Genomic DNA, 115343 nt, shown 5'->3' on the forward strand with positions numbered 1-115343 from the left:
AACTTGCACAATACACGGCGAAGATCGGCCAGGCTGAAGCCAACCGCTATCCGTCCATCTCGCTGACAGGCGACATTTCTTCGTCGGCCGCCAATGTCGGCGATCTGGCGAAGAAGTCCTCCATCGGATGGACGTTCGGCCCGACGCTGACGGTGCCGATCTTCCAGGGCGGCCAGCTCAAGGCCGCCGTCGATGTTGCCAGGGCGGAGCGGGATCAATATTTCATCGCCTACCAGTCGGCCGTGCTGTCGGCCATGGAGGATGTCGAAAACGCGGTCGTATCCCTGACCCAGGAGCGGCTGAAATATGCCAAGCTCGTTTCGTCCAGCAACTCCTATCGCAACGCATCGGATCTCTCGCGAACGCTGAACAAGGCGGGCGTCACGGATTTTCTCGACGTGCTCGATGCCGAGCGTTCGCTCTACAGCGCCGAGGAATCCGTCATTCAAAGCAAGGCCTCGATCGCCACCGATTATATCTCGCTCAACAAGGCGCTCGGCGGAGGCTGGGACGGGCAGATCGATGTCTCCAAGCCTGATGTGGCCGACAGCAATACCGGCCCGCATTTGACGGCGGCCAAGTAATCCCATGTTCAACACCCGGATTGCCAAGCGCCAACGACCATCGATCCGAAGCGCGCCGAAGTCCAGCATTCCGTAAAGTCCCGCCGTGCTGGTTTGTCTGCTCGGCGGCGCTTTGGGCATTGCGGCGGCACTTGGCCTCGGTGCTTCGTTCAAATATTTCGAATCTAATTTTACTTCGGCCTAATCGCCGAGTTCGATCGTCCTCGCCTTCAACTGCTCCTGCGCGATCGGCCTTGCCTTCGGCTACCTGCCGGGGCGCAACGCTTCGCTGTGCGACCCTGTGGTGGCACTCTCAAGAGACTGATTACCCTGGAAAATTGGCTGGCATTGTCGGAAAGCAATCCGGCTTCGCCATTCGTGTTGGGGGCGTAATGGCGAAGCCGGGTATGCGGGGCGATCAAGGCCTGCTCGAGCAGGCTGCTGATCGTTCACAATTTTATATTAGTTGGCGCCCGGAACATTTCCGAATGTTGCTGAAACAGGGCATTTTGACGAATTTTGGTGTCTCGGCTTTTCTATCGGAAAAACATTATTTGGTAAGTTCTATGACCTTACTGCAAATACTGTTGTTCATAGAATTTCGAAAATCCTACGCAAGTAAATCCTGTTTTGAGGCAAATTCGCGTGCCTATCGGGCCGCTATCCTGGAGCGTGACCGAATTTGCATGCCGCTGACTTGTTCGGTCGTTTCCGCTTGATCTAGCCCGCGGCCTTGGCCTCGGCGCTCTTGAACGATACGACTTGCTCCAGCCCCCGTGGCTGGCGGTTTCGCACGGTGATTTCGCCCTCGAACCGGGTGACGATTTCACGCGCAATGGCCATGCCGAGGCCGGCGCCGGGGAAGGATCTTTGCCTTGCGATGTCGATGCGGAAAAAGGGTTCGAATACCTGATCCAATCGATCCTCGGGGATGCCGGGACCGGTATCGATAATTCTGACGACAGCCCGGTTGCCAAGATGCGTGACCGTCACCGTCGCCGATTGGCCATGCGTTGCGGCATTGATGAGCAGGTTGCGCAAGGCGCGCGTGACGGCCAGCGGCCCCGCGCAGATCGTTGCCTGCTCCAGATCACCGCTCTTGACGTTCATATCGATCGCCTTCAGTTCCGTGACGATACCGTCGACAATCCTGTCGAGCCGGACCCGTTCCAGGCTGTCCTTGGAAATCTCTTCGCGAACGAGGCCGATGGCACTATCGGCGATCCTGTCGAGCTCCTCCAGATCGGTAAACCATTTGCGCCGCTCATCGTGGTCCTGGATGAATTCGGCACGCAGCCGCATCCGGGTCATCGGGGTTCGCAGATCGTGCCCGGCGGCGGCTACGAGCCGCATCCGGCTTTCCGTCGCCGCCTTCACCCTGGCCGAAAGGCCGTTGAGCGCTTGTGCGGTGGCGCGGATTTCGCCCGGGCCGCTTTCCGGTATGTGGGGCAGCGTGCCGTCCGGATGGACTGCCGCCACCGCCTGTTCCAGCAGACGCAGCGGCTTCATGATCTTCGAAGCGGCAAAGACGGAAACGAGCACGCTGCCGATGATGATGAGGCCGAGCCAGCCCGCAAGGATCTTCCAGCCATCCGGAGGCGGGCCGTGCGGCGCCATCGGCATGACCAGCCACTTGCCGTCGGAGAGCTTCAGCGACGCGATCAACTCGCCCGTCGACTGGTGCGATATGATTGCGTCGCGCATGCCGGAAATGCGTAGCAGTGCCTCCATGAGAAAGCGGGAGAGTTCTTCGTCAGGCGGGCCGCTGGCTGGCATGGGAGCGATGATCAGTCCCGCCGATTCAGCCATGGCTCGATCCTTCTCCGCGAAGGTCGCGAGAATGGCGAGCTGCCGGGCCGTCCGATCGATCGTCATGTCCGGTCGTGGCCCTCGCATGACGAGGCTTGCCACGAAAGACGAAGAAATGACGACCAGGACGATGGCTGTCAGCAGGAGTAGCGCCAGGCGCGCACCAAGTGACCTCATGAATCGCCTTTGATAGCCGTTACCGGGACGACGAGCTGATAGCCGCCGTTACGGATCGTTCTGAAAATAGGATCTTCCGTCGTTTCTCCCAGCTTGCGGCGCAGCCGGCTCATCAGGACGTCGATCGAGCGATCGGCGGGGTCGCGATCACGCCCCTGCGTCAGGTCGAGCAGCTGGTCGCGCGACAGCAGCCGGCCGGCGCGCTCGAGGAACGCCTTGAGAAGATCGAATTCTGCCCCCGTCAGCGCAATTACCTCGCCATTATCCTTGCTCACCCGACGAAGTTGCGGATCAAGCACCATATCCGCGAACTGATAGCGCCTTTGCTCGGGCTCCGCCGAAGAGTCCTCGTTCATACGACGCAGCACAGCGCGAATGCGCGCGGCCAGTTCGCGCGGATTGAACGGTTTGCCGAGATAGTCATCGGCGCCAATCTCAAGACCGAGGATACGGTCTATATCCTCCTTCAAGGCGGTCAGCAAAATGACGGGAACCCTTGGACGGCGGTTTCGCAGGTCACGGCAGAGATCGAGGCCGGATCCATCGGGAAGCATGACATCCAGCACCATCAGGTCGGGCTGGCGGCGGTTGAGCGCGTCATTGCATCCGCGAAGGTCGCTCGCCGTCGATACGCGGAATCCCTGCTCCTCGAGATATCGGCTCAGGAGCGAACGTATCTCGTGGTCATCGTCGACGATCAGAATATCCGGCGGGACGCTGGCGTTCATAGGCTTCATTCCGTTTTCTCAATCCTTATACAAACTATCAATCCCCTGAAAAGAAGGGTTTTGCGGCGCCAATACGGAATTTTCAGCGCGGGAAACGTTGGTTTACAAAATTCTTGGCGCTGGAAATATTGAGCAATAAAATAATGGCCAGCACAGGAGAATGTGCCGGCAATCAAGATGCCGGCGCCACCGGAAGCATGACTTGGCTCGATGATGCGCGAAAGCGGCGCAGTGGCCGGATCAGGCGGCTCGCCGCCATTCGACGCTCCAGGCGGAAAGCCGCCCCTCGATCGCGCCGCTATCCATCATCACGCGAATTTCGATCGGAGCCCGCGGATCGACGACATCAACGGGCACTGCCGCTTCGAATGAACCCGTGCCCTGCGGGCAGACCCGCAGCCTCCCAAGCAATTCGGCGGCATGGATTTCTACGGTGAAGATCTGCCCGTAGCAGTCCTCGTCCACATCGAAATTGAGTTTCGCATTCCAGTGGCCGATCGGCAAGTGGAGGTAGGGGCCGTAGATCAGGCAACGGGCTCCTCCGGTAAGGTCTACGATCTCATCCAGCCCCTGCTCCAACCTGTCACCCGAAAAGAATGTCTCCTGCGGCCAGAAGATGGTGGTGCCGGAAGCCTCCACCTGACCGAATTCCAATGGGCGAAGGACCTTCCTCGCGGTCTCGCGCAGGGGCTCGCTGAGCTCGGGCACTTCCTCCCGTGGCGTCAGATATCCCGCGATGACGGCCGCCGCGGCCTCCTCCAGTTTCGGTGCTTCGGAGAGCGACAACTGGCCGGACGGCGTCATGCCGACATGAAGCAGCGCGTTTGCAATCTGCTCCAGCGTCAGATCGGTGCTGAAATGGCTGTCGATCTTCCTGAGCAGCAGATCGATGCTGCCCCTTTGGCTGACGTCGTTGCGACGCAGGACCAGTGCCGCGGAAGCGTTCGCAAGCGGCTCCAGGCAAGCGAGGCTCGCGGACACGGCCCTGACCAGGCCGATATCCCGCTGCTCGGTGGCGCGTGCGAGATAGGAGACAGCATCGATGGGATCTTCGAGAAACAGCAGAAAAGGCACGTTGACCCTGCGGATCAGTTCCGACAGCCTGGTTTCCGGAAATTGCGAGACGAGCACGGCATGCATCCCGGATCGGCTCTGGACGTGCTGTTTGAGGTCCTCGATCGTGTCCGTAGCGATGATCGCATAGTCGCCAAACGCCTCGCGCGCGAGCGCATGGACGGCGGCGACGCCCCAGGAAGACATGACGCCCGGCATGCCGAATGCAAAGAGGATGGTCATGTCCGAGCTCCCCCGCGATTATCCGTTGAAGAGGGTATCATAAAGCGCGCTCACTTTCTGCTGATACCGATCCGGCGAGAAGCGTGCCGCCTGCCTCGGGCCGGCCTTGGCAAACGAGGCGCATAGCGCATCGTCCTGATCCAGGCTGACGATCGCCTTGCGCATCTCCTCGGTGTTATACGGATCGACCAGCAATGCCGCATTTCCGGCGATTTCCGGGATCGATCCCTCCGTGGAACTGAGGACCGGCGTTCCGAGCTGCATCGATTCGAGCACCGGCAGGCCAAAGCCTTCGTAAAGCGAAGGGAACAGCACGGCGCGCGCGCCTCTGATCAGGCTTATCAGCAAAGGATAGGAGACAAAGTCGAAACGTTGGATCTGCCGTTGCGGCAGGATGCGGTCTTCTGCGCGAAGATAGAAGCGGAACCGATCATCGTCGATGAGCTGCTGCGTTTCCGCGCCCTTCCATCCCGGAGCGCCGACGATGATGAGTGGCTTGCTCGTCTTTGCCGCAAGATAGGCTTCGACCAGCCGCGAGATGTTCTTTTTCGGCTCGAAGGCACCGAAAAAGAGGAAATACTCCTTCCAGTCCAGATGGAAGATGCCGGCGATCTCGTTGGCGATCACATCGGCCGGCTTCTCGCGAAGCTGTTCCGGCACGTGAACCGCCTGATAGGTATTGCTGACCCGCGCCTCGTCGGCGCCGAGAACCTTGATGATATCGGCGCGCGAGGTCTCTGACACGGTCACGATATGGTCGGCCTGCCGCACGAGGGAGCGCAGCATCTTGTAGTGATAGCGCTTGTCGTCCTCGGTCAGATAAGGCAGCCGCAACGGAACCAGATCGTGGATCGTATAGACGTTCAACGCCTTCTTCGCCGCAATCGGCATGGGATAGGTGCAATGCAGGAGATCCGGCTGTGCCTCGAACTTCATGGTAAGATTGTTGCCGTAGCGCTTGAAATGGTATCTCGCGAGCTGGAACAGGTCGTTGGAGGCGTAAACCATGCCGGAATCGCCGAGCTGCGCCTGCAGCGACTTCAGAATGACCGTTCCGCTCAGCGGGATCGGAACCGGCTTGATGCCGAACGGCGCGGCAACGCGCCGGCGCAGCCATCGCTTTGTCGCGGAAAGCGCGCCTGGCACACCGGCGCTGGTATCGTCAAACAGCAGCACTTCCCGCAATATGGGATCCTTCGGAACGTTTCCAGGCATTCCGTGGACGACCCCGGTCTGATAGCCGAGCGCACGCGCCGTCGACATCAGGCTCCTCGTGTAGGTCGCGACACCGGTGCCCTTCTTCAGCGAAAGATTGAGGCCATCGTAAAGGATCGTCTGGCTCATTCCCGTCTCTCCTTCGGCATCTTGCATCCCCCGTCCTCAGGCCGGCTTGTCGCGGGAAAGGACGAGGAGCGAGTCATCGATTCCGTATTTCGACAGCAGGTCCGCGCAGGTGATGGGGACGGCTTCGCCACTGAAGTCGAGACGCCGCAGCGATCCGTAGATGCCGGCAAGCCGCTCGAGGAAACCGCGCGCGTCGGCATAGCGGGCGGGATTGAATTCGACAACAAGCATCGGCTTGTGGCGGGCTATGGTCTCGCCCATTCCCTCGAGGATAACCTCTTCGGCGCCTTCGGCATCGATCTTTATGAAATCGACGCGGGTGCAGGATGCGCTCAACCGGTCGAGCGTCGTCACCGGAACCTTGATGAGGGCGCCATCCTGGGGGTGGGGCAGGAACGTCTCCGCGACGATCAGCGCGTTCTTCGGCTCGCTATGGGGAACATAGAGGGATGCCTCGCCTGATGCCTCGCTGCCGAGCGCCATCCTCTCAATCCGCGTCCGTCCGAGCAGTCCGTTCAATTCGACGCTGCGGCGCAGGAAATCCGCGGCATGCGGGTTGGGTTCCACGGCGATCAACTCGCCCTTGGCTCCGACGAGCTCAGCCAGGAGAAGTGAATAATAGCCGAAGTTTGCGCCGACATCGATCGCGGTCATGCCGCGCCTGACGTTGCGCGCGCAGAACAAGGTCAGCCAGATTTCCCAGAAACCGTCCAGAAGGACGTGGGAGCCAAAGCCCCTGTCGCGGGTATCGATATAGAGCTTGTAGCGGCCGAGCACGCGGACCAGAGCCGTATGGTTCCCGAGGTAGGCGCTGCTTACTCGCTGTAAGATGGCAGCCTCGGCCTGATGCCGATCGAAGGCCATCAACTCGTGAAGGTGCAGCAGCGGCGAAGAACTCATCTTATCCCTCTCGATCAGGCATGCCCGCAATGCGATCCGCAGGCCAGGCGACATCATGAAACTTCCTCGATTCCCGCAGCCTGCCCGCTGCCGCCGTGGCTTTCGAGCGATACCCTCAGTTTGCCGTCGATGCGGCTATGCCGACCGATGCGGCGGACAATGCGGTTCCAGTGACGCCCTGGAAGAGACCCATGAATTTCTGAATATCGATCGAGGCGGCGTTGGAAACATAGATGATGTCGCGCGGCTGGATCTCGAAGCTCTGCATGGCGAGCAGTGTCGAGCCGTTTTTCAGGTTGAACCTGTAGACGATCGGAACCGGTCCACCGCGTCTCAACCACGGATTGTACGGTGCGACGATGCGGCGGGCAATGTCGGGCGGTTCATAACGGAAGAGGAAGATGCCCGAGGCATCGGCGCGAGAGTCCTGAAGTCCTCCCGCGCGCGCCACCGCGTTTGCCATGGTCAGATGCTGCGCGCTGAAGGGCACCTCGCCACTCTGCCCCGATGCGCCAAGGATCGTGTAGGTGGTCGGCTCGCGGACGACGGTAACCACGTCCTCGGGCCGCAATCTTATATTCTCGCGCGGGTTCTGGACAATTGCGGTAAAAGGCAGGTGCATCGTCCTGCGTCCCCGCGTCAGATAGACGACGCTGTCGTTGACGCTGGCACGCAATCCTCCCGCCGCGGCAATCGCATCGAGCACCCGATCACCGGCCGGCGACAGCGCGACGCGGGCGCCTCCGGCAACCTCGCCGGTGACGGTGACCGTGTTCGACGCGCTCTGCTGCACCGTCACCAGCGCTTGCGGCTGCACCGCCTTGCCGGCAAGGCCGGAGACCACGGCTCGTTCAACGATGGCAGGCGTCCGGCCGACCGCATTGATGCGTCCGACATAGGGAATGCTGATCGTGCCGTCGCTATTGATGGTTTGCGGCGGGATCGTAACGGAACTGCCCGACGCCTGCTGCTGCCCCGAGGCGATGGATGCCGTTCCGAACAAACTTCCAGGCGGCGCCTCCCAGAGGCTGACCGAAACGACGTCGCCGACCGCGATCCTCAGGCCGGGATCACGCGCGCCTTCGCCGAAATAAGCTGCCAGACTGGCCTCTGGCCGCGCAGCGCTCCTGACCATTGCCGCCGATACCACGTCGACCAGCGCAAATGGTGGCACGGTACGCGCCGCCGCCTCCTCCAATATGCGGGAGGTCTTGGGTCCGGCCTCCGGTAATGCACAGCCCGTAAGAACGCAGGCGAGAACACACAATAATCCGAACTTCAACGGCATCGACAATCCTGAGCGGCATGGAGGCAGTTTTGATGGGGCATCGCTACTCCGAACACACTAAGCCGTTCCGGCATTGTCACTGCGCTCCCGGGTAAAACGAAGGATCGATGATGGGCTGGAGCCGTAGGCATGCTTGTAGAGAACGGAGAACCGCCCGGGATTGGAAAATTGCAGGCTCATGGCGAGATCGGTGATGCTCTCGGCTTGGCCGCCCTTGATGACACCGTGGGCGGCGGCCAGCCGGTAGTTGCACAAAATTCCCATCGGCGTGTCGCCCCGATAGGTCTTGAACATGCGTTGCAGCGCGCGCGGGCTGCAGCTTGCGGCATGGGCAAGATCTTCCAGCATGATCGCATTGTGCAGATTGTCGCGCATGAAAGCCTCTGCCCTCAGAAGCTGGCGTGGCGCATTTTCCAATGTGCCGCGATGGAAGGCGTCGGAAAGATTGTGCGGAAGCTTTGCAAACAGCTTGACCAGAAGAAGCTCGCTGTAGGCCTTTGCGAGCATCACCCTTTCGGCCGGACGCGCGGTCATGAGATCTTTTTCGGCCTGGCGGAGGGTCTGGTAGAGCCCCTGCGCACCGCCCTGACGAAAGCTTACCGGCGCCAAGGCGAATTCCTGCACATAGGGCTTGCCCGTCAATTCCTCGAAGTGCTGCCTGATAACCGATTCCGGGATCTGAAACAGCAGCCAGGAACTCCGCGGCTTTATCTCCAGCCGCTTGCCGGCGCGGTCGCTGATGCTGGCGACATTGTTGGCGGGGATACGCAATGACTTATGCATCCGCCTGTGATTGATCTCCAACTCTCCCGCCAGAACGAATACGATGCTGACACGCGGCGCATCCTGCTTCGCAACAGCCTCCAGGCCGGCAGAGTGCTCCGCACTTATGATGGATGTCGATTGAACGGGCTGCTTGCTGAATTTAAAGGAATAATCGCCACTGGATTCCGACGGAACGCCCCATTTCCAGTTTGGTTCGAGCACGTCGAGATTGCGAGTAATTGCATCACGAGAATATACCTCAAAAGTGCCGACGCATTGCTCGACAACTCTTTCCAACATCGCCATCCGCTATCCTACTCAAAATCTCAGATTGCATAATCGCAATCGCCACCACATGATTTTATCGAGGCCAGATTTTTTCCGGCGTTATGAGGACTCCATGGTCTTGCCCCTTTGACCATTCCCAATCGTAGGATCATTCATCTTAAGTTGCATTATCAAATATTAAATTAGCACGAGGAATTTTAGCGCGACAGTACAGATAATGACGGCGTTATACAGATTCCTACAACTCCATGCGCTTGCTCACAGCTGCCCCTCAGGCACGACGCCATCGGACAAAAATGCATCTACCCGTATAACCATTATCCCTGGGATATACCGGCACTGGTTGCAAAAGTAGTTACTAATTTATGCGCTGCGATTAGCGCGTGACGGTTGTGATGGGGACATTCGTCATACGGCTGCGGGCGAATCGCTCCAACTTTGAAAGCAATTTAAAGGCGATTTAATTTCAGTTACTCTAATATATCCTGCGCTTTGACCGGGCGGCCAGATAGAGCTGAGATGTGACGGCAGTGTTTCGGTGGCCGGCGCGAAGACGAGACAATGCGTCAAGCGCCGGCTACCGATACTGTTTCATTTTGCAAAGCCGGCAGGCGGCGTTTGTCACCCGCACGCGAGAGAGACAACCAAAAGCAGATCGACCTACAATGTGGAGTAGATTCGAAATGCCGTTTCTATGTCATCGAAAACGCGGCCTCGGCCATTTTTCAGGACCAGCGCCGATTTGCACAAATCGCCGATCACATTGAGGTTATGTCCCACGATGATCATCGAACGATCCTTGCGCTTGACGAAAAGTTCTTCGAAGGAGCGCAGCTGGAAGCGTTTGTCGCCGACGGCAAGCACCTCGTCGATGAGATAACAGTCGAAATCGATGGCAAGCGACATGCCGAAAGCCAGCCGCGCCCGCATGCCGGACGAGTATGTCCTGATGGGCATGCGCAGATAGCGTCCAAGCTCGCTGAAATCCTCTACCAGATCGCGAATTTCGTCGAATGGCTTGTCGTAGATCCGCGACAGGAAGCGCATGCAGTCAAAGCCGGTCATCGAGCCGCCGAAGCCGCCGCTCAACGCGATCGGCCATGACATCGACATGTTGCGCACGACCTTGCCTGATGTCGGCTCCTCTATCCCGGCGATCATCCGGACGAGAGTCGATTTTCCCGCTCCGTTATGACCGAGAACGGCTATCTTTTCACCGCGGCCGATCTTGAAGGTCACGCCGTCAAGTACGCGGCGCATGCGCCCGTTCACTTCATATTCCTTGACGAGATCAAATACGCCGACAATGCCATCCTCGTGCCAGGGCGCCTCGTTTCTCCGGGCCGGAACTTCAGAAGGCGCGATCCGCGCGAGACTGGAAGGGAGATCGTTCATTGCTGTGCCGCATGCTCATAGACCTGGATGACGAAGAAGCGCACGATCCGGAAAATGGCGAAGCAAACCGCAAGCAGCAGGAGGAATGACTGAAGGCGTTTCGGATAGAGCGCATGGTCCGGCAAGTTCGGATCGGCGATGCGTTCGAGATAGAGTTGCTGCCGTTGCGCGTCGATTTTCGCGTTCTCCAGAGAAGCGGTAGCGGAGGTCAGCATTTTCGCGGCCATTTCCCGCTCCAGCAGCAACTGTTCGTATTGGGCGATGCGCGGCGCCATCGAGCCGTCGCTGCCGACGATACGCGCCCGTTCGTCGCTGATTTGGCGCTCCATCGCCGCCACTCGCGCTCTGAGCGCCTCATTCTGCGGGCTCCGAGGGGCCTGCTGGTCGAGCGCAGCAAGACGCGTCTTGCTGTTGGCCAGATCGTCCGAGAGCCGGGCAATCATGTCGAGGGCCGCGGATGATTGCTTGTTCGGATCGACAAGGGCCTCGCGATTGCGGAAATCCGTCAGAGTCTTCTGCATGTCGGACAGCCTCACCTGGCTGTCATTCACCTCGACCTGCGCATAACGGATAGCATCCTGTCGGGCACGATCATTCAAGCGATTGATGAGCTCTTCGGCATGCTGAACCAGGGCGCTCGCCAGACGATAGGCGTCATCGGCCCGAAATGCCTTTACATTCAGCGTCGTCACGCCGCTGCCGCTATCGGTATGAACGTTGATGAAGCGGAGATAATGCTGAAACAGTTCCTCGCTGTTGGCCTCGCGCCAGGGTGGAGGGTAGCGGTTGAGAACGTCCGCCTCGGGCCGGGAGAAGATGCCCTTCAGGTCATCTTTTTCGACGAGCGCATCAACGGCCGCCCGGGACTTGATGAATTCGGTGACGATATAGCTGTCGTCCTGCGCACGAACGAAGCCGGTGCTCTGGAGAAAGCCGCTGAGCAGCCCCGCCGCATTCCTGTTAGGGCTGCGAACGACGAACTGCGTCTCCGAAACATACTGATCGGCAGATATGAAGGCATAATAGCCACCGCCGAGCAGGCCGGGAATGACGACGATCAGCAGTAGCATCAGCTGCGATCTCACCCATCTCGCAATTGAAAGCGACCGGGAAACCGGCGGGCCCGTGACGATGCCGGACGAGCGCGCAGTTACCAATGTGACGAAATCGACAAAATCCTTGTTATTCTCGATGCGGCTCATATGCGACCATCAATCTCTCGGAGAATGGCCGGAACCATTCAATAGCCATCCTGCCGAAACTTCGAATGCGTCGCGGCAGGCTTCGATTTTCGCCGCTCCCAATCGTCGCTTCACCAGCGCCAAGGCGCTCGGCGCGGTATTTTGTTTCGCAAGAGATTCACATATATCCTTTGAAAGTCAAATATAATTCCCGTCTCTCCAAATTTTTACATAAAGAATCAAGAATAATTTGCCTTCTGTCGCAATTAATACTTTAGCGACGCGATCCGTATGGCGGGGCGAAATTGCGGCGGTGATAACTGCCATTCAATTCACCATTTCTCCCTCATTGCTGGTTCAAGGAATTCGGAATGGGAAAGCGCGGAGGCATCTCGAACCGTGTCAGCAATCGTGCCCGGCCCAATAGTCGCGGAGGCTCGGGGCTGATCTTTTGGGTTCGCCCGCAGGCGGGCGTCTCCTCCGTTCAAAGCTTACCTCGGTACCGCCGGCAATTCTTTGTCGTCAGGCTGCGTACCAATTTCGCCAATCTGCGTTCGCGGCTGCAAAGCGCAGCCGTGAGATATGCACATACCATCCTGCAATCGCTGCTTCCCATGCCCCCCGAACCGATCCTGCTCAGGCAATCGGTCGCAATCCGGCTTTGCAGGTCGTTTCATTCAAGCGGCCATGGCCGCTTTTAGTCTGCATTTGGGGGATCTATGCATTCGGATTCGACGATTTTCTCCCAGGACATGCGGCCTTCGGCAGCAGACGCAGGCGAACGGCCGTCCTGGCTGCCCGCGGCGAATGCTCAGCTGCTCGCCTTCCTGGCGACCCGACGGCGTTTCCCCCTGATCGGCCCGGCGATCTCCGCCTCCCTCAGGCCGATCGAGCTGATGGCGGGCGCAGCCGCGGATGGTGTCGTGGGTTGGGGGGATGGGCCGCTTGCCCGGCTGGCGCGCCTCTATGCGCGCGTTCACCGCCTGCCATTCTGGACCGTCGCCGACGGCTTCCTGCAATCGCCAGGCGCCAGCGCGGCGCCGCCGGTTTCCATCGTCACCGACGATCTCGGCATTCATTTCTCCGCCCATCAGCCGTCACGGCTGGAAATTCTGCTCCAGGGCGGGCCATGCCATAAAGATATTCGTCGTGCGAGCGATCTGCGGCAGCGGATCGTCCGCGAACGGCTTTGCCAGGACAATCATCTGCCGGAGGGCGTCGTTCTCCTTCGTCGAAACCGCCGCAGGCGTCTCCTGCTCATTGACCAGACCGTTGGAGATCGATCCATCGAAAGCGCGGGCGCCGATGCCGGGACATTCGCGAGGATGTGGGCCGCAGCCCAGGCTGACAGAAGTGCCGATATCATTATCAAGTGCCACCCCGATGTCGTTGCAGGCCGTGCCAAGGGTTTCCTCCAGCCCTATATTCACACAGGCGGAGTGCAGTTCGTCGACAAGGCCGTCTCCCTGCATTCGATACTGGATCTGGTGGACGAGGTCTGGACGGTATCGAGCCCTCTTGGCCTCGAGGCACTGTTGCGCGAAATACCCGTCGTGACCTTCGGCATGCCTTCCTATGCCGGCTGGGGACTGACCGACGATCGCGCCGAAGGCGCCGCGGCGATAGCGGCACGCGCCCGGCGGAAACGACGCGTCAGCATAGACGAATTCGCCGACGCGGCATTCCTTCAATATTCGCGTTATGTCGATCCGGTCTCGCGCGATCCGATCACGGCCGAGCAGGCCGTCGAGCGGCTGCTCGAATGGCGCCACCACGCCCGCTCTCTTTCGGGGCGCTATCTTTGCATCAACTTCTCGCTCCACAAGCGCTCGGTGATGCGCCGTTACCTGAACAGCCCCAACTCCGTGGTCCGGTTCGCAACCAATCCGACGGCCATGCAGGTCCAGAATGCCGACACGATCGTCCTGTGGGGAAATGCCGATCAGCCGGACGAAAGCCTTCTGTGGAAAGGAGGCAAGAGATTGCCGATCATTCGGGTTGAGGACGGCTTCATCCGCTCTTCCGGCCTTGGCAGTTCGCTCATCCCCCCGTCCTCGCTCTGCTTCGACAGGCAAGGCATCTACTTCAATGCCTCCGCCCCGAGCCAGCTCGAGACGATTCTGAACGGAACGAATTTCGACGAGGCCCTCCTTGAGCGGGCAAAGCGCCTTCGGCAGGCGATCGTCTCGATGGGCATTACCAAATACAACCTGCCGCCACAGGCCGCGCCGGACTATCGCGCGGAGGCGAAAGGCCGCGCGATCGTTCTGGTGGCCGGGCAGGTTCCGAACGACGCCTCCCTGCGCTTCGGCATGGCGAGCCATGCGTCCGACATCGAGTTGCTGAAGGCCGTCCGGCGCGCCAGGCCAAAGGCGTTCATCATCTACAAGCAGCATCCGGACCTCCTGGCCAGGGCTGCGGGCCGTCACCCACCTTTATCCCCACCGCGGAATGCCGCCGATCTTGTCATCGGCAATGTCGATCTCGATGATCTGCTGCGGGCGGTTGACGAGGTTCACGTCGCGACGTCGCTGATCGGGTTCGAGGCGTTGCTGCGCGAAAAGCCGGTATGGTGCCATGGCCTGCCCTTTTACGCCGGCTGGGGCCTTACGCATGACACGGTCGTGTCGCTTCGGCGCAAGCAGCTGTTGAGCCTCGATGCCCTCGTTGCGGGCGTACTGATCCTCTACCCGCGATACTGGTCGAATATCGCCGATCTTCCCTGCGAAGCGGAAGATGTGGTCGCCGAGCTCTATCGCGCCCGGCTGGGGGCGGCTCCCAACCCATCGAGACGGCGCTGGCTTGCGCAAGTCATCCACATGCTTGAGGCGAGAAAATCGTGATGAAGCCGATCGTGATGGATATTTCGCGTCTGATGGAGCGGGCGCATTGCCCGACACCCACAGGCATAGATCGCTACGAGCTTCATTATGCGCATTGGCTGAACGAGCGACGTAAGCGTGCTGCTCTGACGAATGCCTTGGGATCCTCGCAAGCGTCCTGGTTTGTCGAAACGGGCCATCGCGGCGCCGTATCCATAGCGACCGAGCGAGCGGACAAGCTGGTTTCGATGCTGGGCAGCCGCTGGGCGGCGAGCCAAGTATCAAGCTCCCAGGCCGCCCTTCTCGAGCGCATTTTCGCCGCCATCGACGGCAATATCCGATGGCAGACGGCGGAAGCGAAGGCGAACGGAGCTCCCACCCGAAAACTGCGCAAGATCGCTCATACCGTCGCCAATCACTTTGCCAATGGGCCGACGCTGCCCGGCAATGCGTCCTTCGTACACGTATCCCACAGCCGGCTTGAACGGACATCCGCTTTTTCCTGGCTACAGGAAATCGGGCGGAACGGCGTTTTTTACGTCCACGACCTCATTCCACTCTCGCATCCCGAGTTCGTCCGGCCGGAAGAGCCGGAACGTCACCGTCGAAGAATGGCGACTGTGCTGAAGCACGCTTCCCTCGTCCTGTGCAACTCGCAGGTGACGGCACGCGCCCTGCGCACCTTCGCCCAGGAGTGCAACAGCGAGTTGCCCTCCATCGCCGTGCTGCCCCCGGGCGTGGAGCAATGCTTTTTGTCGCCCCCCAATGACATGCCTCGCCCGCAAATCCCCTATTTCGTGACGATCGGCACCATCGAACCGCGCAAGAACCACATTCTGTTGCTGCGTCTATGGCAATATCTGGCCGAACGCGACGGCCCGAACGCACCGCGTCTGGTGATTGTCGGCAAGAGGGGATGGGAAAACAGCCACATCCTGGCAATGCTCGAACGGTGCCCTGCCTTGCCCGGGCTCGTCATCGAAGTACCGGGGCTGGAGGATGCCGCCTTGGCGCGGCTGGTCGCCGGCGCCGCCGCCCTCCTTGCCCCTTCCTTTACCGAGGGTTACGGCATGCCGATCGCCGAGGCCATTGCGCTCGGCACGCCGGTCGTCGCCTCCAACATCAGCGCGCATCGCGAGGCTGCAGGCGGGCATCCGGCAATTTTCCTCGATCCGCTTGACGGACTGAGCTGGAAAGCCGCGCTCGACATGATTGCCGCCTCGCCTCAGCACCGAACCAGACCGAGCCAGCCTGGAGGGTGGGATACTCATTTCGATGATCTGGAGATGCTGATCGAGGCAGATCTTTCCGCTCGGCGCTATGCGGCCCAACGAGCGCCGCGACGCATGGAGACGACATCACCATCGGCAATTCTACAGTGACCGGACTGGGAATGGTGCACGGCAATGCAGGTGAAAAGCGGCGGCAGGATAGATTCAAATCGTCAGAAAGACGGGGGAGCAGCGACGTGACAAGTTTTTACGACATCGAGAACTGCTACAAATTCATTCTCGGCCGCGCGATAAACGACGACGAGCGCAATGCCATAGCGCAGAATCTGCTACAGGTGACGGACATTCCGCTGGATGAGCATCGCCGACGTTTTCTCAGTTCCTACGAGTTCCACGTACGTCACAGCGAATTGCTGTTCAACAATTTCGTGCCGAAGTCGATCTTCGTTCTGTTCGAAACGAAGTACAATTTCAAACTGCATCTCGATTTGCGCCAATACCACATTTCCTTTGGCATCATGAGTGGCGAATACGAGAAATTCGACGTCGATCTCGTCAAAGCCATTCTGCCTGAAACCGGACAATTCATCGATGTCGGCGGCAATGTCGGATATTACTCGCTGTCCGTCGCGGCCCATCCCCCATTCAGGGGAACGGTCCTTGCCTTCGAACCCTTGCCCAAGCTTTGGGATCTCTTCAATCGATCGATCCTGGAGAATGGTTTTGAAGATCGTATCAGCGTCCGCCCGCTGGCCCTTGCCGACAGCCCGGGAGAATTGCCACTCAATAACGCCGAGGAAACGATCAATGCCGGCGCAACGCGGCTGGTCACGAATGCAGCCGATACCAAAGTTGGCCGCATGACGAAAGTCGAGACGCTGGACCATGTTATCGGAAATCTGCGGCCTGATGTCGTAAAGGTCGATATCCAGGGTGCGGAGGGTCTGTTCCTGAAGGGCGCGAGAAGGACCATCTCGGCGCACAGGCCTTCTCTATTGATGGAGATCAATCGTGAGATGCTCGCCGTTGTCTCGAAAGTGACGCCGGGCGCGATTCACCATCAGCTTGCCGAACTCGGTTACGGCATCTGGACCAGTTCGCAAGATCAGCTGGCGCGGATCGAGACTCCAGACGAGCTCGATCTGAATTTTCAGATCGGCACGGTGGCGAACATTCTGGCGGTTCATGAAGATCGCGCCGAAAGCGTCAGCGCGCGCCTTCAGCGCCTCGGGCTGACGCTGGCCTCATCCAAAAGCAAAAAGCAACACCAGCGGGAGGTCGCGCTCTGACCACAGCGGCAATCGATCTTGCGGCAGCCGCGTCATTCGAACTTGATGTGATTGCGCGCCATGTTCATCAGAAAGAGCCCAACAGCCGTGGTGAACAGGCAGCATTTCGTGATGTAGCCGATATCGTAGAAGGTCTGCACCGTATCGCCGAAGAAGCCGGCACGAAAGAGCTCGAAGCAATGGACGGTAGGAACGTAGAGAGCCAATTTCTGCGGGCCGCTCGGCAGCCAGGCCACCATGAAGAACATGCCGCCGATCGGCAGTGTGAGATACTGGAACGGCGGAACAAATTTCTCCACGATTTCGAAGCGTTCGGAGCTGGCGGCAAAAATCAGCCCCACGGCGAAAGAGAACCAGGCCATGAACAGCCAGCCCGCCAGAAGCAGGCCGAGATTCTGATAAGGCGGTATGATACCCGCGAGACGAGCGACCGTGTAGACGATGACAAGCGCTGCCGTCGTCCCGCCTGTTTCCAGAAGCCCGCGCGCGATCAGGGCGTCGGCCAGGCGGATCTGGCGATGATACATCAAGGGCAGATTCTGGCGCAAACACGAGACGGCATGGCCGCTTATGTGGCGCCAGAGCGTCAAGGGCATGTAGCCGCTCAGAACGAAGGCGGCGACCGTCAGTCCGTGCGCTTCGTGACGCATCACGGTCCACATGACCATAACACCGGCGGTCAGAATCATCGGCTCCAGCGCGAGCCAGAGAAAACCAATATTCTCGCGCCCGTAGCGAATGAGCATTTCACGCATGATGAGTGCGCCGAGCACGCGCGCCTGGATCTTCAATCCGATTATGAACTGCGAACGATCGCGGGTGTTCGTCGATACGTGATGCATGCGGGAGCCTCCTGTTCGCCATCCCATCTCCGTCGGATGGTAGAACAACGATACCGGCGAGGGCCGCTCGCTCAATCTTCATTGCGTCGGGCCTGGACAATTACCGCCTCCGACGCACGGGTGCCGACAGACAACGGCAGCCAATCATCAACAGGAACGCAGCCATGGCTCTGATAAATTCCGAGACGCAAAGCAAGAAGCTCGATGCAAGGCAGCCTCGGCAGCCTTTCCGCCAGATGATCGCGAGATCGATCGTCGCGCCGGCGAAGACGGGAAAACGCGCCAAGGGCTCCAAGCGTCTGGGCGTCTACATGCTCGCGGTTGTCGGCCCCACCCTTGTCGTCAGCGCCTACTACGCCTTCATCGCCGCGCCGATCTACGTGTCCGAGGCCTCCTTCGTCGTTCGCATGGCGGCTCCGCCGTCATCGAACGTCTTCGGTTCGCTACTGCAGAATAGCGGCATCACCCGCTCGCAGGACGACACCTTCTCCGTCCAGGAATATATCCGCTCGCGCCAGGCATTGAAGGAGCTCACCGATCGACTTCCCGTGCGGGCCATTTTCGGCAGCCGGCAGGCGGACCGGCTGACGCGCTTTCCGCGGCCTTGGGAGAACAGCAGCGAGGAGGAACTCTACAATTATTACTCGGATCGAGTCTCGGTCATTCACAACGATACGACTGGTATTACCATGTTGCGCACGACAGCCTTTCACGCGCAGGATGCCGCCGATCTGAATACCGCGCTGCTTTCCCTCGGCGGCAAACTGCTCGACCGCTTGAACGACAGGGCCCGCAGCGACGCAGTTCGCTTCGCCGATAATGAGGTGCAGGAAGCGCAGCAACGGGCCATAGATGCGCAGAAGAACATTACGAATTTCAGAAACAAGGAACTGATGATCGACCCCAATGCCAGCTCCATGTCGATGGTCGACCTCATCACCAATCTGACCGCCGAGCTGGCCAATACGCGCGCGCGGCTGGCCGAAACGCGCAAGACCGCGCCCGACAGCAACGCCATCCCCTTCCTGACCAGCCAGATCGCGGCGCTGGAGCAGCAGATCGAAAACGAGCGGGCCAAGATGGTCGGATCGGACAAATCCGTAGCACCTAGGATCGCCGATTACGAAAGTCTTGTCCTGATGCGTGAATTTGCCAACAAGGCGCTCGTCGCCGCCCTTGATTCGCTGGAAGCAGCCAGGGCCGACGCCCGCCGGCAGCAGCTTTATCTCGAGGTGGTCGTTCCGCCGCACCTGCCGGACGAAGCGGAGATGCCCTATGCGCTCAAGAACATTCTTGTGGTCTTCCTGTCTTTGAGCCTTGCCTATCTTCTGGGCTGGCTCATGCTGACCGCCCTCAGGGATCACGAAAGCGGCTGACCTCGCGCTCCAAAGCTCCTCAGATATCTCCTCCCAAATGCCATAGACGCAGATACAGCCAGTGGTTTTGCCCGGGCAATCTCCTTGGCGCCATACCGATTGCGTCTCCATAGTATAAAATGCGACAATATTTTTATAATGAAATAATATTAAGGATATACTTCAGATTTTTAACGAAATGACATTGACTTTTCAGTTGAAAATAGCGTTTTATTGCCAATAAATTCTGGAAAAACGCGGAAAAATCGGCGCCAAGCTTATCCGGCCAACGGGATACAGATCAAACACAGACGTGATAGTGCATCATATTGATGTGAACATCGCATCGATGTCTGCAATCCATACGTTTATTTAAATGCACTATCACATGAAAACGGAAATGGAGTGCATTGTGATCAAAGAGCAATCAAAAACAAGCGATGCAAAGGACGTCATCATCGCAGCATACAAAGGCCTTTTAGGAAGAAATCCTGACAAAAACGGCATGAGTTCTTATCTCGATTTGCTGGAGAACAACTCAATTTCATATGAAGATCTTATACGGCAAATCAGCGCTTCTGATGAATTTAAGACCATACATGGATACATTCAAACACATGGTTCCTCCGGAAGAGAGGCGATGGATGTATATCGACAGTTCAGGAAATATGAGGGGCCGGGACGAGCAGGCTTTGTGACCAACTTCCTCGGTTGCGTTTCCAACGTGAACCATGTCGGTCTTGCAAGCCATTCGGGACTGGTTGAATCATTTCCGTTTCCCGGTAATTTTCACGGGGCCGCCTTGGAATGGATCGCGGTATTGCGTTCAGTTCTTGACGCTCGGGAACGATTTAGCATGATTGAGCTCGGCGCCGGATGGGCGCCTTGGTCGACGATCGGCTACACGGCCGCCAAACAGAAAGGTTTAAGCGCTCACGTAACCCCGATCGAAGGGGATCGTGGTCATATCGATTACATTCACCATTCATTTCGTGAAAACTCTATCCCCGATAGCGACGCCAACGTTATTCATGGGGTTATCGGCGTTGAGGACGGAATAGCCAGGTTCCCTCGGGCGGCGCAGGCCGGGCATGTCTATGGCGCCGCCGCTGCGTTTTCTGGCGAGGGCGATGATGCGGATGCATTCGGGACATTCCTGAAGCATCATAGTGGCCTTATCGCAGAGATCGAAGAAGTCGCATGTTATAGCCTCGCAACGGTCCTGAACGGCCAAGGGACCATCGATCTCATCCATTGCGATATTCAAGGTGCCGAAGGTGACCTCTTCGAACGCCATATCGATGTGGTGACGAAGCAGGTGAAGCGCGTATTCATCGGCACGCATTCCGCTGACTTGGACCGGCGCCTCATCAGCTTGTTTCCTAAACATGGCTGGGTTTGCGAAGGCATCGTCGCCGCAAAGACCAGGGACGACCCACATGGAGATCCGATGCTTGTTGCGGATGGTGACCAGGTATGGCGCAATCCGGCGTTCTTCTGATCCAGGTCTTGGTACGGCGTTTCGAGGCCCGCTTCGAGCGGGCCTTTTCATGAGAGCCGCGATGATGCTTCAACCACTCGGCAGGGCAAGCCGACGATCAGCGACCTACTACGGCGAATTGACCGTCATGCGTCATGGCGATCGTATTTGGTCCACCCCCTATAGCCAACTGACCCGGCGTTCGGGGTTGCCGGCGCGCCAACGAGCGTAATGGCTTCGATGATGCCCGGGCTATGCAGACTGTCGGTAGCCGTGGATGTGATGCAAGCGGTAGACACTGCGCCCGCACATTTTATCCACGAAGTCCCCGCAAAGCCGGCACTAAAGTTGCCGGGCGAAATTTTGGAGCCCTTCAGACATCCATCCTGCGGGATCTCAAGGTATCTACGAAAAAGCCGCTTGTCGATGGCGGTACGAGGACACAGATATTCCCGACAGCAAACGCGGCGTTGAATACGGATGTCGCGAGGGTAGATCCGTCAGCTTTTGCCCCCCATTCACGAACATCAGCGCCTTCTGCCGGAAATATGGCGATCCAGCATTTCCCATCGGCACTCGGTACTTGCGCACCGCCATCGCCGGAACCAGAATTCATCGAGCAGGGCGAAGACGACGCCACGTAAACAAGGGGCGGCGCATCACCAGCCGCCGCATAACCGAGGCGCATGACAGCAGGAGGCCCGCCCGTCACAGTCATCGCCGACAGAGCAGCGGTATTCGTTGCCGTCTGCACGTTGTCGGCGCACGCTGCGGTGTCGATCAGCAGGAATGCAATCGCCTGCAAAATACACTTATAGATTCGGTTTGGCATTCTTGCGGTCCTCACCGACCTATGGAGATGACGCCGCTTCGCTTCACCAGCCCCCACTTGCCAAAGGCACGCTAGAACTCCCAACGGAGGAAGTTCTCAATAGTTATATTTCAGTTTGAAAGCCGCTCACGGGGGATCAGCGCCAGATCTTCAAGGCGAGTGTTCGCCCCGTAGTTCTGTAAAAATATGCCAGGGTCTCCTATGTCCTTCGGTGCGCCCGTCGGGTCCGCTCGATCAAGAAGACCAATGTGATAATCAATATCGACAAACCTCTTTAAATAGCTCAGTGGGTCCACTCCAGATATGCGCTGAAGCATTTCTGGCGAGAATTCCGTCGATATGATGGGCCTATCGTGCTCTATAAGGGGCCAAGCGCCGTCAAAAACCTTGGACTCTGCGCCCTCTACATCCACTTTAATGAAATCGATGCGCTTCTGGACAAGCTGATCCAGGCGAAAAACCGGCACCACCGTACAATAGGGACTGCTTAAAACAGCGGAGGTTTCCGGGAGCAAGCCGCCATTAGAACCTACATGCGTAGAGAAATAGGCAGCCCCTTCAGCGCTGGATAGCGCGACAGGCAGAAGCTTTACGTTGTCAATTCCATTTCGCTCGATGCTTAACAGTATTAAGCGACTATTTTCGGAATTCGGCTCTATCGCTGTTACGGAACCCGATGGTCCAACGAGCCTTGAGGACAACATCGTAAAAAATCCGATGTTTGCACCGATATCAACGACATGCATTCCTTCTTTGATTATTGACTTACAAAAGGCGGTAACATGCGGCTCATATATGCCGGAATGCAATATTGAAAGACCGACGGCCCTATCCGCATTATCTATCGCCAAGCTAAATGATCCGAGATCAGCGTAGAAAATATCCTCTGGTCCAAATCTGACAATGATAGGTGTGTTCAAGCTCTGGCGATCAAAAACACCTATAACAGAACGAATTTTTGAATAAGATAATTCTCCATCCGAAATGCCGTGTCTGCTGATATGATCTTTATGAGATGGAGGAATATCGTTCCCATACAGGAACTGACATATCGTTTCTAAATTTCCATCCATAAACAATCCTCCATTCACTGCATTGATCTCGGGAATCGAGATGAAAAATATAGGCGGACCAGGCCGCCTGACGCGACGGCATCGGTCAGTTTCGGCCTAGCTGCGATTGGAGCATGACTTTCTCCAGCAAACCCACCCGTTCCAGCGGATCCGCCCCGTTGCAATACGCAACGGCTGAGAGCCCGAGATGGCATGACCGATCGCCCGTATCGCCAAATCTGCCCCGCGTCAGCAGATTGACCGTAACTTTCCCGTGCGACCCGACGACGCCCTCAAACGAAATGTAAGCCCCCCGTTCGACGAGTTGGAAAGAGCACGTTTCTCCTCCGGCATCGGTGATAACGGCGATATTCTCGCTTTGAGCCGGACATCTCACCTCGAGGTAGATGCGCACGCTTTCGCCCTCGGCGAGCTCGCTATCGAACACAAGCCGGGAGCGGCGCTGGCTTGCCCAAACGCCCCAATCTTCCATAGCGAACCAGCCTGAGTCCCGCGCGGCGCGGAAGGTGAGGATCCGTCGGCCTTCGGCAGCGATGCGCAACAGTGCCGTGTCGCCACCTTCGATGATTGCGTTGCGAGGCAGGTGGCAATTCAAAAGCCCAGGCTGGTCTCCTAGGCCAACGCTCATGTCGATCGCCGTCGAGAACAGCTCGGAGCAGAACGCATCCCACGATTTGGGCACGAAATTCTCTTTGATATCGCGCTGCCAATCAGCCAGATCGTTACGATCGGCAATGACCTGCTTGAAGACGTTGTAGCCATCCTCGACGTTGTAAGGATTGATGTAACGCACGAAATGCCCTCCAACCTCGGGCATCGAGGTCGCGTTGGAGGCGATGCAGGGCTTGCCGTAGTTCAGGCTCTCGCCGATGGGCAGGCCAAAGCCTTCGGCAAAACTCGTGTAGGTCGTAAACAGAGAATGCCGGTATAGATATTCCAGTTCGTCGTCCGAGATGTCGTTGAAGATGTAGAGCCAGTCCCCGACATAGCCGTGGGCAGCCAGATGGTGGCGCAGTTCGTCGATCTGCCAACCCCATTTGCCCACCCATACGAGTTTCGGTGCTTTGTCGCCCAGTTCGCGGACCAGACGCTCCCATATGCGGATCTGGTACATATGGTTCTTGCGAACTTCGATCGTTGCAACGCAGAGGACATATTCCTCCTCTGCCATGCCGAGAATGTTGGTATTGAGGATCCTGTTCTTCTTCTGTGTCTTGCGCAGCTCCGTGGCGAGCGGAATAGCCTTGACGGGCAGCTCGAAGTTGAGACGCTCCTTGAAATAGGCCCTGATTTCGGATGCGACGAACTCTGAATTCGCCAGAACGAAATCGCAAACCGAGAATACGTCGATCAGCTGTTTTTGGAACTTGTCGACGGCAGCCTGCTGGACATATTCGGGATTCCGGATCTGGATGAGATCGTGAATGAATACGCAGAAACGCATGCCCTTTTCACGAAGCTTCCGCATGACGTCGTAATGCGGATAGATCCAGAACGCGCCCGCAACGACGAATATATCATCCTGCGTGGGCCAAACTTCGAAGCGCGCGTCGAACACGGCGGCAATTGCCTTATCGACCATGCTGCGATCGACAATCGGGACGTCAAACTGGCGAACAAGCGTTGCAAGTGCCACCGGGCTCGCGGCGAGAATCCGATGGCGATCATACTCCGGTAGCACCGGGATAACGCGGTAATCCTTGAAAAGACCGGACTCGATATGAAGGACCAGATTGGCAACGACGCGTTGAATTCCGCTCAGGCTCTTATTGTGCTGGGCATATTCCATGAGGTCGGTGACGTCGAGCCAGATGGTCTTCACCGCCTTTTCGCCCTCGGCGCTGAAATCGGAGAAGACATCGCCAACGGCGCCTGCTGCCACGAGTTCGATGACGGCATCGTGGTTGCCGGGGTTGCATTCCACCGAGCGTTTGTAGCTTTCGATTGCTTCGCCGGTGCGCCCCATGACCTTGAGCAGATGCCCGCGCTGCAGGTGAATGTCGGAATCATCTGGGCTGAGCCCGAGGGCCCTCTGGTAGCGCTTGGCTGCCTCGCGATAGTCACCCGCTTCCTTGAGGCAGTTTCCCGCCTGAACCCAGATCCCTGTGTCCTCGGGATTGGCCTGCAGATGCTCATCATAGAAGTCGGCCGCTTTCTGCCACAGCCTCGAATCCCGCGCGACGTCGGCCTCGCGGACGACGTTTCTCATTTCTTCCTTGCTACGAAACATGTTCATGAAATCTCGCCCGGTTTGTTTGGTGAGGTTGATCGTGGCGGATAAGGGGATTTCGGCGATGGTTCCTCGGCGCTCGCGACTCCACCGGTTCATGCCGGAGACGGATAGGTCGATCCCATTCGTCTCCGGCTGCTGAACCGCTCCTCACTCCATGAGCGGTCCAAAGGCGGACCGCCGCAAGGGGGTCTTCTTCAAGCGGCGCGGCGCCCCGCCACGTCCTTTTCCTCCGGCGCCACCCAGGGTTGGCCGGCTTCGACGTAGCCGGTCAGGCGCAGGATCACGTGACCCTTGCAATCGGCCCACAGCGTGGCCGGCAGCACGAGATGACCATCGGTCCAGGACCAGTTGCAACCTGCGGCGACCTCTTCGGGATGGACGCCGACGAGGTCGTTCAAGGCAACGTCACGATCGGTCTTGAGGCCATCGAAGATGCGCAGGCTCTCGAACCGCACGCCAAGCGCACGGACCTCCCGTCCGGGAGAGAAGGTCCGCGACACCAGGCTCGCCGTCTTGGCGGAGGCCGGGAAGATGAACCGGGCGAGGTCGCCGTCGATCTGCCCCTCCACACGTTTGCCGTCGACCAGCATATGCAGGTCCATATCCACAGCCCGGCTCCAGCCGAGTGCCTCGGCCCGCGCGATCAACCGCTCGCGTATCGCCTCGACGAGGACCCCTCGATCGACGAAGGGGCGGGCATAACGGGTCAGGCTCTCGGTCACGCGCTGAGCGGCGTCGACCTCAACGAGGCGACCGTAAGCCTTGCCGAAGAAGGCACGGTTGCCCACTTCCATATAGCTCTCGCAGCCCAGGCCCTCGGCCATGAGCACATCATGGCTTTCCAGCTCCACGTGCCAATAAGTGACCTCGGCCCACTCCTCGCGGACGATCGTCGCGCCGTTGGCCAGTTCGCCGACCGGCACGAACACTTCGCCCATCAGGTCCACGCACACCGCATGGCCGCCGGACAGCAGCAGATCGCGAGCAGGCAAGTTGTCGCCGAAGGCGCCGGCACGAACCCGGATCGGCCACTCGTTGCGCACCGGCTGCTCAAGCCGCTTGTTGCCGATCCAGATGATCGGACGGGTTTCGCCGGTCGCCGTGATCGCCAAGTCGCCGACCTTCAGATCTTCCACGGCGACTTCACCGCGTACGGTAAGAATGTGCGTCCCAGAGACGAAGCAGGGTGTCGCCACGGGAGTAATGTCTACCGCCGCACCATTTGCGCTGATTGTCAGCGGACCTGCCTGGCCTACTACAAAGGAGCCGGTCGGGAAACTGGTGCCGGCGACGCTGACATTTCCGAGCGGGTTGTTGTTGCTGTCGAAAAGATTGATTGTCTGGGTGCCGCCGCTCGAGGTGATGGTGTAGTGATCGACCGACCCGGCCAACCCCTGGAATTCAATCTTGTCCGTCGCGGCATCGAAGCTATTGATGGTCGTGGACGAAAGGTCGAGAACCGCACCGCCGGCGTTCGCGATAAAGGTGCCACCGCCATCTCCGAAGTTGATGGTCGTGCCGTTCAGCGCGCTCAACACGGCCGTCCCATTGGCGAACGTGCCACCATTCTCGAGATCGACATTCAAGCCGCTCAGCGCTCCGCCGAGCGACCCGCCGGCAGCGGTGGCGGTGCCACCGTCAACGACCAGGTTCATGTTGCTCAGCAAGCTAATGCCCGAATTGATGGTAGCGTTGCCGCCCACATAGACGGTGGACGTGCCTAATAGCGCGGCGGCAATGTTGACGGTTGCCGTCGCGCCGGGGGCCACCACGTAATCGGTGTTCCCGAGAAGCGAGGCGATAGACAGCGAGCTGGTGCCGTTAACCGGTGTCGCAACATTGCCTGGCGTGATATTGCTTACAACTGTTGTCGTAAGGTCCGGGTTGGTGATGGTGAGGTCATAATTTGCACCCACCCCAAGCACGCCCGGGTCGTAGACCAGATTATAATCTACACCACTCGTAGTGATGGCATGATAATTGCCTTCCGCCATGTTTCTTGCTCCGTTAAAATAAACGAGTTTAGAACTAGTCTATGCTCACCCTCATCGCGTGGGACGATGGAGCTTCGGTTCGCCCTCCGCACATCTCGTTCCCAACGCCGTAACGCGAGCAACTTCAGAGCATGCAAAGACCACCGGCAGTGTTGTCCAGGCAATCCCGCACCTGCCACACCGATCCCGTCACAACAGTATAAAACGCGACAAAAACTCTATAATCATAGTCTAATAGAGATATTTTTTTATTTTCTGCGGAGCGTAGTTGACTTTTCAGAGCGGAATCCGATCACGCTGCGTCACAGTATGGGGCTGCGAAATAGTTACGGCATTCGTCTGGGATGGAGAGTTGGAGTATTCGCCCGATTGTTGTCCAGAGGCTCGCGATGAATCGTTCGGTTTGAAATCGGGTTATACAGCGCGAGGTACTCTAGCTTCGCACCAATGCTCTCGATCATTTCGCGAACACTGAGGCCTTTGTCGCTGGAGAGATTGTCCATAACGACCACGTCACCGGTGCGCAGCTCGGGCAGCGGCACCTTAGACGTAAGTCTCGAACGAAAGGAAGTTGATGGGCCTGTCGATGACGAAGGGGGCGATGAAGCCGCGCACCGTCAGAGCGCCCACGAAGTTTGTCGTTTTCCAGTGATGGGATGGACGCCCCCTGACGCATCGATGTGCCAAAGTGGTGGCGTTGAGAACTCCTGAAGGAAGGCGTCCATGACAAAAGTTAGCACGATTGGCTTGGATTCGGCCAAAAACATCTTCCAGGCCCACGGTGCAAATGCAGCCGGTGCAATCATCTTTCGCAGGAAACTGCGGCGACCAAATCCGGCACTCTTCGCTACCCAGCTTCCACGCGTAGCGGCGATGGAGGGAGAAATCCGCGTATTTTGATGCCAACTGACGGCTCTCAACCAAAGCTCGCTCGTTGATCCGACCCGCATCGAGTAAATGGGCGAAACAGCATCGTCTTGTCGCGCTATTCTTCTGTCAGGATGCTTCGGCCTCCCGAACGCGATAGCCCATGTCCTCCGCCCGCCTTTCAATAGACATGCGGGCTTGCTGGAGCACCTTGCCGGCATAGACCGGCGGATAGCACCAGTCATTCCAGGTGCGCGTCGCCGTGCTTGCAAAGGAACCGAACCGCAATACGCCGGGCTCGAGAAAGGACATACGACCACCGAGAGCAAGATAGGTCTCTGTCTGTGCGCCTTCGGCAAGAATGATCGAATGCTGTTCGAGCTCGATATGGTAATACTCGAACGGCACCAGCGTCGCCTCCTGGGTGATCGTCGTACCGTTGAGGAGGAACTTTGCTGGAATCAGCGATTCCTCCAGAAACATGCAACGGTCCGGCGAAACGTAAAGATCCCGGGAGGGGACGTTTTCGGCAAGGGCGCCTGCCTGTATGCGAACCGGAAGGGTATCGCGTGGTTTGTCGATCGCCTTCGGATCGATCCGACGCCGTCCGACCCATCTAATTTCCGCAACGCCCTTGTGGGTGACCACAAGATCGCCGACCCGCAAATCCTCGACCGGCACATCTCCCTCCGGTGTGCGGATGAGCGTGCCGCGCAGGAAGCAGCTCGTAAACGTCAGTGTGTCGGTGTTCGGATCGTAGGTGTAGGTGACACCGGCCGGTATGGTATAGGAGCCGAATGGTATCGCGTTCAACAGACCGCCGAAGAAGGTGACGGTATTGCCGGATTGAGAGACAACGTTCGAGCCTACCACCTCGATCCTGTCTCCCGATTGAACGTTCATGACGTTCGGCGGGGTCGAGAGGTTCAAGCTGACGCTGCCGGGGTTGTACGCGAACAGCCCGCTACCGTTTGCATTGGCAAAATCTACGGTAACACCGTTCAAAAGATCGACAGTAAGCAGGCCTGAATCCACCGTAATACTCGAATTGGCGCCTATTGCATAAGTATAGGTCGAAGCGGCCCCGACGTTTGCGAGGCCGGCATCGATGGTCACATTCGCACCGTTGATCGCCCCGATCGTCGTATTTGAAGCCGCGCCGATACCGACGACACTGCTTATATCGACGTTCACGCCATCAACGATCACCGTACCGTTGGCAACCAGATTGAGCTGTATGGTGTCCGAGGGAGTGCCGGCGTTGCTACTATCAATCGTGGTCGTGCCGTTGTTGATTAGGTTGATGCCAATCAAAGCCATGTTATTATCCTCTCCAATAGATTAACATGTTGTCTTTCAAGGCAAAATTTACAGTCAGAACTTATAGTTCAGACCGACCCGAACGGCATGGAAATCAAGGCTGGCTTTGGAGTTGAGGGCATCCCCGCCCACGTTGCTGCTGCCGAAATCGACATACTGATATTCGAGTTTAGCAGTCACATGATCGGTGAAGGCATGTTCGACACCGGCACCCACCGTCCAACCGGCCTTGGTCTTGTCGTCGTCGAAACTGCCGACGCCGGCGACGGAGCCCTTGTAGTTGACATGACCATAGGCAAGGCCGCCGGTGCCATAAAACAAGGTGTTATCGTAAGAATAACCAATGCGTGGACGGAGCGTGCCGTACCAATCGATCTTCGAAGAGGCGCTCGCCACATCGCTTCTGAAAGAGTCGCTGATATCAGCACCCTGAAAATCGGCTTCGAGGCCGATCACCCAATTGGGGTCGAACTGATAATTGTAGCCGATCTGGCCGCCCCCAAGGAAGCCGGAGCTTTCAAGCTTCCCAAATTTACCTAGATAGCTCCCGAAGGAATGAAATCCGACCGTGTCGTTGCCGCCGAAGGCGCCGCCTGCGTTCACACCGACATAAAAGCCGGTCCACGAAAACACCGGTGCTGTTTCCACCGGAGCCTGCGGCGGAGTTGAGACTGAGAGGTCGGCCGCATAACCCACACTTGCCGCAACCGCCGCCAGCAGGAAAGCGGTAGATCCCAAAAACTTGCGCATTCGAAAATTCTCCTCGAAGGGATTCACGAGATTTAACAACATGTAACTTGTGAAAGTTCACGTCGACGCCATAATATAGACGTGTTTATAGCTGTAAATACGCCATCACTAATATATATTTCTGCAATACATGCATTATTTGTACCGGATTGTCGCAATATGTATTGAATTGTGACTTCATTTTTACTTGGAAGCCGCAGCTAATCCGTTTTGAACCCTGTTGACCTCAACGATGAGGAATCGATTTCACATCGCGTCGTTCCAGCATCCCGGAATAAGTATGCGATAGTTCGCGACATCCTTCTCGATCAGAGAAAGCCGATAGTTTGCGAGGACTTAGGGATGGCGCAATCCGATGCTCGCGGTCGCTTTCGATATAGACGGGCGCTGGACTAATCTGCAGGTTTTTGCCGCTACTGCAGATACCGATCCGCTGCAGTGGGAGGCTCGACGGGGCGGACCCTTGAAGGTACGTCGAGCCTCCCCAACTTCCCTCCGCGCCGTTCGTCATCTTCACAGAGGATTCAGCAAAGATCACCGCCGAGCAATCCTGGCGCGCATCAAGCTGCATCATGCGACATCGGCCGGGCGCTGTGACATTGCGAAACAAACAAGCATCCAGGTGTTAGGCTGTTGCTTACTCTAATGTCGGCTTTCCAAAGTCAGGCGCAATTGGACCTCTCGCGTCGCTTCCGGTATGGACGATACGGCAATGGCGGGCGACATCTTTGCAACTGTCGCAACCGCCAAATTGCGATGGTCGGGAGGTTCGGTCGCCTGCGTCAAGCGTCTGCCGGACCTCCTCGTATTCTCGATGCTGATAAATGGGCACGTAATTTGGCTGAAAGACAGCGGCCCGCCCTTCGTTTCAGAGCGTCACGAGGATGCCAGCCGCTTTGGCGGCCGTGATGAATGCCGATCGAACCTGCGGCGGCGACGCCCTGCCCGTGACGCCGTCAATGCAGGTCTGGAGCGCTTGTTCGAACGCCTCTCCGTAGTGCACCGGCCATTGTGTCGTCAGGCACTCCACGGCGCGCATGACGGAATCGACAACCTGAACTTCGCCATCATCGTCGAGGCTGATTTTGACCGGCTCGAACACAAGGTTTCGGAGATTGTCGGAATTCTCGCCGGAGAAGTCCTGCCGATCCTGAACGGCAGGTCGTTCGGCCCCTGCGCATCTTCGCTTCAGGACCAGCTTGGTCAGCAACTTCATGTCGCGAGCGATCTCACCTGACTTGGGCGCATCACCTTTGGCGGCTGTGCGTTCGAGATCGCTTGCGCTCGTGACTGGCCGACCCCGCGACATCGTCAAATTATCTTCCGGGCGTACCGGAGGACCAGGGGTTTTAGAGGGATTCGAACGAACAAACCGTTCGCCGATATCGGGATCGGTGCCAAAATCCTTAGTATTCCGCCCCATGCCAACATGCCCCAATTAGCGTCCTCAACCCCAGCCCACTACGGGCCTACGCAGCCGCAATACGTTGCATCGACAAAAGTATTACTATTTGTAATCAGCAGTTTAACATGACCAAACTAGGGCTATGAAGCGAGTTTGACCAGTATCGCTACAACAAAAACCGCGAATACCAGCGACGGAACCGTTTTTGGCTTACTTTCTCATGTATAGCTATGGAAATTTTCGCCTAAAAGTTCCGCGGAAAGGAACACGAAAAACGAGCGGCGCACCGCGCGACATCATGCGCAGTCATATTGCAAACGAACAGGATGCCGATTTTCCACAAGAGAAATTGAAGGGGCGCACCGAAGTGCGCCGCTTGTTCAGACGATGAAAAAAGTCGAGGGTGGTATCTGCAATGCGGTGGCAATGCGGCGCAGTTTCGCCGGATCGGCCTCTGCACCGGCCTCGATTTCAATGATTTCCTCACTGGTGAGACCACAGGTTTCAGACAGATCGTCAATCGTATAACCGATGGCTTCACGCGCCTGCCGTACGGCAGCTGCGATTTCGCCATGGGGAACGGTAGAAGCCTTTGAACTATCGATATTATTCGGAGTAATGGACATGAAATTTCTCCTTCCAAAGTCCGCCGGCCGATTCGTTGCCGGGTGAAGGCGGCTATTGCAGCCATGAGGCATATCGACCTAAACAGACGCGGCCGAACGCTGGGTCAATATAGGCATCAATGCGGCAAGGGCAAGCATGGAAGCGCATAGCTGCCCATCGCCTGGCTCTCGGCTCGTGTCGTATTTTAATATTGAGTGATATCGCCGCACGTCACGGTTACAAAATTGCCGCGCGCTGCTGCGGCCTATTTTCGCGATCGTTCCCTCCCACGAGATCCGATAGACGGCGCAACGCCATCCACGCCGGCGAAGGTTACTTCTTGCTTCTTGCCTTGCATATCTTTCGCTCGGCCGCGAGCAAGAGGCCCTTGAGCTCCGGTTCGCGCACACGATTGGCGGCCTCGATGAAGGAGACCCATTCGACGCGACGCTGGCCTCGCTCCGGGAAATCCTGAAGCATCTGGTCTACTTCCAGCAGATGCAGTTCGACGATACAGGGAACGCGATTGCCGTCGGCAAGCTGCTTCAGATAGGTGAAGTAGCCGAAAGGCTTCTTCTTCACCTTTCCGCGCACGCCGGCCTCCTCATAGGCTTCTATGGCTGCGACCTCATGCGGCTTCTTGCCCCTGATCGGCCAGCCCTTGGGAACGACCCAGCGCCCGCTTTCCCGGCTGGTGACGACGAGCATCTCGGCATCGTCGCGTTCGGCTTCTTTCCTGTAGCAGATCGCGGCATATTGTTCGTAGACGCGGCCGTGAAGCATCGCGTCCGCATGGGAAGCAAGTTCGGACAGGAAACTCTCCGAACGCCTCAAGGCCTTATGCTGCGCTGATATTGAAGACGCCATGCACGGTTACCCGCGACAAGGTCGATGGAGGCAAATCCACCCAAAAACCGGCTGGCGTGCGCTCACAAAATTCGTCTGCGACACGCTGCCCTCCAATCCTGCGGCTCTGCCGAAATTCACAACTGTCAGTACGATGCTGTGAGCCGTTGCAGTGACAGTTTTATGAAGCCTGCTGTTGATGAGGACAGTTGCATGGGTTGTCGCGGTCGATACACGAAACTGTGACCGCCCCGGCTGCCGAAACTGAAAACGGCCCCGCGGAGGGGCCGTTTCGCACTTGGGAGGATGAAGCGAAGCCTACTCGGCCGCCTGCAACGCGGGCACTTCGATCTCCTCGCTCAACTGTCCCGCCATGGCCGCGGCAAACTTCGTCTGATCGAGCTCGTTCTCCCAGCGGGCAACGACGACCGTGGCAACCGCGTTGCCGACGAAATTGGTCAGGGCGCGGCATTCCGACATGAAGCGGTCGATACCAAGGATCAGCGCCATGCCGGCGATCGGAACCGAAGGTACGACGGCAAGTGTGGCGGCGAGCGTGATGAAGCCTGCGCCGGTAATGCCGGCCGCGCCCTTGGAGCTCAGCATCGCCACCAGTAGAAGCAGAATCTGGTCACCAAGCGCCAGCGGCGTGTCGGTCGCCTGTGCAATGAAGAGCGCCGCCAGCGTCATGTAGATGTTGGTGCCGTCGAGGTTGAAGGAATAACCCGTCGGAATGACGAGGCCGACGACGGAGCGCTTGCAGCCCGCGCGCTCCATCTTGTTCATCAGGCCCGGCAATGCCGCTTCCGAGGAAGACGTACCAAGCACCAGCAGCAGCTCTTCCTTGATATAGCGGATCAGCGCCAGGATCGAGAACCCGTTGTAGCGGGCAACCGCGCCGAGCACCACGAGCACGAAAAAGATCGACGTCAGATAGAAGGTACCGATCAGGAATGCCAGGTTGGCGATCGTGCCGATGCCGTATTTGCCGATGGTGAAGGCCATGGCGCCGAAGGCACCGATGGGAGCGAACTTCATCAGCAGGGCAACCATGCGGAAGATCGGCGTGGTCAGCGCCTGCAGGAAGTCGGTAACCGGGCGGCCGCGTTCGCCGGCGGCACCGAGCGCGATACCGAAGACCACCGAGAAGAACAGTACCTGGAGAATATCGCCCTTGGCGAAGGCACCGACGATCGTGTCCGGAATGATGTTCATGAGGAAGCCGACGACGGTCGCATCATGCGCCTGCGCCGCATAATTGGTGACGGCCTTCGTATCCAGCGTTGCCGGATTGATATGCATACCGGCACCCGGCTGCACGACATTAGCGACGATGAGACCGACAATGAGCGCTAGGGTCGAGAAGGTCAGGAAGTAGATGAACGACTTGCCGACGACGCGACCGAACTTCTTGAGATCCGACATGCCGGCGATGCCTGTCGTGACGGTCAGGAAGATGACCGGCGCAATGACCATGCGCACCAGCTTGATGAAGGCATCGCCGAGCGGTTGGAGCGACGCACCGAACTGAGGGTAGTAGTGGCCGAGCAGGATGCCGGCGGCAATGGCGGTCAGAACCTGCACATAGAGATGCCGGTAAAAGGGAAGTTTGCCGCGCGTTTCGGCGGCAGCGATGGGAGCAATCATGATGTCCTCCGTTAAGCCCAACCGATCTCTCGGCCCTCCGGGCGACGACTAGAATTCAACAGCCTCCGACTGTTCCGCTTAGCTTTGCAACGAGCGTGCCAATTGAGGGACAAGGCTTTAACCATTTGATTTTATGATGTTTTGAAATTCGGCGAGAGACCGCGCCTCGCAGCATGTGCGGCAATCCGCACAGATTGAATTGCGATCAGCGCGAAAACATGCACAATATGGCGATGCTACAGCGCGCCGCCATGGAACGACTTTTGACGCCGGAGCAACTAAGCCGGCGCTCCCGCCGGGTTTGGTTTGCTTTCGCGTTCCTATGCGCCGCCATCATTGGTGCCGCCCTTTATGGCGCAAGCTTCTACGGCCGCGTCTCCGCGATCGAGACACTGCAGAGGCAGGCGCACACGGACGCCAATCTCAAAGTCGCACTTTTGCGGGCGGTCCTCGAGCGGCCGCGCGCCTTGCCGCTCTTGCTGGCGGACGATCAGCAGGTGCGTGAGGCTCTCACGGGACGGCGGATCGACGACATCGTTGCCTTGGACCGCAAACTCGAGAACCTCGTTTCCGGCACCAGCGCTTCGGTCCTCTATGTCATTGGCAAGGACGGGGTCACGATGGCCTCCAGCAATTGGCGGGAGCCGCTGAGCTTTGTTGGCAACGACTATTCTTTCCGCGACTACTTCAGCAAGGCCATGGAGGCGGGAACCGCCGAGCATTTTGCGCTTGGTACGATCAGCAATCGCCCCGGCCTCTATATTTCCCGCCGCGTCGGCGATGCCGGTTCGGCATTGGGCGTCGTCGTGGTGAAAATGGAGTTCGATCAGCTGGAAGCCGACTGGAGCGAGACCGGTCGTCCCGCTTATGTGACCGACGAACGCGGCGTCATCCTCATCACCAGCCTGCCTTCGTGGCGCTTCATGACGACGACACCGCTGGACCGAGAAGACGCGGCGGCCATCCGCAAGAGCCTGCAATTCGGCGCCGCTCCGCTCTCGCCGCTGCCGGTCAGCCGTCCGGAGACCGTAGGCCCGGATGCGACCATCGTTCGCGCCGTCCTGCCCGGCAGCAGCGCCGCCGAATATTTGCGGCTGACGACGGCAATCCCGTCGACGCCCTGGCAACTCGGCTATCTCATCCCGACAGATCAGGCCATTGCCTCCTCGATGCGCGAGACGCGTTTCTTAACCTTGACCGTGCTGCTGCCGATCCTTGCCTTCGCCGCATTCCTGCTGCGCCGCCGCGATGTCTCCGTCATGCAGATCGCCGTCAGCAGGATCGCCCGCGAAGAACTGGAGCGCCGCGTTCTGGAACGAACCGAGGATCTCAGCCGCGCCCGCGATCGGCTGGAGGCGGAGATCGCCGACCACCGGGCGACGGAGGCCAAGCTGCAGGGCGTGCAGCAAGATCTCGTGCAGGCCAACCGCCTCGCCATTTTGGGTCAGGTCGCAGCCGGCGTCGCCCACGAGATCAACCAGCCCGTCGCGACGATCCGCGCCTATGCCGAGAATGCGCATATCTTCCTCGACAGGCAGCAGACGGAACCGGTCAAGGACAATCTGTCTGCGATTACGGCGCTGACGGAGCGCATCGGCACGATCACCGAAGAACTCAAGGCTTTTGGCCGCAAGGGACGGACCGCGCCCGAGCCGGTGGACATCAGAAGCGCGATCGAAGGCGCCGTCGTCCTGCTCAGGAGCCGGTTTGCCGGCCGTCTCGACGCGCTGAAAATCGATCTGCCGCCGACAGGCCTCCTCGTCGTCGGCACGCGCATCCGGCTGGAACAGGTGCTGATCAATCTTTTCCAGAATGCTCTGGAAGCTCTGGAAGGCCGCGAGCAGGCCAAGGTCGAGGTTTCGGTGCTTGAGACGTCCGACGATGTCGAAGTCGTCGTCTCGGATAACGGGCCGGGCATCCCCGCCGCAATCCTCGACCAGCTGTTTACGCCCTTCAATACATCCAAGGAAAAGGGTCTCGGCCTCGGCCTCGTCATTTCCAAGGACATCGTCGTTGACTATGGCGGCCGGATCGATGTCGAGAGCAACGGCAGCGGCACCTGCTTCACCATCCATTTGCGCAAGGCCACAGCATGAACGACCATTCCCCCGTCTTCCTCATCGATGACGACAAGGATCTGTTGAGGGCGACGAAGCAGACCCTTGAACTTGCTGGCTTTATCGTCTCCGCCTTCCCCGCCGCGATCGAAGCGCTCAATGCCCTGGATGCCGGTTTTGCCGGTGTCGTCGTCTCCGATATCCGCATGCCTCAGATGGATGGCCAGCAGCTCTTTGCCCGCATCAAAGGGCTCGACGCCGATCTGCCTGTTATCCTGATGACGGGTCATGGCGATATACCGATGGCGGTGCAGGCAATCCAGGATGGCGCCTATGATTTCATCGCCAAGCCTTTCGCGACGGATCGATTGGTGCAGAGCGTGCGGCGCGCTGCCGAGAAACGACGGCTCGTTCTGGAGAACCGCACGCTGCGGCAGGCGGCGGAGCAGGCCCAGGGCGATCTGCCGCTGATCGGCCAGACCCCGGCGATCGAGCGCCTGCGCCACACGCTGCGGCAGATCGCCGATACGGATGTCGACGTGCTGGTGACGGGTGAGACCGGTAGCGGCAAGGAAGTGGTCGCAAGCCTGCTGCATCGCTGGAGCCGCCGCGCCAAGGGTAATTTCGTTGCGCTGAATTGCGGCGCCCTGCCCGAAACCGTGATCGAAAGCGAACTCTTCGGCCACGAGCCGGGCGCCTTCACCGGCGCGCAGAAAAAGCGCATCGGCCGCATCGAGCATTCGAGCGGGGGTACGCTTTTCCTCGACGAGATCGAAAGCATGCCGCCGGCCATCCAGGTGCAGATGTTGCGCGTGCTGGAAATGCGAGAGGTGTCGCCGCTCGGAACCAACGAAGTCCGCCCGGTCGATCTGCGTGTCGTGGCGGCGGCAAAGGTCGATCTCAGCGACCCGGGTCAGCGCGGCGATTTTCGCGAAGACCTCTATTATCGTCTCAATGTCGTCACGCTTTCCATTCCGCCGCTGCGGGAACGGCGCGACGACATACCCCTGCTCTTCGGTTATTTCGCCGAACGCGCCGCCAGCCGCTTCAAGCGCGAGATGCCGGCCATTACGACCACCGTGCGCCGCCATCTACAGCAGCACGACTGGCCGGGCAATGTTCGCGAACTCTCGCATTTTGCCGAACGCTTCGTGCTTGGGCTTGAGGCGACCGTCCTGCCGAAATCCGTCGACGCGCCGATGGTCGAGGCAGGGCTTTCATTGCCTGCCCGCGTCGAGCGCTACGAGGCAGAACTCATCCGCGAGACCCTGCAGCAAAACAACGGTGACGTGCGCAAGACGATAGAGGCGCTGGGTATTCCGAGGAAGACTTTCTACGACAAGCTTCAGCGCCACGGCATCGTCAGGGGCGATTTCGCCGACCTCTAGGCGCTTGCAAGTCTTACGGCAGGCATGGAAGCATGTCGTGCCGCAATCTCCGCCGTCCGATCGAGCACCAGCATGGCCTGATCGATAACGCTTGCAAGCGCCTCCGCGCTCTCACAAGCCCGCACGACCAAGGGCGCGCTCAGGCAAATGCGAAGGGCGCTGGCCGGCATCTCGCCGAAATCGGCGCAGCGAACGGGCTGGCCAATGCGCACGGCGGCGAACCCATCTTCCTCGATGGCTAGCTCCTTGTAGACCGCCGCGGTCTCGGCCGCGTTTAAGACATCTGCATTGCCCGCGTCGCGCAGATAGAACGAAAAGATCGAAGGGATTTCATCCCAGTGGCGGACCGATGGCACGCCCCATAGGCAGCGCCGATCAAGGGGACGGCTTTCTAGCAGCGCAAAGGCAGGGTCGTTGGCAAGCCTGGCGGTCATTGCTTCGGCGAAGGTAGAGAGAACGGCAATGACCTGCTCTTCCGGAAGAGCGACGAAGGATTGGAGCTCGAACAAAGCCGCCTTCCAGCGCAGCAGCAGGCCGAAATTGGCGCGCTCGGATAGCGTTTCACGCGCAGCCCAACCCTTTGGCCATTCGGCCTTGCCGCAATAGTCGGCCAGAGCCGCCGGCAGGTGGCGATGCTTGAACCGCTCCGACATTTGTGGCGGGCATAGGAGCGCGCCGCTGAAAATCGGTCCGGCAAGGAATTTCGAACCCGTGAGTGCCACCATGAAGCCATGCGCGAGGTAGGCGCGGATCGTCGCCGCCGCCAGGCGGAACTGGCACGCATCGATCATGATGTCGAGCGCGTCGCCGAAACGCGCCTTGAGGCGCAACACCGTTTCCAGGCTCGGCGCGAGAAGGCTGGTCTTCGACACGTCGGTCACGACCAGCAGGCATCTCAGGCCCGCAACCCTGCCGAGCTCGATCAGGCCCCGCAACTCTTCCTCGACCTCGCTGTCGGCACGAAGGGAACCGTCCTTGTTGCGGACGGCGATGGTCGCGTTGCGTGTCGCGTCGCCGGGCCGCAGCTCCTCGCCCTTGGCAACCGCGCGGTCGCTGCTGACGCGGCCCATGAAATGCCGGCCGGCCGAGGCGGTCATGACGCCGCTGCCCGTCTCGTTGCCCATCAGAGTGACAGTCATCAAGGCGCGGTCATCCTCGCGCGCCAGAAGCGAGGCAGCAAAGAGATGGATGTCCGTGCCCGAAGTTGCCAGGATCGCGTCGACATGCGGTTGTCCGGCGACCCGGTTGAGACCAAGCAGACGCAGCAGATCCAGGCGCACTCGTCCAATTTCACGCTCATAGATGGCTGCAGCCGAGCCGGTTTCCATTTCGCGGACCAGACCGGCGTAGTACGTGTCGACTTCGGCAAAGGCACTGGCGGAAATCGTCGACGCCGTGGAGGAACCGAAAGCAAGGTCGCCCGGACGAGGCGCCGGACCATAACCATACATATTGAGGCCGCTGGCCGCATCGCAATCCAGCCGCTCGTCACCGCCCGAAACCAGGCACTTTAAAAGCGCCTCTCTCCCCCCACTCGATTGCTGCGACGACACGCCCGCGATGACATTGTTATCCAGGGCATTATCATCAGCAACTTGCTGCATGGAGAAGCATTCCTCTTGCGTCATACGTAAAACGCATTGCAGGAGCGCCTTGCGTTCTATGCCGGGCGACACGCCTTCGGCAGCAGGACATTAGACCTGACAAGATGGAGCGAGGCTGACTTGGCCGCCTCGCTGTCGTCGCTGGTGAACCCAATAAAAAACCCGCGATCCGGAGACCGCGGGTTCGAAGAAATGAATAGCAAAACTGCCTGTCAGCTTGCAGGTTCGATCTTGTCCTGCGTCTTGGTCTCGAAGTCGCTGGCGTCGTGGCGCTCACGCAGCTGCTCGGACGGATCGCCCGACATGCGGTTGACCATGCGGCCGCGCTTGACGGCGGGACGCGCATAGACCTGCTCGGCCCAGCGCTGAACATTCTTGTAGTCCTGCACCTGCAGGAACTCGGCCGCGCCGTACTGCCAGCCCTTGGCGAGGCCGCCATACCACGGCCAGATGGCAATATCCGCGATCGTGTAGTCGCTGCCGGCGATATATTCGCTTTCAGCCAGGCGACGGTCGAGCACGTCGAGCTGGCGCTTTACTTCCATGGCGAAACGATCAATCGCATATTCGATTTTCGTCGGCGCATAGGCAAAGAAATGGCCGAAACCGCCGCCGAGATAGGGGGCGCTGCCCATCTGCCAGAACAGCCAGGACAGGCATTCGGCGCGAGCCGGCTGCTCGGTCGGCAGGAAGGCACCGAACTTTTCGGCGAGATACATCAGGATCGATGACGATTCGAAGACGCGGACCGGTTTCGGGCCGCTGCGATCCAGCAAGGCCGGGATCTTCGAATTCGGATTGACGTCGACGAAACCGCTGCCGAACTGGTCGCCGTCGCCGATCTTGATCAACCACGCATCATATTCCGCGCCGCTTTGGCCGAGCGCCAGCAGCTCTTCGAGCATGATGGTGACCTTCACGCCGTTCGGCGTTCCGAGCGAATAGAGCTGCAGGGGATGGCGCCCCACAGGCAGTTCCTTTTCGTGGGTCGACCCGGCGATCGGACGGTTGATATTGGCGAACTGGCCGCCATTGGCCTTATTCCAGGTCCAGACTTTCGGCGGCGTGTATTCGGCAGAACCGGTCATGGGCATCCTCCTGTTTCGGGGAATCACGTTGGGGGTTGGTCTTCGATGTAGCGCGCTACAGGCGTCGCACATAGTGACGGCCGTTCATTTTTGCGAGAGAAGGTCTTCGGTTTTCGAACAGGCCGGGACCGGAGATGGCGCAAACGGCAGTGACCGCATCCGACGGGCGCTGCAGGCCGGCGAAATGAGGCGGAAATCGGTTGAATAGTGCCTGAAACGAAAAAGCCTGCCGCGGGAGGAGGTGCGGCAGGCTTTTTACAAGAACCGAACAGCGGACGGGAGGAGGAATGCCGCTGTTCCCGCAGTCGTCCCTGGGAGGAGGAGAAGGACGTCTGCAAAAACGAAGGGATGCGGGAGGAGATGCATCGCTTCGATAAGAAGGATAATAGCCAATTTTTGCTCACCTGATAGGCATTTCTTTGCAGGGCAGTTATGCGCTATGCGAAAAGCGGCGGGCTGAGTTGGTCCGCTCACGGCTGAGATCAAAGTGTGGAACGATACTTCCAGACAAAACGAAAGCGCCTGCTCGGGAAGAACAGGCGCTGGCATAATTCAGCTTTATAAGGAGCCGTTACGGACCGCTAGCGAGCGATGGCTGCGCGGGCAACGTTGCGGATTTCGCCGCGATCGATACCCAGATCATGCAGTTCGCGCGTGGACATACGGCCCAGTTCGGCGACCGTCTGACGATACTTGCGCCAGTTATTGAAAGAGCGTGCTACGTTCATGATGATCCCCTTTCCTTGGGCTTTCGAAGCTGAGCTGCCGTGTTTGGCGCTCCCTTCGCTTCGATGAGAAATATATAATCGAAACCCCCAGCCTTTTGCAGAGCTAAGAGATCACTGCACCCATGCATTTACTGCATTGGTCGCCCGGAAATCAGGCGGTTCCAATTCCCATTCGCCGCTGAGGCCTTTGTGATTTGCTGATGACACCGGCGTCTTTGTCTGCGAAAAGAAGGGAGATGAGAGACAGGGGCGTCCGCTTTCCGGCGGGCTGAGAAGGACCCTTCGAACCTGAACCAGATCATGCTGGCGGAGGGAGTCGCTCGGGACCTCGCTAAGCTCAGCACGTCGTCCCTTTGCGTCTCGCCCGCCCGAAAGGGGCGATATGCAAGACCAACTTACCGCAGGCAGTCTGCTCGGCACCATACGGGCGAACCCGCCTCTGGTGCAATGCATCACCAATTTCGTCGCCATGAACATCGCGGCCAATGTGATGCTCGCCGCCGGGGCATCGCCGGCGATGGTGCATGCCGAAGAGGAAGCGGGCGAGTTTGCCGCCATCTCCGGTGCGCTGACGATCACTATCGGCACGCTCTCGGCCGGATGGCTTGCGGGCATGCTGAAGGCGGCGCAGTCGGCAAACGGAGCGGCCAAGCCCTGGGTGCTCGATCCCGTCGCCCATTATGCAACTGGATTTCGTCGCAAGGCGGTCGCGCAATTGCTGGAGCTGCGACCGACGATCATTCGCGGCAATGCATCCGAGATCATCGCGCTTGCCGGCGTTATGAGCCGTGGCCAGGGCGTCGATAGCCGCGACGCCGTCGAGCAGGCGGAAGAGTCCGCCCGGCAACTGGCTGAAAAGCACGGCTGTGTCGTCGCCGTCACCGGTGTCGCGGATTTCGTGACGGACGGGCAGAAGGCGAAGCGCATCGCCGGCGGTTCGCCATTCATGCCGCAAGTAACCGCACTCGGCTGCCCGCTGACCTGCCTTGTCGGCGCCTTTGCGGCGGCAAGGCCGGATGAACCATTCGACGCGACCGTGGCGGCGCTCGCCGTCTTCGCCGTCGCCGGTGCACAGGCTGGAGCGGCGGCAGATGGTCCAGGCTCCTTCTCCTGGCGTTTCCTCGATGCACTCGCTGCACTTACCCCGGAAGTGCTGGATCGCGACGCAAGGATATCGGTAGCATGAAGGACTTCGATCTCTCGCTCTACCTTGTCCTCGATCTCGTGCTGTGTGCCGACCTCGGCATGATCGAAACGACCCGTGCCGCCATTGCCGGCGGCGCCACGATCGTACAGCTGCGCGACAAGCATGCTCCGACCGCAGTCATGATCGAGACAGGCCGCGCCCTCAAACAGATCCTGCAGGGAACCAATGCCCGGCTGATCGTCAACGACAATATCGAAGCGGCCATTACCATCGGCGCGGATGGTCTGCACATCGGGCAGGAGGATATGAACGCCGCCGAAGCGCGCCGCCTCATCGGGCCGGACATGATCCTCGGCCTCTCGGTGGAAACGGAAACCCTTGCTTCCGCCATGGATGCCGGCATCGTCGACTATGCCGGCGTCGGCCCGGTCTTTGCCACGCCCACCAAGCCCGACCACAAGCAACCGATCGGCTTCGATGGTCTCACGCGTATCGTCAGGCTCTGCCCGGTTCCATCAGTCGCAATCGGCGGCCTCAAGGCGGAGCACGCCGCGGACGTTTTCTCGGCCGGCGCGGACGGCCTTGCGGTCGTCTCCGCCATCTGCGGCCAATCGGACCCGCAAGCCGCGACAGCCCTCATCGCGAACGCCATCAAGGAGGCCCGCCAATGATCCGCCCCATGATCCGCAATGTCCTATCCATCGCCGGCTCGGACCCGTCCGGCGGCGCCGGTATCCAGGCTGACCTGAAGACCTTCTCTGCCCGCGGCGTTTATGGAATGGCCGCCCTGACGGCATTGACGGCTCAAAACACGCAGGGCGTCTCCGGCGTCCATCCGGTGCCACCCTCTTTTGTGGCAGACCAGATCCGGGCGATTTTCGCCGATATCCGCGTCGATGCCGTCAAGATCGGCATGGTCGCCAACGCCGCGATCGCCGATGCCGTCGCGGATATTCTGGCGCGACATCGCGATGTGCCCGTCGTGCTCGATCCCGTCATGATCGCCAAGGGAGGTGCTGCCTTGCTTGCAGCCGATGCCGTCGACGTGCTCACCACGCGGCTCTTGCCGCTGGCGACAGTCATCACGCCGAACCTGCCCGAGGCTGCGGCGCTGTTGCATGACGCGGAGGCAGGAAGTCGCGAGGACATGGCCCGCCAGGCGCTTGCGCTGGCAGCGCTGGGGCCTTCGGCAGTTCTCGTCAAGGGCGGTCATCTCGAGGGTGAGGAAAGTCCGGATGTGCTGGCAAGCGCCGGCGGCCTGACCTGGTTCGAAGCCGAACGGCTGCCGACGAAGAATACGCATGGAACGGGTTGCACGCTCTCCAGCGCTGTCGCCGCTGAGATCGCCAAGGGCTCGCCACTCCCCGAAGCCGTCGCCGCCGCCAAAGCCTATCTCGCCGCCGCGGTTGCAGCCGCGGGCGAGCTTTCGGTCGGAAGCGGCCACGGGCCCGTGCAGCATTTCCATGCCCTGTGGCAGACGGAAAAGAAGTGAGAAAATAAACCTGTCTCTACCGATGCGGCCTCGTCTTCGGATAATGGCTTCAGAACGAAAAAGGCGCTGCCCTGGAGGGCAACGCCAGCATTGAAGTCTTGGCAGCCGGATTGATTCAGGCCGCTCAAGCCCATCCCATGGTTAGCACGCCGAAGAGAATGACGACGCCGAGCACGACACGGTAGATGACGAAAGGCCAGGTCGAGAAACGCTCCAGAAAGCGCATCAGTCCCCATATGGTGATGAAGGAGGATATGCTGCCGACGATGAGGCCGACGATCAGAACGGACCAGGCTTCCATCGGAATATGCGCCTTGTAGAGCTCGAAGAGCTCCTTCATGCCGGCAAGCGCAATGGCCGGCAAGCCGAGCAGGAACGAGAACCGCGCGGCTTCGTCGCGCTTCAGGCCAAGGAACAACGCGCCAGTCAGCGTCGAGCCCGAGCGCGAAACGCCGGGAATAAGCGCGCCGACCTGGGTGATGCCGACGAACAGGGCATCCATCAGCGTCATCTGCTCGATACCCTTCCGGTGGCGGCTATAGAGTTCCGCCACCGCCAGAAGCAGGCCCATGACAACACAGGCGATGCCGATCACCCAGAGGCTGCGCAACGAGGTGCCGCAGGCATTCAACGACTTAGAAAGCAAGAGGCCTGCGATGACGATCGGCACGGTCGCAACGACAATGGCGATCGCGAGCCGCATCGCGGGCGAGCGCCAATCCTTCTGCCTGATGGCATCGAGCGATCCGAAGGTGACGTAACGAACGTCGCTCCAGAAATAGGAGACGATGGCGGCAAGGGCTGCAAGCTGCATAGCAGCCGAAAAGGCCGAACCTGGATCTTGCCAGCCGAGCAGGGCCGGCACCAGGCGCATATGGGCAGTAGAGGAGACCGGCAAAAGCTCGGTCAATCCCTGCACGACACCCAGGATCGCGATCTTGGCATAGCCCAGGGCAACAAAGCCCGTGTCCACGCCTTGCGTACAAACATCAGCCACGTTTTGATATCCTCAGTTCTTCATGGGGGGCTCGGCACCCGAAGGGTGCGATGAACTTGCTGTGGAACCGTTTTCCGACACGAAACCGGCGACCGTCTTGTAGGACGTCGCCAACTCCGCGTTATGACAGGGCGAGGATATAGCCGCGCAGGCTGAACGCTATCTGAAATTGCCGGCTTTGATTTCCGAGTTTATCGGATTTCTAGCTCTCGTCATCCGGCAGCGACTGCATGTAGCGGATGATGGCATAAAATGCGGCGAGAAGGACCAGGGCGCCGGCCGCGCGGTGAACGTTATGCAACATCGCATGATGGTGCCTCACCATGAGGCAAGCCAGATTATAAAATGTTATGGCGGCCGCTGTCAGAACTGGAGCCAGAAAAAGCGCCATGTTCCGGTGAATGAAATTGCCCATTACGCACACCTCGTTTGCATATAGCCAGATTCCACAAGGAATGGGGAGGAATTAGGACAAAGCCACCTCGCCCGTCAACCGTTGCGGCATGCAGGCCAAGGTCACTTCGACCAAGATCACTTCGTATAGAGCGCGCGCGATCTTTCCAGATGCTTGAGCATCGCCTGCTCGGCTCCATCGGCATCGTTTTCCGCCAGACGCGCGAGGATTTCCTCGTGTTCGACCAGCGTGAACTTTTCCTTGCCGGTCCAGATCAGCATGTCCGTATGATAGGTTTTCAGCCATGCCAGCATGGCCTCGCTGACGGCGGCGAAAATCGGATTGCCTGATATCTGGGCGATGCGCGTGTGGAACTGCATGTCGGCCGAAATGAACTCTTCGGCATCCCCCAAGGATACGCGCTGATGCTCGATGATGTCGTTGAGATCTGCGATATCCTTTTCGGTAGCGCGCTGTGCCGCTTCGCGCGCCATGCCGCGCTCGAAGAAGATGCGCGCGCTCTTCAGATGCTCGAGTGAGTCGGATGATTGGGAGAGCATGATCTTGGCGGTCAGGTCGACTTGCCGGAAGATCGATTTCGCCGTGAGCTGGAGCACCTTGGCGCGCTCGCCATGCGAAATGTTCACCAGCCCCATATTGGCGAGCGCCTGCATGGCTTCGCGGATCGCCGGCCGACCGACGCCGAAACGCTCCATGAGGACGCGTTCGGACGGCATCTCGTCGCCGGGCTTGAGTTCTCCCGATGTGATCAACCGCTCCAGCCGGTCGAATACCTCATCGGACAGCTTTCGACGTACAATTTGTTCGACAGGCTGGCCCATGGAACCCCGCTTTCCCAATGCTTTTCTCCCTTATGCATTTTTGGCTGCCGCGACGGAAGCCCATACGAAACGTGGTATCGATTGCCGGGCAAAAAAATCATTGCAGAAGTTGGAATACTCATTATACCAGATCACCAGTTTGCGCCACGCGAAAATCGTCGGCGAGAGGAGCATTCAGTCGCTTATGACCATCACCGTCACCTACCGTATCGAAACGTCAGGCAGCATCGAGGCGATGGCCCGCAAGATCGCCAGCGATCAGTCGACCGGCACCTTCGTCGCCGTGCCGGGCGAAACGGAAGAGCTCAAGGCGCGCGTTGCCGCGCGGGTTACTGCGATCCGCCCCCTTCCAGATACCGACCGTCCGACCTGGCCGGAAGTCGCCGATAGGCATGGCCCGATCCACCGCGCCGACATCGACATCGCCTTTCCGCTGGATGCGATCGGCACCGATCTCTCGGCACTTTTGACGATCGCGATCGGCGGCGTCTTCTCGATCAAGGGCATGACCGGTATCCGCATTGTCGATATGAAGCTGCCAAACGCCTTTCGCGATGCGCATCCTGGCCCGCAGTTCGGCGTTGTCGGCAGCATGCGCCTGACCGGCGTCAGTGGTCGCCCGATCATCGGCACGATCGTCAAGCCGGCGCTTGGTCTACGGCCGCTGGAAACCGCCGCTCTCGTCGGCGAACTGATCGGCTCCGGCGTCGATTTCATCAAGGACGACGAGAAGCTGATGAGCCCGGCCTATTCGCCGCTGAAGGAGCGCGTCGAGGCCATCATGCCGCTGGTCCTCGATCACGAGCAGAAAACCGGCAAGAAGGTCATGTATGCCTTCGGCATTTCGCATGCCGACCCAGATGAAATGATGCGCAACCACGATCTGGTGCTGAAGGCTGGAGGCAATTGCGCCGTCGTCAACATCAACTCCATCGGCTTCGGTGGCATGAGCTTCCTGCGCAAGCGCTCCGGGCTGGTGCTGCATGCGCATCGCAACGGCTGGGACATCCTGACCCGCCATCCCGGCGCCGGCATGGATTTCAAGGTTTACCAGCAGTTCTGGCGCTTGCTCGGCGTCGATCAGTTCCAGATCAACGGCATCAGGGTCAAATATTGGGAGCCGGACGACAGCTTCGTCGAATCCTTCAAGGCCGTAAGCACGCCGCTCTTCGATCCCACAGACTGTCCTCTTCCCGTCGCCGGCTCCGGCCAATGGGGAGGCCAGGCGCCGGAAACCTACCAGCGCACCGGCCGGACCACGGATCTTCTCTATCTCTGCGGCGGCGGCATCGTCAGCCATCCCTTTGGACCGGCGGCCGGCGTTCGCGCCATCCAGCAGGCCTGGCAGGCGGCGGTTTCGGACATACCGCTTGCCGACTATGCCAAAGATCATCCGGAGCTTGCCGCCTCGATCGAAAAATTCAGTGACGGCAAGGACGCCTGATGGCGATGTCCAATCTTCTTCTCAGCTATTACGGCGACGACTTTACCGGCTCCACCGACGTGATGGAGGCCCTCGCCTCGAACGGCGTGGAGACAGTGCTTTTCCTCGGCATCCCGAGCGAAGTCATGCTGGAACGGTTCAAGGATTGCCGTGCCATCGGCATCGCCGGTACCAGCCGCAGCGAAACGCCGCAATGGATGGACGAGCATCTGACGCCTGCCTTCACGTGGCTAAGGGGTCTCGATGCCGCCATATGCCATTACAAGGTCTGCTCGACATTCGATTCCAGCCCCAGGGTCGGCAACATCGGCAAGGCGATCGAAGTCGGCAAGGCGGTCTTTGCGCAATCCGTCGTGCCGGTGGTGGTCGGAGCGCCGCAGCTGAAACGCTACACCGCCTTCGGCCATCTTTTCGCGGCCTATCAGGGCCAGGTTTTCCGGATCGACCGACACCCGGTCATGAGCCGGCATCCCGTCACGCCGATGGACGAGGCCGATCTGACTTTGCATATGAGCAAGCAGACGTCCCTTCTCGTCAGCCTCGTCGATCTTATCGCGATCCGAGCAGCCGATGCCGACCGGCGGATCGATGCGCTGGCAGCCGAAAAGGCGGGCATCCTGCTTCTCGACGTCGATAGTTCGGAAACACAGGCTGCCGCGGGACGCCAGCTATGGCGTCTTGCGAACAAGGGCAACGCCTTTATGGCGGGCTCATCCGGTGTCGAATATGCCCTTCTCAATGCCTGGCGCAACGAAGGCCTGATCGGCGGGAAGCCGGAGTTTGCCCCTCCAGGCAAGGTCGATCGCCTGGCGGTCGTTTCCGGCAGCGTATCGCCGACGACGGAACGGCAAATCCGCCGGGCCACAGCCGAAGGTTTTGACGGCATCGATCTCGATCCCTTGCAGCTTGTCGGCGAGAACGCCGAGCGCGCCCTGGAGAAAGCCGTCCATGCCGGAATTGCCAGCCTGAAGGCCGGCCGCAGCGTCATTCTTCATACGGCGCTTGGCCCCTCCGCCGACCGCGGTGGCGACATCGATCGCATTCCCGACGCACGCCATCGCCTCGGACAGGCCCTCGGCACGATCCTGCGGCGGCTGATCGAACAGGAAAATCTCGGCCGCGCCGTCATTGCCGGCGGCGACACGTCGAGCCACGCCCTGAAGGAACTGCGCGTCGAGGCACTGACGACTCTCCTGCCATTGCCGCAGACGCCGGGCTCGCCGCTTTGCACGGCCCATGGCAGCTACACCCCCACCAACGGCCTGCAGATCGCGCTGAAGGGCGGTCAGGTCGGCACCGACGACTACTTCGCGCAGATCCGCGACGGCAGGGGATCCTAGCCACATATTTCTGAGTATACATTGGCATACTCATTGACTCATCATACCACTTACGATACCACAATCCGAAAGTGAACGAGGTACTAACATGACTGCAATTGCTCTTTTCGGCGCCGGCGGCAAAATGGGCTATCGGCTCGCCAAGAACCTGAAAGGCTCGCGCTTCGATGTGCGCCATGTCGAGGTCAGCGACGCCGGCAAGGCGCGCCTGAAGAATGACCTTTCCGTCGATTGCGTCCCTGCCGACGCCGCGCTCGATGGCGCGGACGTCGTTATCCTTGCCGTGCCTGATACGGCGATCGGCAAGGTCGCCGCCAGCATCGTCGACAAGCTCAAGCCCGGCACGATGGTCGTCGCGCTCGACGCCGCCGCCCCCTTCGCCGGCCATCTGCCGCACCGTGAAGATTTTACCTACTTCGTTACCCATCCTTGCCACCCGCCGATCTTCAACGACGAGACCGACATGCAGGCGAAGAAGGACCATTTTGGCGGTCTCTTTGCCAAGCAGCACATCGTTTCGGCGCTGATGCAGGGTCCGGAAAGCGCCTATGCTCTCGGCGAGGAAATCGCCAAGGTCATCTGGGCGCCCGTCATGCGCTCGCACCGCGTCACCGTCGAGCAGATGGCGATGCTGGAGCCAGGTCTTTCCGAAACCGTTTGCGCCTCCTTGCTCGTCGTCATGCGCCAGGCCATGGATGAATGCGTCGCCCGCGGCGTTCCGGCGGAAGCCGCCCGCGACTTCCTACTGGGCCACATGAACGTGCTCGGCGCCGTGATCTTCAAGGAAGTCGACGGCGTGTTCTCCGATGCCTGCAACAAGGCGATCGAATTCGGCATCCCTGCCCTGATGCGCGACGACTGGAAGAAGGTGTTCGAGCCGCAGGAGATTGCGGAAAGCATCCGTCGCATCACCTGATCGACGTCCCGGGGAGGTATCATCCTCCCCTTTCTGCCCTGCCGGGAACAGGGCATGTTTCATAACTGGGAGGAGACCATGAAACTAAGACGCAGACTGACACTTGCAGCCTTTACCGGTGCGCTTGCTCTGGGGACGGCAATGCCGGCCTTTGCGGCTGACCTGATCGCCATCATCACGCCGGCCTTCGACAATCCATTCTTCAAGGCAGAGGCCGTCGGCGCCGAAGCCAAGGCAAAAGAGCTGGGTTACGAAACGCTCGTCATGACGCATGACGACGATGCGAACAAGCAATCGGAAGTCATCGATACGGCCATCGGACGCGGCGCCAAAGCCATCATCCTCGACAATGCCGGCGCGGATGCGACGGTCGCCGCCTTGAAGAAAGCCAAGGATGCAGGCATCCCCTCCTTCCTCATCGACCGCGAAATCAACGTCACTGGCATCGCCGTCGCCCAGATCGTTTCCAACAACTATCAGGGCGCACAGCTCGGCGCGCAGGAATTCGTCAAGCTGATGGGCGAGAAGGGCAATTATGCCGAACTCGTCGGCCGCGAAGCGGATACCAATGCCGGCATCCGCTCGCAGGGCTATCACGACGTCATCGACGATTATCCGGATCTAAAACTGGTCGCCAAGCAGTCGGCAAACTGGAGCCAGACTGAAGCCTACGCCAAGATGGAAACCATCCTTCAGGCAAATCCCGACATCAAGGGCGTGATTTCGGGTAACGACACCATGGCGATGGGGGCGATTGCCGCCCTGCAGGCCGCGGGTCGCAAGGACGTGATCGTCGTCGGCTTCGACGGCTCCAACGACGTGCGCGACTCGATCAAGGCCGGCGGCATCAAGGCGACGGTCATGCAGCCGGCTTACGCCCAGGCCCAGAAGGCGGTCGAACAGGCTGACGCCTACATCAAGAACAAGACGGCGCCGAAGGATGAGAAGCAATTGATGGATTGCGTCCTCATCAATGCTGACAATGCCGGCAAGCTTGAGACCTTCGCACTGAAGAACTGATGGCGGACCACTAGAGCCGGATGATTTTAGGTCTGTTCGACCTAAAATCTGAATCCGCTCTAGAATCAGAGAAGTAGAGCGTGATGTCGTCCGAAAACCGCCTACACTTTTCGGCATCACGCTCTAGGTTGGAGGGCGCGGGAAGACCGCGCTCTCCGGATGCTTTTTCTGCGAGATCGAGGTGCATTGCATGTTGAGGATCAGAGGCGCGCTGGTGGCCTTTGTAGTGGCCGCGGCATTGCCCGGCTGCAAGATTATCAAGACACCGACGCCTGAGGAAAAGGCGGCGGAAGCGGCAAAGGGTGCCTTCGATCCGGCGGCGAAGGTCGAGGCGATCTGGCAAAGTAAGGTACTGCCCGGCATTGAGAAACGCGCGGGCGACTTCAAGACGGTGCTACAGGCTATCGCATCGAACCCGGACGATGCCGGCGCGAAATACGGAAATCCGCGAAAGCAGAGTTCATCGCCCTGGACCTATGCCGTCAAGCTGAGCGGCAAGATCGTCGCTGCCGATACCGCCTCTCGCACTGCAACCCTCGACGTCGATGTGGATGGTGACGGCAAGGCGGACGCGAAGGTGCAGATCGGCCCGGCGATCCGTGGCACGGCGCTGCGCGACGCGCTGGATTTCCTGGACTTCAACGAATTCAGGAACCAGATCGAATGGGCTCAGTTCGGCAAGGCCTTCAATGAGAAGGCAAACTCATCCTTTCTGGCGGCCCTGCCCCGGAACGGGCTGACCGGGAAGACGATCACGGTGACCGGCGCGTTTCCGCTGCCCGCATCCGGCCAGCTTCCGCTGATCACCCCTTCGGCCCTGACTTTGGGGCAATGACCATGAGCGAAACGGCAAGCAACGATATCATCCTGCGCCTGGAGGACGTTTCCAAGGTCTATTCCGGCATCGTCGCCGTCAAGCATGCCAATCTCGAGCTGCATCGCGGCGCCGTCAATGTGCTCGTCGGCGAAAACGGCGCCGGCAAGTCTACCCTGATGAAAATCATAGCCGGCGTGGAACGGCCGACCGCCGGCCGCATCCTGCTTGAAGGCGAGGAGGTTTCGTTCGATAACCCCGCCGCCGCACAGGCTCGCGGGATCGGCATGATCTTCCAGGAGCTCAATCTCTTCGCCAACATGACGGTGGCCGAGAACATCTTTGCCACGCGCGAAATCACCCGTGGCGTCTTCGGTATCGATCACAAGGCGCAGGTCGTAAAGGCCAACGAGTTTCTGGATCGGCTCGACGCCGGCATAGACGCCGAAACCATGGTCGAGGATCTGCCGATCGGGCAGCAGCAGCTCGTCGAGATCGCCAAGGCCATCTCGCTCAATGCCCGCATCCTGATCATGGACGAGCCGACATCGGCGCTATCCGCGGCGGAAGTCGACATTCTGTTCAAGGTCATCGCCGAACTGAAGGCTCAGGGTGTCGCGATCGTCTATATCTCGCACCGGCTGGAAGAGCTGATGCGGATCGGCGATTACATCACCGTCCTGCGCGACGGGCAGATCACCGGCCAGGCCATGGTTCGCGATATCGATACGAAATGGATTGTCCGCTCGATGATCGGATCGGACGCAAAGGATTTCGCCAGGGATGGAGGCCATGCGATCGGCAAGGAAGCCTTCCGCGCCGAGGAGATCAGCCTGCCGAGACGCACCGGTGGCCTTGCCGTCGATCATGTCTCGCTGTCGGTGCGCGCCGGCGAAATCCTCGGCATCTACGGCCTGATGGGCGCCGGGCGCAGCGAATTCTTCGAATGCGTGATGGGTCGGCACACGCATTCGACCGGGCGGATCTACATCGACGGCGTGGAAGTTCGCGCGCGCGACACCACCCGGCGCATCCGGCGCGGGCTTGCGCTGATCCCCGAGGATCGGCAGCGCGAAGGACTGGTGCAGGTCCTGTCCATCGCCAGCAACCTGACGCTTGCCAGCCTAGGGCGTTTCGCCCGGCTGCTTTTCCATATCGATCCGGGTGCTGAAAAGAACGCCATTCGCGACATGATTCGCGATCTTTCGATCAAGGCGCCCAATCCCGATTTCGAGGTTACCTCCATGTCCGGCGGCAACCAGCAGAAGGTCGTCATCGGCAAGGCGCTCATGACCGACCCGAAGGTGCTTTTGATGGACGAACCGAGCCGCGGTATCGATGTCGGCGCCAAGGCCGATGTCTTCCGCACCATGCGCCGGCTCGCCGGCAAGGGCCTCGCTATCTTGTTTTCAACCTCGGACCTTGAGGAGGTCATGGCTCTTTCGGACCGCATCGCTGTGCTCAGCAACGGCAAGCTCGTGACCGTTCTCGACAGAAGCGAAGCGACGGAAGAGGCCATTATCGCGGCGTCCGCCAAGGGACATGGACATACAGGGAAACTCGCGTCATGACGGCAGATACGTCCTCCGGCCTTGCGGCCAATCGCTCGAACGGTTCCGTTCTCCTGACGCTGATGAAGCTCAGGACCTTCATTGCTCTCTTTGCTGTCATCATCTTCTTTGCGATCTTCGCACCGAATTTCACCTCGACCGCCAACATCATCCTGATGTCGAAGCATGTCGCGCTCAATGCCTTCCTGGCCATGGGCATGACCTTCGTCATCGTCACCGGCGGGATCGACCTTTCGGTCGGCTCGATCGTCGGCCTTTGCGGCATGGTGGCGGGCGCCCTCATCCTGAACGGCGTCGAGTTGCCGATCGGATATACTGTCTATTTCAATATCTACGAGATCATCCTCATCACGCTGGCCGTCGGGCTATCGATCGGGCTCATCAACGGCCTGCTCATCACCAAGCTCAACGTGGCGCCTTTCATCGCCACGCTCGGAACGCTCTATATCGCCCGCGGCCTTGCGCTGCTGTCGTCGGACGGACAGACCTTTCCGAACCTCGTCGGACGGCCGGAATTCGACACGACCGGATTCGACGTCTTCGGCGCCGGCCGCCTGCTCGGCCTTCCCGTTTCCATCTGGATCCTGATCGTGCTGGCGCTCGCCGCCGCCTATGTCGCCCGCTCGACGCCGATCGGCCGGCACATCTTCGCGGTCGGCGGCAACGAGCGCGCCGCGCGCATGTCCGGCATCCGCGTCGATGTGGTCAAGATCTTCGTCTACATGTTCTCAGGCCTCTGTGCGGCCATCGTCGGCATCGTCATTTCGTCGGAGCTGATGGCGGCGCATCCGGCAACTGGCGAAAGCTTCGAGCTGAATGCGATCGCGGCAGCCGTACTCGGCGGCACCTCCATGTCGGGTGGCCGCGGCACCATCGGCGGCACGATCATCGGCGCCTTCGTCATCGGCATTCTTTCGGACGGCCTTGTGATGATGGGCGTATCATCCTTCTGGCAGATGGTCATCAAGGGGTTAGTCATCATCATCGCGGTCGTCGTGGATCAGGCGCAACGCCGTCTCCAGCAGCGCGTAACTCTCATGCAGATGGCAAAGGCAGGCTGAAATGACAGAGCTCAAGGGCGCATTGATCGGTTGCGGCTTCTTCGCGATCAATCAGATGTATGCGTGGCGAGACGTGAAAGGGGCCAGCATCGTCGCGATCTGCGACCGCGATCCGGAGCGGCTGAGGATCGTCGGCGACCAGTTTGGCATCGAGCGCCGCTATGCGGATGCCGCCGCGATGTTTGCCGATGGCGGCTTTGATTTCGTCGATATCGCCACGACGGTGTCAAGCCATCGCGCCTTGGTGGAGATGGCTGCCGCCTATAAGATCCCGGCGATCTGTCAGAAGCCTTTCGCAAAGACGCTGAGCGACGCCAAGGCAATGGTCGCAGTCTGTGGAGAGGCCGGCGTACCGCTGATGGTGCATGAAAACTTCCGCTGGCAGACGCCCATTCAGGCCGTCAAGACCGCCCTCCAGTCGGGCGCGATCGGCGAGCCCTTCTGGGGCCGTTTCTCCTTCCGCTCCGGTTACGACGTTTTCTCGGGCCAGCCATACCTTGCCGAGGGGGAGCGCTTCATCATCGAAGATCTCGGCATCCACACGCTCGATGTCGCCCGCTTCATCCTCGGTGACGCCGCCTCGCTGTCGGCTCGTACAAAACGGGTCAATCCGAAGATCAAGGGCGAGGATGTCGCCACCATCCTGCTCGATCACGAGAATGGCGCGACATCGATCGTCGATGTCAGCTATGCCTCCAAGCTTGCGACCGAGCCCTTCCCGGAAACGCTGATCGAGCTCGACGGTACGCAAGGCACCATTCGCCTCTCGCAAGGCTATCGTCTCGAGGTCAACGGCCCCGATGGCGTCACCGTGTCGGATGCCTCGCCGCAGCTTCTGTCCTGGGCCTCGCGGCCCTGGCACAATATCCAGGAGAGCGTCCTGGCAATCCAGCAGCATTGGACGGATCGCCTTGCCGATGGCGGCGAAACCTCCACCTCAGGCGCAGACAATCTCAAAACTTTCGCGCTTGTCGAGGCCGCCTATGAGAGTGCGGCCAGCAGGCACCCCGTCGATATCGGAGCGATGCTGCGATGACGACCGAGATCGATCCGTTCCAGCTCTACGGCACGCGCGAGACCGAAACGCCGCCGGTGCGGCTGACATCGGGCAGGCTGGACGCCGATTTCAAGGACGGAAATCTCCGGACGATCCGCTATGACGGCGCCGAAGTCTTGCGGGCCGTTTCCTATCTGGTTCGCGATCGCGATTGGGGCACCTATGCGCCTGATATCGACGATCTGCGAATCGATCAGCGTCAGGATGGTTTTTCCGTCGGCTATGTCGCACGCTGCGCAGGCCCTGGGAATACCGAACTCGCAATCGACGTCCGGATAGCGGCCTCGGCCGATGGAGCCTTGACCTTCGAGGCGACAGCGCTCTCGACGACCGGCTTCGAAACCAACCGATGCGGCTTCTGCATCCTGCATCCGATCGTCGGTGTCGCCGGCATGCCGGTATCGATCGAGCATGTCGACGGCAGCCGCCAGAGCACGCATTTCCCCGACCTTATCGAACCCTGGCAGCCCTTCAAGGAGATGCGGGCGATTACGCATAGCGTGGCGTCGAACGTGACGGCCGAGTGCCGCATGGAAGGCGACGCCTTCGAAATGGAAGACCAGCGCAACTGGTCAGATGCCTCTTACAAGACCTATGTTCGCCCGCTTGCCCTGCCCTGGCCCTATCGCATTCCGGCCGGCGAGCCGATGCGGCAACGGATCGTCCTGACCATAGGAGACATGCGGCGTTCACCACCCCCTTTTTCCCATGCTTTGGAAGAGGCGCCGGCGATCACGCTAAGCCTGGGAACAAAGTCTGGAACCATGCCGTCCATCGGGCTTGTCGTTACACCGGAGGAAGCGGATACGACGCGGGCTGCACGCGACCGGCTGGCTGAGATTGCACCGCAAGAGCTGCTGTTTCACTTCGATCCGGATGCCGGCCACGGCGCTGACGCCTTCAAACGCTTCGCTGGCGTTGCAGCACTTCATACCGGCAAGTCGACGCTGGAAATAGCGTTGCCCTGCCGCCAGGCGCCACTTGTCGAGGCCCGGCAAATAGCAGGCTGGACGCAGGCGGCCGGTTTCAAGCCTGATGCAATCGTGATCTCCCCTTCGGTCGACCGGCAATCGACGCCGCCGGGCAGCAAATGGCCCGATTGCCCGCCGCTCGAGGAAGTCTATGCCGCCGCGCGTGCCGCCTTCCCCGATGTGCGCCTTGGCGGCGGCATGCTGAGCTATTTCACCGAACTCAATCGCAAACGAGTTCCCGCCGACACCCTTGATTTCATCAGCCATTGCACCAATCCCATCGTGCATGCGGCCGACGACCTCAGCGTCATGCAGACGCTGGAGGCACTGCCGTTCATCACGCGCTCCGTGCGCGCCATCTACGGCGACAAGCCTTACCGCATCGGCCCTTCGACCATACCGATGCGGCAGAACCCCTATGGCAGCCGGACGATGGATAATCCCCACGGCGGCCGCATCGCCATGGCCAATGCCGATCCCCGCCACAATGCCCGTTTCGGCGCGGCCTTTGCGTTTGGTTATGCCGCCCGTGTCCTCGACGCCGGATTGGAATGCCTGACGCTTTCGGCACTGGCCGGTTCTTTCGGGCTGATTGCCGGAGAGAACGAACCATCGGCCGCGGGCACCGCACGGCCGCTCTTCAAGATGGTCTCGACCTTGTCCCGCCTCGCCGGCCAGCAATGGCACGAGTGCCTGTCGTCCGATCCGACCGCTGTACGCGCCTTCGTCACGGCGCAATTCGATGGGCTGCGGCAGCTCCATCTGGTCAACATCACACCCGTCTCGCAACAGATCGAGTTGGGGAAATTCCGCCTGGCGGAACAGACCGGAAATAACAGGCTCGTGCTTGATGCCTATACCGCTGTTTCGGCGGCTTTGATGGATTGACCTTCAATCGAAGACGCGCATCTTAGTCTCAACAATCGCAATGATTTGGAGGACTGCGTGAAAACGAAGAAGCTGATCAACGAAGGCGCGGCCGCCGTGGATGAAATGCTGGCCGGAATATTGGCAGCTCATCCGCGCCACCTCCGCGCCATTGACGGATCGCTGCGCTCGATCGTGGCGAACCATGGCCCGCGAACCGGCAAGGTCGGCCTGGTCGTCGGCGGCGGGTCCGGGCACGAGCCGACATTTCTCGGCTTTGTCGGCAAAGGGCTGGCCGATGCCGCCGCCATCGGCAATGTCTTTGCCTCGCCGCCGCCCGATCCGATCATCGAATGCGCCAAGGCGGTCGACGGCGGAGTCGGCGTGCTGTTCCTGTATGGCAACTATGCGGGCGACGTCATGAATTTCGACATGGCGGCGGAAATGCTTGCCATGGACGATATCGAGGTGCGCACCGTGCTGACGACGGACGACATCGCCTCCGCGCCTCTCACGCAGAAGGAGCGCCGCCGCGGCGTTGCCGGCAACGTCTTCGTCTTCAAGGCAGCCGGCGCCGCCTGCGATCTGATGTACGGTTTCGACGAAGTCGAACGAGTGGCGCGCTGGGCGAACGAACGCACCTATACGATGGGCGTCGCGCTCTCGCCTTGCTCCCTGCCGCAGACTCGCAAGCCGAATTTCGAGATCGGCGCCGACGAGATGGAGATCGGCATGGGCATCCATGGCGAGCCGGGCGTGGCCCGCGGGCCGATGCGATCGGCCGATGAGGTGACGAACGAGCTCGTCGGCAAGATCCTCGACGAGATGAAGCCGGCGCATGGTGACCGTGTTGCCGTGATCGTCAATTCATTGGGCTCGACGCCGCTCATGGAACTCTACATCATGATGCGGAAGGTGAAGATGATGCTCGACGATGCGGGCCTCGTCCTCCACCTGTCGCTGGTCGGCAACTATTGCACGTCGCTGGAAATGGCCGGCGCCTCGATCACGCTCATGCATCTGGACGACGAATTGCAGCGGCTGATCGACCATCCCTGCGATTGCGCGATGTTCCGCTCCGGCGAGGCTCTGCAATGACGTCGGTGACAACGGAAGATCTGAAGGCGCTTTTCGTGCGGATCGCCGAGGCGATGACACGCGAAAAGGATCGCCTCTGCGAACTGGACGGCGTCATTGGCGATGCCGATCATGGCATCGCCATGGAACTCGGCTTTGCCGCCGCTGCCAAGGCGGTTTCGGAGCTGGATCCGGCAACGGCTGATCCGACGCTGGTCTTCAACACGGCGGCAAAATCCTTCCTCAATGCCGTGGGCGCCTCGTCCGGGCCGCTCTATGCGACTGCCTTGATGCGCGCGGGCGCGGGCGCCAAGGGGAAGACCTCGTTGAACGACGACGACATGATCGAGATATTTTCAGCCTTTACCAAGGGTATCCAGGACCGTGGCAAGGCCGAAGTCGGTGAAAAGACGATGGTCGATGCCTGGGTGCCGGCGGCAGCAGCGTGCCGGGCCGCCCGAGATCAAGGCTTGTCGCTTGCGGAATGTCTAGCTGCCGGTCTCCGGGCTGGCGAGGCGGGAGCGGAAGCAACGAAGGATATGATCGCATCAAAAGGCAGGTCATCGCGCCTTGGCGAGCGAGCCCTGGGGCATATGGATCCAGGAGCCGCTTCGGCGGTGGTGATCATCTCCTGCTTTAAAGCTCACTTTCTATCAGAATGATGATGACCTCATCATACCAGTTGACATGTTGGTAGCGATTTGTCAAAACCGGCCTCAGCTTGTTCAGAGGAGGACTGGGGATGGCTATCAACTACAAATATGCGCGTTGGTTCGGTGCTGCGGCGATCGCAACAGCAGCTCTTTGGGCGACCAATGTCGCCGCGGAAGATGTCACTCTGTGGACGCTGAACTTCGACAACGGCGCGGCAAACGGCGCGTTGAAGAAGGTGGCGAAAGACTTCGAGGCTGCCAATCCCGGCACGCATATCGAAATCGTCCAGCGCGGCGTCGATGAACACAAGACCGCGCTCCGCGTCGCGGCAGGCTCCAGCAAGGGTCCGGATATCTATTTCAGCTGGGCCGGACTTGGCCTCGGCGGCGAATATGTGAAGGCCGGCCTCTCGCTGCCGCTCGACAAGTACTACACCCAGTACAAGTGGAACGATGAGCTGCTTCCCTCCGCCGCCGCCTTTGCCGATCTCTATCCGGGCGGCAAGCATGGCGTTCCCTTCACCTTTAAGGGCGAAGCGATCTACTACAACAAGAAGCTCTTCCAGAAGGCCGGCATCACCGAGGAGCCGAAGACCTACGAAGAGCTTCTGGCTGCTGCCGACAAGCTCAAGGCCGCCGGCATTCCGGCCTTCACCTTTGGCGGCTCTGTCAACTGGCACGTCATGCGCCTGATGGACGTGCTGCTCGAAACCAAGTGCGGCGCCGACAAGCATGACGCGCTGATGGCCATGAAGACCGACTGGACCAAGGAACCCTGCGCGACGGATGCCTTCACCGAATTTGCCAAGTGGACGAAGGATTACACGCTGAAGCCCTTCATGGGCATCAGCAACCAGCAGTCCTATACGCTGTTCGTCGCCGGCCGCGCCGCGATGATGCTCGAAGGCGATTGGCTGGTCAGCCAGCTGAGCGGCAGCAAGGTCAATCTCGACGATTACGGCGTCGTGCCGTTCCCGACGAACACGAACCGCCTCTATGGCTTTGCCGAATACAACTACGTCAGCACCAAGAGCAAGAACCCGGATCTTGCCGCCAAGTTCCTCGACTATTTCCTGTCCACCAAGGTGCAGCAGGATCTCGTCGGGCAGATCAGCTCGATCTCGGTCAACAAGAATGTCCAGTATGCCAACCAGAAGCCGCTCGAAGCGAAATGGCTTGAGATCTTCAAGACCTACAGCAAGGTCTACATGAATGGCGACCAGGCTTTCCCGCTTGACGTCACCACAGAATACTTCCGGGTGATCAACGATGTCGCTGCCGGCAATATCAAGCCGGCCGACGCCGCCAAGCAGCTGCAGACCTTCATCTCTGGCCGCACCTGATCCCTTGAGGGAGGCCGCCGCTCCGATTGCCGATCGCGGCGGGCGGCTTCCCTCACTTCATGCCCACGCGTCAGCTGCCGCCGGGAGCAATCAGAATGTCATTCCGCAATCGAACCCATGATCCCCGCGTCCAGGCAGTAATCCTGCTCGCCCCGGCCATGCTGATTTACGCGATTTTTGCGCTTTATCCGATGCTGAACGTGGTGGTGCTGAGCTTCCAGAAATGGAACGGGCTCGATCCCCAGCGCCCATTCGTCGGCCTGGCAAACTATCAATATGTCTTCACGCAGGATCCCGTCTTCTGGGTCGCTTTCCGGAATACGGTGATCTGGACGATCATGTGCGTGATCTTTCCGCCTATGGTCGGGTTGCTGCTGGCGCTGAGCCTCAATCAGAAGCTCTTTGCCCGCAATACTTTCCGCGCCATCTTCTATCTGCCTGTCATCATCGCCCCGATCGCGGTCGCGACGATGTGGAAGTGGATGTACGACCCCTTCTTCGGCCTCTTCACCGAAATCCTGACGTCGATGGGGCTGCAGGACTGGATCCAGGACTGGCTCGGCGACAAGGACGTCGCGCTCTATTCGGTCTTCGTCGCCTATCTCTGGCAATCCGTCGGTTTCTCCATGGTTCTGTTTCTCGCAGGCCTGCAGAATGTCTCGCAGACGCTGGTCGAAGCCGCGCGCATCGATGGCGCCGGGCGCTGGAATATCTTCCGCTACGTCACTCTTCCCGCGCTACGTACGACGCTGACCATCGTTCTGGTGCTCTCGGTCATCTCATCGCTGAAGGCGTTCGACATCGTCTACGGCCTGACGGGCGGCGGGCCGGCGCAATCCACGCAGATGCTGGCGCTCTGGGCATTCACGCAGGCCATGCAGATATTCGATTTCGGTCGCGGCGCTGCGATCTCCGTCATTCTGCTGCTCATCACCATCGTCGTCGTCATTCCCTACCTGCGCTGGACGCAGAAGCATGAGGAAGCCGAACAATGACGGCAGCATCGGCCACATCCATGTCGGATGGCTTCGAGACCATCACCTCGGCAAAGCGTAAGCGCGATCCTGTCCTGATCGGCTTGTGGATCGCTCTGTTCCTGGTCGCGGCGATCTGGCTTGCGCCTTTCATCTTCATCGTCTTCACCTCGTTGAAGACGCAGGCCGACGTGACGACGACGGGCGCCTTCATGCCGCCGCTCGATCCAGCCTTCGAGAATTATTCGAGCGCCTGGGGCCGCGGCAATTTCGCCAATGCCTTCCTGAACAGCGCCATCATCACCGTCATCAAGGTGCCGCTCGGGCTCATCCTGTCGGCGATGGCGGCCTATGCGCTTGCGAAGATCCGAATGAGGTTCGGCAAGCTGCTGCTGCTTGCGGTCATCTTCGGCACCATGATCCCCTTTCAGGTCATGCTGGCGCCACTGTTTACGCTGGTCAATTCGCTCGGGCTGATCGACACCTATCCCGGCGTGATCCTGCCCTATATCGCCTTCGGCGTGCCCTATCAGGTCTTTATCCTGCACGGCTTCTTCAAGGGCATTCCCAAGGAGCTGTCGGAAGCCGCTCTCATCGACGGGGCGAGCCACTTCATCATCTTCCGCCGGATATTCCTGCCGGTCTGCCTGCCGGTGCTTGCCGCGCTGCTGATCCTGGATTTCGTCTCGACCTGGAATGAGTTCGCGATGGCGCTCGTGCTGCTGCAGGACCAGCACATGTGGACGCTGCCGCTCGGGCTCATGTCGTTCCAGGGTCAGTTTTCTAATGATTACGGGCAGTTGAACGCCGCGATCGTCATGACGGTCCTGCCGGCAACCATCGTTTATCTGATCTTCCAGCGCTACTTCGTCTCCGGCCTCACCTCCGGCGCGGTCAAAGGCTGATCGGTCAAATCATTCATACATGTTTCGAGGAGAACATCATGTCCAACGCGTCCGTCGAAAAATGGGGAGTCTTCGAAGCGGCCTTCAACGGTCCTTCGAGCGGCAATCCCTATCTCGATGTGGCATTCGATGCCGTTTTCAGCCAGAGCAGCCGCGAGATCCGCGTGCCCGGCTTCTATGATGGTGACGGCGTCTATCGCGTTCGCTTCATGCCCGACAATGAAGGGGAATGGTCGTTCCGCACGCGCTCGAAGACATCGGAACTGGATGGCAAGGCCGGTTCGTTCGTCACGACCAAGCCGTCCGAGGGCAACCATGGCCCCGTGCATGTCCGCAACAAGTTCCACTTCGCCTATGCCGACGGCAAGCCTTTCCTGTCCTTCGGCACGACCTGCTATGCCTGGACGCACCAGCCGCTGGAGATGCAGGACCAGACGCTTGAGACGCTGAAAAAGTCCCGTTTCAACAAGATCCGCATGGGCGTATTCCCGAAGGACTATCCCTATAACGTCAACGAGCCTCTCTACGCCTGCTTCGAAAAAGGCGCCGACGGTGCGGAAGACTTTGATAAGCCGAACCCCGTTCTCTTCCGCCATTTCGAGAGCCAAGTCGCTGCCCTCTGCGATCTCGGCATCGAAGCCGATATCATCATGTTTCATCCCTATGATCGCTGGGGTTATGCCGACATGTCGGCCGAGCAGGACTTCCGCTACGTTGCCTATCTCGCTGCGCGGCTTGCCGCCTATCGCAACGTCTGGTGGGCTCTTGCCAACGAGTACGATTTCCTCCTCGACACCAAGCCGCTGCAGCAGTGGGACCGCTATTTCCACATTCTCGAAGAGAACGACCCCTACGGCCATCTGAAGTCCATCCATAACGGCGACCCGACGATGAACTTCGATCATCGCAAGCCCTGGGTGACCCATACCTGCATCCAGAACTGGGACGTGAAGCGGACGCAGGAATGGCGCGACGCCTATGGCAAGCCCGTCGTCAACGACGAGCCGGAATATGAGGGCAACATCATCCAGTCCTGGGGCAACCTGACGGCTGAGGAGCTGGTGCATCGTTTCTGGATCACGATGACGCGCGGCGGCTATGCCGGCCATGGCGAAACCTATTCGCATCCGGAAGACCTGATCTGGTGGGCCAAGGGCGGGGAACTGCGCGGCGAGGCCTGGAAGCGCATCGGCTTCCTGCACGACCTTCTGGAGCAGGATGTCGTCAACGGCCTTGAGCCGATGTCCTCCTACGGCGAGTGGCCCTGGACCCGCGTTTCCGGCGCACGCGACGGTGATGTCAGCTACATCTATCTCGGCGAGCACCAGCCCGTCATCTGGTCGACGGGCCTGCCGAAAGACAGCACGGATTATGACGTCGACATCATCGACACATGGGAGATGACGATCACACCGGCGAAAAAGGTGGAAGCGCCGATCCCGCACCCGACGCGCCACGGCGCGATCGTGCGCGGCGGCAAGGCGGACGCAGCCTTCGGCGTGGAGCTGCCGGGCAAGCCATACCAGGCGCTCCGCATCCGCAAGAAGCACTGATCGATCCTCAAGGGAAGAATGTCATGTCCGGATTGACCATCAAGAACGTCAGGAAGTCCTACGCCGCGGTGAATATCATCCATGGCGTCGATGTCGAAATCTCGGACGGCGAATTCGTCATTCTCGTCGGCCCTTCTGGCTGCGGCAAGTCAACGCTGCTGCGCATGATCGCGGGGCTGGAGGATATTACCGGTGGCGAAATCTCGATCGGCGGGCGTATCGTCAACGACCTGCCGCCGAAGGATCGCGATATCGCTATGGTGTTCCAGAACTACGCGCTCTATCCGCAGATGACTGTGGCGCAAAACATGGGCTTTGCGCTGCAGCTTGCCGGGGCAAAGCGTGCGGAAATCGACCAGAAAGTCGGCGACGCCGCCAGGATACTGGGGCTGCAGCCGCTGCTGGAGCGCAAGCCCGCCCAGCTTTCCGGCGGCCAGCGCCAGCGTGTCGCCATGGGGCGCGCTATTGTGCGCGATCCGAAAGTCTTCCTCTTCGATGAGCCGCTCTCCAACCTCGACGCCAAGCTGCGCGTCAAGATGCGCGCGGAAATCAAAGCGCTACATCAGCGCCTGAAGACGACAATCGTCTACGTCACCCATGACCAGATCGAGGCCATGACCATGGCGGACAAGATCGTCGTTCTGCAGGGCGGAAAGGTGGAGCAGATCGGAACGCCGCTCGAGCTTTACGACCGCCCGAAAAATGTCTTCGTCGCCGGCTTCCTCGGCTCGCCGGCCATGAACTTCCTCGAAGGCAAGATTGCCGGCGGCGCCTCGCCGACGCTGGTGCTAGCGACCGGCACCCGCATCGAACTCGAGAACGCCCCAGCTCAGTCGGAGGGCCGGGAGGTCGTTCTGGGTATCCGGCCGGAAGATATTTCCCTTGCGGCGGAAGACGGCGTGACGACAACCGTGACGGTCATCGAACCGACAGGCTCGGAAACACACGTCGCGCTCGATCTGGAAGGCAAGGAGCTGACCTGGGTCATGCGGGAGCGCGCCGAACTGGGCCCCGGCCAGACGGTGCAGATCTCCCTGAAGACCCCGAACCTTCACTTCTTCGACAAGGCCAGCCAGCAACGACTATAGAGGACGGCCGGTGTTCTGGCCCTCGGATCAGCTGGCGATGCGCCTTTGAGCGCCGCTCATGACCAGCAAAACCCGTTTGAGAAAGGCGTCGCCATCAAACTGCCGGGCGGCACCCTCGGTCGTATGCTCGGGGCGATCGAATATGAAGGCTTCGATATTGACGACGGGCAGATTGAGGCGGCTGCGCACCTGGCCGATCATCGCAGTGTGCGTGACCACAAGCTGGCATCCGTTCGGCTCGAACCACTCCTGAAGCCCGGTCGTCGGTATGACCAGCGCCGTCAACCCCTGTTGCGACAGAACCGTACCGATGCGGGAAGCAAACTGCTGACTGTCGAGACAGATCAGCACATCGGCTTGTGAGGGGGATGGCGCTTGGTTAGCCAGCATCAAGAAACCTTTCGTTCAAACACGAGCGGAATATAATGATTCGCGGCATAACGGCATGTTATTAGTTGTTACATTTTGTTTCAGGACCATGAAGGCCATGCCGAGGCGCGGAAACCTCACAAAATGCTCAAGAAACGGCGCATATCCCTCTGATAAAAACGAATTATTTTGCAGGAACGCGCGACCTTCGCCCTAACGGTTCAACGAAAATGATGGCCCGCCTCGCGTCATAGGAGCGAACAATAGCGCAGTGCGTCATAAATGGCGGCATGGATATTGCGGCTGGCGATCGCATCGCCGATGCGAATGAGATCGAAGGGGCCGCCCTCGTTCTTCAGCGGCAATGGCGCGCGATGGGCGATCAGAGCCGGGTAGTCGACAGCGCCGAGGTTGCGCGACAAGGGTTTCAGCTCGAGGTAAAGCTCGTCATTGGCGATGGTGCCGTGCTCGACGACCACTTGAGACACCCGTCGCTCCCATCGCGTCTGTTCGGAGAAATCGGATCCGAGGACCGCGATCAAGACGTTTCCGTCCCGCCGCACCGATTTTAACCGCGTATTGATCGTAACGCGGACATTCTTCTCGGCAAAGGTTTTCGCATAAGGCACATGGTTCATGCCGCCCATCTCGGGGGCGAAGAAGCGTTCCGGAGAGACAAGCTCCAACTCGGCGCCGCCGTTGGCGATGACCTCAGCGGCCGACATGCCCGGATGCCCACCATTATCGTCGTAAAGCAGAACGTTGCCCTCGGCTTTCACCGCGCCGGCCAGGATATCCCACGAAGAAATGACGAGATTGTCGCCGGCCTCGAGCTCGGGTGACTGCGCGATGCCACCCGTCGCCACGACGACGAGATCAGGCTCGAACGCCAAGATATCCCAGTCTTCCGCCGCCTTCGGGAAGGCGCGATGCGCCGGCTCGCGAATCGGCGACGGCGCCAGCACGGGCAGCCAGTCGCCCTTGTTCCAGCCCGTGCGGCGGCCAAGATGGGTGAGCTGGATCATCACGGCGGCGCCGAACTCATGACAGTCGTCGGCAAGCTTCTTCAGTCAGGGCACGATCTCGTCGCGATAGGCATGGAGATTGTCGAAGGACGGCGGCGAATCCGGCGAGACGATTGCGGAACCCGCCGTCATGGTCAGCGCGATGCCACCCTTTGCTTTCTCGCGATGATAGAGCCTGTATCGATCCGTTGGCATGCCGCCTTCCGAATAGGCCGGTTCATGCGCCGTCGACATGATACGGTTCTTCAGCGTGAGATGCTTGAGCTGATAGGGCTGGAGCAGAGGATCGTTGGAGGTCATGTCGCTTTCATCGCCTTTGTGAAATCGAGGCTCAAGCCGCCATCTTTGCCCAGACGGGAGCTTATGGCTATAGCCTGCTAGGCCGGCGCGCGAGCGCGGCGGCCATGCCGGAGATCGATAGCCGTGTGCCAGACGATCGTCGCGAAGATGATCGCGCCGCCAATGAAGGTGGCGACCGGCGGCATCTCGGAAAAGAACAACCAGACCCAGAATGGCGTCAATACGATCTCCATCGAGCTGATGAGCGCGGCGTCGGCGGCAGGCATCTTCCTCGAACCGAAAAGGAAAAGGACGAAGGCCAGCGCGAAATTTGTCGCCCCGAAAGCGGCAAGCAAGAGCCAGTTTTGAAGATCTACCGAGCTTGCCGAGGCAAAGGGCACGAAAACGACGAATGTCAGGAGCCCGCTGACAACGCTCGACGGCAGGATCGGAATGCTGGGGTCCATGCGCGGGATGACGATGATCAGCGCGAAGGTGACCGTCATGCCGAGTGCCAGCAGATCACCGATACCCGTGCCGCCACCGACCGACGAGGCGACGATGACGGCAACACCGATGAGGCAGATGCCGCCGGCGATCAAGGTGCGCTTCGCCACGCGCTCCTTCAGCATGGTCCAGCTGAGAAACGCCGCGATGAACGGCGCCGTTGCATAGATCATCGTCACATTGGCGACGGTGGTCATATACAGCGCGCCGATGAAGCAGGCCTGGCTGATCGTCTGGCAGACCAGCATCGCCAGCCCGGCCGGATGAAAGATCGATGCCCATTGCCGCCTTGAAAACCCACCTTCGAGGAAAAAGCTGGGTATTAGCAGGAAGAGGCCGCCGAACAGCGATCGCCAGGCAATCGCCGTCCATATGTCCGTGGTCAGAAGGCGCGCGTAGATGCCGCTGCAGCTCCACGCAAGCATTGCTGTAGCCACAAGTATGACGCCCCTCTCATAATCGCTGGCAAAAGCGGAGCGGGTCGGAAACTGGAATGTCATGTATGGACTCAAAGAATGAGCAGAAGGAACGCTCCCTGTGTGCGCCGATATTTGACATCAGGCAAACGAATAGTAGAGATAGTAGCTATCAGAAATATTTGTGACATATCATGCGCGAACCCATCGAAAGCGACCTGCTGCGGACGTTTCTCGTCATCACCGAGACATCCAATTTTTCGGCGGCGGCGCAAAGGATCGGCCGCACGCAATCGGCTGTCAGTGCACAGATCAAGCGGCTCGAGGACACGATCGGCGAAACGCTGTTCGAAAGAAGCGCACGAGGGGCCGTTCTGACCCGGGCGGGCAATCAGTTGCTTCCTTACGCCCAGCGCGTGATCGAACTCCTGAATGAAGCGGCCGCGAATATCCGCACCAAGCCGCTCGACGGACCGGTCCGGATCGGCATTCCAGAGGAGTACAGTCAGACCGTCCTGCCGGCGGCGCTCGCCGCCTTTGCTATCAGGCATCCGGCTGTCGAAGTCACCGTTTCCTGCGATTACACGGCACATAATCTGGCCGCGCTGGAAAAAGATGAGCTGGACCTGGCCGTGGTTTTCGACTGGAATAACCAGAGCAAAGGCGAAGTTCTCTGTATAGATCCGACGGTCTGGGTGACATCGTTGGTCCATCGTGTGCACGAGGCGACGCCCCTGCCCATCGCTGTTTATCGGGATTCGACATGGTGTCGCGATTTCGCCCTGAAATCATTGGAGCAAATCGGGCAGCGTTATCGCATCGCCTTCATCGCTGATACAAGCTCCGGCTTGAAGAACGCCGTGTCCGCCGGGCTTGCCGTGACGACGCTGTCGCGCAGCAACATTCCGCATGGCTGCCGCGAACTGACAAGCGACGACGGGTTTCCGCCGGTCGATTCCTCGCGCGTCGTGCTTCGCCGCAACCCCTATCATTCGAGCGAAGCGATCCGCGAGCTGGCGGAAATGGTGCGCGAAGCTTTCCAGCCTATGTCGGCTCTGCTGCAGCCGTAGTGCGACGGCGCAGCCTGCGGCGCGTGCCGGATGGGCTCTCGGAAAAGCTGGCGCGATAGCTGCGCGAAAAGGCCGATGCCGAATTGAAGCCGGTGGCATCAGCAATCTCGGCAAAGGAGGCTTTCGTCTCGATGACCTTGCGCCTGGCCGCATTCAGCCTCAGCGCCAGATAATGCACATGCGGCGGTGCGCCGATGCTTTCCTGGAAGAGCGCCTGCAGATGGCGTGCGCTGACGCCGACCCGACGGGCGAGACGCGTCAGCACCAGCGGCTGCTCGATATGGTCTTCCATCAGGCGAATGGCCTGGGCGACCCTAGGATCGCGCATGCGCAGACCGGCCGTCGATGGCGAAAGCTCCCCGGCACTCTGCGTACTCGCCGGCTCGTAGATGAACAGGCGGCTCACTTCGAGCGCCAGCGAATAGCCCTGTCGCCGCCGGATGATCTCCAGCATCAGATCGACCGTCGGCAACGAACCGGCAGTGGTGATGCGCTTGCCGTCGATCACGTAGCGATCCCGAACGGCGCGCACCTGCGGATAGGCGAGCGCAAAATCGTCAAAATCCTCCCAGTGGACGGCGGCCGAGACATTGTCGAGCAGGCTTGCCTCGGCAAGCAGCCACGTGCCGGATTCGATGCCAGCGACCAGCGATCGATGGCGCGCGGTTTGCGACAGTTGCATTTTCAACGCTTGGCTGGCGCTGCGCCGCCAATTGTAGCTGGCCAGCACGAATAGCGGCGCAGTATCCGAGGTCGGCCGGAAGCTGGAGAAAGCGGGCACAGGGATAAGGCTGGTCGTTTCCGCCGGTGAACCATCCGGCGTGAAGAGACGCCAGCGATAGAGCTCCGCTCCGGAAATACGATTGGCGCCGCGCAGCGGTTCGATTACCGAAGCGATCAAAATCAGGTTCGTCTCCGGAAGGATCAGCAGGTCGATGTCGAGCGTCTCATCGGCTGATGTCGGCATTTGCGCATTCCCTGGGTCTTTCCGAAACTGTATCGAATAGTTCCGATAATGCAAAGCATGAAGGCGTCTCATGGCTCGTAATGTCCTCAATACGAGGGAGAACAAAAATGCCTCTTGCGATGAGCCGCGATGTCTTCATCACCTGTGCCGTGACCGGCGCCGGCGATACGGTTTCGAAATCCAGCCATGTTCCGATCACTCCCAAACAGATCGCGGATTCCGCGATCGACGCCGCCAAGGCTGGGGCGGCAGTGGTTCACTGCCATGTCCGCGATCCGGAAACAGGGGCCGCCAGCCGCCGCAACGATCTCTACAAGGAGGTCACTGACCGCATCCGCTCGGCAGATGTCGACGTCGTGCTGAACCTGACCGCCGGCATGGGCGGGGACTTGATTTTCGGCGATGTCGAAAGCCCCCTGCCTTTGAACCCAAAGGGCACCGACATGGCCGGCGCCACCGAGCGCATCAGCCACGTTGCCGAATGCCTGCCCGAGATCTGCACGCTCGATTGCGGCACGATGAACTTCAGTCTCGGCGACTATGTCATGACCAATACGCCCTCGATGCTGAGGGCCATGGCAAAGAAGATGACCGACCTCGGCGTCCGCCCCGAGATCGAGGCCTTCGATACCGGTCATCTCTGGTTTGCCAAGCAGCTTGCCGAGGAGGGCCTGATTGAGGACCCGGTCCTCATCCAGCTCTGCATGGGCATCCCCTGGGGGGCGCCCGACGACCTCAACACCTTCATGGCGATGGTCAATAACGTTCCCAAAAGCTGGACCTTCTCGGCCTTTTCCATCGGGCGCAGCGCCATGGCCTATCCGGCGGCCGCGATCCTTGCCGGCGGCAATGTCCGTGTCGGGTTGGAAGACAATCTCTACGCTGGAAAGGGCGTGCTCGCGACCAACGCGCAGCTCGTCGAAAAGGCGGTGCAGGTGGTCGAAGGCATGGGCGCGCGCGTCATCGGCCCCGAGGATGTTCGCAAGAAGCTGAAACTGACGAAGCGCTGAGGCGACGATGACCAAGATCAACAAGGCGGCCTGCATCGGCGGCGGCGTCATCGGCGGCGGATGGATCGCTCGCTTCCTGCTGGCGGGTATCGATGTCGATGTCTACGACCCGCATCCGGAAGCAAAACGCATCGTTGGCGAAGTTTTGGCGAATGCCGAAAAAGCTTATGCGATGCTCACCGGCGCACCGCTTCCGCCGCGCGGAAAGCTGACATTCAGGGATACGCTGGAAGCGGCGGTCGGCGATGCCGACTGGATCCAGGAAAGCGTGCCCGAGCGGCTGGATCTCAAGCGCAACGTGTTGACGCAGATCGACGCGGTTGCACGGCCGGATGCCCTCATCGGCTCATCGACTTCGGGGCTGCTGCCGACGGACCTGCAACGCGACATGCGCCATCCCGAGCGCCTTTTCGTCGCTCATCCCTATAATCCGGTCTATCTCCTGCCGCTCGTCGAGATCGTCGGCGGCGAAAAGACCAGCACTGCCACGATCAAGGCGGCGATGGAGCGCCTACCACCCATCGGCATGAAGGGCGTGCATATCGCCAAGGAGATCGAGGCTTTTGTCGGCGACCGCCTGCTGGAAGCGCTCTGGCGCGAGGCGTTATGGCTGATCAAGGACGATATCTGCACCGTCGAGACGCTTGACGATGTCATCCGTTATTCCTTCGGCCTGCGCTGGGCGCAGATGGGCCTGTTCCAGACCTATCGCATCGCCGGCGGCGAAGCCGGCATGCGTCACTTCCTGGCGCAGTTCGGCCCTGCCCTGCAATGGAACTGGACCAAGCTGATGGACGTCGTCGATCTCGACGATGCCCTCGTCGAAAAAATCGGCCAGCAGTCCGACGAACAGGCCGATGGCCTGTCGATCCGCGAACTCGAGCGTATCCGCGACGAAAACCTCGTCGGTATCCTTCAGAGCCTGAAGGGAAGCCATGGCGGCAAAGGCTGGGGCGCCGGCAAGTTGCTGAAGGATTTTGAGCAGCAGCTTTGGGCGACGGGTGGCGGCGAAAAAGAGGGGCTGGACGCGACAAAACCGCTGCGCCTGATCGACACGAAGGTCAGCCCGGCATGGGTCGACTATAACGGCCATATGACCGAACATCGCTACCTGCAGGTGTTCGGCGACACGTCCGACGCGCTGCTGCGCCTGATCGGCGTCGATCTCGATTATGTCGAGCGCGGCCGCAGCTACTATACGGTGGAGACCCATATCCGCCATCTCGGCGAAGCCAAGCTCGGCCAGGCTATTCATTCGACCTGCCAGATCCTCGCATCCGACGAAAAGCGGCTGCACGTCTTCCATGTGCTGCATGATAATGCGAGCGGCGATGTGATCGCCACCGTCGAGCAGATGTTGCTGCATGTGGATGCCAAGGCAGGCAAGGCCGTCGCCGCACCGGAGGAGGTGCTAGCGAGATTAAGGCCGATCGCCGAAGCCCATGCAGCCTTGCCAGTGCCGGAGGGAGCCGGCCGTCATGTGGGACAAAAACGCTAGGAGGAAGCGATCGTGAATTTCGGACTCAGCGAAGAACAGGAGATGATCGTCAAGACGGTCAGGGACTTCGTGGAGACGGAGATCTATCCGCACGAGAACGAGGTCGAGCGCACCGGCATCGTCCCACCGGATATCGGAGACGAGATCCGGCGCAAATGCATCGAGCTCGGCTTCTATGCCTGTAATTTCCCCGAGGAAATCGGCGGCGCCGGGCTCGATCATGTCACCTTCACGCTCGTTGAACGTGAGCTCGGTCGCGGCTCGATGGGGCTGACGGTTTTCTTCGGCCGTCCTTCCGGCATCCTGATGGCCTGCGAGGGCGAACAGCGCGAGCGCTATCTCCTGCCGGCCGTGCGCGGCGAAAAGGTCGATGCGCTCGCCATTACCGAGCCGGATGCCGGCTCCGACATGCGCGGCATGAAATGCGCGGCGCGGCAGGATGGCGATGATTTCATCCTGAATGGCACGAAGCATTTCATCTCGCACGCCGATGTCGCCGATTTCGTCATTGTCTTTGCAGCAACCGGCGAAGAGGACACCCACCGGGGCGTCAAGAAGAAGATCACCGCCTTCCTGGTCGATCGCGGCACGCCGGGATTCGAGATCCTTAGGGGTTATGACTCGGTTTCCCATCGCGGCTATCACAATTCCATCCTGAGCTTTACCGACTGCCGCTTGCCGAAGTCGCAGGTGCTCGGCGAGGTGCATCGCGGCTTCGATCTTGCCAATCAGTGGCTCTACGGGACGCGTCTGACGGTGGCTGCCACCTGCGTCGGGCGGGCTCGCCGTGTCTTCGATCTCGCCCTGCCCTACGCCGCCGAGCGCAAGCAATTCGGCAAGCCGATCGGCGCCAATCAGGGCGTCTCCTTCAAGCTTGCCGACATGATCACCGAGATCGACGCCGCAGACCTCCTGACGCTGTCTGCCGCCTGGAAGCTCGACGCCGGCATCCCGGCCAATCGCGAGATCGCCTCGGCCAAGCTCTACGCCTCGGAAATGCTTGCCCGCGTCACCGACGAGGCGATCCAGATCTTTGGCGGCATGGGGCTGATGGACGACCTGCCGCTTGCCCGCTTCTGGCGCGACGCTCGCGTCGAGCGCATATGGGACGGCACTTCGGAAATCCAGCGGCATATCATCAGCCGCGACCTGCTTCGGCCGTTCGGAGCATGAGCCCATGACGCAGCGTCCGCTCGATCGCCTCATCCGACCCAGAACGATCGCTGTCTTCGGCGGCAGAGAGGCGCGACGCGTCATCGAGCAATGCGACCGCATGGGGTTTGCCGGCGATATCTGGCCGGTGCATCCGACATTGGAAAGCGTGCTCGGCCGACGCTGCTATCGGTCAGTCGCCGAACTGCCTGACGCGCCGGACGCCGCCTTCATCGGCGTCAACCGCACGCTGACTATCGATATCGTCCGTGATCTTGCAGCCAGAGGTGCCGGCGGCGCCGTCTGCTATGCCTCTGGTTTCAGCGAGGCTGTCGAAGAACTGGCAGACGGGGCAGACCTGCAGCGCGCGCTCGTCGAAGCGGCTGGCACCATACCGATCGTCGGGCCGAATTGCTACGGCATGATCAACGGGCTTGACGGTGCGCTGCTCTGGCCGGATCAGCATGGCATTGTGCGCAGCGAGAGCGGCGTTGCGATCCTCACCCAATCCTCCAACATCGCTATCAATCTCAGCATGCAGAGGCGCGGGCTGCCCATCAGTTACCTGATGACGGCGGGCAACCAGGCGCAGACCGGCTTGTCGGATCTCGCCCTTGCCGTCCTTGAGGATCCTCGCGTCACGGCGGTTGGCCTGCATATAGAAGGCTTCGGCGATATCCGGGCGCTGGAGGCTCTCGCAACTCGTGCGCGGGAGCTGAAGAAGCCCGTCGTCGCGCTGAAGGTCGGCAAATCCGAGCAGGCACGGCGCGCCACCGTTTCGCACACCGCCTCGCTCGCCGGCAGCGACGCGGTTGCCAGCGCCGTGCTCGACCGCCTCGGCATCGGCCGCGTCGGGACGCTGCCGGAACTTATCGAGACGCTGAAACTCCTGCATGTTGCCGGTCCGCTCGAAAGCAACGCGATCTCCTCGATGAGCTGTTCCGGCGGCGAGGCCTCGCTGATGGCCGATGCGGCCGTCGGTCGGAATGTCGAGTTTCGCGCCATAAAAGCCGAACAGCTACCGGCCCTGCGCGCAAGCCTCGGCCAGATGGTGACGCTCTCCAATCCGCTCGACTACCACACCTTCGTCTGGGGCGATCTGGCGCGACAGACCGAGGCTTTCAGCGCCATGTTTGTCGGCGGCTATGCCCTCAACCTCATCGTACTCGACTTCCCGCGCGAAGACCGCTGCGATGGTGCTGACTGGATGATCACCGTTTCGGCTGTTGCCGCCGCCGCAAAGCAGACCGGTGCCCGCGCCGGCATTCTGGCGACGCTGCCCGAAAACATGCCGGAGGCGATCGCCGAGCAATTGATCGAAGGCGGCATCGTGCCGCTTTGTGGCATCAGCGAGGCGCTGGCGGCGGCCGACATTGCCAGCGGGATCGCCAGCGCCTGGAACAGACCGCAGCCCTTACCGCTTCTCAGCGCGGCGGCTAACTCGGACGAAATCGAGACCCTGAGCGAGGCCGAAGCCAAGGCCGAGCTCGCGGCAGCCGGCCTTGCGGTACCGCCAGGAAAGACCGCCGCCACGGCAAACGAGGCGGCCGATTGTGCGGAGCAACTCGGTTTCCCCGTCGTGCTCAAGGCGCTCGGCATCGAGCACAAATCCGATGTCGGTGCCGTCAAGCTCAACCTATGGGATAGGAACGCCGTCAGGGATGCGGCCGAAGGCATGGCCTCTGTTGCTCGTGAATTCCTCGTCGAGCGGATGATCGATCGTCCCCTCGCCGAACTGATCGTCGGCGCAGTCCGTGATCCGGTCGTCGGCCTGACCCTGACGGTCGGCGCCGGCGGGATCCTCGTGGAATTGCTTGAAGATTCCGTCGTTTTGCCGCTTCCGATGACGAAAGCCGAGGTCTTGGACCGGATTTCACGGCTGAAGGTCCGCAAATTGATCGAAGGCTATCGTGGCACTCCCGGAAGCAGCCTCGAAATCGTTGCCGACGCCGTCCTATCAGCGGCAGAATATGTCGTAAAGAACGCCGCACAGCTTGAAGAACTGGACATTAATCCATTGATGGTTCTACCAGAATCCCGTGGTATCATCGCTGCGGACGCTCTCATCCGGCGAAGGAGGTAGCAGAAGTTGCAAGACCCCATTCGTACCCGATGCGACAATGGTATCCTCGAGGTCGTCATTGACAGGCCGAAGGCGAATGCCATCGATCTGGCGACGAGCCGTACCATGGGGCTGATCTTCCGCGACTTCCGCGACAATCCGGATCTGCGTGTCGCCATCGTCACCGGTGCTGGCGAGAAATTCTTTTCCGCCGGCTGGGATTTGAAGGCTGCGGCCGATGGCGACGCTGTTGATGGCGACTACGGCGTCGGCGGTTTCGGCGGCCTGCAGGAACTTCGCGATCTCAACAAGCCAGTGATTTGCGCCGTCAACGGCATCTGTTGCGGCGGCGGGCTGGAAATCGCGCTTTCGGCCGATCTGATCATCGCCGCCGCCCACGCAACCTTCGCCTTGCCCGAGATCCGCTCGGGCACGGTGGCCGACGCGGCATCGATCAAGCTTCCGAAGCGCATTCCCTATCACATCGCGATGGACATGCTGCTGACCGGCCGCTGGCTCAATGTCGAGGAGGCGCATCGCTGGGGCTTCGTCAACGAAATCGTCCTGGCCGACAAGCTGATGGACAGGGCATGGGAACTCGCCCGCCTGCTCGCAAGCGGACCGCCGCTCGTCTACGCGGCGATCAAGGAAATCGTTCGCGAAGCGGAGGGCACAACGTTCCAGGCTGCCATGAACAAGATCACCAAACGGCAGTTTGCGACCGTCGACACACTTTATTCGAGCGAGGATCAATTGGAAGGCGCGAGGGCTTTCGCGGAGAAGCGAGCCCCAGTCTGGAAAGGAAAGTAGAGGCGGCGGCAACCGCTGGATTTCCCGCATGATCGCGGGCAACAGGCTTCAGGCGGAAGAGGAAACCGTGACGTGAAGTGGCTTGCCCGGGAATTTTGTCAACACGGCAAGAAGAAGGAACAGGGGAATGAACGACTACACGAAATATCTGGCAAGCCGCGTTACGGCGGGCGGCCTCAGCCGCCGCGAATTCATGGGACGCGCAATGGCAGCCGGCGTCACTTTGACGCTCGCCGACAAACTCTTCACCGAAAGCGCAATGGCGGCCGAACCGAAGCGGGGCGGTCATCTGAAGCTTGGCCTGGAAGGCGGTGCTGCGACCGATTCCAAGGACCCGGCGAAATTCCTGTCTCAGGTCATGTTCTGCGTCGGCCGCTGCTGGGGCGACATGTTGGTGGAATCCCACCCGCTGACCGGTGCTGCGGTTCCCTCGCTCGCCGAATCCTGGGAACCATCGAAGGATGCCGCCACCTGGACCTTCAAGATCCGCAAGGGCGTCAAGTTCCATAATGGCAAGGAACTGACGATCGACGACGTCGTCGCCACGCTCAAGCGCCACACCGATGCGAAGTCGGAATCCGGCGCGCTCGGCGTCGTGAAGTCGATCAAGGAAATCAAGGCCGATGGCGACAACCTCGTCCTGACGCTGACGGAAGGCAACGCCGACATGCCGTTGCTTCTGACCGACTATCACCTCGTCATCCAGCCGAATGGCGGCAATGACGATCCCCTCGCCTCGATCGGCACCGGCCCCTACAAGATGGTCAGCTTCGAGCCCGGCGTGCGCGCCACCTTCGAGCGCAACAAGGACGACTGGCGCACGGACCGCGGCTTCGTCGATTCGGTCGAGATCATCTGCATGAACGACGCGACAGCGCGTATCGCCGCCCTGTCGTCCGGTCAGGTCCACTATATCAACCGCGTCGACCCGAAGACCGTGGACCTTCTGAAACGCGCGCCGACCGTCGAGATCCTCGCCACCGCCGGCCGCGGTCATTACGTCTTCATCATGCATTGTGACAAGGCGCCCTTCGACAATAACGACCTGCGTCTGGCGCTGAAATACGCCATGGACCGCGAGACCATGGTCAAGAAGATCCTCGGCGGCTATGGCAAGGTCGGCAACGATTTTCCGATCAACAATACCTATGCGCTCTTCCCTGAGGGTATCGAGCAGCGCGCCTACGACCCCGACAAGGCCTCCTTCCACTACAAGAAATCGGGCCACAGCGGCTCGGTATTGCTGCGCACGTCGGAAGTCGCCTTCCCCGGCGCCGTCGATGCGGCCGTCCTCTATCAGGAAAGCTGCAAGAAGGCCGGTATCAACATCGAGGTCAAGCGCGAGCCGGGTGACGGCTACTGGACGAACGTATGGAACGTCCAGCCCTTCTCCACCTCCTACTGGGGTGGACGGCCGACGCAGGACCAGATGTATTCCACCGCGTATATCTCGACGGCGGACTGGAACGACACCCGCTTCAAGCGCCCGGACTTCGACAAGCTTCTGCTTCAGGCCCGCTCCGAACTGGACGAGGCCAAGCGCAAGGAGCTTTACCGTAGCATGGCGATGATGGTGCGCGACGAAGGCGGCGTGATCCTGCCGATGTTCAACGATTTCGTGAACGCCTCCACCAAGCAGGTGAAGGGCTACGTCCACGATATCGGCAACGACATGTCGAACGGCTACGTGGCGACCCGCGTCTGGCTGGACGCCTGATGCCTCACGCCGGGCGAAATCGCCCTCATCCCTGACGCAGCCGGGACCGCGAAAACCTCGCGGTCCTCCCGACGTTTAAGCGCGAGGCATCGGCCATGTCCAATCTGCCCCCCGGAACCGTTCTCCCCGGGCTGAGGTTCAAGCAGCGCTTTCCGCTGCTATCCCTCATTTTCGAGCGTTGCCTGCTCAGCATCGTCCTGCTGTTTGCGGTGTCCGTGCTGATCTTCGGCGGGCTCGAAGCCCTGCCCGGCGATTTCGCCACCACTTATCTCGGTCAGTCGGCGACGCCGCAGGCCGTCGCCAATATCCGCGAGGAGCTTGGCCTCAACCGGCCTGTGGTCACCCGCTATGTGCAATGGCTCGGCAATGCCGTGCGGGGTGACTTCGGCACCTCCTGGGCCAGCAAGAATTCCGTCGGCGAACAGATCGGCAAGCGGCTCGGAAACTCCCTGTTTCTGGCCGGCTTTGCCGCCTTGATCTCGGTGCCGCTGGCCGTCTGCTTGGGCATGTTGGCGGTCCATTTCCGCAATCGCCTGCCCGACAAGATTATCAATGTCATCTCGCTGGCGGCGATCTCGCTGCCGGAATTCTTTATCGGCTATCTCCTCATCATGTTCTTTTCCGTCAAACTCGGCATCGCGACCTTTCCGGCGACCGTCTTCGACGGCATGGGCTTCATCGACCGGCTGAAGGCGATCGCCCTGCCGACGGCGACGCTGGTTCTGGTCGTGCTTGCGCATATGATGCGCATGACGCGGGCGGCCATTCTTTCCGTCATGTCGTCGGCCTATATGGAGACGGCCGAGTTGAAGGGGCTCTCCGCCTTCCGCGCCATCGTCAAGCACGCCGCCCCCAATGCGCTGGCGCCGATCATCAACGTCATCGCGCTGAACCTTGCCTATCTGATCGTCGGCGTCGTCGTCGTCGAAGTCGTCTTCGTCTATCCCGGCATGGGCCAGTATATGGTCGATGCGGTGACGGTGCGCGACATGCCTGTCGTTCAGGCCTGCGGCCTGATCTTCGCCGCCGTCTACATCTTCCTCAACATGACGGCCGATATTCTCGCCATCGTCGCCAACCCACGTCTGAGGCATCCGCGATGAGACTGAGAGATATCCCCATCACCGCCTGGATCGGCATCATCGGTATTCTGATCGCCTTCATCTGCGCGATCTTCGCGCCCTGGATCGCGCCCTTTGGCGAGACGGAAGTCGTCGGCAATGTCTGGCAGCCGGCCGATGCCCAATATTTCTTCGGCCTCGACAATCTCGGCCGCGATATCCTGTCGCGTCTGATCTACGGCACCCGCACGACTCTGTTCGTCGCCCTGACGGCAACGATCATTTCCTTCTCGCTCGGTATCATCCTGAGCTTTACCGCCGCCGTCTCGCGCGGATGGATCGACACGGTCTTTTCGCGCTTCAACGACCTGATGATGTCGATCCCGACGCTGATCTTCGCGCTCGTCGTGCTCGCCGTCCTGCCGCAGAACCTGATCGTGCTGATCCTCGTCATGGCCATTCTCGATTCCACCCGCGTCTATCGCCTCGGCCGCGCCGTGGCGCTCGATGTCGCGGTCATGGAATTCGTCGAGGCGGCCAAGCTTCGCGGCGAAGGCAGGATCTGGATCATCTTCCGCGAGATCTTGCCGAATACGCTGTCGCCGCTGCTGGCGGAATTCGGCCTGCGCTTTGCCTTCTCGATCCTGTTCCTCTCCACACTTTCCTTCCTCGGCCTCGGCATTCAGCCGCCCTCGGCCGATTGGGGCGGCATGGTCAAGGACAATAAGGACGGCATCATCTTCGGCATCTCCGCCGCGCTCGTGCCGGGTTCGGCCATCGCGGCGCTTGCAATCTGTGTCAATCTGGTGGTCGACTGGCTTTTAAGGCGCACCTCCAGCCTCAAGGGAGGGCGTGGCGATGCCTGAGCTTCTTTCCGTTCGCGATCTCAAGATCGAGGCAACCAGCTATCCGCCCGGCGAGCCGCCGAAACGCGTCACGATCGTCGACGGTGTCTCCTTCGATCTCCAGAGGGGCAAGGTGCTCGGGCTGATCGGCGAGTCGGGCGCGGGCAAGTCCACCATCGGCCTTTCCGCCCTCGCCTATGGCCGCGGTGGCGCCGAAATCACCGGCGGCCAGGTGCTGCTCGGCGGCGTCGATATCCTGCCGCTCGGCAAATCCGGCATCCGCAAGGTCCGCGGCGCGCGCGTCTGCTACGTCGCGCAATCGGCGGCAGCTGCCTTCAATCCAGCGCATCGGCTGGGCGATCAGGTGATCGAAGCCACCGTGAAGCACCGCCTGATGACGAAGGAGGAGGCGAGGAAACGGGCGCTCTATCTCTTCCGCGTCCTTGGCCTGCCTGATCCGGAAACCTTCGGCGAGCGCTATCCGCATCAGGTCTCAGGCGGCCAGCTGCAGCGCGCCATGACCGCCATGGCGCTCTGCTCCAATCCGGAACTGATCGTCTTCGACGAACCGACGACCGCGCTCGACGTGACGACGCAGATCGACGTGCTGGCGGCGATCAAGCATGCCATCGAGGAGACGCATACGGCGGCCCTCTATATCACCCATGACCTCGCCGTCGTCGCCCAGGTTTCCGACGACATCATGGTGCTGCGGCATGGCAAGACAGTGGAATATGGCGGCGTCCAGCAGATCATCGAGGAGCCGAGGCAGGATTATACCCGCGCCCTCGTCAATGTCCGCCAAGAGGCAAGGGCCGAAGCCGCCGACCAATCGAGCGCGCTTCTGAAAGTCGAGAATATCAGCGCCCAATACTCCAATGGTTTCAAAGTATTGCACGATGTTTCTCTACACCTTCCGAAAGGACAGACGCTGGCGGTGGTCGGCGAATCCGGCTCCGGAAAATCGACGCTTGCCCGCGTCATCACCGGTCTGCTGCCGCCAAGCGACGGGCGGATTTCCTTCGACGGCAAGCCGCTGACGCCGGCCTTGAAAAATCGCTCGCGGCAGGAATTGCGGCGCATCCAGCTGATCTACCAGATGGCCGACACAGCCATGAACCCGCGCCAGACGGTGCGCGATATCATCGGCCGGCCGCTGACCTTCTATGACGGCCTGCGCGGCGCCGCAAAGACGGCGCGCGTGAAAGAGCTGCTGGATCAGATCGAGATGGCCAACGGCTTCATCGACCGCTATCCGGCCGAGCTTTCCGGCGGCCAGAAGCAACGCGTCGCCATCGCCCGCGCGCTTGCAGCCAAGCCGGAACTCATCCTTTGCGATGAGCCGACATCGGCGCTCGATCCGCTGGTTGCCGAAGGCATTCTGAAACTGCTGCTGAAGCTGCAGGAGGAGGCACGCCTCTCCTATGTCTTCATCACCCACGACATCGCCATCGTGCGCGCCATTGCCGATAGCGTCGCGGTGATGCATCGCGGCAAGCTCGTTCGCTTCGGCCCGAAATCGCAAGCGCTTTCGCCGCCCTTCGACGACTACACCGACCTGCTGCTGAAATCCGTACCCGAAATGGAGATCGGCTGGCTGGAGCGTGTGCTGACGACGCGGCGGATGGAGAGCGCCGGAAATTGAAGACTCGACATCTTCTGCCCGCAGGCCAAATTTGATCATGCCGACACTATCGGAATAGAGCCTCATGACTGAACGCAGCTTCACCACCATCGAAAATCATTGGATCACCCTCAAGGATGGCACGCGGCTTGCTGCGCGCATCTGGATGCCCGATGGCGCGGAGAACGATGCCGTCCCGGCCGTCTTCGAATTCCTGCCTTATCGCAAACGCGACGGAACGAGCCCGCGCGACGAATCCACCTATCCGGTCTTTGCCGCAGCCGGCATTGCCGGCGTGCGTGTCGATATAAGGGGCTCCGGCGAATCGAGCGGCATCATCGATGGCGAATATACCGAGCTGGAGCTTGCCAATGCCTGCGAGCTGATCGCCTGGATTGCGGCACAGCCCTGGTCGAACGGCTCTGTGGGCATGATGGGCATCTCCTGGGGCGGCTTCAACTGCCTGCAGGTCGCGGCCCTGAAGCCGCCCGCGTTGAAAGCGGTGATTTCGATCGCTTCCACGGTCGACCGCTACAATGACGACATCCACTACAAGAACGGCTGCCACCTCTCCGCCCAGCTTTCCTGGGCGGCGACCATGCTTGCCTACCAATCGCGCTCCCCCGATCCGGCCATCGTCGGTGACGACTGGCGCGACATGTGGCTGCAGCGCCTCGAGCAGGAACCCTTCTTCATGGAAGAATGGCTCCGGCATCAGCGCCGCGACGACTTCTGGCGGCATGGGTCGATCTGCGAGGATTTCGAGAGTTTCGATGTTCCCGCCCTGGTCATCGCCGGCTGGGCGGACGGCTATCGCAATACGCCGCTGCTCGCGGTCGAGGGTCTCGGGGACAAGGCGAAGGCGCTCATCGGCCCTTGGGTTCACAAATATCCGCATTTCGCCTGGCCGAAGCCGCGCGCCGATTTCCACGGCGAAGCGATCGCTTGGTGGAACCGCTGGCTGCGCGGCGAGCGCAATGGCGCGGAAACCATGCCATCCGTGCGCGCCTATATCCTCGATGCCATAAAGCCCGCCACGCGCCGCGATTTCGACCCGGGCTTCTGGATCGCCAAGCAGGAGTGGCAGCAGCCTGACTTGCAGTGCTTCTATGTCGAGCAGTTCGGCGGCTTGATGGAAGGCATGCCGATCCCGCATGCGCCGGAGCACCCTGTCTATCTGCGCTCGCCGCTCGACACGGGCACCGCCTCGGGTGAGTGGTTCACCTTGAAGCCGGATGCGGAACTGGCGATCGATCAGCGCCTCGACGATGCCGGGTCGCTGACCTTTCAGACCGCGCCGCTCTCGGAGGACCATGATTATCTCGGACGTCCGGTCGTGACGCTGGCGCTCAGATGCGACGCCGAAACCGCCAATCTCTGCGCGAGGCTTGTCGACATCCATCCAGACGGCACGGCAACGCGCGTCTCCTTCGGCCTGCTCAATCTCGCCCATCGCAACGGCAATGCCGCGCCCGAACCGATGAGCAAGGGGGAACGCACGACCGTGAACCTGACCCTCGATACCTGTGGCTATCGCTTCCGCAAAGGGCATCGCATCCGGCTCTCGCTATCGACTGCCTATTGGCCAATGGTCCTGCTGCCGCCGGAAGATCCGGGTCTGACGATCGATATCGCCTCCATCGGCCTTGGCCTGCCCCTTCTCGGCGCGCATGAGCTCATCGATATGAAGCAGCCTGACAATCCTGATCCGCTGCCGAAATATATCGAACACGCGCCGGGCTCGACGAAGCGGCATGTCGTGCGCGATCTCTCGGCCGGCCTTACCCGCTATGAAATTCAAGAGGATACCGGCCTTTTCGAACACCCCGGCACAGGCCTGTCGACACGGCAGCTTCGCGAGGAAACCTGGTCGATCGCGCCGGACGATCCGCTGTCGATGTCCGGCATCTCGACATGGACCTGCGACATGCAGCGCTCCGGCTGGTTCGTCCGCACAGTCGCAACGTCATCCATAGCCTGTACGGCAAAGGACTGGATCATCAGCGCCTCGGTCATTGCCTATGAAGGCGAGACGCGGATTTTCGAGAAAATATTCGAGGAGAAGCGTATCGCCCGCGACCTGATGTAACTCAGCGCTGACAGGCAAACCGGCGTGCCGCCGCGCAGATGGCGGCAAAGCCGGCCCGCGCGCCTTCGCTCATATGCCGTGCCCTGAGCCAGGCATGCACCATTTGCGGCTCCTCGCGGAACCAGACTTCGACGCCCGCCTGCGCAAGCCGCGCCGCGTAGTTACGGCCGTCGTCGCGCAGCGGATCATAGTGCGCCACTGTGATGAAGGTTGGCGGAAACCTGGCCACGGACGATAAAGCAAGCGGCTCGGAGACCGGATCGCCCGGCGGAGCCTGCAGGACGCTGCGATAATAGGCGACATCCGCCGTCGTCAGCCCTGGCGCATCGGCCATTTCCTCATAGGAGCCGGAGGTAAGATCGCCGCCAAGCGCGGGATAGATCAGAATCTGGCCGACAATTCCAGAAAGGCTCTCGGCTTTCGCCCGCACGACCAATCCCGCCGCCAGATTGCCGCCAGCGCTGTCGCCGATCAGAACGACCGACTTCTTTTCGGCGAGAAGCTGTCTAAGAACGCTGAAGCAATCATCCGTCTGCGCCGGCCAGCGATATTCCGGCGCCAGGCGATAGTCGACGGAAACCAGCTCCGCGCCGGCATGATCCGCAATCTCGGCGCAGATGGCATGGTGACTCTCGAGCGAGCCGACGACAAAACCGCCGCCATGCAGATAGAGCAGGTTCGTTGCCGTGCGGATATTGGCGGGCCTGTAGCGCCGAACCGGGATCGCCCCGGCGACGAATTCATCCCTCGTCTCCATGCCCTCGGGCAAAGGGTGATCGAAACGGGCGCATAAGGCGTCATACCATTGGCGCTGCTGCGCGATCGAAGCCGTTACCGCATCGGGCGGATAGAAGGAATCGCAGATCTCCATGAACTGCAAGATGCCTGCCTCGCTCGGCATGGGACGCTCGGCAGTAGCCATCGAATATCCTCGATTCGTGCGTATCGACCAAGGATAGCGCGTGGTTGCAACCGAATGCTTATCTCCCTACGGCTACCGCCGCCGCGATGGCGACATCCGCCGGTCGCGACAGGCTCATTCAGCCACAAATACGCTGCTCGACGGCAAGGAGAAGCCCGTCGGCATCTGCATGCATTGCGCGTTGGACCAGGTGAGCGCTGCGAGCGCGAGAGCCGCGCCAATCACAAGCCGAAGCATGATATTTCCCCATACGTGCTGCTACCATCGCAAGGTCAGTTGCCTCGCGGGCAGTTAACTCAATCGTTAGGACTGCGGCTGGCAAGCAGCAGTCCTTTGTCGGTACCTGGTCTTGAAGTCGACTTATGGCAAAGCCGTGGCAGTGGATGACACTTGCAAGTGATCGGCTTCGGACTTGATATCTGTCAGGCCTCGGGGCCGTGCATTCACCTTGCCTGATATTGCTCGTCCGTCACATGCTCTAGCCAATCCACCACCTTGCCGTCGAGGTGTTCGTGGATGGCGATGTGGGTCATGGCTGTCGTCGGCGAAGCGCCGTGCCAGTGCTTTTCGCCCGGTTCGAACCAGACGATATCCCCGGGCCGGATCTCCTCGACCGGGCTGCCTTCGCGCTGAACGAGACCCAGGCCAGCCGTGACGATCAAGGTCTGGCCGCGCGGATGGGTGTGCCACGCCGTCCTCGCGCCGGGTTCGAAGGTGACGCTGCCGGCCGCCGCCCGGCGGGCGTCATTGGCAGCAAATAGCGGATCGATCCTGACCGTACCGGTGAACCAGTCGGAGGGACCTTTGCCGGAGGGTTGCGTACCGTTCTTCTTGATGTCCATGATGACGTCCTTCCTGAGATCGGCTGCGATGGCGCGATCGTATGGGAATTAATTTAGCTCACGATTCACGGAGCGGTAGAGGGCCATTCATGCATAGACTTATGAATGAGGACGATAAATCCCTTCGAGTTGGAGGGTGCGGCAAGCGTCCTGGGGACCGTGCAGCCGTGTTTATCGCCCCTTCAGAGCACGGATGCTGCGATCTGCCGATTGCAGCAGTTCGAAGGCTTCGTACCGTCGCTCATGTAAGGCTTTAACAGCGCCGTCCGCCGGCTCGAACCGTTTCGCCAGCCGTGACATGGCGGCCATGGCTTCCACCAGAGAGCCGCAACGCCCGCCGGCCGTAGCACCGAGCATGGCGGCACCGAGAAGAACCGGTTCTTCGGTATCGGCAACCGCGACCGGCGTGCCGGTCGTATCCGCCAAAAGCTGGCGCACGAGACCGCTCTGGGCAGCGCCGCCGCTGGCAATGATGAGATCGCAGGCAATGCCATCCTGCGCCAGCTTTTCGAGCAACTGCCGGAGGCCATAGCCGATGCCGCAAAGCCCGGCGACATAAAGAGCGACGAGATCGTCGACGCCTGTTTCCAGCCCAAGGCCGGAGATGACGGCGCGAGCGTCAGGGTCAGCATAGGGCGAGCGGTTGCCGAGAAATTCGGGAACGACCTGGATGGATTGGGTAAGCTTCACGGCGTCGGAAGCGTTTCTGCTCGCCTGCATGGCCTGCCGGTCGAGCCAGGCGACCAGCGACAGTCCCTCCGTCTCGGCCTTCTGACGCGCCTCGCCGGATGCCGGATGCATGGTGACGAGATGATCGATCGCAGCACCTGCCGCGGATTGGCCGCCTTCGGTCAGCCAGAGACCGGGCACCATGGCAGAATAATAAGGCCCCCAGACGCCATCGACGAAAACGGCCCCTTCGCTTGATGCCATCGAGCAGGCCGACGTGCCGAAGATATAGGCGAGCCTGTTCCTGACATCGGCCTTGCCATCCGGCCCCTGCCCGCCCAGCGTCCCGACGCCGCCGGCATGGGCATCGATGAGCGACGCGCCGACCGGTATGCCGACGGCGAGGCCAAGATCGCGGGCGGCAGCTTCGTTCAGCCCCTCGCCAAGCGCTGTCCCCGGCTCGACGATCTCGGTGCCGATCCGCACAAAGCCTTCATCCGCCAGTTCGCCAAGGCCGATATCCTGGAAATATCGCGCGTCCCAGCGCTTCTCATGGGCGAGATAGGTCCATTTGCACGTTACCGTGCAGACCGATCGCTGTAGCGAACCCGTCGCGCGCCAGGTCAGATAATCGGCAAGATCGAAGAAGTGGTCCGTTGTGGCGAAGGATTGTGGCAGGTTTCGCTTCAGCCAGAGCAGCTTCGGCGTTTCCATCTCGGGCGAGATGCGGCCGCCGACATAGCGAAGCACGGCATGATTTCCGGCATTGATCTCCGCCGCCTCGCCGGCGGCGCGATGATCCATCCAGACGACGATGTTGCGCTCGGCATCGCCCGAAGGCCCCACAGCCACGGGCCGGCCATCCGCCTTGACTGCGACCAGCGAACACGTTGCATCGAAGCCGATGCCCGCAACGTCACCGGGCGCTATCTTTGCCGCCGTGACGACCTCTTTGACGCTGCCGCAGACGGCCTTCCATATCTGCTCGCTCGACTGCTCGACGATGCTGCCGGCCTCGTGCCAGATGGTGATCGGCCGCTTGGCGGCGGCGAGCAGATGGCCATTTGCATCGAACACTCCAGCCCGGGCGCTGCCGGTGCCAACATCGATGCCGATGAAATAAGGTGCGGTCATCAGAGATCCGTACTCAAGGGCAGGATCACCAGATCCCGGATTACGATGTTCCGCGGTCTCGATAGCATGAAGAGCACCGCTTCCGCCACTTCCGTCGCCTCCATGAGACCGCCGGCGGCAATCGCCTCATCGAGCTTTGCCTGCGGCCAGTCGCTGATCAGCGCCGTCACCACCGGCCCCGGCGCCACGGCGCCGACGCGGATGCCATGCTTGGCGACCTGACGCCGCACCGTATGCGTGAAGGCCTGCACGGCATGCTTCGAGGCCGTGTAGATCGGCTCCCAGACCACGGGCACCAGGCCGGCGATCGAGCTGGTCATGATGATATCGCCGGTCTTGCGCTCGATCATGTGCGGCAGCACCATCCGGACCGAACGGAAGGCCGCGTTGATATTGAGATCGAGCATCCGGTCCCAGGCATCGGGATCGCCTTCCGCGACCTCGCCGCCGATATAGGCGCCGGCATTGGCGTGGAAGATGTCGAGCTTGCCGAACTTGCCAAGGATCTGCGGCATCATCGTTGCGACGCTCTCCGGCTTCAGGAGATCGACGACGACGGGAAAGGCATTCGGCCCCAATTCGGCGCAGAGGCTTTTCAGGCTGTCTTCGGCCCTGTCGACGAGGGCGACGCTGGCGCCCTCGTTCAATAGCGTCCTGGCGCATTCCAGGCCGATTCCGGAGGCAGCCCCGGTGATGGCGGCGACTTTGCCGGCAAAATCCTGTCTCATAACAATCCTTACCTTCTTGAAGAAATCAGCCGCGCCCATGCGAGGCGCGGGAACGGCGGGCCAGCGAGTCGACGATGACGGCAATGGCAAGAACTGCGCCTGTTATCATGTAGCGAAGCGCCGAAGACAGATCGAGCATGGTGAGGCCGCTGGCGATCGACTGGATGACGATGATGCCGAGAAGGGCGGAATAGGCGCTGCCCCGCCCGCCAAAGAGGCTGGTGCCGCCGATGACGGCCGCAGCGATCGCATTCAGATTGACGTCACCGCTGCCCGCCTGCTGGCTGGCCGAAGCCAGGCGCGCCGCCGCAAGGACGCCGCCGAGGGCTGCGAACATGGCGCAAAGCACGAAGGCGCTGGTATAGATCCGCCGTACGTTGATGCCAGCGCGACGCGCCGCCTCGCGATTGCCGCCGACGGCGGACATCGACCGGCCCCATTGCGTGCGCGTCAGCGCATAATTCATGACGATCGCAAGCACCACGAACAGGGCGAACATCCAGGGAATGCCGCGATCCTGATTGAGATAGAAGGCCACGAATTCCAAGGCGACCGTAATCACGGCGGCCTTCGCCAGCAGGCCACCCATCGACGGCGCGGAGAGATTTGCCTGCTTGCGCCGCCGCACAGAGCCTAAGCCGGTAACCAGCATGACCGCACCCGGAATGAGCGCGAAGACATAGGCGAGCGGGCGGGGAATGACCAATAGCTGGCCGAAATTCACGATCGCCGAGCCATAGGGCAGATTGATGGAACCGGTCGCGCCAAGCAGATAGAGCTGCATGCCGAGCACGGCGAGAAGGCCCGCCAATGTCGCAACGAAGCTCGGCATGCCCAGCCGGTTGAACAGCACGGCATAGATGGCGCCAATGACACCGCCGACGACGAGCGCCGCCACGATCGCGAGCGCGACCGGCCAGCCCTCGTTGACCCAGAGCATGCCGACCATGGCGGATGCGAAGCCGCTGATCGAACCCACCGAAAGGTCGATTTCGCCGACCATCAGCACGCAGACGATGCCGAGCGAGATGATGCCGACGGTCGAGGCGTCGAACAGCAGGTTGGCGAGGTTGTTGCTGGAAAGGAAGGTTGGGTTGAGCGTGCCGAACACCGTCCAGATGATGACCAGGCCGACGACCACAGGCAGCGAGCCGAGATCGCCGGAGCGCACCTTGTCGATCGACGAGCGGATGGTGGCCGCAAGTCCGGTTTCATGATTGACGCGAACGTCGCTGCGATCGAGCAGCAGGGTTGATTGCTTGCCATTCTCGCTCATGGCTGGCCCTCTTCTCTTAGTTCCTGTTGGGCCTGACGTCGCACGGCGCGCCGCGACACGGCGTTTTCCGTCGCGCCGGTGATGGCGCTGACGAGTTCCTGATTTGACGTATCGGGATAGAAGATGCCGTTGTTGCGGCCGAGGCGCAGCACGACGATACGGTCGGCAACAGCGCGCACGTCCTCCATATTGTGGCTGATCATGATGACGCCGAGGCCCTTGTCGCGGACGCGCTCGATGAGGTTCAGCACCTCGGCGGTCTGTGCGACACCAAGCGCTGCGGTCGGCTCGTCGAGCATGATGAGTTTTGGCTCAAGCAGCAGAGAGCGGGCGATCGCCACCGTCTGCCGCTGTCCGCCCGAAAGCGATGCGATCGGGATGCGCACGCTCGGGATGCGTGCTGCGAGCTCATTGAGCAAGGTCCAGGCGCGGACCTCCATCGCGGTCTCGTCGAGCTTCATGGGGCTCAATTCCCGGCCGAGAAAGATGTTCGCGACGACATCGAGGTTTTCGCAAAGCGCCAGATCCTGAAAGACCGTGGCAATGCCGAGATCAAGCGCGGTCGCGGGATCGCTGAGCGTCACCTGCTTGCCGCGGAATGTGATCGTACCGGCGCTGGGCTGGTGAACGCCGGCCAGAACCTTGACGAGCGTCGATTTGCCCGCACCGTTGTCGCCGACAAGCGCCACGACTTCGCCGGCATGCACGTCGAGGTTGATATCCGTCAGTGCCGAGACGGCGCCGAAGTGTTTGGAGATCCCTTTGAGGCTGAGCACCAGCTCGCCCGACGGGGCTCTTTGATCGGAAGCGTCACTCATGACAAGCTACCTTCTCGGGTTGAAATGCTATGGGTTTCCGGCCGCCGAAGCGGCCGGATCTGGATGAGGCAAGGCTCAGCTGCCGATACCGAGCTTCTTGCAGCCATCGGCATAGCGGTCGATGCAGAGCTGATCCGGCGTCTGGATCGGCTTGCCGTTGACGGTCTTGTCGATGATCTCGGCCTTCAGGTTTTCGGACGTGACCAATGCCGGCGTGAAGAGCTTGGTCGGCGTGTCGAAGAGCTTCGTGTCGGCCTTCGGCGCCTGTCCTGATAGTAATTCGATCGCGACATTGGCGGCGGCGGCGGCGACGATCTCGCTCGGCTTGGAGATCGTATTGTACTGGTCGCCGGAAATGATGAGCTGCAGGCCGGCGATCGTCGCGTCATTGCCCGTGACAGGCGGGACCGGATCGAAACCGGCCGCCTTGAAGGCGGCCACCGCCGCGCCGCCCGTGCCGTCATTGGCGGCAACGACGCCGAGGATCTTCTTGCCGAAGCGGGTGATCTGACCGCTTGCCCATTGCTGCGCCTTCGGCGGCGCCCATTCGGGCGTGTCGAATTCCGCCAGCACCGGATAGCCGCCCTCGGCGAGACCGGCATGGATGCCCTTCTTGATCAGGCCGGCGGCCGCGTCGGTCGGCGAGCCGTTGATCTCGAGAAGGCCGCCGTCGCCTGCCTTCACGTTCTTGGCCTTCAGGTGATCGACCAGCGATTTCGCGATCATCTTGCCGATCTCTTCATTGTTGAAGGAGACATAGTAGTCGGCGGCAGCTGACGGAATCGGGCGGTCATAGGCGATGACCTTCACACCCTGGCTTTGCGCCAGCTTCACCAGCGAAGCCGCAGCCGTGGAATCGACCGGATCGAGCACGATCGCCTTTGCACCCTGCGAGATCGCCGAGTTGAACTGCTGCTGCTGACGCGAGGCATCGCCATTGGCATTCTGGTAGATGACCTTGCAGCCGGCGCAGAGCTTCTTCATCTCCGCCTGGAAACCGGGGAAATCATGCTCTTCATAGCGTGTGGAGCTCTGGTCCGGCATCAGGAAGGCAACGGTCGCGTCCGTCACCTTGGCGGACTGCGCGAAGGCGGATGTGCCGGCCAGAAGACCGACCGCAAATGCGGCTGCGCCAGCGATTTTCAGTGCGAAATGGGTCATTGGAATTTCTCCGTTCCAAATGGTAGTGGTTTCCCTCGATCATCACGGCTGTCCGCACGCGATGCTCTTGTTCGGTGTTCCTCCGACAACGGTCACGCGACCAATGCGGCGGCAATTTTGGACAAGCGTTCTCCTTCGGGCGACAGAGGTGCCCGTTCGCTTGCCCTGAAGATTATCTTTCCTCCCCGTCCTCCCCTTTGTTAGGCGGCCTCCACCGCGCGTGCGTGCTGCGCCAATAGCGACCTGAACCGGGAGGGCGCCATGCCCTTCTGATCCAGAAAACGCCGATTGAAGTTCGATATATTGTTGAAGCCTGCCGCAAAGCAGATATCGGTGATCGTCATCTCTGCCTTGCTCATCAGCAGATGACAGGCGAAGTTGATGCGCAGCCGATTGACATATTGCACCAGTGCCATGCCGGTATGGCGGCGGAAACTGCGCGAGAAAGCGCTCGGGCTCTGGCCGGTCAATTCGGCCAGATCGCATTCGCTGAACGGCTCAGTGAGGTGCGCATTGATGAAGGCCAGCGCCTGGTTGACGCCCGCCGACATGAAACCGGAGGGATCCGGCTGGTAGCCGGCGCTGGCCAGCGTGCGCGTGCCCTCGGCGCTGCTCATGGCGTCGAGAATATTCATGAAGAGCTCGATGCGGCGGATGCCCGATGCCTCGACAAGTTCGCCAAGGATCGGGCCGACGATGGCAGCAGTCTCGGGAGTGAAAAGCGCACCGCGGCGGCTTGTTTCCAGGATGCCTGTGCAAGCCGATAATTCGGGGAAAACCTTGCTGGCATCGGCGAAGAAGGATTCGGAAAATTGCAGGACGCGGCAGCGCAGCGGCAGGGTGACGCCGACAGGCACGTCGCTCACCCAGTTGTGCGGCAGGTTCGGCCCCGTCAGCACCAGATTGCCCGGTTCAAACTCGCCGATGAAGTCGCCGATGAAATATTGTCCCGTCGTCGCAACGACATGGTGGATTTCATATTCGGGATGGAAATGCCAGCGAACCGTACGATAGGGATAGCCGTGCTCCCAGGCCTTGAAGGATTCTCCGCTGCCGATCGCAACCACTTCCAAATCGGGATTCATCGGCTAGCCTCCTTTCATCCGTCCGCGTTCACTACGGTTACGGCGCCTCCTCCCAGAGGCCATCGCGTCTTCTATGTCATAGATCTACCCCGTGCAGCTGCTTGCCGCTACTACGCCTTGTACGCTCGACCGATACTTTTTTGACATGAAGGGCGGCTTGTTTGGTCAAATGTGCAGTGCGGCATGGGCACTGCATCGCCAAAACAGCTTTATCTGGCCGGAAGCGGGATCAATCGAGATCGTCGCGAATGCATGCCTTGAACTGTCCCGGCGCAACCTCCCGCAATTGCGGAACTGCCGCGGCGCAGGCGTCGAGCGCTAGGGGACAGCGCGTGCGGAAGACGCAGCCACTCGGCGGATTTGCCGGGCTTGGAATATCGCCTTTCAGGATTTGCCTGTTGCGCCTGACATCGGGATCCGGCGACGGAATGGCTGACAGCAAGGCACGCGTATAGGGGTGGCGGGGTCTGGCATAAAGATCGGCGCTCGCGGCGATCTCCATAATCCGCCCGAGATAGAGCACGATGACGCGATCACAGAGGTATTCGACCACGGCAAGATCATGGGAGATGAACAGCATGGTGAGCGCCAGCCGCTGTTGAAGACCGCGCAGCAGATTGATGACCTGGGCCTGAATGGAGACATCCAGTGCCGAGACCGGCTCGTCGGCGACCAGAAACTCCGGCCCGAGCGCGAGTGCGCGCGCAATCCCGATACGCTGGCGCTGGCCGCCGGAAAATTCATGGGCATAGCGATTGATCGCATCTGCCGGCAAATCCACCTGTTCGAGTGCCGCCCGCGCCCGATCCAACCGATCGAGGCGGCTGCCGATGCGCTGGATCTTCAGCCCCTCCGTCAGGATCTCGCCGATGGTCATGCGCGGCGAGAGACTGGCGAAGGGATCTTGGAAAATATACTGCATGCGCGGCCGCATGCGCCTGAGCTCCGCCGCGCCGAGCCCTGTCATTTCCGTGCCGTCGAAGTGCACGCTGCCCGCCGATGGCTCGATCAGCCGCAGGATCGACCTGCCGATCGTCGTCTTGCCGCTACCGGACTCTCCCACAAGCCCAACGACTTCGCCTTTTCCGATATCGAAAGAGATATCGCGAAGGATGGCAAGCTTTGCGCCTCGGGACACATAGTCCTTGGCAAGATCGCGAACGGAGACAAGCGCTTCGACCATCTAAATCTCCCGCCAGCGGATGCAGCGGCTCGCATGGCTTGCGTCGACGGCATCGAGGGACGGCACCGCTTCGCTGCAGGCCTGGATCGCATGCGCGCAACGCGGTGCGAAAGCGCAGCCCGCAGGCATTCGCGTCAGGCCCGGCACGACGCCGGGAATGGCATAGAGCGGCTCGCCGGCCTGCCGCATGCGCGTTGCCTCGCCGAGCCGCGGCATGGAGGCTAAAAGGCCGCGTGTATAGGGATGGCTGGGATTGCGGAATACAGCCTCCGTCGGCCCCTCCTCGACGATCCGGCCGGCATACATGACGGCGACGCGATCGGCGATCTCCGCAACGACGCCGAGATTATGCGTGACGAACAGGATCGCCATGCCGCGCTCCCGCTGCAACCGCTGCAGGAGATCGAGGATCTGCGCCTGTATCGTGACGTCGAGCGCCGTCGTCGGCTCGTCGGCGATCAGCAGCACCGGATCGCAGGCAAGCGCCATGGCAATGGTGGCGCGCTGGCGCATGCCGCCGGACAATTCGTGCGGATATTGCCTGACGCGGCGTTTGGCATCGGGAATGCCGACGCTCTCCAGCAGCGCGATCGCCGCGCCCATCGCCGCCGCACGGTCTGCCCCTTGATGAATGCGGATCGGCTCGGCAATCTGGTCGCCGATGGTCAGCACCGGATTGAGACTCGACATCGGCTCCTGAAACACCATGCCGATATCACCGCCGCGTATCTCGCGCATATGGCGGTCATCCAAGGTGGCGAGATCGCTGACGATACCTTGCCTGTCCCGCAGCCTGATGCTGCCGGCGGCGATGGCCCCGACATTGCGCGTCAGAAGCCGCATCACCGAAAGGCTCGTCACCGACTTGCCCGAACCGGACTCGCCGACCAGCGCCAGCGTCTCGCCGGCGTCGATGGTGAGATCGATATCCCACACGGCAGTCAACTCGCCGCCGCGAGTGCGGAAGACCGTTCTCAGCCCCCTGATATCGAGAACGGGTTGAGCAGCCGGCGTCGTCATGCCTAGAGCAGCCCCGTATTCTTCAGGATCGCATCGATCCTGGCCGTTTCCTCGGCATTCAGCGCCGCGCGCGGCCGGGGCATGACAGCGGTATCGATGATGCCGAGGCTTTTCATGGCCGTCTTGAAGGCACCGATGCCGGCCGCGCCGCCGCTGACGCGGCCCTGCGCGACCCAAACGATCTCGAACAGGCGGCAAAGCCTCTCCTGCTCGCGCCGGGCGGCAACCCAATCGCCGCGCTGAGCGGCATCCCATAGCCGGACATAGCCATGCGGATCGACATTGGCGATGCCGGGAACCACGCCATGCGCGCCCATCAGGAGCGCATTGTCGACGACGATCTCAGAGCCGGTCATCAGGAAGATGTGCCTGTGATCGGCAAGATCGAGCAGTGCATAGCGGAAATTGCCGTCGTCGCCGCTGGAATCCTTCAACCCGATGATGGTCCCTTCCTTGGCAAGCGTTACCACCGTCTGGCGCTGCAGCTTCACATGAACGCAGACCGGGATGTCATAGGCGACGAGCGGCACATCGACGGCATCCCGAATATAGCGGAAATGGTCCAGTATCTCGGACTGGCTGGTCACCGTGTAGAAGGGAGCGGTAACGACAACGGCATCGGCTCCGGCCGCCTTGGCAATTTTCGAATGGGCGATCACGCGGTCGGTTGTGGGGTCGATGGCGCCGACCAGCAGCGGCACTCGACCGTTCACGACCTTGGCGGAATGTTCGATGATCTCCTGCCTTGTCTTTTCGTCGTGAAAGACGACTTCGCTGGTGGAGCCCAGCACGAAGACACCGTGACAGCCGCCATCGATCAGATGCTCCAGCACCCTCGTATAGGATGCGTAATCCACGGTGAAATCGTCGTTCAGCGGCGTTACGACGGGAGGCACCACGCCCTTGAATTTGCTCATTGTCTCTTTCTTTCTTGGGTTCAGTGAAGTTCGGCGCGCGGATCGAAGGCATCCCTCAGCCCGTCGCCGATGAAATTGATGGCAAGGACGGCCAGAACCAGCGCGGCGCCCGGAAACAGCCATTGCCAGGGATATTGTTCGAGAACGGCGGTGGAGCGTGCAGCATTGAGCATGTTGCCCCAGCTCGCCGCCGGCGGCGCGATGCCGAGCCCGAGAAAAGAAAGCCCGGCCTCCAAGAGGATCGCGTTCGCCACCTGCGTTGTGGCGTAGACCACCAGAATGTCGATGCAGTTCGGAATGCCATGGCGCAGAAGGAGGTGCGGTAGCCCTGCTCCCATGCCACGCGCCGCCGTCACGAAATCGCGCTCGCGCAGTTCGAGCAGCCTCGAGCGCACCATGCGGGCAAGCAGCGGCCAGGACAGCAGCGATATGACTGCTATCGTCGGCAGGATGCCGGTGCCGGTGATCGAGGCGAGCACAAGAAGGAAGATCACCGGCGGCAAGGTCATGACCAGATCGACGAAACGCATGCTCAGCGCATCCGCCCAGCGACCGGCAAAGGCCGACACGAAGCCGAATAGGATACCGATAATGGCGGAAATGACAGTGGAACCTGCCGCAACCATCAGCGATATCCGGCCGCCTTCGAGCACTCGGGCAAAGACGTCACGCCCGACACCATCAGTCCCGAACCAATGGGTCGCATTGGGTGGCGCGTTCATGGCCAGCAAGTCGATATCGTTGGGCTGGAACCGCCACCATAGCGGATAAGTAGCGATCAGAAGCAGCAGCGGCACGGCAATGCATATGCCGAAGAGGGCGGCACCGTTCAGCCGGAAACGGTCGAATGCGCGGGCAAGCGGGCCATGGCTTGGTCGTTCGGTTCGCGCCAGCATCTCTTAGCCCACCTTGATGCGCGGATCGATCACCGCATAGGCGATATCGGTCAGCAGGTTGACGAGGATGACGCAGGCGCCGATGACAAGCGTCGCTCCCATGATGACGGGATAGTCGCGGGAGGTGACCGCATCGACCAGCAGCAGACCCATGCCCGGCCAGTTGAAGACGCTTTCGACGAAGATCGCACCGCCGATCGCGAGCCCGATGGTCGAGCCGATGACGGTTACGACAGGCAGGAGCGCATTGCGCAGGGCGTGCTTGACGATTACCCAGAACTCGAACACCCCCTTGGCGCGCGCCGTGCGCACATAATCCTGATTGAGGACCTCCAGCAGCGACGCCCGCATATAGCGCATGATCAGCGCGGCCTGAGCGATCGCCAGAAGCGAAGCCGGCAGGATAAGATGCCGGAGCAGGTCGCCGGCGGAAAAATCCTCGCCGGGCGTCAGCATGCCGCCTGAGGGCAGCCAGCCGAGACGCACGGCAAAAATGTAGAGGCCGAGGAGCGCGCTCAGAAACGCCGGGCTCGATATGCCGGCCAGTGCCAGGATGGAAAGCGAGACATCGGCCAGCGAATTGCGCCTGACGGCGCCGACGACACCTGCGGCAATGCCGGCGACGATCGCCATGATCAGGGCGGAACCCATCAGCAGCACCGTCGGGCCGATGCGGGACAGGACCAGTGTCAAGACCGATTGATCCAGCCGCTTGATGGAATAGCCGAGATTGCCCTGCAGCGCCTGCTGCAGCCAGCCGACATATTGCAGCGGCAAGGGCCGATCCAGCCCGAGCCGTTCACGCAGATCGGCCATGGCGGCGGGAGACAAGGGCGTGCTCGGGTCGATATAGGCATCGATCGGATCGCCCGGCGTCAGCCGCAGCAGGACGAAGACCAGCATGCTCAAGGCAACGAGCATGCCGATACCGATCACAAGACGCCTGAGACCATAGTGAAGCATATCGAACCTGCTTTTCGAGGAATGCGCCGGCCACAGCCCGCGGCCGGCTCAAAACCTAGTTTGAGAGCTTCCACGCTTCCGGATGGGCGATATAAGGCCCGCCGCCGGGCGCTGGCGTCCAGACGAAATCCTTCACCTTGGACGAAACCACGCCGTAGCGGTTCGCCACCCACATGGTCGCCCAGGGCAGATCCTTGTTCATGACCTTGCAGACATCCCGGTAGCGCTGATCGCGTTTGCCGGCATCCGTCTCGGCAATGGCGGCATCGAGCGCCTTAGTCAGATCGGGCATGCGCGCGCGTACCACATTGGCGCCCGCCGGCGGGATCTGCTTTTCATTGAGCCCGGTATTGATATTGCTTGGATCAGGCCCGTTCTGCAGGCCGGCATAGACGAGCTGGAACTGCGATGTATCGGCATTGGGGTTGAGCACGATGCCGTTATAGGTCGGCGCATCGACGGCGCGCGGCACGACATTGATGCCGACCTGCGCCAGCATGGCCTGGACGGCCGCCAATACGTTCGTTGCAAGCGGCGTGTTGTAGTAGGTCAGCAAGGTGATCGGCTTGCCGCCATTGATCTTGTCCCAGCCAGCCTCGTCCAGCAGCTGCTTGGCTTTGGCCGGGTCGTAAGGATAGGCTTCGATGCCGTCCGGAACGAGCTGATTGGCGACATAGGCGCAGTTGGCCGGCTTTGCCGCTCCGCCATAAAGGCTCTTGATGATCGCATCGCGATTGATGGCGTGCATGACGGCCTGACGGACGCGAAGATCCTTCCACAGCGGCGAATCCTGGTTGAAACCCAGATAGTTGACGACGAAGGAATCGCCCTCGATGACCTTCAAGGACTTGTCGTCCTTGAAGGTCGGCACATCGTTGGAATCGACATAGGTGAACTGGATTTCACCTGCGCGTAGCGCCGAGATCGCCGCGGCCGGATTGGCGAAATAGCGGTTGATCAGCCGGTCGAGAACGGGCTTGCCGCCGCGATAGTCAGGGTTGGCGGTGAGTTCGACATACTGGTCCTGCACATATTTGACGAATTTGAACGGACCCGTCCCGATTGGCGAGGTCGACCACCAGGTGCTCTTCGCGAGCTGATCGGCCGGCACGGCGGCAAGCGCGTGCTCGGGCAGCACCATGATCTTGGCCAGCGTATCCAAGAGGCTCGCCGACGGGGCGGAAAGCTTGACGACGAGGGTATGATCGTCGGGCGTCTCGACCGATGACAGGAGTTTAAATCGGGCGGCAAAGACCGAACCGGTCTTGGAATTTGCCGCAAGGTCGATGGTGAACTTGGCGTCCTTGACCGTGAACGCCTTGCCATCGTGCCATTTGGCGTCGGCAAGCTTGAACGTGTAGGTCAGTTGATCCGGGCTCACCTCATAGGAGGAAGCAAGCACGCCGACGATCTTCTGCAGCTTTTCATCGTAGCTGACCAGCGGCTCGAAATAGGTACTGAGCCAAGTGAGACCGGCGGTTGCGGCCAGCGGATTGAAGTTGCCCTGAAAACCGCCTGGGCCGACATCGAAACCGCCCGACATGGTTGCGGCAGCCGCGGGAGCAGCTGTACCGCTCAAAACAGTGGCCGACATCAACGCTCCCAACGCGATTGCCGGCAGATGAAAAGCTTTCCTCATTGCGATCCTCCTCCCTTGTTGCGGTCGCTATTTTTTCTTGTTGTTGGCGATCACCTGTGAAATTCCCTCGTAGTGACGGTCGAGGCGCATGCGCACCTCCTTGAGATTTTTGGATTCCAGCGCGTCGACGATGGCCTCGTGGTCCCGCCAGGTGGCCATGGGATCGACATTTTCCAGATCGAAAAAACGGGAGGCCTTGTAGAAGGCGAGCCAGAACACATCGATCAGCCGAACGAATGTCTCGTTGCCCTGGCAGCGAAACAGCAGCCGGTGAAAAAGCTGGTCATCTTCCGCGAAGGGCTCGCCGCGCTCGGCGTGAGCACGCATGCGGTCGGTGGTCGCGCGCAGCTCGGCCAGATCCTCAGGCCCGATCATCTCCAGCGTCTTGCCGATCAGGCCGATTTCGAGCGTGCGGCGGATCTCCAGCACTTCCTCCATGTGCCGAAGCGCATCGCCGAGCCCATAGGCGAGATTGTCGAGCAGCGGCGCAAAGGAGAAAGCCTTGACGAAGATGCCGATACCGCGGCGCGTCTCCAGCACACCGAGAGATTCCAGCGCCTTGATGCCTTCACGAAGGGAATTGCGGCTGACGCCCAATTGCACCGCAAGCTCACCTTCCGCCGGCAGCATTGTGCCGGCCTGAAGAGCGTTGTCCGCGATGTAACTGCGCAAGCTTTCCTGCACGGAGACATGCAGCAGCGGCGCGCGCGTCAAAGGCTGGATAAGTTTGCCAACCATAGAAAAGGCTCCCACAGAGATCGGCAATGATCCTATGAACTTGTAGGATATCCGTCAAGGGGACAAGTGAGTAGACAGTGCCTAATGGCCGGCCGTGCCCTCCTGGGAGCATCCGCAACCAGCATTAACTAGCGACGGTCAGACGATGATCTTCATGTCGAACGATGGCTGGGGAGGTATTGCCAACGCTCAATTCGCCCCGTGCGACATATCCGTCTCCGGCAAACGAACAAGCTTGCCTTCCTCGGCCTTGTAGAAGTACTGGCTGGCAACCAGCCACCCCTTTAGCGGCCGCAGCGGCGGAATGCAGGTCGCCAGCATGAATGGCCCCGTCACCAGGAATTGAACCCAGACTGGCGCCGAGAAGGCAACCTCCAGCCAAACGCCGAGAAGCACGCTCGGAATGCAGGCAAAACAGATGACGAAGAAAGCCGGCCCATCGGCGGGGTCTGCAAAGGAATAGTCGAGGCCACAGGCTTCGCATTGCTTGCGCAGCGTCAAAAATCCATCGAACATGCGCCCTTGTCCGCAACGAGGGCAACGGCAACGAAGGCCGGTCTGAACCGGGCTCAGCGGCGGATATTCAGTGTCCATGGCGGCATCACTCCTGAAACAACGTTCTCTGGCGGCGCGATCAATGTCGCGCATTGAATGCATTCAATATAGTTACAATGAATGCAGACAAGGAGTCCATTCGGCAGAATGACGCAGGAGATCACCGGCGAAAACATCACCGAGCCAGACGCGCGATCGGTAGCGAAATTGCGGGGCTTTAGAAGAACGATGCCGCCATTTCCGGCGGCCCCTCCAGCGCATGCGCCATGAATTCCAGCGCGCCCTTCAAGGCCTCACGGCCGATCGGGCCGCCGAGGCAAACACGTACGGCTTCAGGTGCGGTTCCCTCCACCGTGAAGGCATCGCTTGCGACAACGCCGATGCCTGCATTGCGCATGTGGCTGGCAAAAGTCGCGCGCGTCCAGCCATTGCCCAAGGGCAGCCAGATATTGAAGCTGATGGGATCGGCGCAATAACTCTTGGAAGGCAATATGTCTGCCACCATCTTCTGACGGGCGGCAGCCTCCATGCGAATGAAGCGCAGAATGCCATCGGCGGTGCCGTCCTCGATCCAGCGCGTCGCAAGCGCCATATTGAGCGGCGACGCCATGACATTGCTGCTCCGCATTGCACTCGCGAAGGGCCATATCGATTTGGTGTCCGGCGCCACCACGAAGGCAAGGCGAAGCCCCGCGCCGATACACTTCGCCAATCCTCCGATATGCCAGGTCATATCCGGTGCGACCGCAGCCATTGGCGGCGGCGCGTCCAGCGGAATGAAGCCGTAGGCATCATCCTCGATGATCGGTACGCGATACCTGCGGGCGACCGCGGCAATCGCCTCGCGGCGCTTGAGCGGAATAGTCAGCGTCGTCGGGTTTTGCAGGATGGGATTGAGGTAGAGCGCTTTCGGCTGGCGGCGTTGGCAATGCTCGGCAAAGGCATCCGGTAAAATGCCGTCCTCGTCCATCGGCAGGCCAGCAAGATTGAGCCGGAGCTGGGCCGCGATCGAGCGCATGCCGGGATAGGTGATACTTTCCGAAAGCACGGTTTCCCCGGGCTTGGCCAACAGACCGAAGATCGCCAGCAAGGCCGGGTGGGCGCCGGGCGTCACGAAGATGCGCTCCTGAGATGGGGTCAGCCCACGCCGGCCAAGCCAGACGGCAGCGGCCTCCTTGTCGATAACAGAACCTCCGAACCCTTGATACCGCAGCAGCGGAATGAGATCGGCCGCGACCACGGACAGTCCTTCGCGCATGCGGGCGACGAGATCCGGGTCGTTCGGTTCCGGCGGCAGGTTCATCGAAAGGTCGATCGCCGGAGCGCGGCGCGGATCAGAAGCGGCATCGGGGATCGAGCCCCGCGACCGCTCCTGTCTTCCGATCACGAAAGTCCCACGTCCGACATGGGAATCCACCAGACCGCGCTTTTGGGCCTCGACATAGCCTCGCGCCACGGTCGTAAAGTCGACATTAAGGCGCTTGGCAAGCGCGCGCTGCGGCGGCAACCTGTCGCCGGCGGCGAGAACGCCGCTGCGCAAATCCATTTCGATCAGGTCGGCGATGGCGATGTAGCGGGGACTGGAGGAGCGACTGAGATCGGGATGCCAGTTTTTCATTTCATGCTCCGCCACGGGATCGGTCCGCAACCGCGATCGGACCAGTATTGATTGCATATTGTTGCATACAATTCATATCAAATGAAACCGTCGACTTCGATTTTTGTCTCCGGCACGATCATATGCCGCAGCATTTCCAATTGACTGCATGGCGATGGAAGGAAACCATACGAACGATAAACGGCACGCCGGCCCCAGCCGGCATGCCGTTTATCTGGCAGGACGCCCTCAAATAGGGGTCATGTAGCTCATTTCTCTTGAGCGCGAGCCGCTTTCGCCTTCGCTTGATCATCCATGAGTTCGTACCACATGGCGTTGAGAACCGCGAAAGCCGCGGCGAGAGGAAAGCCGAGAAGCCAGGCGAAATACCACATGCGAAATCTCCTTGAAGATCAGTAGGCGTGACCGCTCTTGTCGTTGACCGTTTTCTCGTCCACCTTGCCCCACAGCACGCGATAGACCCAGGCGGTGTAAGCCAGGATCATCGGCAGGAAGATGATGGTGACGACAAGCATGATGAACAGCGTCATGTGGCTCGACGACGCATCCCAAACCGTCAGGCTCGAGCGCGGATCGAGCGATGACGGCAAGAGGAAGGGAAACATCGACAGTCCCACGGTCGAGATGATGCCGAAGATGGCAAGCTTGCTGAACAGCAGCACCGTGACCTCGCGCCGGCCCAGCATCGCAAGCAAAGCCGCCGCCGCGCCGATGAAACCGAGAACCGGGGCGATCATCATCCACGGATGGGCACTGTAATTGGCAAGCCATGTACCCGCGCCATGCTCGACAGTCTTCAGAAGCGGGTTGGACGGTCCTTCGGGATCGACGGCGCTTGCAATGTGATAGCCGTCGATGCCCATCCAAAGGAACAGGCCGCCGAGCGCAAAGAGCACGATGACCGCCAGGGCCGCCAGGGTGCCATAGCGCCGAGCGCGTTCGGCAACCGTGCCGTCCGTCTTCACCTGCAGCCAGGCTGCGCCATGCATGACGAGCATGGCGACCGATAAAAGGCCGCAAAGGAGCGCATAGGGGTTCAGAAGCGCGAAGAACGAGCCTTCGTAGAAGATGCGCATATCGTCATCGAAGCGGAATGGCACGCCCTGCAGCACGTTGCCGACGGCAACGCCGAAGATCAGCGAGGGAACGAAGCCGCCGATGAACAATGCCCAATCCCAACCGGCTTTCCAGCCGGCACCGTCCCGCTTCGATCGATATTTGAAGGCGACCGGCCGCAGGATCAAGGCAAACAGGATGGCGAACATGGCGAGATAGAAGCCGGAGAAGGAAACCGCATAAAGCGGCGGCCAGGCGGCGAAGATCGCGCCGCCCCCGAGGATCAGCCAGACCTGATTGCCTTCCCAGGTCGGGCCGATCGAATTGATGGCAATACGCCGTTCCGTATCCGTCCTGGCGACGAAGGGAAGGAGCGTGCCGACGCCGAGGTCGAAACCGTCGGTCACGGCAAAGCCGATGAGCAGAACGCCGAGAAGCAGCCACCAGATGATGCGCAGGGTCTCGTAGTCGATCAATTCATGCAGGATCATGGCAGGTTACTCCGCAGCCGGAACGAGGTTTTCGGAAATCAGCTTGGCCTCCGGCTCGTCATCCGGTCCAGGGCCTTTGCGGATCGCCTTGATCATCAAGGTCATCTCGATGACGATGAGCACGGTATAAAGCGCGGCAAAGCCGAGGATGGTCAGGAGCACCGTGCCGGCGCCGAGATTGGAGACGGCGGCGGCCGTCGGCAGCACGCCTTCGATGATCCATGGCTGGCGGCCGAATTCGGCAACCACCCAGCCCAGTTCGATGGCGACCCAGGGCAACGGAATGGCGAAGACCGCAATCCGCAGCAGGGTCGGATATCGATCAAGTTTCCGCCGCGCCGAAAGCCAGAAGAAGACCGTCATCAGCAGGATGAAGAACATGCCGAGGCCGACCATGATGCGGAAGGACCAGAAGAGCGTCGGCACATGCGGGATGGTATCGCGAGCGGCTTGGGTGATCTGTTCCTCCGTCGCCTGACGCGGATCGTCGACATAGCGCTTCAAAAGCAGCGCATAGCCGAGTTCGTGGCCGATATCCTCGAAGGAGGTACGCGCTGTGGCGACGTCCTGCGAAGCCTTGCCTGGCGTTGCCGGTTTGGCCGCGCGGATCTTCGTCAGCGCGTCATAAGCCTTGATGCCCTGGCGAATATGGTCCTTGGCCTGTTCCTCGAGCTTGTCGATGCCGGCGATTTCCGTCGTCAGCGACCGCGTCCCGATCAGGCCCATGGCCCAGGGGATATGGATGGCATAGTGGGTTTCGCGCGCCTCCTGATCCGGAAAGCCGAAGGCGGTGAAAGCGGCCGGCGCCGGCTCGGTCCTCCACATGCCTTCGATCGCCGCGAGCTTCATCTTCTGATGCTCGGTCGTCAGGTAGCCGCTTTCATCGCCGAGCACGACCACGGAGAGCGCCGAGGCCAGGCCGAAGGATGCGGCAACGGTCATCGAGCGCTTCGCAAGCTCGATGCTGCGGCCCTTCACGAGATACCAGGCGGAAACGCCGAGCACGAAGACCGAGGCACAGACATAGCCGGCCGAGACGGTGTGGACGAATTTCGCCTGCGCCACGGGGTTGAAGAGGACATCGAAGAAGCTGACGATCTCCATGCGCATGGTCTGCGGGTTGAGCGCCGAACCCACCGGATTCTGCATCCAGCCATTGGCGATCAGGATCCACAGTGCCGAGAAGTTGGAGCCCAGCGCCACCGCCCAGGTGGCGACCAGGTGGCCGACCTTGGACAGCTTGTCCCAGCCAAAGAAGAACAGGCCGACAAAGGTCGCCTCGAGGAAGAAGGCCATCAGCCCTTCGATCGCCAGCGGCGCCCCGAAAATATCGCCGACATAGTAGCTGTAATAGCTCCAGTTCATTCCGAACTGGAATTCCATCACGAGGCCGGTTGCGACGCCGAGCACGAAGTTGATGCCGAAGAGCGTCCCCCAGAACTTCGTCATCTGCCGCCAGATCTGGCGGCCGGTCATGACATAGGTCGTTTCCATGATGGCAAGCAGCACGGAAAGGCCGAGCGTCAACGGCACGAATAAGAAGTGATACAGCGCCGTCATGGCAAACTGCAGGCGCGATAGCGCCACGATATCTAGTTCCATAGTCTTTCTCCCACCCCCTACGGTGTGTCTGACAGGAATGCGGCGCCATTCGACGCGCCGCGGCATGTTGTCTGCCCCTCAATCCGGCCGCAGCCGGTCGAGGAGCCTTTCGAATTCCGGTGTGTCGCGCCGCGCGCTGGCGGCGATACGTCCGCCGTCCAGAAGCACGATGCGGTCCGCCAAGGCGGCCTCGCGACGAATATGAGTGGCGATGACGAGGCTGCGCGCATCGGCAGCCGAAGCCAGTCGCGCAAGCACGGCGCGGGCCGACGTGGCATCGAGGCCTTCAGTCGGTTCGTCGAGCAGCCAGAGCGGGGTATCGCGCAGCAGAAGCCTTGCGAGCGCCAGCCGGCGAAGCTGACCGCCGGACAAGCCGCCGCCGCCTTCGCCGAGACGAGTCGAAAGACCGTGCTGCAGCGCCTCGATGTCATCAAGCAAGCCGGCCGTTGCGAGCGCGCTGCGTAACTGGCTATCGTCGGCATGCAGGTCCGAGAGTTTCAGATTGCCCCGCACCGTGTCCTGAAACAGCTCCGTGCGCTGGGTCAACATTGCTGCTGGCAGGCTCGTCACCGAACCGTTGGCGGCGACGATCTCGCCGGCGAGCAGGGCCAGCAACGTCGATTTGCCGACGCCGCTCTGCCCGACGATCGCCAGCCGCTCGCCGACCGCCAGTGACAAGGAGACGTCCTTCAAGACGGATGCGCCATCATGACCGGCAACGACGCCGGCAAGCTGGAATGCATAGCCTGCCTGCGGTTCGATAGGTTCCAGCGAGGCAGCGTCAGGGTTCAGCCGTGGCGCAATGCGCCTTGCGGCGAGCAAGGTTCGCCCGAGTTCGAGAGCTCCTCGCCTCATCGCGGCGAACGGCTCGGTTGCGGCAAAGGCAATGAGCAACGCAAAGGCCGCCGCAGGCGCACCGATCGTCCCCTGCCTGGCAAGAAATGCGACGGCCAAAAGCGTGGCGGTCAATAGCACGGTCGAGCCGAGCGAGAAGCCGGCTGCGACGGCGCTGTCGATGCGGTTCAGATCATTGTCAGCCTTGGCCAGCCGCGCGTCGGCTTCGGCAATCGCAGCTCGCTGCGCATGCAATTGCCCGGCCATTGCGAGATCGGTCTGGCCGGCAACAAGATCGATGGCCCGCGCACGCAATGCCTCCATCGCATGGGCGCGACGACGGCCCGGCTTCAGCGCCAGTCGTCCGGCAATAAACGAAAGGCCAAGACAGAGCGCGACGAGCCAGGCTCCCGCAGCAACCCCGAGCCACGGATCGATGAAGCTGAGGGCGATCGTGACGGCGATGGCGGCAAGGACGGCGGCGGCGGCGGGCACCAGCACGCGCACGTACAGGGAGTCGAGCGCATCGACATCATTCGTCAACCGGAACAGCAGCTTCGCCGGCCGGCGGATCATTGCTGCCGCGGCACCCGGCTCTGCCCAGCCGCGAAACAGCCGTTCGCGCAGGGCCGCGAGGACCCTCAGCGTCGCATCATGGGTGACGAGCCGTTCACCATAGCGGGCAGCCGTGCGGCCGATTGCAAGCATGCGTATGCCGGCCGATGGCGCGAAGACATCGAAGACCGCGGCAGTTGCAACCGTCAGGCCGGCAAAGGCCGAAGCGGTGATGAACCAGCCGGATAATCCCAGCAATCCGCCGCCGGCAAGCATCGCCAGCACGGAGAGTGCGGCGCCAAGGGCCAAGCTCTTACCACGCTCGCGCCAGAACAGGCCGATGAGTGGAAGCAGGGTTTTGAGTGAACGCGTCATGCCGCCACCTTCCGTCCCTGCTCGTCGATCCGGACGATGCGCTGCATCCGCGCGGCAAGCATCGGATCATGCGTGGCGACGATCAGGACGCGACCGCTGGCAAGCGCGAGCAGCGCATCCGTCACGGCGGCCGCCGTTTTTGCGTCGAGATGGGCGGTCGGTTCGTCGGCAAGGATGATATCGGCCTGCTCATCGATCATCATGCGCGCCAGCGCCAGTCGCAGCGCTTCGCCGCCGGACAGGCCAAGCCCTCCCTCGCCGACCGCCGACACTCGCTCCGGCGTAAAGACGCGATCGAGAGCAACACCTTCGAGAACCTCGGCGACGGCTGCGGCATCGATGCCCGAGCGTCCGAGCGCGACATTGCGCTTCACGCTGCCGGCAAAAACGTGTGGCTGCTGACCGATCCAGGCCATGCGACGACGCAGTGCATCTGCGGTCTCGTCGCGCAGCGGAATGCCCCCGATCCGGATAACACCGGCATCCTGCCGCGCAAGACCCGCGATCAACGACAGAAGCGTGGTCTTGCCCGAACCGCTGGCCCCCCAGAGCGCCACATGCTCTCCCGGCGCGACCGAGAGATCGAAATGATCGATGGCCGCCGCCCGCTCCGGCCCATGCCGGAAGACCAGACCTTCGATCTCGACCGATGGAGCGCCCCTGGCGGCGAATGACCGCGCATCGAAGCCGCCAAGGATGGTTTGTTGCGAAGATGCCAGCTCCCCGAGTGCCGAGAGCGCTGCCTCACCATTGGCGCGGTCATGCCAGACGGCAGACAGTTCACGCAACGGTTCGAAGAAGGCGGGTGCGAGCAAGAGGATGAAGAGGCCTTGCGCCAATGTCAGGCGGCTCTCCCATGTGCCGATTTCGATCGAGCCCAGGAGACTGAAGCCGACATAGACGGCCGTTGCGGCAACGCCGAGCGCGGCAAAGAACTCGAGCACGGCCGAAGACAGGAAGGCGATCCTCAACACAGCCATGGTGCGGATCCGCAGCGAGTCCGCATCCGCGCATAATCGCCGTGCCGTGACATCGACGGCATCGAGGGCGCGGATGGTCGCGAGGCCACGCAGGCGGTCGAGCAGGAAGGCATTGATCCCGCCGGTTTCTGCAAGCTGCTTCTCGCTTGCTGCCTTGGCGCGCCAGCCGATCAATGCCATGAAAATCGGGATGAGCGGCGCGCAGAGCGCAAGGATCAACGCCGCCAGCCAGGAGATCGGCAGGATGCAGACAAGGATGACGAGCGGCACCAGGCTCGCTTTCATGCGGGCCGGGCGGAACCGCGCGAGATAAGGTACGACCGCCTCGGCATACTCGCCGACGACGCTTGCGGCCAAACCGGATGCGGCCCTTCCGCTATCGAGGGGGGAACGCAATGCAAGCGCTGCCGTCGCAGCCGCACGCTGGATGCTCAGCTCACGGCGCGCTGCCCGAAACGCCAACCGTCCGCCGGCGGCGTCCAAAACCGCCCGCAGAATGCCGAGGCCGGCGACGACGGCAGCCGGTATCGCCACCTCTGCTGCGCCACCGCCCTGGCTGATTGCGCCCACGCCCAGCGCCAGCATCGCCGCCTGCCCGATCCACCCCAGGGAAGACAGACAGAGCAAGGTCGAAGCTAGACCGAGGCCGCGATACTTTTCCGCCGTCCGGCCACTTGCAGCATCGGGGGCATGCAAGCCCTCCGCCGAAGCGACACTTGCAGTCTTGCGTCTTTCCAACTTTCCATCGGTGGCGGAGGAAGCTGTCACGTGAGCCCGTCCTTTCCAATACTTTGCCATCAAGGAGGGTCCGCCGACGTATAGCGACCAACAGGTCTGCATCGCAGACACCTTGGTCTTCGTCGAACCCAGAACGCACTTGCCGCAATCGACGATATCGGAGCCCCAATATGACTGGCTTTCCACCGCTTGTCAGCGACAAGGACAGCAGGAGCCGTCTCGCCGATGGGTTGAGCCCGCGGCAAGTTGTTCGCGAAATGGTTCTAAAACAAATTGTGCACTGCGCAAAAGCGTGCAGGATGTCGCAGGGCACCTATCCGACGACGGCAGATTGACGCAGAAGCCAATGATATTTCTGAGATCTGATCACGATAGCACCCCAGGCGATAGCCGCCCTGTCCGTTTGCAGTGCAGCAATTTGAAGTCGCGCTCCGCTCCTGGAAAGGACGGGATCAAATCTGTGCAAATGGCGAAGCGCGCGGCCATTGAAAGCACAGACGGCGGCCAAATGGCCGCCACTCGACTAACAATCATCGCCGAATCAACGAGCGCGCGTCATACTGCCGGTGACGACCGCCGCGGTCGCAGACGGGGTTTACAGCCTGCTCCGGCATGGCCTTGGGGAGAGTGGAATGTATGAGAAAATTATCTGCGCAATAGGACTGGGATCCCGCGAGCGCGCCGAACGTCTGTTGCGCACATCCCATGCTCTTCTGTCGCCGGGCGGGGAGCTGATCGTGGTTCATGTCATCGAGCGTTTTCCCTCGGGCAGCGAGAGCCCGGACAATTGGGCCGTGTCCGTCATCAAGGAGGCGGAAGACAAGCTCGATGCGCTCTGCCGGCGCCTCGGCATTACCGCCTCGATAGAGGTCCGCACGGGCACCGCATCGAGAACCTTGCTGACGGTCGCGCAGGAGAAGAAGGCCGATCTCATCGTCCTCGCAACCCATACTTCCGATATTCTTGACCGTATCTTCGGCTCGACTGTCGAATATGTCATCCGGCATGCTGAATGTTCCGTCCTAGTCGAGAGCGCCGACAAATCACATGACAATGCAGCGAAAGAGGCCAAAACGAAAAAGGCGTAGCCGTCGGCGATGTCGTCCGGGCCAAAAGTTTCTACGGAGGACGTGCCGAAATTACCGTTTGCGCTCCGGCGTCGCAATGCTACATATCCGCTCCCTTCCGATGTCCAAGACGAGCTGAATGACCGAATCCGCCATCACCTGGAGCATTGCCGGCCTGACGGCTCTCGGCGTCGTCACACGCCCGTTCCGCTGGCCCGAAGCGATCTGGGCTGTTCTCGGCGCGGCGGTTCTCCTCGCCTTCCGGCTGATCGGTCCGGCCGACGTTTGGGCGGGTGTATCCAAAGGTTTCGATGTCTATCTGTTCCTGATCGGCATGATGCTTCTGTCGGAGCTGGCACGGCGCGAAGGGCTTTTCGACTGGGTAGCGGCGATCGCCACTTCGCATGCCAAGGGGTCACCCCGCCGCCTGTTTCTGCTCGTCTACGGCGTTGGCGTCGTCGTCACGGTCTTTTTGTCGAACGACGCCACGGCCGTGGTGCTCACGCCGGCCGTTTATGCCGCGTGCCGGGCAGCACGGGTGAAGGATCCCATGCCTTACCTGCTGGTCTGCGCCTTCATCGCCAATGCCGCCAGCTTCGTGCTGCCGATCTCCAACCCAGCCAATCTCGTTATCTTTGCCGGCGGCGAAATGCCGCCTCTGTCGCGGTGGATGCAGACCTTCCTTCTGCCGTCGATCGTTTCGATTATCGTCACCTTCGCCTGCCTCTATTGGACACAAAGGCGCGCGCTCGCCGAAGACACGATCGCACGCGATGTCGGGGAACCTTCCCTTTCGCACACGGCCCTGCTGGCCGGATGGGGGCTTGTGGTCACCGCTCTCGTACTGATCGCGGCATCGGCCATGAATTTCGACCTCGGAATACCGACATTTGCCGCAGGCGTCATCACGACGGTCATCGTTCTCGCGCTCGCCCGGCAAAGCCCGATAGAGACGCTACGCGGCATAAGCTGGAGCGTATTGCCCCTGGTTGCAGGCCTCTTCGTGATCGTCGAAGCGGTCAATCATACCGGCCTGACCGCGCTTCTGTCCGAAAGGCTCGCATCGCTTGCCGCGCAATCCCAGACGCAGGCGATCGGAGCCGCCGGTTTTTCGGTTGCGATCATCTCCAACCTCGTCAACAACCTGCCAGCCGGCCTTTTCGCCGGCAGCGCGGTGCAGGCGGCCCATGTTCCTGATTCCATTGCCGGCGCGGTGTTGATCGGCGTCGATCTCGGCCCCAACCTTTCGGTAACCGGCTCGCTTGCCACCATCCTCTGGCTCGCCGCCCTTCGTCGGGAGGGGCTCCACATGGGAGCGCTTGCCTTTCTGAGGGTCGGCGCCGTCGTGATGCTCCCCGCCCTGATCCTCTCGCTTGCGACGCTCGCACTGATCTGACGGCAAACAACATCGAGTTTATAGACGACCGGTCGATTATTTGTTACGCACCGCTCATGGTGACAAAGAAGAAATCAGAGCTCACTCGAAGCCATATTCTCGCGATCGGCCGGGAACTGGTGCTGCGCAAGGGGTTCGGAGGCGTCGGCCTGAAAGAGCTGCTCGAGCAGAGCGCCGTGCCGAAAGGGTCATTCTATTATTATTTCGCATCGAAGGAAGCCTTCGGCTGCGCCCTGCTGAAGCAATATTGCTCGGATTATGCGGAGCGCCTCGATGCGCTCTTCGACTGGAAGGGCAACGGCCGCCAGCGGCTGATGCATTATTGGAACGCCTGGCTTTCCGATGGCAACGCGGCCAGCCTCGCCGACCGGTGCCTTGTGGTAAAGCTTGCCGCTGAAATCTCCGACCTCTCGGACAATATGCGCGTCATCCTGCTTGGCGGCGTCGAGGATCTCCTTCGCCGCCTCACCAAGACGATTACAGAAGGACGCGAGGACGGTTCCATTTCGCCATCCTGCATACCGGAAAAGACGGCTCGCTCGCTCTATAGCCTCTGGCTCGGGGCGGCGATCCTGGCGAAGCTTGGCAAGGACAAGACACCGCTCGACCAGGCCATGTTTGCCACTGAACAAGCCCTTTCCGCACCCGGCGGCCTTTGATCCACGACAGGACCAGCATGTCAACACGTAAGGAATACAAAATGCGCAGTGCCATCCACGATGTCTTCGGCGATCCGGCTGCGGTCCTTTATCTGGCCGACATGCCGCTGCCAGAGCCGGCCGCGGGAGACGTGCGCATTCGCACCATTCTTTCGCCGATCCACAATCATGACCTTTGGACGGTGCGCGGCGCCTACGGCTACAAACCTATACTGCCGGCTATCGGCGGCAGCGAGGCGGTCGGCCTCGTCGATGCTGTTGGAGCGGGCGTCGACAAGACGCTGATCGGCAAGCGCGTCGTTGCGGCCGGTGTGCATGGCACCTGGGCCGAGCAATTCACGGCGCCGGCTGCCAGCCTCGTCCCTGTGCCCGACGTCATTACCGACGAGGCCGCGGCACAGCTGATCGCCATGCCGTTCAGCGCCATCGCGCTTCTGGAATCCCTCAATGTCGAGCGCGGCGACTGGATCATCCAGAATGCCGCGAACGGCGCGGTCGGCAAGACCCTGGCCATGCTGGCGCGCAGCCGCGGCATCCATATGATCAATCTTGTTCGACGCGATGGCGGCATTGACGAGCTGTCGGCATTCGATATCGCGAACGCCGTCTCTACCGCCGCCCCCGACTGGAAGGCGAAAGTGCGCGCCATGACTGGCGATGCGCCGATCCGTGCCGCGGTGGACTCGGTCGGCGGCGTTGCGAGCAATGACCTCGCCGATCTGCTGGGTGAAAACGGACTGCTGGTGTCCTTTGGTACTGCGGCCGGCAAGCCGATGCAGATCGCCTCCGGGGCTGTCATCTTCAAGCAGCTCACGATCAAGGGTTTCTGGGGCACCAAGGTCAGCGCCGCCATGTCGGCCGAGGAGCGCCGGCGGCTGATCAGCGAGCTGATCGCGCGGGTCGCGTCCGGCGAGGTCAAGCTGCCGGTGGAAGCCGCCTATGACATTACGGAGATCGCAGAGGCGGTGAAGTCTTCGCTGGCGCCCGGCAAGGCCGGCAAGGTTCTGCTGAAGCTGTAATTTTTGCGGCAACGCTCGCCGCCCGAAGGCTCTGCGGGCGGCGTAGGCTTGAGCGTCGACCATCCCGCAAGAATCTGCAAAATGGCCCTTGTCCCTCTAGCAGCTAGAGGATGTAGCAATGGTTCCAACAGCCAAATCGGAACCTGAAGATGACGTCGACAACACAACAGAGCCGCTATCGCGTGGAAGGCATGGATTGCGCTTCCTGCGCCGCGAAAATCGACACGGCCGTTCGCCGCCTGCAAGGTGTGGAGGACGTCTCCGTCTCGGTCACTGCGGGTACGATGACCGTCAGGCATCAGGGCGATCCCGACCTGTTGCCGAGCATTGCAAAGCGCGTCACGGGGCTGGGCTACAAGGTCTTCCCGCTTCCGCAAGGCAACGTTCCCGCGCCGAAGGTGGAAGCGGACGATCATGCCTGCGGCTGCGGCCACGATCATAAGCCGAGTGCCCACGACCATGAACACGATCACGACCATGATCATAGCCACGGCGATCACGGCCATGGAGCGGCTGGCCATAAGCACGATCACACGGGGCATGGCCACGCATCGGAAGAGGCGGATGCGGCAGTGGCCGGCCTTCACGGTCACGATCATGGGCCGACCTCCGGGCCCTGGTGGAAATCGGCCAAGGGTCGCCTGACCGTCGCGACCGGCGTCGCCGTGGCCGCCGCCTGGGGCATCGGCAAGCTGGTTCCCGCGCTGGACGCCTGGATCTTTACCGCCGCCATGCTTGTGGGCCTGTTGCCGATTGCCCGGCGCGCCTTCATGGCCGCAAGGGTCGGAACGCCGTTCTCGATCGAAATGCTCATGACGATCGCGGCCGTCGGTGCGGTTATCATCGGCGCCAGCGAAGAGGCGGCAGCCGTGGTCTTCCTGTTTCTGATCGGCGAACTGCTGGAAGGTGTCGCAGCCGGCAAGGCGCGCGCCAGCATTCAATCCCTGACGGAGCTCGTGCCCAAGACCGCACTCATCGAGGAAAATGGCAAGACCCGCGAAGTGCAGGCCGAAAGCCTCGCCGTTGGTGCCGTCATCCTGGTGCGTCCGGGCGACCGCATTCCAGCGGACGGCGTGATCCTCTCGGGCGAAAGCGCCATCGACGAGGCGCCGGTGACAGGCGAAAGCACGCCTGTGCGCAAGGGCACGGATGCAACCGTCTTTGCCGGCACGGTCAACGGCGATGCCGCTCTGCGCGTCCGCGTGACCGCGGCTGCGTCAGACAATACCATCGCCCGCGTCGTCAAGCTCGTCGAGGAGGCGCAGGAATCGAAGGCGCCGACCGAGCGCTTCATCGATCGTTTTTCGCGCTATTACACGCCCGGCGTCGTCGTTGTCGGCGCACTTGTTGCCGTCGTCCCGCCGTTGTTGCTGGGCGGCAGCTGGGGCGAATGGGTCTACAAAGGCCTGGCGATCCTGCTGATCGGCTGCCCCTGCGCCCTCGTCATCTCGACGCCGGCGGCGATTGCCGCCTCGCTCTCCTCGGGCGCCCGGCGTGGCCTGCTACTGAAGGGTGGCGCAGTACTCGAAAATATCGGCAAGGTCACCGCCGTCGCTTTCGACAAGACGGGCACGCTCACCGAAGGCAAGCCCAAGGTCACCGATATCGTCGGCCTTGGCATGAGCGATATGGAGGTGCTGCGACTGGCAGCGGCTCTCGAAACCGGCTCCAGCCATCCGCTCGCCCGCGCAATCCTCGACCGTGCGGCCGCAGCCGGAACGGATATCCCTCAGGTCATCGATGCGAAAGCGATCGGCGGCAAGGGTGTGAGTGGCATGGTCGACGGTGTGGACGTATTCCTCGGATCACCGCAGGCGGCGGCCGACACAGTGTCGTTGACCCCGGAGCAGTCGGCCCGGATCGCAGCACTCAACGATGAAGGAAAGACCGTTTCCGTTCTCATTGCCAAGGGAAGCGCCGCCGGCCTGCTGGCCATGCGCGACGAGCCGCGTGCCGATACGGCGGCCGGCCTCAAGGCGCTGGCCGATGCGGGCATCAAGACGATCATGCTGACGGGCGACAATCAGCGCACGGCACAGGCGATCGGCAAGACGCTCGGCATCGAGGTTCGCGCGCAACTGCTGCCCGAAGACAAGCGGCGGATCGTCGGCGACCTGAAGCGGCAGGGTTTTCGCGTTGCCAAGGTTGGTGACGGCATCAACGATGCACCGGCTCTGGCCACCGCCGATGTCGGGATTGCCATGGGTGGCGGCACCGACGTTGCGCTGGAAACGGCGGATGCCGCCGTCCTGCACGGCCGCGTCGGCGACGTCATCGAGATGATCGATCTCTCCAAGCGGACCATGAGCAACATAGGCCAGAACATCACCATCGCCCTCGGCCTGAAGGGCGTCTTCCTGGTCACCACCATCATCGGCATCACCGGTCTCTGGCCGGCAATCCTCGCCGATACCGGCGCCACGGTGCTCGTTACCATGAATGCCTTGCGCTTGCTCGCAGTCAGACCGCGCCGCGTGGCAGTCTAACCATCTGCGGGCGCCGATGAGCACGTCGGCGCCCGTCTCATGATGCGGAGCGGCGCAGGGCCGTGGTCTCTTTCCAGCCAAGCTCCGGGGCAATCGTCGTCAAGAAATCATGGAGGATCTGCCGATATTCCTCGTCATGGAATTCGTAGGGCAGTTCCAGCCGAAATTCGCTGACATGGGGCAGGATCGGATCATTGAGCAGACGTTCGAGGATTTCGTCGGACGAGCCGACGAGATCGCGCGCGAAAAGCGTGCGCCGCTCGCCCTGCGGCGAAAGCGTGCGCTCGTAGCGGCCGGCGGCATAGTCCGTATAGCGTTTGCGCGTGAGCGCGTCGGCGCTGTCGAATGGCACAATGACCCGGCCGAGTGCCACCCTTCTCGTGTCGCCGCCGGAGGCGCGATAGGTTTCCAGCTGGCGGGACTGCGCGACAAAGAAATCATCCGTCTGCTCGCCCCTTGTGACATTGCCGATCAGCAGATTGAAGCCGTTGCGACCGGCCCATTCGGCTGAGCGCAATGAGCCGCCGCCATACCAGATGCGATCGATCAATCCCTTCGCATAGGGCTGGAGGCGCGGACGTTGCGGACCGAACGGCGTCTTGATGAGCGTATCGTGATTGCCGACATGCGTCCCCTTCAGATTTTCGGCAAAGCGCAGGACTCTTTGATGGGAGAAATCGTGGCTCTCCCAATCGCCGTCGA

At 60.7% G+C, this 115343-nt stretch carries 98 protein-coding genes, 3 pseudogenes and 1 riboswitch (2 of these 102 running past the window's edge); of the genes and pseudogenes, 46 read left to right on the top strand and 55 right to left on the bottom strand.

Annotated elements, in window-relative coordinates:
* Positions 1–584, top strand: partial view of an efflux transporter outer membrane subunit gene (locus CCGE531_RS22665; protein WP_245459371.1) — the final stretch only. Its footprint begins 877 nt before the window's first position; the window shows 584 of its 1461 coding nt (coding positions 878–1461); its start codon lies beyond the left edge, outside the window; it ends in the stop codon at positions 582–584.
* A 317-nt stretch (positions 585–901) separates the two neighbouring features.
* A complete protein-coding gene (locus CCGE531_RS22675; protein ID WP_120667993.1) occupies positions 902–1282 on the top strand; it encodes a hypothetical protein in 381 nt (126 codons plus the stop codon).
* 1 nt (position 1283) lies between these two features.
* On the opposite strand, the gene CCGE531_RS22680 is transcribed toward CCGE531_RS22675, so the two are convergent.
* The 9 genes from CCGE531_RS22680 to CCGE531_RS22720 form a co-directional block, all read right to left on the bottom strand.
* Positions 1284–2549, bottom strand: coding sequence for an ATP-binding protein (locus CCGE531_RS22680; protein WP_120667995.1), 1266 nt, complete (start codon positions 2547–2549; stop codon positions 1284–1286).
* A complete protein-coding gene (locus tag CCGE531_RS22685) occupies positions 2546–3277 on the bottom strand; it encodes a response regulator transcription factor (protein ID WP_120669331.1) in 732 nt (243 codons plus the stop codon). Before CCGE531_RS22685 ends, CCGE531_RS22680 begins: the two co-directional genes overlap by 4 nt.
* 240 nt (positions 3278–3517) lie before the next feature.
* Positions 3518–4573 carry a hypothetical protein gene (locus CCGE531_RS22690; protein WP_120667997.1) on the bottom strand — a complete coding sequence of 352 codons (1056 nt, stop codon included), beginning with the start codon at positions 4571–4573 and terminating at the stop codon, positions 3518–3520.
* A gap of 18 nt (positions 4574–4591) precedes the next feature.
* Positions 4592–5917 carry a glycosyltransferase family 1 protein gene (locus tag CCGE531_RS22695; RefSeq protein WP_120667999.1) on the bottom strand — a complete coding sequence of 442 codons (1326 nt, stop codon included), beginning with the start codon at positions 5915–5917 and terminating at the stop codon, positions 4592–4594.
* Between the two features lie 36 nt (positions 5918–5953).
* Positions 5954–6874, bottom strand: a complete 921-nt coding sequence (locus tag CCGE531_RS22700) for an FkbM family methyltransferase (RefSeq protein ID WP_245459372.1) — start codon at positions 6872–6874, stop codon at positions 5954–5956.
* 58 nt (positions 6875–6932) lie between these two features.
* Complete coding sequence (locus tag CCGE531_RS22705; protein ID WP_245459373.1) at positions 6933–7991, bottom strand: polysaccharide biosynthesis/export family protein; 1059 nt, start codon at positions 7989–7991, stop codon at positions 6933–6935.
* 171 nt (positions 7992–8162) lie between these two features.
* Entirely contained in the window at positions 8163–9170 is a 1008-nt protein-coding gene (locus tag CCGE531_RS22710) for an AraC family transcriptional regulator (RefSeq protein WP_245459375.1), read from the bottom strand.
* Positions 9171–9818: 648 nt separating this feature from the next.
* The gene (locus CCGE531_RS22715) at positions 9819–10466 is read right to left on the bottom strand and encodes an ATP-binding cassette domain-containing protein (RefSeq protein ID WP_181592433.1); all 648 of its coding nucleotides are present in this window, start codon (positions 10464–10466) and stop codon (positions 9819–9821) included.
* Positions 10467–10549: 83 nt separating this feature from the next.
* On the bottom strand, positions 10550–11623 hold the full coding sequence (locus CCGE531_RS22720; protein ID WP_245459376.1) for a capsule biosynthesis protein: 1074 nt from the start codon (positions 11621–11623) through the stop codon (positions 10550–10552).
* Between CCGE531_RS22720 and CCGE531_RS34870 the strand changes: the two genes are divergently transcribed.
* A complete protein-coding gene (locus CCGE531_RS34870; protein WP_245459378.1) occupies positions 11601–11942 on the top strand; it encodes a hypothetical protein in 342 nt (113 codons plus the stop codon). The genes CCGE531_RS22720 and CCGE531_RS34870 overlap by 23 nt on opposite strands.
* Here the strand turns inward: CCGE531_RS34870 and CCGE531_RS35225 are convergent.
* On the bottom strand, positions 11933–12061 hold the full coding sequence (locus CCGE531_RS35225; RefSeq protein ID WP_281024464.1) for a hypothetical protein: 129 nt from the start codon (positions 12059–12061) through the stop codon (positions 11933–11935). The two genes, CCGE531_RS34870 and CCGE531_RS35225, sit on opposite strands and share 10 nt — an antisense overlap.
* A gap of 392 nt (positions 12062–12453) precedes the next feature.
* On the opposite strand from CCGE531_RS35225, the gene CCGE531_RS22730 reads away from it, so the two are divergent.
* The 3 genes from CCGE531_RS22730 (at position 12454) to CCGE531_RS22740 (ending at position 17077) form a co-directional block, all read left to right on the top strand.
* A complete protein-coding gene (locus CCGE531_RS22730) occupies positions 12454–14577 on the top strand; it encodes a capsular polysaccharide biosynthesis protein (RefSeq protein WP_120668009.1) in 2124 nt (707 codons plus the stop codon).
* Positions 14577–15938: a glycosyltransferase family 1 protein gene (locus CCGE531_RS22735; protein ID WP_120668011.1), complete on the top strand. Its 1362-nt coding sequence runs from the start codon at positions 14577–14579 to the stop codon at positions 15936–15938. Before CCGE531_RS22730 ends, CCGE531_RS22735 begins: the two co-directional genes overlap by 1 nt.
* 86 nt (positions 15939–16024) lie before the next feature.
* The gene (locus CCGE531_RS22740; RefSeq protein ID WP_120668013.1) at positions 16025–17077 is read left to right on the top strand and encodes an FkbM family methyltransferase; all 1053 of its coding nucleotides are present in this window, start codon (positions 16025–16027) and stop codon (positions 17075–17077) included.
* Between the two features lie 32 nt (positions 17078–17109).
* Here CCGE531_RS22740 and CCGE531_RS22745 read toward each other — a convergent pair whose 3' ends face one another.
* Complete coding sequence (locus CCGE531_RS22745; RefSeq protein ID WP_120668015.1) at positions 17110–17919, bottom strand: ABC transporter permease; 810 nt, start codon at positions 17917–17919, stop codon at positions 17110–17112.
* Positions 17920–18083: 164 nt separating this feature from the next.
* Between CCGE531_RS22745 and CCGE531_RS22750 the strand changes: the two genes are divergently transcribed.
* Positions 18084–19295 (top strand): capsule biosynthesis protein, encoded by a 1212-nt coding sequence (locus tag CCGE531_RS22750; protein WP_120668017.1) that lies wholly within the window; start codon positions 18084–18086, stop codon positions 19293–19295.
* Positions 19296–19662: 367 nt separating this feature from the next.
* Positions 19663–20775 (top strand): DUF4214 domain-containing protein, encoded by a 1113-nt coding sequence (locus CCGE531_RS22755; RefSeq protein ID WP_162943982.1) that lies wholly within the window; start codon positions 19663–19665, stop codon positions 20773–20775.
* A 352-nt stretch (positions 20776–21127) separates the two neighbouring features.
* Here the strand turns inward: CCGE531_RS22755 and CCGE531_RS22760 are convergent, their stop codons facing one another.
* The 5 genes and pseudogenes from CCGE531_RS22760 to CCGE531_RS22780 form a co-directional block, all read right to left on the bottom strand.
* Positions 21128–21586: a hypothetical protein gene (locus tag CCGE531_RS22760; protein ID WP_120668021.1), complete on the bottom strand. Its 459-nt coding sequence runs from the start codon at positions 21584–21586 to the stop codon at positions 21128–21130.
* A 110-nt stretch (positions 21587–21696) separates the two neighbouring features.
* The gene (locus CCGE531_RS22765; RefSeq protein WP_120668023.1) at positions 21697–22659 is read right to left on the bottom strand and encodes an FkbM family methyltransferase; all 963 of its coding nucleotides are present in this window, start codon (positions 22657–22659) and stop codon (positions 21697–21699) included.
* 85 nt (positions 22660–22744) lie between these two features.
* Positions 22745–24895 (bottom strand): glycosyltransferase, encoded by a 2151-nt coding sequence (locus tag CCGE531_RS22770; RefSeq protein WP_162943983.1) that lies wholly within the window; start codon positions 24893–24895, stop codon positions 22745–22747.
* A 191-nt stretch (positions 24896–25086) separates the two neighbouring features.
* Entirely contained in the window at positions 25087–26886 is a 1800-nt protein-coding gene (locus tag CCGE531_RS22775) for a Hint domain-containing protein (RefSeq protein ID WP_120668027.1), read from the bottom strand.
* Positions 26887–27178: 292 nt separating this feature from the next.
* Positions 27179–27537: pseudogene (locus CCGE531_RS22780) on the bottom strand (transposase); the annotation flags it as partial.
* A 72-nt stretch (positions 27538–27609) separates the two neighbouring features.
* Between CCGE531_RS22780 and CCGE531_RS34875 the strand changes: the two are divergent.
* Positions 27610–27714 (top strand): annotated as a pseudogene (locus tag CCGE531_RS34875) (IS110 family transposase); the annotation flags it as partial.
* A gap of 168 nt (positions 27715–27882) precedes the next feature.
* Here the strand turns inward: CCGE531_RS34875 and CCGE531_RS22790 are convergent.
* From CCGE531_RS22790 to CCGE531_RS22815, 6 genes are all read right to left on the bottom strand, one after another.
* Positions 27883–29073, bottom strand: a complete 1191-nt coding sequence (locus tag CCGE531_RS22790; RefSeq protein ID WP_120668029.1) for a Hint domain-containing protein — start codon at positions 29071–29073, stop codon at positions 27883–27885.
* A 54-nt stretch (positions 29074–29127) separates the two neighbouring features.
* Positions 29128–29865 (bottom strand): outer membrane protein, encoded by a 738-nt coding sequence (locus CCGE531_RS22795; RefSeq protein ID WP_348633853.1) that lies wholly within the window; start codon positions 29863–29865, stop codon positions 29128–29130.
* Between the two features lie 826 nt (positions 29866–30691).
* Positions 30692–31246, bottom strand: coding sequence for a DUF982 domain-containing protein (locus CCGE531_RS35310; RefSeq protein WP_348633028.1), 555 nt, complete (start codon positions 31244–31246; stop codon positions 30692–30694).
* A 362-nt stretch (positions 31247–31608) separates the two neighbouring features.
* The gene (locus tag CCGE531_RS22805; protein ID WP_120668032.1) at positions 31609–31854 is read right to left on the bottom strand and encodes a helix-turn-helix transcriptional regulator; all 246 of its coding nucleotides are present in this window, start codon (positions 31852–31854) and stop codon (positions 31609–31611) included.
* Between the two features lie 313 nt (positions 31855–32167).
* Positions 32168–32668, bottom strand: coding sequence for an NUDIX hydrolase (locus tag CCGE531_RS22810; protein WP_245459379.1), 501 nt, complete (start codon positions 32666–32668; stop codon positions 32168–32170).
* A 330-nt stretch (positions 32669–32998) separates the two neighbouring features.
* Positions 32999–34327, bottom strand: coding sequence for a dicarboxylate/amino acid:cation symporter (locus CCGE531_RS22815; protein WP_120668036.1), 1329 nt, complete (start codon positions 34325–34327; stop codon positions 32999–33001).
* Positions 34328–34545: 218 nt separating this feature from the next.
* On the opposite strand from CCGE531_RS22815, the gene CCGE531_RS22820 reads away from it, so the two are divergent.
* Both CCGE531_RS22820 and CCGE531_RS22825 read left to right on the top strand, forming a co-directional pair.
* Positions 34546–36423 carry a sensor histidine kinase gene (locus CCGE531_RS22820; RefSeq protein ID WP_120669337.1) on the top strand — a complete coding sequence of 626 codons (1878 nt, stop codon included), beginning with the start codon at positions 34546–34548 and terminating at the stop codon, positions 36421–36423.
* Positions 36420–37772, top strand: a complete 1353-nt coding sequence (locus tag CCGE531_RS22825) for a sigma-54 dependent transcriptional regulator (protein ID WP_120668038.1) — start codon at positions 36420–36422, stop codon at positions 37770–37772. Before CCGE531_RS22820 ends, CCGE531_RS22825 begins: the two co-directional genes overlap by 4 nt.
* Here CCGE531_RS22825 and CCGE531_RS22830 read toward each other — a convergent pair.
* From CCGE531_RS22830 to CCGE531_RS22840, 3 genes are all read right to left on the bottom strand, one after another.
* Positions 37769–39376: a hypothetical protein gene (locus tag CCGE531_RS22830; protein WP_120668039.1), complete on the bottom strand. Its 1608-nt coding sequence runs from the start codon at positions 39374–39376 to the stop codon at positions 37769–37771. The genes CCGE531_RS22825 and CCGE531_RS22830 overlap by 4 nt on opposite strands.
* A gap of 212 nt (positions 39377–39588) precedes the next feature.
* Complete coding sequence (yghU, locus tag CCGE531_RS22835) at positions 39589–40464, bottom strand: glutathione-dependent disulfide-bond oxidoreductase (RefSeq protein ID WP_120668041.1); 876 nt, start codon at positions 40462–40464, stop codon at positions 39589–39591.
* Between the two features lie 581 nt (positions 40465–41045).
* Positions 41046–41192 (bottom strand): DUF1127 domain-containing protein, encoded by a 147-nt coding sequence (locus tag CCGE531_RS22840; protein WP_015342994.1) that lies wholly within the window; start codon positions 41190–41192, stop codon positions 41046–41048.
* Between the two features lie 235 nt (positions 41193–41427).
* Positions 41428–41524, top strand: a riboswitch (TPP riboswitch).
* 50 nt (positions 41525–41574) lie between these two features.
* Between CCGE531_RS22840 and thiM the strand changes: the two genes are divergently transcribed.
* From thiM to thiD, 3 genes are read left to right on the top strand one after another with little or no spacing between them, the layout of a single operon-like run.
* Complete coding sequence (thiM, locus tag CCGE531_RS22845; protein WP_120668043.1) at positions 41575–42378, top strand: hydroxyethylthiazole kinase; 804 nt, start codon at positions 41575–41577, stop codon at positions 42376–42378.
* On the top strand, positions 42375–43010 hold the full coding sequence (gene thiE / locus CCGE531_RS22850; protein WP_120668045.1) for a thiamine phosphate synthase: 636 nt from the start codon (positions 42375–42377) through the stop codon (positions 43008–43010). Before thiM ends, thiE begins: the two co-directional genes overlap by 4 nt.
* Before the next feature lie 8 nt (positions 43011–43018).
* Positions 43019–43831 (top strand): bifunctional hydroxymethylpyrimidine kinase/phosphomethylpyrimidine kinase, encoded by an 813-nt coding sequence (gene thiD / locus CCGE531_RS22855; protein WP_120669339.1) that lies wholly within the window; start codon positions 43019–43021, stop codon positions 43829–43831.
* A gap of 124 nt (positions 43832–43955) precedes the next feature.
* On the opposite strand, the gene CCGE531_RS22860 is transcribed toward thiD, so the two are convergent.
* Together CCGE531_RS22860 and CCGE531_RS22870 are read right to left on the bottom strand one after the other, a co-directional pair.
* Positions 43956–44828, bottom strand: coding sequence for an undecaprenyl-diphosphate phosphatase (locus CCGE531_RS22860; RefSeq protein WP_120668047.1), 873 nt, complete (start codon positions 44826–44828; stop codon positions 43956–43958).
* A gap of 531 nt (positions 44829–45359) precedes the next feature.
* Positions 45360–46064, bottom strand: coding sequence for a transcriptional regulator NanR (locus CCGE531_RS22870; protein ID WP_120668051.1), 705 nt, complete (start codon positions 46062–46064; stop codon positions 45360–45362).
* Positions 46065–46248: 184 nt separating this feature from the next.
* Between CCGE531_RS22870 and oiaX the strand changes: the two genes are divergently transcribed.
* From oiaX to ugpC, 16 genes are all read left to right on the top strand, one after another.
* Complete coding sequence (gene oiaX / locus CCGE531_RS22875; RefSeq protein ID WP_120668053.1) at positions 46249–47508, top strand: 3-oxo-isoapionate-4-phosphate decarboxylase OiaX; 1260 nt, start codon at positions 46249–46251, stop codon at positions 47506–47508.
* A 5-nt stretch (positions 47509–47513) separates the two neighbouring features.
* On the top strand, positions 47514–48848 hold the full coding sequence (locus CCGE531_RS22880) for a four-carbon acid sugar kinase family protein (RefSeq protein ID WP_120669341.1): 1335 nt from the start codon (positions 47514–47516) through the stop codon (positions 48846–48848).
* Positions 48849–48936: 88 nt separating this feature from the next.
* Positions 48937–49764, top strand: a complete 828-nt coding sequence (locus CCGE531_RS22885) for a phosphogluconate dehydrogenase C-terminal domain-containing protein (RefSeq protein ID WP_120668055.1) — start codon at positions 48937–48939, stop codon at positions 49762–49764.
* Positions 49765–49842: 78 nt separating this feature from the next.
* Entirely contained in the window at positions 49843–50784 is a 942-nt protein-coding gene (locus CCGE531_RS22890) for a D-ribose ABC transporter substrate-binding protein (RefSeq protein WP_120669343.1), read from the top strand.
* 190 nt (positions 50785–50974) lie between these two features.
* Positions 50975–51619 (top strand): DUF2291 domain-containing protein, encoded by a 645-nt coding sequence (locus CCGE531_RS22895; protein ID WP_120668057.1) that lies wholly within the window; start codon positions 50975–50977, stop codon positions 51617–51619.
* The gene (locus tag CCGE531_RS22900) at positions 51616–53169 is read left to right on the top strand and encodes a sugar ABC transporter ATP-binding protein (RefSeq protein ID WP_120668059.1); all 1554 of its coding nucleotides are present in this window, start codon (positions 51616–51618) and stop codon (positions 53167–53169) included. The genes CCGE531_RS22895 and CCGE531_RS22900 overlap by 4 nt, the downstream gene beginning before the upstream one ends.
* Positions 53166–54230, top strand: a complete 1065-nt coding sequence (locus CCGE531_RS22905) for an ABC transporter permease (RefSeq protein ID WP_120668061.1) — start codon at positions 53166–53168, stop codon at positions 54228–54230. Before CCGE531_RS22900 ends, CCGE531_RS22905 begins: the two co-directional genes overlap by 4 nt.
* A 1-nt stretch (position 54231) precedes the next feature.
* Positions 54232–55266: a Gfo/Idh/MocA family oxidoreductase gene (locus CCGE531_RS22910; RefSeq protein WP_120668062.1), complete on the top strand. Its 1035-nt coding sequence runs from the start codon at positions 54232–54234 to the stop codon at positions 55264–55266.
* Positions 55263–57146: a hypothetical protein gene (locus CCGE531_RS22915; protein ID WP_120668064.1), complete on the top strand. Its 1884-nt coding sequence runs from the start codon at positions 55263–55265 to the stop codon at positions 57144–57146. The genes CCGE531_RS22910 and CCGE531_RS22915 overlap by 4 nt, the downstream gene beginning before the upstream one ends.
* Before the next feature lie 57 nt (positions 57147–57203).
* Entirely contained in the window at positions 57204–58223 is a 1020-nt protein-coding gene (locus tag CCGE531_RS22920) for a dihydroxyacetone kinase subunit DhaK (protein WP_120668066.1), read from the top strand.
* A complete protein-coding gene (dhaL, locus tag CCGE531_RS22925; RefSeq protein WP_120668068.1) occupies positions 58220–58864 on the top strand; it encodes a dihydroxyacetone kinase subunit DhaL in 645 nt (214 codons plus the stop codon). Before CCGE531_RS22920 ends, dhaL begins: the two co-directional genes overlap by 4 nt.
* 80 nt (positions 58865–58944) lie before the next feature.
* Positions 58945–60198: an extracellular solute-binding protein gene (locus CCGE531_RS22930; protein WP_120668070.1), complete on the top strand. Its 1254-nt coding sequence runs from the start codon at positions 58945–58947 to the stop codon at positions 60196–60198.
* A gap of 95 nt (positions 60199–60293) precedes the next feature.
* The gene (locus CCGE531_RS22935; protein WP_120668072.1) at positions 60294–61193 is read left to right on the top strand and encodes a sugar ABC transporter permease; all 900 of its coding nucleotides are present in this window, start codon (positions 60294–60296) and stop codon (positions 61191–61193) included.
* The gene (locus CCGE531_RS22940) at positions 61190–62077 is read left to right on the top strand and encodes a carbohydrate ABC transporter permease (protein ID WP_120668073.1); all 888 of its coding nucleotides are present in this window, start codon (positions 61190–61192) and stop codon (positions 62075–62077) included. The genes CCGE531_RS22935 and CCGE531_RS22940 overlap by 4 nt, the downstream gene beginning before the upstream one ends.
* A 38-nt stretch (positions 62078–62115) precedes the next feature.
* The gene (locus tag CCGE531_RS22945) at positions 62116–63630 is read left to right on the top strand and encodes a DUF5060 domain-containing protein (RefSeq protein ID WP_120668075.1); all 1515 of its coding nucleotides are present in this window, start codon (positions 62116–62118) and stop codon (positions 63628–63630) included.
* Positions 63631–63653: 23 nt separating this feature from the next.
* Positions 63654–64718: a sn-glycerol-3-phosphate ABC transporter ATP-binding protein UgpC gene (ugpC, locus tag CCGE531_RS22950; protein ID WP_120668077.1), complete on the top strand. Its 1065-nt coding sequence runs from the start codon at positions 63654–63656 to the stop codon at positions 64716–64718.
* A 27-nt stretch (positions 64719–64745) separates the two neighbouring features.
* On the opposite strand, the gene CCGE531_RS22955 is transcribed toward ugpC, so the two are convergent.
* The 3 genes and pseudogenes from CCGE531_RS22955 to CCGE531_RS22965 all read right to left on the bottom strand — a co-directional run bounded on the left by CCGE531_RS22955 (position 64746) and on the right by CCGE531_RS22965 (position 67398).
* Complete coding sequence (locus CCGE531_RS22955; RefSeq protein ID WP_120668079.1) at positions 64746–65108, bottom strand: hypothetical protein; 363 nt, start codon at positions 65106–65108, stop codon at positions 64746–64748.
* Positions 65109–65335: 227 nt separating this feature from the next.
* Positions 65336–66412 (bottom strand): annotated as a pseudogene (locus tag CCGE531_RS22960) (hypothetical protein).
* 77 nt (positions 66413–66489) lie between these two features.
* A complete protein-coding gene (locus CCGE531_RS22965) occupies positions 66490–67398 on the bottom strand; it encodes a DMT family transporter (protein ID WP_120668081.1) in 909 nt (302 codons plus the stop codon).
* A 110-nt stretch (positions 67399–67508) separates the two neighbouring features.
* Here CCGE531_RS22965 and CCGE531_RS22970 point away from each other — a divergent pair, with 110 nt between their 5' ends.
* Positions 67509–68384: a LysR substrate-binding domain-containing protein gene (locus CCGE531_RS22970; protein WP_120668083.1), complete on the top strand. Its 876-nt coding sequence runs from the start codon at positions 67509–67511 to the stop codon at positions 68382–68384.
* Here CCGE531_RS22970 and CCGE531_RS22975 read toward each other — a convergent pair.
* Positions 68359–69351 (bottom strand): GlxA family transcriptional regulator, encoded by a 993-nt coding sequence (locus CCGE531_RS22975; protein ID WP_120668085.1) that lies wholly within the window; start codon positions 69349–69351, stop codon positions 68359–68361. The two genes, CCGE531_RS22970 and CCGE531_RS22975, sit on opposite strands and share 26 nt — an antisense overlap.
* A gap of 107 nt (positions 69352–69458) precedes the next feature.
* Between CCGE531_RS22975 and CCGE531_RS22980 the strand changes: the two genes are divergently transcribed.
* The 10 genes from CCGE531_RS22980 (at position 69459) to CCGE531_RS23025 (ending at position 83219) form a co-directional block, all read left to right on the top strand.
* Positions 69459–70361 carry a 3-keto-5-aminohexanoate cleavage protein gene (locus tag CCGE531_RS22980; RefSeq protein ID WP_120668087.1) on the top strand — a complete coding sequence of 301 codons (903 nt, stop codon included), beginning with the start codon at positions 69459–69461 and terminating at the stop codon, positions 70359–70361.
* A 7-nt stretch (positions 70362–70368) separates the two neighbouring features.
* Positions 70369–71859, top strand: coding sequence for a carnitine 3-dehydrogenase (locus tag CCGE531_RS22985; RefSeq protein ID WP_120668089.1), 1491 nt, complete (start codon positions 70369–70371; stop codon positions 71857–71859).
* A gap of 12 nt (positions 71860–71871) precedes the next feature.
* The gene (locus CCGE531_RS22990; RefSeq protein WP_120668091.1) at positions 71872–73032 is read left to right on the top strand and encodes an acyl-CoA dehydrogenase family protein; all 1161 of its coding nucleotides are present in this window, start codon (positions 71872–71874) and stop codon (positions 73030–73032) included.
* Positions 73033–73036: 4 nt separating this feature from the next.
* Positions 73037–75094, top strand: a complete 2058-nt coding sequence (locus tag CCGE531_RS22995; protein ID WP_120668093.1) for an acetate--CoA ligase family protein — start codon at positions 73037–73039, stop codon at positions 75092–75094.
* A gap of 6 nt (positions 75095–75100) precedes the next feature.
* Complete coding sequence (locus CCGE531_RS23000; protein ID WP_120668095.1) at positions 75101–75883, top strand: carnitinyl-CoA dehydratase; 783 nt, start codon at positions 75101–75103, stop codon at positions 75881–75883.
* A 127-nt stretch (positions 75884–76010) separates the two neighbouring features.
* Positions 76011–77600, top strand: coding sequence for an ABC transporter substrate-binding protein (locus CCGE531_RS23005; protein WP_120668097.1), 1590 nt, complete (start codon positions 76011–76013; stop codon positions 77598–77600).
* 95 nt (positions 77601–77695) lie between these two features.
* Positions 77696–78703: an ABC transporter permease gene (locus CCGE531_RS23010; protein WP_120668099.1), complete on the top strand. Its 1008-nt coding sequence runs from the start codon at positions 77696–77698 to the stop codon at positions 78701–78703.
* A complete protein-coding gene (locus CCGE531_RS23015; protein WP_120668101.1) occupies positions 78700–79527 on the top strand; it encodes an ABC transporter permease in 828 nt (275 codons plus the stop codon). Before CCGE531_RS23010 ends, CCGE531_RS23015 begins: the two co-directional genes overlap by 4 nt.
* Positions 79520–81151, top strand: coding sequence for an ABC transporter ATP-binding protein (locus CCGE531_RS23020; RefSeq protein ID WP_120668103.1), 1632 nt, complete (start codon positions 79520–79522; stop codon positions 81149–81151). The genes CCGE531_RS23015 and CCGE531_RS23020 overlap by 8 nt, the downstream gene beginning before the upstream one ends.
* 64 nt (positions 81152–81215) lie before the next feature.
* On the top strand, positions 81216–83219 hold the full coding sequence (locus CCGE531_RS23025) for a CocE/NonD family hydrolase (protein WP_120668105.1): 2004 nt from the start codon (positions 81216–81218) through the stop codon (positions 83217–83219).
* Between the two features lies 1 nt (position 83220).
* On the opposite strand, the gene CCGE531_RS23030 is transcribed toward CCGE531_RS23025, so the two are convergent.
* The 23 genes from CCGE531_RS23030 to cydD all read right to left on the bottom strand — a co-directional run bounded on the left by CCGE531_RS23030 (position 83221) and on the right by cydD (position 107972).
* Positions 83221–84141: an alpha/beta hydrolase gene (locus CCGE531_RS23030; RefSeq protein ID WP_120668107.1), complete on the bottom strand. Its 921-nt coding sequence runs from the start codon at positions 84139–84141 to the stop codon at positions 83221–83223.
* A 114-nt stretch (positions 84142–84255) separates the two neighbouring features.
* Entirely contained in the window at positions 84256–84378 is a 123-nt protein-coding gene (locus CCGE531_RS35230) for a hypothetical protein (RefSeq protein WP_281024459.1), read from the bottom strand.
* Between the two features lie 206 nt (positions 84379–84584).
* The gene (locus CCGE531_RS23035; RefSeq protein ID WP_120668109.1) at positions 84585–84983 is read right to left on the bottom strand and encodes a cupin domain-containing protein; all 399 of its coding nucleotides are present in this window, start codon (positions 84981–84983) and stop codon (positions 84585–84587) included.
* A 171-nt stretch (positions 84984–85154) separates the two neighbouring features.
* On the bottom strand, positions 85155–86786 hold the full coding sequence (locus CCGE531_RS23040) for an FGGY-family carbohydrate kinase (protein ID WP_120668110.1): 1632 nt from the start codon (positions 86784–86786) through the stop codon (positions 85155–85157).
* Entirely contained in the window at positions 86786–87514 is a 729-nt protein-coding gene (locus tag CCGE531_RS23045) for an SDR family oxidoreductase (protein WP_120669345.1), read from the bottom strand. Before CCGE531_RS23045 ends, CCGE531_RS23040 begins: the two co-directional genes overlap by 1 nt.
* 25 nt (positions 87515–87539) lie before the next feature.
* Positions 87540–88790, bottom strand: coding sequence for a sugar ABC transporter permease (locus CCGE531_RS23050; RefSeq protein ID WP_120668112.1), 1251 nt, complete (start codon positions 88788–88790; stop codon positions 87540–87542).
* Positions 88787–89608 carry an ATP-binding cassette domain-containing protein gene (locus CCGE531_RS23055; RefSeq protein ID WP_120668114.1) on the bottom strand — a complete coding sequence of 274 codons (822 nt, stop codon included), beginning with the start codon at positions 89606–89608 and terminating at the stop codon, positions 88787–88789. The genes CCGE531_RS23050 and CCGE531_RS23055 overlap by 4 nt, the downstream gene beginning before the upstream one ends.
* A 75-nt stretch (positions 89609–89683) precedes the next feature.
* The gene (locus CCGE531_RS23060) at positions 89684–90769 is read right to left on the bottom strand and encodes a sugar ABC transporter substrate-binding protein (RefSeq protein WP_120668116.1); all 1086 of its coding nucleotides are present in this window, start codon (positions 90767–90769) and stop codon (positions 89684–89686) included.
* Between the two features lie 200 nt (positions 90770–90969).
* On the bottom strand, positions 90970–91854 hold the full coding sequence (locus tag CCGE531_RS23065) for an AraC family transcriptional regulator (protein ID WP_120668118.1): 885 nt from the start codon (positions 91852–91854) through the stop codon (positions 90970–90972).
* A 229-nt stretch (positions 91855–92083) separates the two neighbouring features.
* Complete coding sequence (locus CCGE531_RS23070; protein WP_120668120.1) at positions 92084–93037, bottom strand: ABC transporter ATP-binding protein; 954 nt, start codon at positions 93035–93037, stop codon at positions 92084–92086.
* Positions 93038–94057 (bottom strand): ABC transporter ATP-binding protein, encoded by a 1020-nt coding sequence (locus tag CCGE531_RS23075; RefSeq protein ID WP_120668122.1) that lies wholly within the window; start codon positions 94055–94057, stop codon positions 93038–93040.
* Between the two features lie 2 nt (positions 94058–94059).
* Positions 94060–94974 carry a dihydrodipicolinate synthase family protein gene (locus tag CCGE531_RS23080; RefSeq protein ID WP_120668124.1) on the bottom strand — a complete coding sequence of 305 codons (915 nt, stop codon included), beginning with the start codon at positions 94972–94974 and terminating at the stop codon, positions 94060–94062.
* A gap of 20 nt (positions 94975–94994) precedes the next feature.
* Positions 94995–95870, bottom strand: coding sequence for an ABC transporter permease (locus tag CCGE531_RS23085; RefSeq protein WP_120668126.1), 876 nt, complete (start codon positions 95868–95870; stop codon positions 94995–94997).
* A 3-nt stretch (positions 95871–95873) separates the two neighbouring features.
* Positions 95874–96833, bottom strand: a complete 960-nt coding sequence (locus CCGE531_RS23090) for an ABC transporter permease (RefSeq protein WP_120668128.1) — start codon at positions 96831–96833, stop codon at positions 95874–95876.
* 55 nt (positions 96834–96888) lie between these two features.
* Positions 96889–98427 carry an ABC transporter substrate-binding protein gene (locus CCGE531_RS23095; RefSeq protein WP_245459384.1) on the bottom strand — a complete coding sequence of 513 codons (1539 nt, stop codon included), beginning with the start codon at positions 98425–98427 and terminating at the stop codon, positions 96889–96891.
* Between the two features lie 72 nt (positions 98428–98499).
* Entirely contained in the window at positions 98500–99210 is a 711-nt protein-coding gene (locus CCGE531_RS23100) for a FadR/GntR family transcriptional regulator (RefSeq protein WP_120668132.1), read from the bottom strand.
* Between the two features lie 189 nt (positions 99211–99399).
* Positions 99400–99804 (bottom strand): DUF983 domain-containing protein, encoded by a 405-nt coding sequence (locus CCGE531_RS23105; protein WP_120668134.1) that lies wholly within the window; start codon positions 99802–99804, stop codon positions 99400–99402.
* 178 nt (positions 99805–99982) lie between these two features.
* Positions 99983–101383 carry a PLP-dependent aminotransferase family protein gene (locus CCGE531_RS23110; RefSeq protein ID WP_120668136.1) on the bottom strand — a complete coding sequence of 467 codons (1401 nt, stop codon included), beginning with the start codon at positions 101381–101383 and terminating at the stop codon, positions 99983–99985.
* 248 nt (positions 101384–101631) lie between these two features.
* On the bottom strand, positions 101632–101757 hold the full coding sequence (cydX, locus tag CCGE531_RS23115; protein WP_120668138.1) for a cytochrome bd-I oxidase subunit CydX: 126 nt from the start codon (positions 101755–101757) through the stop codon (positions 101632–101634).
* 18 nt (positions 101758–101775) lie between these two features.
* Entirely contained in the window at positions 101776–102930 is a 1155-nt protein-coding gene (gene cydB / locus CCGE531_RS23120; RefSeq protein WP_120668140.1) for a cytochrome d ubiquinol oxidase subunit II, read from the bottom strand.
* Positions 102931–102936: 6 nt separating this feature from the next.
* Positions 102937–104532 (bottom strand): cytochrome ubiquinol oxidase subunit I, encoded by a 1596-nt coding sequence (locus tag CCGE531_RS23125; RefSeq protein WP_120668142.1) that lies wholly within the window; start codon positions 104530–104532, stop codon positions 102937–102939.
* A gap of 78 nt (positions 104533–104610) precedes the next feature.
* The gene (locus CCGE531_RS23130; protein ID WP_120668144.1) at positions 104611–106296 is read right to left on the bottom strand and encodes an ATP-binding cassette domain-containing protein; all 1686 of its coding nucleotides are present in this window, start codon (positions 106294–106296) and stop codon (positions 104611–104613) included.
* Complete coding sequence (gene cydD / locus CCGE531_RS23135; protein ID WP_245459386.1) at positions 106293–107972, bottom strand: thiol reductant ABC exporter subunit CydD; 1680 nt, start codon at positions 107970–107972, stop codon at positions 106293–106295. The genes CCGE531_RS23130 and cydD overlap by 4 nt, the downstream gene beginning before the upstream one ends.
* Positions 107973–108646: 674 nt before the next feature.
* Here cydD and CCGE531_RS23140 point away from each other — a divergent pair.
* From CCGE531_RS23140 to CCGE531_RS23160, 5 genes are all read left to right on the top strand, one after another.
* On the top strand, positions 108647–109102 hold the full coding sequence (locus tag CCGE531_RS23140; protein WP_120668146.1) for a universal stress protein: 456 nt from the start codon (positions 108647–108649) through the stop codon (positions 109100–109102).
* Between the two features lie 118 nt (positions 109103–109220).
* On the top strand, positions 109221–110477 hold the full coding sequence (locus CCGE531_RS23145) for an arsenic transporter (RefSeq protein WP_120668148.1): 1257 nt from the start codon (positions 109221–109223) through the stop codon (positions 110475–110477).
* A gap of 56 nt (positions 110478–110533) precedes the next feature.
* Entirely contained in the window at positions 110534–111136 is a 603-nt protein-coding gene (locus tag CCGE531_RS23150) for a TetR/AcrR family transcriptional regulator (RefSeq protein ID WP_120668149.1), read from the top strand.
* 41 nt (positions 111137–111177) lie between these two features.
* Positions 111178–112155, top strand: coding sequence for a zinc-binding dehydrogenase (locus tag CCGE531_RS23155; RefSeq protein WP_120668151.1), 978 nt, complete (start codon positions 111178–111180; stop codon positions 112153–112155).
* Positions 112156–112304: 149 nt separating this feature from the next.
* On the top strand, positions 112305–114641 hold the full coding sequence (locus CCGE531_RS23160; protein WP_120668152.1) for a heavy metal translocating P-type ATPase: 2337 nt from the start codon (positions 112305–112307) through the stop codon (positions 114639–114641).
* Between the two features lie 37 nt (positions 114642–114678).
* Here the strand turns inward: CCGE531_RS23160 and CCGE531_RS23165 are convergent, their stop codons facing one another.
* Positions 114679–115343, bottom strand: partial view of an LLM class flavin-dependent oxidoreductase gene (locus tag CCGE531_RS23165; protein WP_120668154.1) — the 3' portion only. 376 nt of this gene lie beyond the right edge of the window; the window shows 665 of its 1041 coding nt (coding positions 377–1041); its start codon lies beyond the right edge, outside the window; the stop codon is at positions 114679–114681.

This window comes from Rhizobium sp. CCGE531 (genome assembly GCF_003627795.1).
Classification (GTDB): Bacteria; Pseudomonadota; Alphaproteobacteria; order Rhizobiales; family Rhizobiaceae; genus Rhizobium.

Bases quoted from the DNA above. Each gene is read 5' to 3' on its own strand.
- CCGE531_RS22825 (WP_120668038.1), top strand. From the start codon at position 36,420: ATGAACGACCATTCCCCCGTCTTCCTCATCGATGACGACAAGGATCTG.
- CCGE531_RS22815 (WP_120668036.1), bottom strand. From the start codon at position 34,327: ATGATTGCTCCCATCGCTGCCGCCGAAACGCGCGGCAAACTTCCCTTT.
- CCGE531_RS22915 (WP_120668064.1), top strand. From the start codon at position 55,263: ATGACGACCGAGATCGATCCGTTCCAGCTCTACGGCACGCGCGAGACC.
- CCGE531_RS23045 (WP_120669345.1), bottom strand. From the start codon at position 87,514: ATGAGACAGGATTTTGCCGGCAAAGTCGCCGCCATCACCGGGGCTGCC.
- CCGE531_RS23040 (WP_120668110.1), bottom strand. From the start codon at position 86,786: ATGACCGCACCTTATTTCATCGGCATCGATGTTGGCACCGGCAGCGCC.
- CCGE531_RS35310 (WP_348633028.1), bottom strand. From the start codon at position 31,246: ATGGGGCGGAATACTAAGGATTTTGGCACCGATCCCGATATCGGCGAA.
- CCGE531_RS23125 (WP_120668142.1), bottom strand. From the start codon at position 104,532: ATGGAACTAGATATCGTGGCGCTATCGCGCCTGCAGTTTGCCATGACG.
- CCGE531_RS22790 (WP_120668029.1), bottom strand. From the start codon at position 29,073: ATGGCTTTGATTGGCATCAACCTAATCAACAACGGCACGACCACGATT.
- CCGE531_RS22805 (WP_120668032.1), bottom strand. From the start codon at position 31,854: ATGTCCATTACTCCGAATAATATCGATAGTTCAAAGGCTTCTACCGTT.
- CCGE531_RS22970 (WP_120668083.1), top strand. From the start codon at position 67,509: ATGCGCGAACCCATCGAAAGCGACCTGCTGCGGACGTTTCTCGTCATC.
- CCGE531_RS22735 (WP_120668011.1), top strand. From the start codon at position 14,577: ATGAAGCCGATCGTGATGGATATTTCGCGTCTGATGGAGCGGGCGCAT.
- CCGE531_RS22885 (WP_120668055.1), top strand. From the start codon at position 48,937: ATGACTGCAATTGCTCTTTTCGGCGCCGGCGGCAAAATGGGCTATCGG.
- CCGE531_RS23060 (WP_120668116.1), bottom strand. From the start codon at position 90,769: ATGACCCATTTCGCACTGAAAATCGCTGGCGCAGCCGCATTTGCGGTC.
- CCGE531_RS22755 (WP_162943982.1), top strand. From the start codon at position 19,663: ATGAAAACGGAAATGGAGTGCATTGTGATCAAAGAGCAATCAAAAACA.
- CCGE531_RS23105 (WP_120668134.1), bottom strand. From the start codon at position 99,804: ATGGACACTGAATATCCGCCGCTGAGCCCGGTTCAGACCGGCCTTCGT.
- CCGE531_RS22730 (WP_120668009.1), top strand. From the start codon at position 12,454: ATGCATTCGGATTCGACGATTTTCTCCCAGGACATGCGGCCTTCGGCA.
- oiaX (WP_120668053.1), top strand. From the start codon at position 46,249: ATGACCATCACCGTCACCTACCGTATCGAAACGTCAGGCAGCATCGAG.
- CCGE531_RS23065 (WP_120668118.1), bottom strand. From the start codon at position 91,854: ATGAATCCCGATTTGGAAGTGGTTGCGATCGGCAGCGGAGAATCCTTC.
- CCGE531_RS23150 (WP_120668149.1), top strand. From the start codon at position 110,534: ATGGTGACAAAGAAGAAATCAGAGCTCACTCGAAGCCATATTCTCGCG.
- CCGE531_RS23030 (WP_120668107.1), bottom strand. From the start codon at position 84,141: ATGGCTACTGCCGAGCGTCCCATGCCGAGCGAGGCAGGCATCTTGCAG.
- CCGE531_RS22995 (WP_120668093.1), top strand. From the start codon at position 73,037: ATGACGCAGCGTCCGCTCGATCGCCTCATCCGACCCAGAACGATCGCT.
- CCGE531_RS23075 (WP_120668122.1), bottom strand. From the start codon at position 94,057: ATGACGACGCCGGCTGCTCAACCCGTTCTCGATATCAGGGGGCTGAGA.
- CCGE531_RS22750 (WP_120668017.1), top strand. From the start codon at position 18,084: ATGGCTCTGATAAATTCCGAGACGCAAAGCAAGAAGCTCGATGCAAGG.
- thiE (WP_120668045.1), top strand. From the start codon at position 42,375: ATGAAGGACTTCGATCTCTCGCTCTACCTTGTCCTCGATCTCGTGCTG.
- dhaL (WP_120668068.1), top strand. From the start codon at position 58,220: ATGACGTCGGTGACAACGGAAGATCTGAAGGCGCTTTTCGTGCGGATC.
- CCGE531_RS23095 (WP_245459384.1), bottom strand. From the start codon at position 98,427: ATGTCGGCCACTGTTTTGAGCGGTACAGCTGCTCCCGCGGCTGCCGCA.
- CCGE531_RS23100 (WP_120668132.1), bottom strand. From the start codon at position 99,210: ATGGTTGGCAAACTTATCCAGCCTTTGACGCGCGCGCCGCTGCTGCAT.
- CCGE531_RS22890 (WP_120669343.1), top strand. From the start codon at position 49,843: ATGAAACTAAGACGCAGACTGACACTTGCAGCCTTTACCGGTGCGCTT.
- CCGE531_RS22965 (WP_120668081.1), bottom strand. From the start codon at position 67,398: ATGACATTCCAGTTTCCGACCCGCTCCGCTTTTGCCAGCGATTATGAG.
- CCGE531_RS23145 (WP_120668148.1), top strand. From the start codon at position 109,221: ATGACCGAATCCGCCATCACCTGGAGCATTGCCGGCCTGACGGCTCTC.
- CCGE531_RS22980 (WP_120668087.1), top strand. From the start codon at position 69,459: ATGCCTCTTGCGATGAGCCGCGATGTCTTCATCACCTGTGCCGTGACC.
- CCGE531_RS22945 (WP_120668075.1), top strand. From the start codon at position 62,116: ATGTCCAACGCGTCCGTCGAAAAATGGGGAGTCTTCGAAGCGGCCTTC.
- CCGE531_RS22870 (WP_120668051.1), bottom strand. From the start codon at position 46,064: ATGGGCCAGCCTGTCGAACAAATTGTACGTCGAAAGCTGTCCGATGAG.
- CCGE531_RS22895 (WP_120668057.1), top strand. From the start codon at position 50,975: ATGTTGAGGATCAGAGGCGCGCTGGTGGCCTTTGTAGTGGCCGCGGCA.
- CCGE531_RS23090 (WP_120668128.1), bottom strand. From the start codon at position 96,833: ATGCTTCACTATGGTCTCAGGCGTCTTGTGATCGGTATCGGCATGCTC.
- CCGE531_RS22710 (WP_245459375.1), bottom strand. From the start codon at position 9,170: ATGTTGGAAAGAGTTGTCGAGCAATGCGTCGGCACTTTTGAGGTATAT.
- CCGE531_RS22930 (WP_120668070.1), top strand. From the start codon at position 58,945: ATGGCTATCAACTACAAATATGCGCGTTGGTTCGGTGCTGCGGCGATC.
- CCGE531_RS22955 (WP_120668079.1), bottom strand. From the start codon at position 65,108: ATGCTGGCTAACCAAGCGCCATCCCCCTCACAAGCCGATGTGCTGATC.
- CCGE531_RS22745 (WP_120668015.1), bottom strand. From the start codon at position 17,919: ATGCATCACGTATCGACGAACACCCGCGATCGTTCGCAGTTCATAATC.
- cydX (WP_120668138.1), bottom strand. From the start codon at position 101,757: ATGTGGTATTTCGCCTGGCTTCTCGGCTTTCCTCTCGCCGCGGCTTTC.
- CCGE531_RS22940 (WP_120668073.1), top strand. From the start codon at position 61,190: ATGACGGCAGCATCGGCCACATCCATGTCGGATGGCTTCGAGACCATC.
- CCGE531_RS23130 (WP_120668144.1), bottom strand. From the start codon at position 106,296: ATGACGCGTTCACTCAAAACCCTGCTTCCACTCATCGGCCTGTTCTGG.
- CCGE531_RS23015 (WP_120668101.1), top strand. From the start codon at position 78,700: ATGAGACTGAGAGATATCCCCATCACCGCCTGGATCGGCATCATCGGT.
- CCGE531_RS22935 (WP_120668072.1), top strand. From the start codon at position 60,294: ATGTCATTCCGCAATCGAACCCATGATCCCCGCGTCCAGGCAGTAATC.
- thiM (WP_120668043.1), top strand. From the start codon at position 41,575: ATGCAAGACCAACTTACCGCAGGCAGTCTGCTCGGCACCATACGGGCG.
- CCGE531_RS35225 (WP_281024464.1), bottom strand. From the start codon at position 12,061: ATGGCAGTTATCACCGCCGCAATTTCGCCCCGCCATACGGATCGCGTC.
- CCGE531_RS22880 (WP_120669341.1), top strand. From the start codon at position 47,514: ATGTCCAATCTTCTTCTCAGCTATTACGGCGACGACTTTACCGGCTCC.
- CCGE531_RS23160 (WP_120668152.1), top strand. From the start codon at position 112,305: ATGACGTCGACAACACAACAGAGCCGCTATCGCGTGGAAGGCATGGAT.
- yghU (WP_120668041.1), bottom strand. From the start codon at position 40,464: ATGACCGGTTCTGCCGAATACACGCCGCCGAAAGTCTGGACCTGGAAT.
- CCGE531_RS22760 (WP_120668021.1), bottom strand. From the start codon at position 21,586: ATGCCAAACCGAATCTATAAGTGTATTTTGCAGGCGATTGCATTCCTG.
- CCGE531_RS34870 (WP_245459378.1), top strand. From the start codon at position 11,601: ATGACGACGATCAGCAGTAGCATCAGCTGCGATCTCACCCATCTCGCA.
- ugpC (WP_120668077.1), top strand. From the start codon at position 63,654: ATGTCCGGATTGACCATCAAGAACGTCAGGAAGTCCTACGCCGCGGTG.
- CCGE531_RS22775 (WP_120668027.1), bottom strand. From the start codon at position 26,886: ATGGCGGAAGGCAATTATCATGCCATCACTACGAGTGGTGTAGATTAT.
- CCGE531_RS22685 (WP_120669331.1), bottom strand. From the start codon at position 3,277: ATGAACGCCAGCGTCCCGCCGGATATTCTGATCGTCGACGATGACCAC.
- thiD (WP_120669339.1), top strand. From the start codon at position 43,019: ATGATCCGCAATGTCCTATCCATCGCCGGCTCGGACCCGTCCGGCGGC.
- CCGE531_RS35230 (WP_281024459.1), bottom strand. From the start codon at position 84,378: ATGCTTCGGCTTGTGATTGGCGCGGCTCTCGCGCTCGCAGCGCTCACC.
- CCGE531_RS23055 (WP_120668114.1), bottom strand. From the start codon at position 89,608: ATGAGTGACGCTTCCGATCAAAGAGCCCCGTCGGGCGAGCTGGTGCTC.
- CCGE531_RS23025 (WP_120668105.1), top strand. From the start codon at position 81,216: ATGACTGAACGCAGCTTCACCACCATCGAAAATCATTGGATCACCCTC.
- CCGE531_RS23035 (WP_120668109.1), bottom strand. From the start codon at position 84,983: ATGGACATCAAGAAGAACGGTACGCAACCCTCCGGCAAAGGTCCCTCC.
- CCGE531_RS22695 (WP_120667999.1), bottom strand. From the start codon at position 5,917: ATGAGCCAGACGATCCTTTACGATGGCCTCAATCTTTCGCTGAAGAAG.
- cydB (WP_120668140.1), bottom strand. From the start codon at position 102,930: ATGATCCTGCATGAATTGATCGACTACGAGACCCTGCGCATCATCTGG.
- CCGE531_RS22910 (WP_120668062.1), top strand. From the start codon at position 54,232: ATGACAGAGCTCAAGGGCGCATTGATCGGTTGCGGCTTCTTCGCGATC.
- CCGE531_RS22720 (WP_245459376.1), bottom strand. From the start codon at position 11,623: ATGCTACTGCTGATCGTCGTCATTCCCGGCCTGCTCGGCGGTGGCTAT.
- CCGE531_RS22820 (WP_120669337.1), top strand. From the start codon at position 34,546: ATGCACAATATGGCGATGCTACAGCGCGCCGCCATGGAACGACTTTTG.
- CCGE531_RS22985 (WP_120668089.1), top strand. From the start codon at position 70,369: ATGACCAAGATCAACAAGGCGGCCTGCATCGGCGGCGGCGTCATCGGC.
- CCGE531_RS22975 (WP_120668085.1), bottom strand. From the start codon at position 69,351: ATGCCGACATCAGCCGATGAGACGCTCGACATCGACCTGCTGATCCTT.
- CCGE531_RS23020 (WP_120668103.1), top strand. From the start codon at position 79,520: ATGCCTGAGCTTCTTTCCGTTCGCGATCTCAAGATCGAGGCAACCAGC.
- CCGE531_RS23110 (WP_120668136.1), bottom strand. From the start codon at position 101,383: ATGAAAAACTGGCATCCCGATCTCAGTCGCTCCTCCAGTCCCCGCTAC.
- CCGE531_RS22905 (WP_120668061.1), top strand. From the start codon at position 53,166: ATGACGGCAGATACGTCCTCCGGCCTTGCGGCCAATCGCTCGAACGGT.
- CCGE531_RS22900 (WP_120668059.1), top strand. From the start codon at position 51,616: ATGACCATGAGCGAAACGGCAAGCAACGATATCATCCTGCGCCTGGAG.
- CCGE531_RS22765 (WP_120668023.1), bottom strand. From the start codon at position 22,659: ATGGATGGAAATTTAGAAACGATATGTCAGTTCCTGTATGGGAACGAT.
- CCGE531_RS22690 (WP_120667997.1), bottom strand. From the start codon at position 4,573: ATGACCATCCTCTTTGCATTCGGCATGCCGGGCGTCATGTCTTCCTGG.
- CCGE531_RS23140 (WP_120668146.1), top strand. From the start codon at position 108,647: ATGTATGAGAAAATTATCTGCGCAATAGGACTGGGATCCCGCGAGCGC.
- CCGE531_RS23010 (WP_120668099.1), top strand. From the start codon at position 77,696: ATGTCCAATCTGCCCCCCGGAACCGTTCTCCCCGGGCTGAGGTTCAAG.
- CCGE531_RS23005 (WP_120668097.1), top strand. From the start codon at position 76,011: ATGAACGACTACACGAAATATCTGGCAAGCCGCGTTACGGCGGGCGGC.
- CCGE531_RS23070 (WP_120668120.1), bottom strand. From the start codon at position 93,037: ATGGTCGAAGCGCTTGTCTCCGTTCGCGATCTTGCCAAGGACTATGTG.
- CCGE531_RS23085 (WP_120668126.1), bottom strand. From the start codon at position 95,870: ATGCTGGCGCGAACCGAACGACCAAGCCATGGCCCGCTTGCCCGCGCA.
- CCGE531_RS23155 (WP_120668151.1), top strand. From the start codon at position 111,178: ATGCGCAGTGCCATCCACGATGTCTTCGGCGATCCGGCTGCGGTCCTT.
- CCGE531_RS22680 (WP_120667995.1), bottom strand. From the start codon at position 2,549: ATGAGGTCACTTGGTGCGCGCCTGGCGCTACTCCTGCTGACAGCCATC.
- CCGE531_RS22700 (WP_245459372.1), bottom strand. From the start codon at position 6,874: ATGATGTCGCCTGGCCTGCGGATCGCATTGCGGGCATGCCTGATCGAG.
- CCGE531_RS23050 (WP_120668112.1), bottom strand. From the start codon at position 88,790: ATGAGCGAGAATGGCAAGCAATCAACCCTGCTGCTCGATCGCAGCGAC.
- CCGE531_RS23080 (WP_120668124.1), bottom strand. From the start codon at position 94,974: ATGAGCAAATTCAAGGGCGTGGTGCCTCCCGTCGTAACGCCGCTGAAC.
- CCGE531_RS22770 (WP_162943983.1), bottom strand. From the start codon at position 24,895: ATGAACATGTTTCGTAGCAAGGAAGAAATGAGAAACGTCGTCCGCGAG.
- CCGE531_RS22830 (WP_120668039.1), bottom strand. From the start codon at position 39,376: ATGCAGCAAGTTGCTGATGATAATGCCCTGGATAACAATGTCATCGCG.
- CCGE531_RS22840 (WP_015342994.1), bottom strand. From the start codon at position 41,192: ATGAACGTAGCACGCTCTTTCAATAACTGGCGCAAGTATCGTCAGACG.
- CCGE531_RS22795 (WP_348633853.1), bottom strand. From the start codon at position 29,865: ATGTTGTTAAATCTCGTGAATCCCTTCGAGGAGAATTTTCGAATGCGC.